Raw genomic sequence first — 115,343 nt, 5'->3', positions numbered from 1 at the left:
GAAAACCGCCGACCACGTTTCTCTTTCTTCTCATCTTCAATTGTCAAATAACAGACACTCAGTCTCTACAAAAAGACCAAACGTCAAATCACCCAGAGCCAAACCGTAACCCGGCCCCAATCAGCATGCGCCAATTTCATAAGTGATTTTTCCGAAGAATTCCCCAGCGTTTCCGCCAGTTTCTCCAGAACGAGAAGCTTCGTCGCTAGCAGCGCCGCCGCCCTCGTCAGTGAGGCGGGTTATAGATCCAACCCTACCAAGCGTCAACAGCACAGTTTCATAAAACTGCAAAAAAACGACAAATCACTGAATTCAAAAGAGAATTATCGTTTTCCACAAGGCAGGTCGGGAAAACAGGCCAGAAAGCGGGCCAAAGCAAGCGCCTGCTTCGCCTCTGGCCCGCCTCCCCTTTTCAATGAGGCCATAGCGGCCGGATTTGCGGATCTACTCCAAGATCAGAACGGGTAATGCTGGTTCGGATCTTCGACGGTGATCCAGCGCAGGTCCGTAAATGCCTCTATTCCCGCCTTCCCGCCGAAACGGCCGAAACCGGAAGCCTTGACGCCGCCAAACGGCATCTGGGCCTCGTCATGCACGGTTGGACCATTGATATGGCAGATACCGGTCTCGATCCGCGCCGCGACAGCCATCGCCCGCCGGATGTCCCTGCTATAAACAGAAGAAGAAAGGCCGTATTCGGTATCGTTGGCGATACGGATGGCCTCTTCCTCATCCTTGACGCGGATGATGGATTTCACGGGGCCAAAGCTTTCCTCGTCATAGATGCGCATGCCGGGTGCGACGCCATCGAGCAGGGTTGCCTCGAAGACCGAGCCGTGACGTTTGCCCCCTGCAGCCAGAGACGCTCCCTTATCCAGCCCGTCGGCGACAAGCGCCTCCATCTTCTCGGCTGCTTCGAGCGACACCAATGATCCAAGCACAACATGGCCACGCGGATCGCCCGCCGGCAGCTGCGAGGCCCGGGCTGACAGCTTTGCAGCAAATTCATCCGCGATGCTCTCATGCACGACTAGCCTTTCGGTCGACATGCAGATCTGACCCATATTGGCGAAGGCACCGAAAATCGCACCGTTGACGGCCGCGTCGATATCGGCGTCCTCGAGCACGACGAAGGGCGCCTTGCCACCAAGCTCCAGCAGGGCGGGCTTCAGGTTCCGGCCGCAGAGCTCACCGATAATCCGCCCGACCTTGGTCGAGCCGGTAAAGTTGACGCGCTTGACAGCGGGCGCCTCGATCAAGGCCTTGACGATCGCAGCCGCATCCTCCGGCGCGTTGGTAATGACATTGACGACGCCATCCGGCAGGCCAGCCTCGACGAGGGCCCGACCGATCAGCACATGCATTCCGGGGCATGCTTCCGATGCCTTGAGGATCACCGTATTGCCGCAGGCAAGCGCCATGGCGATGGCGCGCGTCCCGAGAATGACCGGCGCGTTCCAGGGCGCGATACCGAGGCAGACGCCGACAGGCGTGCGGAGCGCCATGGAAAGCGTGCCCGGCTTGTCCGACGGGATCACCTCGCCCTGGATCTGGGTGGTCATGCTGGCTGCTTCGCGCAGGATGCCCGCGGCCAGCATGACGTTGAAACCGGCCCACGGTGCCGTGCCACCGGTTTCCGTTATCATCAGGCCGGCAAATTCGTCGGTTTTCGAGGCCAGGATATCGGCGGCCTTCAAAAGCAGCGCCCGCCTCTGTCCCGGGCCCGTCTTCGACCATGCGGGAAACGCCGCAGATGCGGCCTCGACAGCAGCCGCGACGTCCTGCAGCCCCGAAGCCGGCGTCCGCGTGGCAAGCTTGCCTGTGAAAGGATCAAGGCGGTCATAGGTTCGGCCGGAAATGGCCGCAACGAATTTGCCACCGATAAGCTGCTGGATCTCCATAAAATCTCCTCCCATTTTTTGAAATTCCTGTCGTCGTTCTGGTCCTGTGAGGGGAGTTTTGCAACCTTGCAATCTCGAAGGTTAAATCACATTACCCGGAAGCGTCAGGAATTTCGAAGATCAGGGAGACCTCGGATTAACAAGCCGCGCAGATCGCCAGGTAATCGGCGGCCATCAGGCTTGCGCCACCGACCAGGGCTCCATTCACATGGTCGATCTCAAGAATTCCAGCGGCGTTCGAGGGTTTGACCGAGCCTCCGTAGAGAAGACGCATGCGATCGCCTTCTCCATTGAAACGACCAGACAGCTCGGCGCGAATGAAGGCATGGGCAGCGGCAATATCGGCGATCGAAGGTGTCCGGCCAGTGCCGATTGCCCAGATAGGCTCGTAGGCGATCACCGTGTTTGCTGCCGTTGCGCCGTCCGGCACCGAACCCGCCAGCTGGCAGCGAAGGACCTCAAGTGTGCGGTCGCCAATCCGCTCTTCTTCCGTTTCGCCAATGCAGATGATGGCCGTCAGGCTGGCCTTGTGAGCAGCCGCCGCCTTCGAGCGGACCGAGGCATCACATTCCCGATAAACCAGCCGGCGCTCGGAATGGCCGACAATGGCATGGCTGCCCAGGCTGTCTGCAATCATTCCAGCAGAGATATCGCCGGTATAGGCGCCGTCTTCTTCATGGTGACAATTCTGCGCACCGATCCGCAGCGGCGTCCCGGCGGTCATCACGGCGGCGGAATGAAGCAAGGTGGCCGGCACGCAGATCAGGGCTTCGGCATTTGAAATAGCCAATGCGCTGCTCTCGGACACATGCTTGATCTGCGCGAGGCTGTCGCGCATGCCGTTCATTTTCCAGTTTCCCGCAACAAGCGGCCGTATTGCAGATCCCATGTCACTATCCTCCCACTTCATGTCCCTGCTCTCCCGGCAGGCCCCTTGTTCGTCCCGATCCTAATGCGCGGTCAGCCGCGCAAGCATCGACTGCCAACCATCACGCACCTCTGTGCGCCACGTGACCGCCTCGAGATCGGGCCGGAATTCACTGCGGACATCATTTTTGCATGAAGAGGCCATCCCCAATCCGGCAAGCGCCATGGTCGCAACGCCCATGGCGCCAACCTCTGCCTGACCGCTGCGCGTGACCGGCCGGTCCAGAACATCGGCCTGTAATTGCATCAGGAAGTCGTTGGAGGATGCTCCGCCGTCTGCCAGCAAGCCATCGAGGCGAGCGCCGAGATCCTTTTCCATGGCGATAAAGACATCGGCGACCTGGAGAACGATGGCATCGAGCGTTGCCCGAGCGATATGCGCGCGGGTCGTCGCCAGGGTCATGCCGGAAATCGTGCCCGACACCTTGTCATTCCAGTGGGGCGCGCCCAATCCGGCAAGAGCGGGGACGAAGATGACGCCGGCCGCATCCGGAACCGTCTTGGCAAGAGCGGAGAGGGCTTTTGCATCAAGCAGCCCCAGCATCTCCGCCGCGAATGCCGCCGCCTGGGCCGACACCGTAATATTGCCTTCGAGAGCATAGGCGACGCCTTGGGCATCACTCCAGGCGATCGTGCTTGAGAGGCCGTTTTTCGACAGAACCCGCTGCGGCGTCAGCGTCATAAGCGACGAACCCGTACCATAGGTCGCTTTGACGAGGCCGGGTGTCCGCACGCGATGACCATAAAGCGCAGCGTGACTGTCGCCCATCATGGCAAGGATCGGGACACCTGCTGGAAGAGCGGTGGCGCCACCTGCCACTTCGCCGAACTGGCTATCGGAGGCCCGAACCTGTGGCAAGGCAGAAAGAGGTACGCCGAACAGATCGCAAAGACCTTCGTCCCATCTCAGTGTGCCCGTATTGAACAGCTGCGTGCGCGAGGCATTGGAATGGTCGGTCGCGAATTCCTTGCCGCCCGTCAGCTTGTAAAGCAGCCAACTGTCCACCGTGCCGGCACGCAATCGGCCTTGGATAGCCAGCGTTCTCGCTTCGGGGACGTTCTGCATGACCCAGGCCAGCTTGGAGGCTGGGAAGAGTGCATTGATGGAAAGGCCTGTCGCCTCCACTACCATCGGATCCTGACCCTGCTCGATCAGAGCCTCGCAAGCCTGCGCGGTGCGCCGGCATTGCCACAGCATCGCAGGGATGATGGGCTTGCCGGTTTCCGCGTCCCAGACGACCAGCGTCTCGCGCTGGTTTGCAATCGCAAGCCCAGCAATGCCGGCCTCAGGATTGGCATCGACAAGCTCCGCGATGACTGCCTGGACACTGGCCCAGATGTCGTCAGAGGACTGTTCTGCCCAGCCGGGGCGCGGATAATTCGATTTCAGCGGCGCCGAGGACTTGGCGACGACTTCGCCGGCGGCGCTGACCAGGATCGCCTTGGTATTGGTCGTCCCCTGGTCGATGGCAATGATATATCCGCTCTTTGGTCCCCCTCCCGAACCGCCGGTCATGCGCGCTTGCGTCCGATCGCCTTGCGCGCCGACCGGGCAATCCCGGCAGCCGTCAATCCGAAATGATCGAACAGCCATTCGACCGATCCTGTGGGCACAAAACCCGGAAAGCCCATGCGCTCGACCGGAACCGGCAGAGTGGCAGCCGTATGTTCCGCCACGGCACCGCCGAGGCCGCCATGAATGTTGGCCTCCTCAATCGTCACGATCGCGCCGGTTTCGCTGGCCGCTTTTTCGATCGCGGCGCCGTCCAGCGGATTGATGGTCGCCATGTTGAGGACGCGGGCGGAAATGCCCTCGGCCTGCAGATCGGCTGCCGCCTGCACGGCGAGGTGAACCATGGTGCCACAAGCAACCAGCGTGACGTCGCTGCCCTTTCGCACGACCTCGGCCTTGCCGGGCTGGAACTGGCGGTTTTCGACGACGAGGTCCGGTACCGGCATGCGGCTCAGGCGAATATAGACCGGGCCTTCATGGGCCGCGGCCCATTTGACCGCCTCGGCGGTTTCCCAGCTATCGGCCGGAACGACGACCGTGATCTTGTCGAGCGGGCGCAGCCAGGCGAAATCCTCGATCGAATGATGGGTCGGCCCGAGCTCGCCATAGGCGACACCGGACGACTGGCCGACGAGTTTGACGTTGAAACCGGCATAGGCGATATCCGCCTTCAGCTGTTCCAGCGCGCGGCCGGTGAGGAAGCAGGAGGCCGCCGAAACGAAGGGAATGCGACCGCCATTGGCAAGCCCCGCCCCGACGCCGACCATGTTCTGCTCGGCAATGCCGACATTCACCAGTCGGTCGGGAAATTTCTTCTGGAAGCCGCCGAGCTTCGACGAGCCGACGGAGTCGTTGACGACGGCGACGATGCGCGGGTCTTCCTCGGCAAGCGCCTCGATCGTGCGCGCCCAGGCATCACGGCAGTCGTAAAAGCCTTCCTGTTTCTGTGCGGGAGCAGCCATCAGACCAGTTCCTCCATAGCGATATTATATTGTTCGGCATTCGGCACGCCATGGTGCCAGGAGGCCTTGTTTTCCATGAAGGAGACGCCCTTGCCCTTGACCGTATTGGCAATGATGCAGAGCGGCTTCGAACGGCCGCCGGCCGGCTCCGACAAAGCGGAAAGAAGAGCGACGACATCATGCCCGTCCACCACTTCGACATCCCAGCCGAAGGCGCGGAACTTGTCGTCGAGCGGGTCGAGACCGTTGGTCTCTTCGGTTCCCATGCCCTGCTGCAGGCGGTTACGGTCGACGATCAGCGTGAACTTGCCGAGCTTGCGGTTGCCGGCGGTCATCGCCGCTTCCCAGTTGGAGCCCTCCTGCAGCTCGCCGTCACCGGTCAGCACGAAGGTGCGGTAATCGCTGCTGGTCAGCTGGCCGGCAATGGCAATGCCGAGCGCCACCGGCATGCCATGGCCAAGCGGGCCGGTATTGGTCTCCACACCCGGCAGATAATTGCGGTTGGGATGGCCGTTCAGCATGGATTTCGGCTGCATATAAGTCGTCAGCCAGTCCTCCGGGTAATAACCGGCGGCACAGAGGGCGGTATAGAGCGCACCGGTCGCATGGCCTTTCGACATGATGAAGCGATCCCGTTCCGCCATTTCCGGCTTCTTCGGGTCGTAGCGCATCACGCCGAAATAGAGCGTCGCGATGATGTCGATCGCCGAGAAATCCCCGCCCGGATGCCCGAGCTGGGCGTCGAAGACCATGCGGAACGCCCTGCGGCGCATCCACAATGCCTTCTCCCGGATCGTATCGACGATGTCATTCTTCAACATGGGTATCAGCCTTTCAGGAACGATAGTGCGCTCTTGGGGAGCGGCGCCTAGATGGCACCGAACAATGCCTTCTGAGCGATCTTCAGCGCGCTGATCGCATCATGGCGGTCCTGCGCTTGCTTCAATGCGTCGAAATCGAGCGCATCGAGCCCCTTGGCCGCAGCCTTGAGGAAATCGATCGCGTGATTGGCGGTCGCGACGCTGTCTTCGCGGAAGGGGAACTGGTCGAGCTGCCACACACCTTCCCACTTGTTTTTCCGCAGCACGTAGAAGAACTCGAAAAGCTCGATCGGATGCAGGCTGCCGGCGACGAGATCGTCATCCCAGGAGCGGTAGTTGTCGTTGACGTCCATGCCGAACAGGCGGCCGTAATCGATGGCCAGCTGGGCGCTGTCGGCAGCGGATTCACCACCCATGATCGCATGGCCGAAATCGAGCAGGATGCCGACATTCGGCAGGCCGATCTTTTCGATGCCGAGCAGCGTACGAGCCACCGAACCAAAACTCATGCGCACGCGCGGTTCGCGCGGCTTGTATTCGATGACGAATTTCAAATCCGGGTTTTCGCTGGCAAGCTGGCCGACGCCATCAAGCGAATGCTTCCACAATGTACCGTAATCGACCTGGAACGGATAATCCCAGCCGTCCTGCCCCGGCCACAGCTTGACGTAATCGGCGCCGAAATAACGGACCTGATCGCAGGCTTCGGTTACCAGTTCATGGGTGCGGCGACGCACGCCGGCATCCGGGTTGGTGAAGGAGCCCTTGACGAATTCGCGGGTATAGATTTCCGGCGTGATGCCGATGACGCTGAGTTTGTTGCGATCCAGCGCTTCCTTGACCTGCGCATTGGAAAAATCGCCGCCGAAGAACGGATAGTTGATGTCGACGACCGAGAGGTCCTTGACCTGGCCGGCCAGATCGATCGCCTCGATGACACTGCGCGGCGTGCCATAACCATCGGTGGCATAACGATCGAGATAGGTGGCGAAATGCCAGATGCCGGCGCCAAAACGTTGTTCAGTCATAAGTTTCCTCCATTCAATCGGTTATCGGCCAAAAGGGCCGGCATGGTTCCGCAGATGAACCGACCCGCGCATGCGCTGCATGTCTGACGGGAACCCGGCAAACCATCATCGCAAAGGAACCAGCCCACTCCTCCCCGAGATCAGGCATCAAAGCATTCAAAATCGAATGAGGTGATTTTTGATTGCTTTCGATTTCTTTCGTTTGGCGATTAAGTGACATGAAACGCAGGGGTGTTCAAGCGGATTTTTGATAAGACAATCGCCAAGACGATGAAAACGACGCCGCAGCGCAGCATAAATAGTAGCAAATGTTGATTTTTGACCGTCGAAACAACAAATTTCAAAAACATATTGACATCAAACAAAAGCAATCGATAGTCTGAGCATGGAAAGACCACGGGAGGGTGGTTTTCGAAACGGGAGGTCTCCATGAAGCTTACGAAACGTCTATTGATGTCCGTGGTCGCGCTCGGCATTGCCGGCGCAGTCTCCGGCACGGCTTTTGCCGCTGATACGATCGCCATCATCACGCCAAGCCACGACAACCCCTTCTTTAAGGCCGAAGCCGACGGTGCTGCGGCAAAGGCGAAGGAACTGGGTTACGCGACCATGGTTCTCGTCCATGATGACGATGCCAACAAGCAGAACGAACTGTTCGACAATGCGATCGCCGCCGGCGTCAAGGCCATCATTCTCGACAATGCCGGCGCCGATGCGTCCGTCGCAGCCGTCAAGAAGGCCAAGGACAAGGGCATTCCCTCGTTCCTGATCGACCGCGAAATCACCACGACCGGCGTCGCCGTCTCGCAGATCGTTTCCAACAACTACCAGGGCGCCCAGCTCGGCGCCGAAGAATTCGTCAAACTGATGGGCGAGAAGGGCAATTATGCCGAGCTCGTCGGCAAGGAATCCGACACCAATGCCGGTATCCGCTCGCAGGGTTATCACGACGTCATCGACCAGTATTCGGACCTGAAGTCGGTCGCCAAGCAGACGGCGAACTGGTCGCAGACCGAAGCCTATACGGTGATGGAATCCATCCTGCAGGCGCATCCGGACATCAAGGGCGTCATCTCCGGGAACGACACGATGGCCATGGGCGCCTATGCCGCGCTCGAAGCAGCCGGCCGCAAGGACGTGATCGTCGTCGGTTTCGACGGTTCGAACGACGTGCGTGACTCGATCAAGAAGGGCGGCATCAAGGCGACCGTCCTGCAGCCGGCCTATCAGCAGGCGCAGAACGCGGTCGTACAGGCCGACAAGTTCATCAAGACGGGCAAGACCGGGCTTGAGGAAAAGCAGCTGATGGATTGCATCCTGATCAATGCCGCGAACGCTTCCAAGCTCGAAACCTTCGCGCTGAAGCCGTAAAGCCGCCATTCGACACCCGGGATGCAAAACGCGTCCCGGGTGGTTTCTGCCCTGAAAGAAATGCGGGTCACCATGAAAATCAGAACCCTGTTTGTGGCAAGCCTGCTTGCTGCGTCCGTTTCCGGTTGCAAGCTGGTCAAGACCGTGGACGCCTCGAGCGCGGCTGCGGATCCGATTGCCGAAACCGTAGAGACGACGTTCGACGCCAAGCTCGTGCCGGCGCTGAAGGAAAAGGCGGTCGATATCGTCGCCCTGCAGGACGCCATCAAGGCCGGCCTCGACAAGGCGGGCGAAAGCCACGGCGTGCGCGTCGGCGGTGCCGGCGGCGGCTGGAATTTCCCGGTCAAGGGAAGCGCCACGGTCGTCGATGAAAACCGCGCGTCAAAAGCGGCGACCGCCGATATCGACGTGGACGGCGACGGCAAGGCCGATGCGACGCTGCAGCTCGGTCCCGTCGTCAAGGGCACGGCCTTGCGCGACACCACCAATCTCTACGATTTCTCGACCTTCCGCGACCAGATCGAATATGCCCGTCTTGGCCGCGCCCTGAACGACAAGGCAATCTCAAAGCTGCCCAGCGCCGATACGCCGCTCAAGGGCAAGAAGGTCAATTTCCTCGGCGCAGTCGTGATCCGTTCCGCCGGCGAAAAACCGCTGATCATGCCGGTCTCGATCGAGGTTGCGCCATGACCGAGCCCCATCCGATCGGCCTGTCGATCCGTAACGGTTCAAAGATCTATCCCGGCACCCAGGCGCTGAAGAATGTCGATTTCGACCTGCGCATGGGCGCGGTCAACGTTCTGGTCGGTGAGAACGGCGCCGGCAAATCGACGCTGATGAAGGTCATCGCGGGCGTCGAACAGCTGAACGGCGGCACGATCGAACTCGACGGAAAACAGGTTGTTTTCGCCGACAAGGCGGATGCCACCAGAAACGGCGTCGGCATCGTCTTTCAGGAACTCAATCTGTTTCCCAACCTGACGGTGGCGGAAAACATCTTCGTCGGCCACGAAAAGACGCTCGGCGGCATTCATATCGACGGCCAGGCGCAGCGGACGGCTGCTGCGGCTCTGATGAAACGGCTCGAACAGAATATCGACCCGGATACGCCGCTCGGTAACCTTCGGATCGGCCAGCAGCAGATCGTCGAGATTGCCAAGGCGCTTGCCGAAGACGCCCGCATCCTGATCCTTGACGAACCGACCTCGGCACTTTCGGCGACGGAGGTCGAAGTCCTGTTCCGGGTCATCAACGACCTGAAGAAACAGGGCGTCGGCATCGTCTACATCTCCCACCGGCTGGAAGAGCTGATCCGCATCGGCGACTACATCACCGTTCTGCGCGACGGCGTTATTACCGGCTCGCGCTCGATGCAGGGTGTCGATATTCCCTGGATCGTCGCCAACATGATCGGTAGCGCTTCGAAGGAATTTCCGAAGACGGTCGAACACGATCTCGGCGGCGAGGTTTTCCGGGTGGAAGACATCTGCCTGCCGAGCCCGGCCGGCGGCTATGCGGTCAACCACATGTCGCTTTCAGTGCGCGAGGGCGAGATCGTCGGGCTTTACGGCCTGATGGGTGCCGGGCGCTCGGAACTGCTGGAATGTATCATGGCCCAGCATCCGAACTCCTCGGGCCGGCTGTTCATCTCCGGCAAGCCGGTCAAGGAAAAGAGCGTTTCGGGGCGCATTCGTCGCGGCCTCGCGCTCATCCCGGAAGACCGCAAGCGCGACGGCCTCGTGCAGATCATGACGATCCGCGAAAACCTGACGCTGTCATCGCTTTACGATTTCACCCGCGGTTTTCACCTCAGCCTGAAGGCGGAGGCGGCAAAGGCTGCCGAATTCGTCAAGCGCATGGCGATCAAGATCGCCAGTCCCGAACATCCGGTCTCCAGCCTTTCCGGCGGCAACCAGCAGAAGGTGGTGATCGGCAAGGCGCTGATGACCAAGCCACGGATTTTGCTGATGGACGAGCCCTCGCGCGGCATCGATATCGGCGCCAAGGCCGAGATCTTTCGCACCATGCGGCATCTGGCGGCCGACGGGCTCGGCATTCTTTTCGTCACATCCGATCTGGAAGAGGTTCTGGCCCTTTCCGATCGCATTCTCGTCATGGCGAATGGCAAATTGACCGGGCAATTCCCGGCAGGGGCCAACGCCGCGGACGTCGTTTCGGCGGCGACCCCCAATCTGAACAGGGTTGAAACATTATGAGCAGCATCGACGCCGCAGGCAACGTCAAGACGGTCATTGGTGGCCACAGGTCCCGAACATCGGCACTTCTGTTGCTTCTGCATATGCGCACCTTCGTGGCTCTGATCCTGGTCTTTGCCTTTTTCGCATTTGCCGCGCCGAACTTCCTGACAACCGGCAATATGCTGATCGTCTCCAAACACGTTGCCCAGAACGCGCTTCTGGCGATCGGCATGACATTCGTCATCGTCGCCGGCGGCATCGATCTTTCGGTCGGCTCGATCGTCGGCCTCTGCGCCATGGTTGCCGGTTATCTCGTGCTTTACGGTATCGATCTCGGTTTTTTGGGCATCGGCTACAGCCTGCAGTTCAACACGATCGAGATCTGCCTGATCGCCCTCGTCGTCGGCGTCTTCATCGGCTGGATCAACGGGTTATTGATAACCAAATTGAACGTCGCGCCCTTCATTGCCACTCTCGGCACGCTTTACGTGGCCCGTGGCGCCGCCCTTCTCTTCTCCGACGGCCGTACATTCCCGAACCTTGCGGGCAATCCGGATTACGGCTCCGACACGTTCCGCATCATCGGCTCGGGCACGTTTCTCGGCCTGCCGGTCTCCGTCTGGATCATGGTCGTCGTTGCCCTGATCGCCGCCTATTTCGCCAGCCGTACGCCGCTTGGCCGGCATATCTATGCGGTCGGCGGCAATGAACGCGGAGCGGCGCTATCCGGCGTGAATGTCGACCGCATCAAGCTCTTCGTCTACATGTTCTCCGGCCTTTGCGCCGCCCTTGTCGGCCTGATCATCTCCTCGCAGCTGCAGGCCAGCCATCCGGCGACCGGCGAAACCTTTGAGCTCAACGCGATTGCCGCAGCCGTTCTCGGCGGCACGTCGATGTCCGGCGGACGCGGACGGGTCGGCGGCACGATTGTCGGCGCCTTCGTCATCGGCATTCTCGCCGACGGCCTCATCATGATGGGCGTCTCGTCCTTCTGGCAGACAGTGATCAAAGGCCTCGTCATCATCGCCGCCGTGGTCGTCGATCAGGTCCAGCAGAAGCTCCAGGCCCGCGTCGTCCTGCAGCAGAACGCCAATTGAGGATTTGGAGGCTTCGGACGCTTGCTGTAAGGATCAGAAGAATCGAATAGTTTCGATTGGTTGCGATTGCAGGGTTTAGGCAGGACCGAATGGAAGCGAAGAACGAGAATGATGCTTCGGAATCGATGATCGGACTTCTGTCCGAGCCGAGACGCCGGCGCATCCTCGAATGGCTCCAGGAGGAAGGGTCTGCCCGTGTGCGGGAACTGGCGAGTGCCTTCCATGTATCGGAAGCGACCATTCGCCAGGATCTCGAGAGGCTGGAGAACGAAGGCTTCATCACCCGCGAGCACGGCGGCGCCTTCCTCAACACGACGGCGCCGCAAACCGGAACCATGACGCTCCATCACCAGGAGAACATGGACAAGAAACGCCGGATCGGCGCGCTGGCGGCAAGCCTGGTCAAGGATGGCGAGACGCTGATCCTCGATGCCGGCACGACGACAACCGAGATCGCGACGCGGCTCACCAGCCGGCGAGACCTGACGCTGATCACCAATGCGCTGAACATCGCAATCATCCTCGGCTCCGTGCCGACATTTGCGGTGCATATGCCGGGCGGCCAGTTCAAGTCGCCGACGCTGTCGCTGTCGGGCGACAAGTCGGTCGAGTATTTCCGCAACATCTTTGCCGGAAAGCTGTTCCTGGCGACGGCCGGCGTGGCGCTCGATGCCGGCCTGACCTATCCGAGTTTTGCCGATCTCCAGCTCAAGGAAGCGATGATCAAGGCTGCGGCGCATGTCTATCTCGTCGCCGACAGCACCAAGATCAACCGCTCTTCCTTCACCCGTCTCGGATCGCTCGACGTGATCCATTCCTTCATCACCGATGACGGCATTTCCGACCGCGACGCCCGCGAATTCGAAAAGCGCGGCATCGAGGTCCTGATAGCAAAATAAATCACCCACCTTTTCGCAGCCGCAACATTTTCCTCATTCCGAGGCTGTTTGAGGCATGTCAAAGGGTTGCAATCCAAGCGGATGTTGAAATACATTTCTTCTGTTCTCAGGGCGGGGTGAAACTCCCCACCGGCGGTATCGGGACTTGTCCCGGAGCCCGCGAGCGCTTCCCCAAAAGGAAGGTCAGCAGATCCGGTGCGATGCCGGAGCCGACGGTATAGTCCGGATGGAAGAGACCAACCCGCGGCGGCCTTTAACCGGGCTGCCCGTGGCGCTTGTTCGCCCAAGGGAAAGTTTTGTCGGCGCAAGCCGATGCAACAGCCTTCACCGGCTTAACCCTTGAAAGACTTGTAAATGCCGATTTCCAGAATTGAAGATGCAATCGCTGCTATCTCCCGCGGGGAGATCGTTGTGGTTGTCGATGACCAGAGCCGTGAAAACGAGGGCGACCTCGTATTCGCATCGCAAGACGCAACGGCTGAAAAGATCGCGTTCATGATGAACAAGGCACGTGGCCTGATCTGCGTGTCGATGGATCACGAACGCCTCGACGCACTCGAAATCCCGCTGATGGTTCCCAATAATACGGAATCGATGAAGACCGCCTTCACCGTTTCCGTCGATTACCTCCCCGGCACCACAACGGGCATATCGGCCGCAGACCGGGCCGCAACCGTCAAGGCTCTTGTCGATCCCGCCTCGCGCCCGGACGATTTTGCCCGTCCTGGACATATTTTTCCTCTCCGGGCACATCCGGATGGCGTTCTTGGCCGGCCGGGACATACGGAAGCTGCCGTCGACCTTTGCCGGCTGGCCGGAAAACTTCCGTCTGGCGTCATCTGCGAGGTCGCCAATGACGACGGCACCATGGCACGGCTGCCCGATCTCGAAATCTTTGCCGAAAAGAACGGCCTGCTCATCGTGACGATTGAAGATCTGATCGCCTACATGGGCGAGCGCGAAGGGCTGGAAACGAAGGCCGCCTAGAACATCGGATCCATTCAATAGGGCCTGCGGACCCTGACAATGAAACAGCGGCGGAGCAATCTCGCCGCTGTTTTTGTTTGTTTTGGAAAAATGCTCAGATTGAAGGCACCGAACAGACGACCCGAGCCTTCCATCTCAACCCCATGCTGCGGCGCACAACTCTTTAAACTTGACTCGTTAAGTCTTGTTAATTAGGTCAACTCCACTGACATATTTCTGATGGAGCTGGCCCATGGAATCGAACACTGCGCTTTTCGGCCTCTACGATCCGGCCCAGGAGAAAAACAGCTGTGGCGTGGGGTTTATAACGCGAAAGGACAGCATTCAGACCCACGACGTCTTGCTCAGAGGCCATGAGGCGCTCTGTGCCGTTCCGCATCGCGGCGGCATGTCGGCCGAGGGTGTAGGCGATGGAGCTGGTATCGCAACGGACCTATCTCTGAGCTTCTTCCGCAAGCTCACCGGCCGCGCCGATCTTCAGCCGCATCGCTTCGGTGTCGGCAACTTCTTTCTGCCCGCCGATCTCGCTTTCCATTCGCAGGCGGAGCATGTCATCGAAACTGCATTGGCCGAGCAGGGTTTCGAGATTCTGCTCAAGCGCGACGTGCCGGTGGACAACGAAGCGATCCGGCCGGCCGCCATCCGCCATCAGCTGGAGATCCGCCAATGGGTGTTCAGCTGTCACAGCGAGACGGCCCTGCTGGCCGAATTCGATTTTCGCATTCACAAGGCGCTGCTTGCCATCGAGGCCGAGGCTTATACGCGCGCCGAACTGGCAGGGCTTTACCCGATCTCGCTCAGCGCCCGCACCCAGGTGCTGAAGGGACGCCTCAACTCGAACGAGGTCATTCCTTACTTCCGCGATCTGGTGGACCCGGATCATTCGATCCATACCATGTATTTCCACACGCGGTTCTCGACCAATACCGATCCGCACCCATCCATGGCCCAGCCCTTCCGGCAGATGGCGCATAACGGCGAACTGAACACGGACCGAAAGAACCGCCTCTCCGAAGCGGCGATTGCTGCCGCAAAGAACGCCTCGATCATTCGCCCCAAGGGGCAATCGGACAGTTGCCGCCTCGACCAGACGCTGCAATCGCGCGTGATGGAGGATGGCCTTGATCTCGTGACCGCTGTTGTCTCGATGATGCCGCCAGCCTGGGAAAACGACGATACGCTGTCGGCCGACGTCGTTGCCATGCTCGAATATTTCTCGCTCTACGAAGAAAAGAACGACGGTCCCGCGGCGCTGATTTTCGGCAATGGCGATATCATCGGCGCGCGTCTCGACCGCCTCGGACTGCGCCCGCTGCGCACCGTCGAGACGGAAGATTATCTCTGCGTCATGTCGGAAGCCGGCCAGATCGCCTTTCCGCCGGAAACTGTGCTGAACCGCGGCCGCATCGAGGCCGGCGGCATGCTGGTTTACGACCATGTCGAAAAGCGCGCCTATGGCACGGTCGAAGCGCTGGAAATGCTTGCCGCCCGCAAGCCCTATCGCGATCTTCTCGTCGGTGCACGCGTGCGCCTTGCCGATCTGCCGGAAATCCCGGCGGAAGCCCAGGGTTCGCCACTGCGCTACAATGGCGATCTGGAACGCCATCAGCGTTACGTCGCCTATTCGCACAATCAGGAAAGCTTCAAGTTCCTGATGGACCCGATGCTGGCGACCGGGGCGGAAAAGATCTCCGCCATGGGTTACGGCAATGCGATCAACGCGCTCTCCGATCAGGAAGGCGGCGTTGCGAAATATTTTTCACAGCGTTTCGCCCAGGTCACCAACCCGCCGCTCGACAGCATCCGCGAAGCGGATGGGATGACGCTGCGTATCGCGCTCGGCGCCAAGCCGAATATCGGTGCGAAGGCTGCGCGCCAGATCGTCGTCCCCTCGCCGATCCTGACCCATCTCGACATGCTGAAGCTGCGCGAGCAGACCGAAACGCCCGTTCGCCGCTTCGAGATGCTCTATGCTCCGGTTCTCGACGATGCAGCAGAGAATGCCCGCGCGCTGGAAGCCGGCATCGCCCAGCTGTGCGGCGCCATTGCCGCTTTCGCCCGGGATGAGGGCGGTATCGCGATCGTCACCGACCGGCACGTTGCGCGGGACCGTGCGGCACTGCCGATGATCCTCGTCGTCTCGGCAATCAACCAGAAGCTCATCGAGGAAGGTGCGCGCCTGCGCGTTTCGCTGGTCGTGGAAAGCGGCCAGATCTCCTCCTCGCATCATATCGCGGCGGCCCTTGGTTTCGGCGCTTCGGCCATCTATCCGCTCGGTGTGCAGTTTCGCGCCGAGGAAAAGTTCGGTGTTGAAGCGGACAAGGCCTTCAAGCGTTTCGCCAAGGCGGCCGAAAAGTCGCTGATGAAGACCATGGGCAAGGTCGGCCTATGCACCGCCGAAAGTTATGTCGGCGGCGAATTCTTCGAGCCGAATTTCCTCGATACTAGCGATCCGGTGCTCAACCGTTACTTCCCGAACGTCCGGACGCCGGTCGGCGGCGTCGATTTCAAGGTCATCGCCCAGGCCGTCGCCGATTGGCATGCCAAGGCGCTGACGGTGAAGGCAGAGGACGACATTCCGTTGCTCGGCCTCTTCAAGGAACGCGCCGAGGGCGCAGGGCACTCCTTCGGCACGACGGCCGTGCGCGGTTTCGTCGACATGACCGAAGAAAAGCCGACATTTGCCGAGCCGGATGGTGAAGAGGATCCGTTCCTGCGCCTGCTGACGCTGAACCGCCTCGACGACGCCTTCGGTATCGATGATGCCGCCTATACGAACACGAGCTACGACCGCCTGTCTCCGGACGCGATCAACCGCTTTGCCATCACCCCAGGTTATCGCTCCTTCGTGCGGATGATGACGGAAGAACGCTCTCGTCGCCCGGCAGCCCTTCGCGATGTTCTCGCCTTCCCGGCCGACGTCAGCTTTGCGACTTCGCCCGATGATTTCCGCAAGGAGATGAAGCGCTTTTCCCGCAAGGGCAATAACAGCTTTCTCGTCCGCGGCCTGACGTGCCAGGCGTTGACCGAAGATACGTTCCGGCTCAGCCTCGCCGGTCCACTCGGCAGCGACCTTGCACGGCTCGCCGCACTCGGGCAATCGCTCGTCGCCCGCTTCAAGGCCGACATTCTCGGCCATTGGCTGGAAGGCGGCGCACTCGCTGTGCATGCTCAAGGACAGGCTCTCGCCTATCTGCGCCTTCTCGATACGGCGCCCGCGGGCATCTCGCTGGATGATGTCCAGCCCGCAAGCGAAATCACTCCGCTTCTCGCCTCCGGTGCCATGAGCCACGGTGCCCTCGTTGCCAATGCCCATGAGGCGGTGGCGCACGGCACCAACATGGTCGGCGGCATGTCGAATTCCGGTGAAGGCGGCGAGCATATTTCGCGCTACGGCACGATCCGCGCCTCGCGCATCAAGCAGTTCGCTTCGGGCCGTTTCGGCATCTGGGCCGGCTATCTGGCCGATCCGATGCTGGAAGAGCTGGAGATCAAGATCGGCCAAGGCGCCAAGCCCGGCGAAGGCGGCCAGCTTCCCGCCGCCAAGGTGACGGTCGAGATCGCCGCCGCACGTGGCGGCACGCCCGGCGTCGAGCTGGTCTCGCCGCCGCCGCATCATGACACCTATTCGATCGAGGATCTGGCTCAGCTGATCCACGATTGCAAGGCGGCCCGCGTCCGCGTCGTCGTCAAGCTCGTCTCCTCGGAAGGCATCGGCACGATTGCGGTCGGTGTCGCCAAGGCAGGCGCTGACGTCATCAACGTCGCTGGTAATACTGGCGGCACCGGTGCCGCTGCAGTCACGAGCCTGAAATATACCGGTCGCGCGGCGGAAATCGGCATTGCCGAAGTGCATCAGGCGCTCTCAGCCAACGGCCTTCGCCAGAAGGTAACGCTGCGTTGCTCCGGCGCACATCAGACGGCAAGCGATGTCGTCAAGTCGGCGCTGCTCGGCGGCGACAGTTTTGAATTCGGCACGACGGCGTTGATGATGCTGAAATGCGTCATGGCGAAGAACTGCAACATCAAGTGCCCCGCAGGCCTCACCACCAATTCCGAAGTTTTCGACGGCGACCCGCGGGCACTGGCGCAATATCTGCTCAACATCGCGCACGAGACCCGCGAGATTCTCGCATCGCTCGGCCTGAAGTCCCTGCGGGCGGCGCGCGGCCGCAGCGATCTGCTGCATCTCCTCGACCACCCTTCCAGCGTCGGCCAGCTCGACCTGCGGGCGATGTTGCAGGTCGTCGAAGAGGTGAAGATCGCCAACCCCGTCTATATGGAAAAGGATTATGCGGTCGACGACGCCTTCATCGACATGGTGCGTTCGGCCCTGATCGATGGCGCCCAGCCAACCGTCGAGCTCGGCGGCAACCGACACCTCAACAACTGCAACAAGTCGGTCGGTGGCCAGCTTGCGGTCGATATCGAGCGTATGCTGAACCACGAGCTGACGGAAAATGACACGCGCCATCTCCCCGCCGTCCGGCAGGACAAGCGCGGCCGTCGTTTCCTCGATGCAGGCTCGGTGAAGATCGCGACGTCCGGCTCGGCTGGCCAGTCCTATGGCGCCTTCTGCAATGACGGGATGATGCTCACCCATACCGGCACCTGCAATGACGGTGTCGGCAAGAGCGCCAATGGCGGCACGATCTCCGTGCGCTCGCCGGGTGGCGGTTCGCATGAGGCGGGCGGCAATGTGCTGATCGGCAATTTCGCGCTGTTCGGCGCCACTGGCGGCCGCCTGTTCGTCGAAGGCCAGGCCGGCGACCGTTTTGCCGTGCGCAATTCCGGCTCCACCGCAGTGGTCGAGGGTGTCGGTGATTTCTGCTGTGAATACATGACCAATGGTGCCGTTCTCAACCTCGGCGCCTTTGGCAAGGGTGTCGGCAACGGCATGAGCGGCGGCTTCTTCTACCAATACGATCCTTACGGCGACCTGCAGAAGAACATCAGCCACGATTCGATCCTCATCGGCTCGATCGCCGACCCGGAAGCCCCACATGCCGCCTTCCATGCCGACGCGATCCGCATGATGCTCGAATGGCATATCGAGGCGACCGGTTCGGAAAAGGCACGCTGGCTTCTCGACAATTTCGAGAGCGAGCGGTCGAACTTCGTCTACGGCCTGCCGCGGGCACTGCTGCTCTATCAGGATAGCGACGCCATCCTGAAGGCAAAGAGCCGCAAGGATCTGATCGAGGAACTGTCCAATGCGCTTGCAGGCCATCAGGTGCGCAAGTTCAAGCTCGCCTATCGTGACCGCAAGCCGATCCTCAACGGCCGGGCGCCGGCACAGGGCGAGATGGATACGGACGGGATGTTCGCGTTGCTGAACAATTACACGGTGCTCTCCATGGCGCAGTCGCTTGCCATGGCGCGTGTCCCGAATGCGCTCGGCCCTTCCGAACCTGCCGTGGAAAAGGCCGTGCGTAACCTGATCCTGACGGAGGATTTTGCGCTGATGCAAAAACTCTCCCGTTATGCCCGCGAGGCGATCGCCGATTACGACGACGAAGGCCTTGCGGTTCTCGTCTCGGAAAAGCGCCTTTCCGACTATCGCCAGGCGCTGGCCGGCCGCAACACGCTGTCGATCGACAGCCCCGGAACCTATGGCTGGATCATCCAGCAGACGGAACGCAACCGCGAGCGGATTGGCCGCATCCCGAGCTTCGAGGAGCTGTTTGCCGCCAAGGCGATCGGCAATCTCGCAACGGCAAGATCGTGAGGCGCACATCATGACGATACCCCATATCCCCGAGGACGCCCCTTTCAACAGCGACCAGCGCGCCTGGCTCTCCGGCTTCATGGCCGGCCTGAACTCGCGCCTGATTGCCAGGGAAAGCACCGCGGGCGCACCTGCCGCCGGTGCGGCTCAACCGCTGCACATCCTGTTCGGCACCCAGACGGGCAATGCCGAACAGGTGGCGATGGATGCCGCAGCATCGGCGCGCGCAATCGGCATGGCGCCGGAAGTCCGCGGACTTGACGATATCGACATGGCGGCCCTCTCCGCCATGCGCCATCTGGTGATCGTCACCTCGACCTATGGCGAAGGCGAGATGCCGGACAATGCCCAGCTTTTCTGGGAAGCCTTGTCAGCTGATGCCGCTCCGCGCCTCGAAAACCTGAAATTCGCTGTCCTAGCGCTCGGCGATACCGGCTATGATGGCTTTTGCCAGGCAGGCAAGCTGATCGACACGCGTCTCGAACAGCTTGGCGCGACGCGTATCGCCAGCCGCCTCGACTGCGATATCGATTTTGAAGACGCAGCCGCTGCATGGCTGGGGGAAACCTTGCCGCTCGCTGCCGAGAAGCAAGTTCCGGGCGCGAGCGCCGCGATTGCTCCACCTGCCCCGTTACGCGACACGGCAGGCTGGAGCCGCAAGAACCCCTATGCATCGACGCTTGCCGTCAACCGCCGCCTGTCCGGCCCAGGTTCGATCAAGGAAATCCGCCATTTCGAATTCGATCTCGGCGAAAGCGGCCTTGCCTACGAGGCCGGCGACGCGCTCGGTGTCATGCCGATCAACGATCCGGCGCTTGTCAATCTGCTGATCACAAGGCTCGGGGCCTCGGTTGAGACGGAAATCGACGGCGCCCCACTCGCTGCACTGTTGTCGAGCCAATACGAGATCTCCACGCCGTCGCGCGATCTGATCGCCGAGGTCGAGCGCCGCGCCGGTCACGAGGAACTCACCCATGTGGTTCGCAACGGCGACAAGGAAGCGCTCGACGATTTCCTCTGGGGCAGGGACAGTCTCGACCTGCTCTCGCTTCTGCCTCAAGGCGGCATGAGCGCCGCGGAATTCATCACACTTTTAAAGCCGCTGCAACATCGCGCCTATTCGATCTCCTCGAGCCCGACGGAAGCCGGTGACTATGTCCACCTCACCGTCGCCAGCGTCCGTTATCACGCGTCCGGCCGAGATCGCGGCGGCGTCTGCTCGACCTTCATGGCCGATCGGGTCGCCGAAGGTGCGAGTGCCGGCATTTTCGTGTCGCAGAACAAGGCTTTTCGTGTTCCGGGTAACGACGATGCACCGATGATCATGGTCGGCCCCGGCACCGGCATTGCGCCTTTCCGTGCGTTCCTGCAGGAGCGCCGCGCCCGCGGGGCCAAGGGCCGGAACTGGCTGTTCTTCGGTGACCAGCGCCGCGAGAGCGACTTCATCTACGAAGACGAGCTTTCCACCATGAGCCGCGACGGCCTGCTGACCCGCCTCGACCTTGCCTTTTCGCGCGATCAGGACGCCAAGATCTATGTCCAGACCCGCATGAAGGAAAACGGCAAGGCGCTGTTTTCCTGGCTGGAAGAAGGCGCTTCCTTCTATGTCTGCGGCGACGCAAGCCGCATGGCCCGGGACGTGGACGCAGCACTTGGCGAAATCATCGCGGAACATGGCGGCATGTCACCGGAACAGGCGGCCGACTACGTGGCAAAGCTCAAGCGGGACAAGCGTTATCTGCGCGATGTCTACTGATGTATCCCGCGCGAGACAGGGTGCGCGTTAAACCGCCCAGCTGCGTTCCAGTACCGAGATCCAGTTCTCGTGCGCGATCTTCTTCAACTCGGCGTCATTGAAGCCGTGGCGGCGAAGTGCCTCGACGAGGCGCGGCAGGCCGGCGGCATCCTTCATCTCGGCCGGAATGGTCGTGCCGTCGAAATCCGAGCCGAGCGCGACATGCTCGATGCCAATGCGCTCGGCTATGTAAGCGACATGCCGCACAAGCAGGTCGAGGCTGGTATTCGGATCCTTGACCCCATCGTCGCGCAGGAAGAGAACGCCGAAATTGATGCCGGCCAGACCACCCGTATCCTTGATCGCGTCAAGCTGGCGGTCGGTCAGGTTGCGGCTGTGCTGGCAAAGCGCATGCACGTTCGAATGGGAGGCGACGAGCGGCGCCTTCGAGATCTTCGCAATCTCCCAGAAACCGGCTTCGTTCATATGCGACAGGTCGACCATTATCTTCAGCTCGTTGCAGGCGCGGATCAGGTCGCGGCCGGCGTCACTGAGACCTGGGCCGATATCGGGCGAGGACGGGTAACGGAAGGGAACGCCGTAAGCAAAGACGTTCGGCCGGCTCCAGACCGGACCGAGCGTGCGGAGACCGGCCTGATAAAGGACGTGCAGCGCATCGAGATCGACGGCGATCGCTTCGGCACCCTCGATATGGAAGACGGCGGCAAAGCTGCCCGTCTCGATCGAGCGGCGGATATCCGCTGCCGTGCGGCAGACCGTTACTGCACCTTCCGAGCGCGCCTCGATATCGAACAGCAGGCGTGCCATTGCGAGCGTCTCATTGAGCGCCACGGGCTGGGCCGGCGTCGGGAAATCGCCATTGGCATCCTTGGTCATGCTGGGCGACGGCACATAGATGGCGCAGAGCCCCCCGGCGAGCCCACCGGCCTTCGCGCGCGGCAAGTCGATATGTCCCGTCTCTTCGCCTTCAAGAAAACGCTTCACGGGATCCTCGCCACCGGCGCGCCGCAGGCGTAGCAGGACATCGTTATGGCCATCGAAGATCGGGAGCGAATTGTTGAGCATTTTCTGAAATATCCTGCCAAAGCCTGGGATTTTTGATTATCCGTACGGATCGCGCGCGATAGCCGCAAATGCAAACCGCGCATAACCCATTCGAAAAACGGAATTGGTCGCCCGAAATGGCGCCTGATAAGAGGCCTGCATCTTTTTGCGGCAAAATCTTGCCGGCCTCCGCACTCCGGAGAACCGGCCGTTCAAGGGGAATATAACAATGGTATCCAGACGCAATTTTCTGATCGGCGGCGCAGCCCTGCCCTTCCTGTCCTATATCGAACTGGCCGACACCGCATTCGCGGCCACGCCGAAGGACATCCTGGTCGTTGCCCAGCAGCTCGACAACATGACCAGCCTTGACCCGCATGAGGGTTTTGAGGCCGTCGGTGGCGAAGTGATGAGCAACATGTACCAGAAGCTGGTACGTGCCAACAGCGACAACCCGGACCAGGTTCTGCCCGTCGTCGCCGCGTCCTGGGAAGCCGATGCCGACAACAAGGTCTTCACCTTCAAGCTCGCGGATGCAAAATTCTCCTCCGGCGCCCCGGTGACCGGCGAAGACGTGGCGTTTTCGCTGCAGCGCGCCATCAAGATGAACAAGAGCCCGGCCTTCATCATCAACCAGTTCGGCTTCACCGCTGAAAACGTTGAAAGCCGCATCGTCGCCAAGGATGAAAAGACCGTCACCCTGACGACCGAACAGCCGACCGCGATTTCCTTCCTTCTGTTCTGCCTGTCGGCAAACATCGGCGCCATCGTCGAAAAGAAGGTTGTCATGGCCAATGAAGCGAATGGCGACCTCGGCAATGCCTGGCTGCAGAAGAACAGCGCCGGCTCGGGCTCCTTCAAGCTGCAGGCCTGGAAGGCGTCGGAAAGCATCACCCTGGTGCTCAACGAAAACGGCCCCTACAAGGGCAACCTGAAGCGCGTCATCATCCGCCACGTCGTCGATCCGTCGTCGCAGATGCTTATGCTGCAGAAGGGCGATGTCGATATCGCCCGCGACCTGACCTCCGAACAGCTGAAGGCCCTGCAGTCGGACGAGAACATCACGCTGGTGCGCAAGCAGATCGCCTCGCTGGTGCTGATCTCGCTCAACCAGAACAATGCCAACCTCGCCAAGCCGCAGGTCTGGCAGGCCGTCAAGTGGGCGCTCGATTACGAAGGCATGCAGAAGAACATCGTGCCGCTGACGCACGCCGTTCACCAGAGCATGGAGCCGGCCGGCTTCCCGGGCACGGTCACCGACACGCCGTTCAAGCAGGATCTCGAAAAGGCCAAAGCCCTGATGGCCGAAGCCGGCCTGAAGGACGGTTTCGACATCACGCTCGACCACTATTCGGCACAGCCCTATCCGGACCTCGCTCAGGCGATCCAGGCCAATCTCGGCGCCATCGGCATCCGCGTAAAGCTGCAGTCGGCCGAAAACCGCCAGGTCCTGACCAAGATGCGCGCCCGTGGCCATGAAATGGCGCTGTCGGCATGGGGCACCGACTATTTCGATCCGAACTCGAACGCCGAAGTGTTCTGCATCAACAAGGACAATTCCGACGACGCCAAGAAGAAGCCCTTCGCATGGCGCTCGAGCTACAAGGACGATGCAATGACGGCCAAGGCGGAAGCTGCCCGCGACGAGAAGGATCCGGCCAAGCGCCTGGCTCTTTACGAACAGCTGCAGCGTGACTTCATGGCAAACAGCCCATTCGCCGTCATGTTCCAGACCACCAAGACCGCGGCATGCCGCAAGAACGTCAACGGCTTCCAGCTCGGCGTTCTGTCTGAAGGCAATTCCTACCTGGAGACCAACAAGGCGTGAACAGGCGTTTCAAAAGCCTTGCAGCAACACTGAGCAGCGTCTTCCTGACGCTGTTCGGTTTGACTGTGCTGACATTCCTCATCGGCCGGGTCATGCCGGTCGATCCGGTCATTGCCGCCGTTGGCGACAATGCGCCCGAGGACGTCATTCTTCGCGTACGCGCCGAAATGGGCCTCGATCAGCCCATTCCGGTGCAGTTCCTGCATTACCTCTACCAGCTCGCCCATGGCGATTTCGGCATGTCGGTTCTGACCAAGAACCCGGTGGCGCAGGATATCGTCCGTTTCTTCCCGGCGACCTTCGAGCTTGCCACGGCCGCGCTTCTGCTGGCCGCGCTGATCGGCATTCCGCTCGGCGTCTGGGCCGCCGTCCGCCAGGGCTCGTTCACCGACCAGGCAATCCGCGTCGTCTGCCTTGCCGGCCATTCCGTGCCGGTCTTCATGCTGTCGCTGATCTCGCTTTTGATCTTCTATTCGGCGCTCGATATCGCCCCCGGCCCCGGCCGTCAGGACATCATCTATGACGGCATGATCGACCCGGTCACCGGCATCCTGACGATCGATACCCTGATCGCCGGAGATCTTGGCGCCTTCTGGGATGCGCTGGCACATATGGCGCAGCCGGTCATCATCCTTGCCTATTTCTCGATGGCCTATATCGCCCGCATGACGCGCGCCTTCATGATCGATGCGCTGAAGGGCGAATTCGTCATCACGGCCCGCGCCAAGGGCCTGTCGCTGACCAAGGTGATCTGGGGTCATGCCTTTCCGACCGTTGCCGTCCAGCTCGTCACCGTCATCGCGCTGACCTATGCCGGCCTTCTCGAAGGCGCCGTCGTCACCGAGACCGTGTTCTCCTGGCCGGGCATCGGCCAGTATCTGACCGTATCGCTGATGAATGCGGACATGAACCCGGTCGTCGGCACCACGCTTCTGATCGGCCTGATCTATGTCGGCCTCAACCTGATTGCGGACATTCTCTACCGCGTCCTCGATCCACGGGTAAAATAATGATCGCCACCTTCCGAAACTGGGCGCTGGATGAAAGTCCGTCATCGCGCCAGCAGGCCGCCTGGGGCAACCGCTACCGTATCTGGCTGAACCTGCGCGGCAATGCGCTGGGCATGATCGGCCTAACCATCATTCTCGCCTTCATCGCGATCGCGATTTTCGCGCCGCTGCTTGCGACCCATGATCCGGCGACGCAGGATCTCGCCAACCGCCTGGCGGCGCCGAGTGCCGCCCACTGGTTCGGCACGGACGAGCTTGGCCGCGACATCTATTCACGCCTCCTCTTCGGCGGCCGCGTCACGCTCGGCATGGTCATTGCCGTCGTCGTGCTGGTTGCGCCGATCGGCCTCGCCATCGGCTGCATCGCCGGTTATTTCGGCGGTATCGTCGATACGATCCTGATGCGCATCACCGATATCTTTCTGGCCTTCCCGCGCCTCGTGCTGGCGCTGGCCTTCGTCGCGGCGCTGAAGCCGGGCGTCGAAAGCGCCGTGCTTGCAATCGCGCTCACCGCCTGGCCGCCTTACGCCCGTATGGCCCGCGCAGAAACGCTGACGGTGCGCGGTAGCGACTTCATCGCCGCCTATCGCCTGACCGGCGGTTCTTCGTGGCGCATCATTTTTCGCCACATCATGCCGCTCTGCGTGCCGACGCTCATCGTGCGCGTGACACTCGACATGTCGTCGATCATCATCACCGCCGCCTCGCTCGGCTTCCTCGGCATGGGCGCCCAGCCGCCGTCGCCGGAATGGGGTGCGATGATCGCCACTGCCAAGCGCTTCATCTTCGAACAATGGTGGGTTGCCGCCATTCCCGGCATTGCCATCTTCCTCGTCTCGCTCGCTTTCAATTTCCTTGGCGATGCACTGCGCGACGTTCTGGATCCGAAGGGGAACTGACGGATGCTGGTCGAAATCAACAATCTCAAGATCGGTTTTCCGTCGCGCACCGGCTTCCATCAGGCCGTCAAGGGCGTGTCGATGAAGCTCGGCACGGAAAAGCTCGGCATTGTCGGCGAAAGCGGTTCGGGCAAAAGCCTGACGGCCCGCGCCCTGATGAAGCTTCTGCCGAAACAGACCGTTATCGAAGCCGAAAAGCTCGCCTTTGACGGGATCGATATCCTGTCGGCTTCGGAAAAGCAGATGCGCACGATCCGCGGCAAGCGGGCCGGCTTCATCCTGCAGGACCCGAAATATTCGCTGAACCCGGTGAAGACGATCGGCAGCCAGGTGGCGGAATCCTGGCGCACCCACAAGGGCGGCAGCAAGCGTCAGGCGCTGGAGGCCGCGGTCCATCTTCTGGAAACGGTAAAGATCCGCGATCCGAAAAAGGTCGCCGCCTCCTATCCGCACGAAGTCTCCGGCGGCATGGGCCAGCGCGTGATGATCGCCATGATGCTGGCGCCGGATCCGGAACTGCTGATCGCCGACGAACCGACGTCTGCGCTCGACGCGACGGTGCAGGCGGAAATCCTGCGCCTGATCGAGGAACTGGTGTCCGAACGTGGCATGGGCCTGCTGCTCATCAGCCACGACCTGCCGCTGGTCTCGCATTTTTGCGATCGCGTCGCCGTCATGTATGCCGGCCAGGTGATGGAAGAGCTGAAGGCATCCGACCTTCTCTCCGCCCAGCATCCTTATACGCGCGGCCTTTTGAACTGCATGCCCTCGCTGATCCATCCGAAGGAGCGCCTGCCCGTGCTGACCCGTGATCCGGAGTGGCTGAAATGACGATCGAGATCGACAACCTGCGCATCGCCTTTGGCGACCGCAAAGTCGTCAAGGGCGTGTCCTTCAAGGTCGCCAAGGGCGCGAGCTTCGGCATTGTCGGCGAAAGCGGCTCGGGCAAATCCACCGTTCTGCGCGCCATGGCCGGCCTCAACAACGAATGGTCCGGCCGCATCGCCTTTTCCGGCGAAGACGCACCGCTGAAACGCCCGCCCGCCTTCTTCCGCAAGGTGCAGATGGTGTTTCAGGACCCCTATGGTTCGCTGCATCCGCGCCAGACGATCGACCGCATCCTGTCGGAACTGCCGCTCGTGCATGGCATGGACAGGATCGACGATCGTATCGCCAAAGTCCTGTCGGCCGTTGCCCTGCCGCAGGCGGCACGGTTCCGCTATCCTCACCAGCTCTCCGGCGGCCAGCGCCAGCGCGTGGCGATCGCCCGCGCCCTGATCGCCGAACCGGAAGTGCTGCTGCTCGACGAGCCGACCTCGGCGCTCGACGTTTCGGTTCAGGCGGAAATCCTCAACCTTCTCGCCGACCTCAGGGCCGAGCGAAACCTCACCTATGTCATGGTCAGCCACAATCTCAGCGTCATCGCGCATCTGTGCACGGAAGTCGGTGTAATGATCGATGGCAATATGGTGGAGCAGGTGACGGCTGAAGATCTGCGGCTGGGTAACGTTCAACACGCCCATACGCGCGAATTGCGCAGCTTGAGCGTGGAGCTTGAAGAGCCGGCCTGACAATTCGAACCTTCGTCATCCTCGGGCTTGTCCCGAGCATGACGGAGAGGCCGGTTTCTAATCCCCTTCATTGGAGAACAGCATGTCGATCACGGCCAATTGGGAAGCGGCACAACAGGCCGCCCAAAAATTCGCGGGCGGCTGGGGCGCCGACCAGCCCGGCGGAGCGGTGATCGGCTTTGATGCAGGCGGCATCCGTTTTGCGGAGGTTGGTGGTGTCGAGAGCCTTGCCACCAGAGTGCCGTTCTCGGCCGATACGGTGGTGCGTTACGCCTCCGTTACCAAACACGCCTTCTGCGCCATGGTCCTCTCCCATCCGGAAGCGATCTCGCTCGACGACCGTCTCGGCCAGCACCTGCCCGAACTGCAGGAGCCGATGGCAAGCGTCCCGGTCGGCCGTGCCCTCGACATGAGCGGCGGCCTGCCGGATACCCGCGAATGCCTGTCACTGCTCGGCCTGTCGGTCTATACCGAAACCAAGGCCGGCCCGCTGATGGAGTTTCTCTCCCGCCAGACACGCCTGAACTACGAGGCCGGCACGGAGGTCTCCTATTCCAATACCGGTTACCGCCTGGTCGAGACGGCACTGGAGCGCAAGGGCCTGTTCTTCCGGGATTTCATCCGCAAGGCGGGGATGGAAGCGGGCGCGATCCTCGATGCCCCGGATGTCTGGAACGACGCGGTCGATGGCCTCGTCCCCGGCTATTGGCATGACGGAACCAAGTGGCAGCTGTCTGCTGCCGGCCTGCATATTTCCGCTTCCGGCAGCATGACCGGCAGCGCGACAAGCCTTGCCAATTGGCTGCGCCTCTTGCTGTCGGACAAAATTCCGTTCAGCGGCGTGCTCGACCGCTTGGCCGCTCCGCGCGCGCTGAAGGATGGCCGTGAAAGCGGTTATGGCCTTGGCCTGCGCCGCACGCTTCTCGGCGGCCGGCAATCTACCGGCCATGGCGGCTCGCATCCGGGCTACAAATCCTATTTCCTCGTCGACCAGGACAGCAGAAGCGGTTTCGTCATCGTCTCCAACCGCGAAGACACGAATGGCAACAAGATCGCCCAGGAAGCCATGGCCGCCCTTCTGGGCCTTGCTTTGCCGGTCCCCTCCCCGGCGCTGACCGATGGCCTCTACGTATCCGAGACCGGTCCCTTCTGGGCCGAGGTCAAGGGCTCGACCGTCACCTGGCTCGATGCCGACGATACGGCGTACGAGGATGACGGCGAATATGTTTCGTCCTTTTCGGCCTCCTCGCCGATGCGCCTGAAGATGGATGGTTCTGCGATTGTCGGTGAGATCGGCCACCCGGCGCGCCGCCTGCTCCCGGCTGTCGATACCGGTGTGCCGGCCTCACTCTCCGGGCGCTGGTTCTCCGACGAAGGCGCTTTCTTCGAGATTGCCGGCGATACCGTCGTGATGGGTGTCGGGCCGGTGCGCCACCGCATGTCGCTGACGGCGCTGGGCGGTGGACGTTTCCTCTTCACGCTAAAGGACGGGCCGTGGACGAAGCGCGTCTGCCTTCATCTCCTGTCCGAAAATCGCCTCGAACTCGTCCTGTCGCGTGCGAGAATGATCGAGTATAGCCGCGCCGGCTGATTGCATTTTTCCGCCAATCAGACCAATGGAGAACTGCGGTCGGTTTTCCAGTGGAGCTTGTGGTGGAAGTCAAATGGCTTGAAGATTTCCTGGCGCTCGCACAGACGCTGAATTTTTCCAAGGCCGCGGAAGAGCGCCACGTCACTCAATCCGCCTTCAGCCGCCGAATCCGGCAACTGGAAGCCTGGGTCGGTACCAGCCTGATCGACCGCGCCACCTATCCGTCGCGCCTGACGGATGCGGGCGAGCGCTTCGTGCCGATCGCCGAGCAGACTTTGCAGAGCCTCTATCAGGCGCGCCGAAATCTCCAGCACGAGGAAGGCAATGACGCCCGCACGGTGACCGTGACGGCGCTGCATACGCTTTCCTTCACCTTCTTCCCGAACTGGCTGAACGAACTCAACGCGAAGCTCGGCCCGATCGTCTCGCATATGCGACCCGATTCCGGCAGCATGGAAGAAAACCTCAATTCGCTCGTCGACGGCGATTCCGATTTCCTGCTGACCTACCAGAACCAGCATGTGCCGATGCTGCTCGATCCGCAATTCGAACATGTTCGGTTGGGCGCGGAAATCATCATTCCGGTCAGCGCCCCAGACGCCGACGGAAAGCCCCGGCACCGTATCGAGCCGGGTTTCGCGCATGTCGGTTATCAGAAGATCTCGTTCTTCGGCCAGCTCGTCGCCGGCGCCATGGCGGACCGGCTGCCGGCGGAAAACCGCGTCCATGTCGGCAGCATGTCGGTCGGCCTGAAGGGCATGGTCATGGCCGGCTGGGGGCTGGCCTGGATACCGGAAAGCCTGGTTACCGCAGAACTTGCCGATGGCCGGCTTGTCAGGGCGGCGGAGCCGGACTGGGATATCGATGTCGAGATCCGGCTTTATCGTTCCAAGGAAAACCGGCGGCCGATCGTCAAACGCATCTGGGACGTTCTGGCCGCCGGCTAGTCTTAATCAGACCGCAGTGCGGCGGGCATTGTCCATGTAAAGCGTGCGCAGGCGCTTGAACATCGGGCCGGCCTTGCCGTCGCCGACCGGCTTGCCGTCGATAAAGGTGATCGGCACGATGAAGTTCGAGGCGCTGGTGAGGCAAGCCTCACGCGCTGCCATTGCTTCCTCCACCGAGAACGGACGCTCTTCGATCGTCAGGCCCTGTTCGCGGGCAAGATCGAGCACGGCGAGGCGCGTGCAACCCGGCAGCGTGGCATTGCCATTACCGCGGGTGATGATCTTGTCGTCATGGGTGATGATATAGGCCGTCGAGGACGCGCCTTCGGTGACGAAACCATCCTCGACCATCCAGGCCTCGTCGCAGCCTTCGGCCTTGGCGATGCGCTTGGCGAGAACCTGCGGCAGAAGGCAGACCGTCTTGATGTCGCGGCGCTCCCAGCGCTGGTCCGGCACGATCTTGACCTTCAGGCCCTTTTCGACGGCAGCGACATGTTCCAGCGTCTTGACCTGGGTGAAAAGCAGCAAAGTCGGCTTCAGATCGTCGGAATAGAGGAAATTGCGGTCTTCGGCGCCGCGCGTATATTGCAGGTAGATCACGCCTTCGGTCAGCTTGTTTTCTTCGATGAGGCGTTTTTCGATCGCGACGATCTCGTCGGTCGAGATCGGCAATGTACCGCCGATTTCCCGCACGCTGCGCTCCAGGCGCGCCATATGCAGCGGGCTGTCGATCAGCTTGCCGTCGAGAACGGCAGTCACTTCGTAGATCCCGTCGCCGAACAGGAAGCCACGATCGAAGATCGAGATATGCGCCTCGTTTTCAGGCAGGAAGGCACCGTTGAGATAAACAGTGCGGGGTGCGGCGGCAGTCATGGGAACTCCAGTCTAAAAAGTCAGCGGCGCTTGAGGGCGTCGAGGGAAATCACGTGAATGGTCGAAGGCTTGTCCGTGCCGGCATTGTAGCCATGCGTGGTCGTCGCCATCGTCATCGAATTGAGAATGGCCTCCTCGCTCGCCTCGATGACGGCTTCGAAGAGCGGCGAGACGACGTCGTTGGAAAGAACCGGATAGTTGGCAACCGCCTTGCGGCGCGCAGGCGTGCGGCGCACCTCTTCGGCTGTCGAGAAGGCGAGCGCATAATCGCCGGAACCATTGCTGAGTGCAGCACCGGTGCGCGCGAGGCCGCCAAAGCAGCGCTCGGCAAGACGCTCGAGGTTGCGCGAGCAGAGTGGCGCATCGGTCGCGACGATCATCACGATCGACCCGTCCTTGTCATGGCCTTCCGCCTCGTAGGGCCGGCCGGCAACGATCAGCTTGCCGCCGTAATTGGACTGAACGAGAACGCCGACCGTATAGGACGTGCCCGCAACGGATACGATACGCGAGCTGGTGCCGATACCGCCCTTAAGCCCGAAGGCGACCGTGCCGGTGCCCGCGCCGAGCGCACCCTCTTCGACCGGGCCGGCCTTGGCGGCAGAAAGCGCTTCCAGCATCTCATCGACGCTCGGGCGGGCCGCGCGAATATCGTTGAGCCGGGAATCATTGGTCTCGCCGACGACGGCATTGAGCGACACGACCCGCTCATTGCCGGCCTGTGCCAGCGTATGACGGTTGATCGCCTCGATCGCGCGGCCGACACCCAGCGTGTTGGTGAGCAGAATCGGCGTCTCGATCTCGCCGAGCTCGGCGATCTGTGTCGAGCCAGCGAACTTGCCGAACCCGTTGAACACGGCCAGCGCCGCCGGCACCTTGTCCTGAAACAGATTGCCGGCATGCGGCAGGATGGCAGTTGCGCCCGTGCGGGTGCGGTCACCTTCAATGCAGGTGACATGGCCAACGCGGACGCCGGCAACATCCGTGATCGCGTTTAGTTCGCCGATCGGGTAATGGCCAACAGAAATGCCAAGCGAACGCAAGCGGGCACGATTTTCGTAAGTCATTGAATGAGCTCTGAGATCGAAACTGCCCGCAGGGTACTTCGATCTCAGAGCAACGGACACGATAAAAACGGAATAGTTTCAGACCGGCTTTGCAAGAGCCGGCGGTTTCTCTTCACGAGTCGGTAGTACAGACCGCTTGCCGGATTACAGGGCGCGAATATGCGGAATTGCGCCACCCATGGCCGATTCAGCCAATGCGCCTGCGTAAACAGCGACCTGGTTCGAGAAGAATACCGCAAGGCTTGCGATCCCCTCATCGTCACGTCTTGCGTTTTCCAGGCGTGCCAGCCCGGTCAGACCGATGCAGACACCGAACAATTCCAGCAGAGGACTTGCGCCGGCCAGTGCGTCTTCATGCCTGTGAGCGGCCTGCATATCACGCATATATTTCGTCGCCCGCTCCAGGCAATCGGCGACCTGGGCAAGCCGGGCAGCCAGGATTTTCGATTGAGCACCGTCGCGCAGTGCGATTTCATCAGACACTGTTCGGGCTTCGCTCAAGATCAGGCTCAATGCCTTTTGCGATCTTGGCAATTTGCGAGCGACCAGATCGATTGCCTGAATACCGTTCGTTCCTTCGTAGATCGGCGCGATCCGGGCATCACGCAGGTGCTGCGCCGCTCCCGTTTCCTCGACGAAACCCATACCGCCATGGACCTGAACGCCAAGGTGGGCGACTTCGCAGCCGATATCGGTCGAATAGGCCTTTGCGATCGGCGTCAGCAGGCCGGCGAGCTCTGCGCCAAGCGCTCTCTCCTCTTGATCCTCCGACCGGTTTGCCCGATCGAGCGCCGCAGCTGTTGCGTAACAGATGCAGCGAGCCGCCATGATCTTCGAGCGCATCAGAAGCAGTGTGCGGCGGATATCCGGATGGCCGATGATCGGGCTGGTTTGCGGCGATCCGCCTGCCCTGCCCTGCTGGCGGGTCTGGGCATAATCGAGCGCCTGCTGATAGGCGCGTTCGGCAATGCCGACACCCTGGATGCCGATACCAAGCCGAGCGCTGTTCATCATCGTGAACATGCAGTTGAGGCCGCGATTTTCCTCACCCACCAGCCAGCCGACGGCGCCTTCAATATCGCCGAACACCATGGTGCAGGTCGGCGAGGCATGGATGCCGAGCTTGTGTTCCAGCGAATGGCAATGAACGTCGTTAAGAGAACCGTCCGGCAGAATACGCGGCACAAGGAAGAGCGAGATACCACCGGTTCCGGGCGGCGCATTCGGCAAGCGCGCCAGCACGAGATGGACGATATTGTCGCTCATATCGTGATCGCCATAGGTGATGAAGATCTTCTGCCCTTCAACCCGATAGGTGCCGTCCAGTTGGCGGATCGCGCGCGTCCTGACCGTCGAGAGATCGGAGCCGGCCTGCGGTTCGGTCAGGTTCATCGTCCCGGTCCATTCACCGGAAACGAGTTTCGGCAGATAGGCGGCCTTGAGTTCGTCCGAAGCATGATGGGCCAGCGCATCGATGGCGCCGGCGGTCAGAAGCGGTGCGAGCGCAAAGGCCATCGAGGCGGAATTCCAGATTTCCGTGCAGGCGGCCTGGATGAGGACCGGCAGGCCCTGCCCGTCCCATTCCACCGGCGCGGACAAGGAATTCCAGCCGGCCTCCGACCAGTCCCGATAGGCCTCCTTCCAGCCGGGCGGCGTGACGACCGCGCCATCCACAAGCTTCGAACCGATCCTGTCGCCGATGCCGTTCAGCGGCGCTATCCGCTCCTCGGCAAAGCGGGCGGCCTCGCGCAAAACGCTGTCGACGAGATCCGCATCGCAATCGGCGTAGAGATCGGTCGCCGAAGCCTGGCCAAGGCCGGCGAATTCGAGAACAAGGCGGATATCCTGCAACGGAGCCTGATAGGTCACGGTGCCTCCAAGAAGGTCGGGAATGAAAGAAGGGGAACAGCGCCTTACCGGAAACGCCAGTCCCTGATATCGACGAAACGGCCGGCGATTGCCGCTGCGGCCGCCATGGCGGGAGAGACGAGATGGGTACGGCCGGCGGTCCCCTGCCTATGCTCGAAATTTCGATTGGATGTCGAGGCGCAGCGTTCTTTCGGGCGCAGCATATCGCCATTCATGGCCAGGCACATGGAACAGCCCGGTTCACGCCAGTCGAAACCGGCCTCGATGAAGATCCGGTCCAGCCCTTCCGCTTCCGCCTGCTGTTTGACCAGGCCGGAACCTGGCACGATCATCGCTGCGACATCGGCGTGGACATGATGGCCGGCGGCGATCTTGGCCGCGGCGCGCAGATCCTCGATGCGGGAATTGGTACAGGAGCCGACAAACACCCGGTCGACGGCAAGCCCGGCCATCTTCATGCCCGGCGTCAGGCCCATGTAATCGAGCGCGCGCTGTTTCGAAGCCCGTTTGGTCATGTCGGCTATCGCCGCCGGATCGGGGACCGTGCCGGTGATCGACACGACATCTTCCGGAGACGAGCCCCAGGTGACGAGCGGCGGAAGGGCGCTCGCATCGAGCACGAGATGGCGCTGATATTCCGCGCCCGGATCGGAGCGAAGACTGTCCCAATAGGCGACGGCGCGGTCCCAGTCCTCGCCTTTTGGCGCGCGCGGGCGGCCCTTGATATAGGCATAGGTCGTCTCATCCGGCGCGATGATGCCGGCACGGGCACCGGCCTCGATCGACATGTTGCAGACCGTCATGCGGCCTTCCATGGTCAGCGCCCGGATCGCCTCGCCGGCATATTCGATGACATGGCCGGTCCCGCCGGCTGTGCCGAGTTCGCCGATAATGGCAAGAATAATGTCCTTCGGCGCGACGCCGTCAGGCAGCGTGCCATTGACCTCGACCAGCAGGTTTTTCGCCTTCCTTTGCAGAAGGGTCTGGGTCGCAAGCACATGCTCGACTTCCGACGTGCCGATACCATGGGCGATCGAGCCGAAGGCGCCATGGGTGGAGGTATGGCTGTCACCACAGACGATCGTCATACCGGGCAGCGTAAACCCCTGTTCCGGCCCGACGATATGGACGATGCCCTGACGCACATCGCTCTGCGAGAGGTATTCGATGCCGAATTCCTTGGTATTTTCGGCCAGAAGCTCGATCTGCTCGCGGCTTTCCTTGTTGTCGATGCGGTAGAGCCGGTCCGGCGTCGTCGGAATATTGTGATCGACGACCGCCAGCGTCCTTTGCGGCGCGCGCACCTTGCGGCCCGCGACACGCAGGCCCTCGAAGGCCTGCGGGCTGGTCACTTCATGCACGAGATGCCGGTCGATGTAGAGGATGGAACTGCCATCCTCCAGATGCGAGACGACGTGATCGTCAAAGATCTTCTCGTAAATGGTCGCGGGGCGTGCGGACATTCCGGCCCTCTCCCTTCAATGCCGCGCCGGGCGTGGCTGGAGCTCCACCCCGAAATGCCGTTTCAGGACATAGGCGATATCCTCGAAACAGGAGCCATGGCGCACCACCTCCATCGTCTCGACATTGAGAAGCGTCGAGGACGAGCCGTAGGGATGGTAACGCTGCAAGCCGTGATCGATGACGATATCGGCAATGTCGATGATTTCCGGCTCGATATCCTCGACACAGAATTTGGTGCCACCGAGCGTCACATTGGCCGAGGAGCCGAACAGGGGCACGTTATCGTTTTCAGACAGTGCTGTCAGCGCCTGATGGAAACGGCCGGCATTGAGCAGCATGACCAGCGTATCACCCTTGGTGCTGCCTTCGAGTACTGTCTGGTCCAGCCGGCCGATCATCGGATGGTCGGCGCGGTAGGGCGCAATACAGCCGAGCGGCAGATCGTAGTCGCCGACGATCGTCTCGACGATCTTTTGCGCCCTTTCGCTGCAGCGGTGCAGGCTGCGATGGGTCGCCATGCTGGCAACCATGGCGTTGAGTTTCTGCGGTGCACGTTTCTTCGTCTCGAAGATCCGCTTCAAAGCGCCGGCCGAACCGCCGAGCGCGGAATAACCGATATCATTCGGCACGATGGCGATACCGCCATCGGCCAGAACGCGGAATGCGCGGGCGGCATCCCCTTCGATGTCGAAGACACGCGGCTTCGACACCGGAATCTCGACGCGCGTGTTCATGCGACGGCCGCCGTCTTCGGCTGCGGCAGTTCGATCTTGAAATAGCGCTTGAGGATATCGGAGATTTGCTCGAAGCAGACGCCGTAACGATGCACTTCGAAAGTCTTCAGATCGATGATGGTCGAGGAAATGCCGCGGGCATTGGCATAACGCGACAGGCCGTAATCGACCTCGATCGATGCGGCGGCGCGGACTTCCTTGTCGACATCCTGCAGGCGGTATTTGCTGCCGGTCAACGACTTGTTGGCCGAGGAACCGAGTACCGGCCGCATCTTCTGGCGGCTCAGCTTGGTGATTTCCCGGTGCAGCGGGCCGGCATTGAGGAGAAGATCGAGCGTGCCGAGCTTGGTGGAGCGTTCCATGGTGAATTCGTCGCATTCGGCAAAGATCGGGTGATCCATACGGAAAGGTGCGACGACCGACAGCGGCAGGCCGAAATCGTCGGTGACGGCGCGCACCAGATCGCGCTCGCGCTGGTCGACGATATGGACTTCGGAGAAGATCTCGAAATCCGCCATCATGCCATTCGGCTTGGTGAGGCTGCGTTCCTTGGCTTCGAAGATGCGCTTGATCGCCACGCCGTTGCCGCCGAACACCGCATAGGCGACGTCGAGCGGAACGATCGCGATGCCGCCCTCTTCGAGCACGCCCATTACCTTTGCCGCATCTTCGGCCGGATTGATTACTGTCATGTCTGTTCCTCCCTAGAACTTCAAGAATTCGGCTTCAAAACCATGGAAATACGCGCCGCCGCAGCCGGATCAGGATGCTCCTGAAGGCGATCGAGGCGATCATCATGACGATCAGCAGCGTGATCACGCCGGTCGTGTCGAAACCGAGCGAGGCGGCCGAGATGAGATGGCCGAGGCCCCGCGTCGAGCTGATGAATTCGGCGATGATGACACCGATCATCGCAAGGCCGAGCGACAGGTCGAGCGCTGACCAGAGCCAGGGTGCAAGGCTCGGAATGATCGCCATCTTCATGATCTGGCGGCGGCTGGCGCCCATCAGACGCAGGTTGCGCATCACGCCGGGATCGACCTTTTTCAGTCCCTGCTGGGTATTGCCCATGAACACGAAAGCGGCGATCGAGACGGCGAGAAACACCTTTGCCGTCATGCCGACACCGAGGAAAAGCACGATCATCGGGCCGAAGGCGACGCGCGGAATGCCCTGGATAGCAACGAAAAGCGGTTCCAGCGTCGCTTCCACCAGCCGGTTGGCCGAGATGATGATGCCGAGCGCCGTGCCAATGACGGCAGACAAGGCAAGCGCAATCAGCGTCGCGCCGAGCGTGTCGAACAGATGCGGCCAGATCATGCCCGAGCCGAATATCTCGACCAGCCGTCCGGCAACCAGGATCGGCGAGCTGACCTTTTGTGCCGAGGCGATCCCGGTCCAGACGCAGACCTGCCAGACGAGAAGGATCGCGAGCACGATCAGGGTGCGTTCGAAGGCGATCTTGACAGAGGCAGGCATGCCGCGCTTTCGTGCCGGAGTGATCGAGGCAAGGGTCGTGGTGCTCATCAGCTCCTCTCCCATCGTGTCAGGTAATATTCGCCGATCCGCATCGCGGCATCGGTCGCGAGCGCGATGATCCCAAGCAGAACGATGCCGGCATAACACCAGGTGACGTTGAACATGCCGAAGCCATACTGGATGATGAAGCCGATCCCGCCGCGGGCGGCGACGAACTCACCGACAACGACCGCGGTCAACGCCAGGCCGAGCGAGATGCGCAACGCGCCATAAAGCCAGCGGACCAGTGAGGGCAGCATGGCCATGCGGAGAATCTGCAGGCGTGAAGCGCCCATCAGTTTCAGATTGCAGATCAGCGTCGGGTTGATCGCGCGCAGGCCGGCCGTCGTGTTGAACAGGAAAACGAAGACGACGATCGCCACCGCAAGCGCGCTTTTCGAGGCAATGCCGATCCCGAAGGATGCGGCGAAGGCCGGTGCGAGCGCAACCTTCGGCAGCGCGTTGAGCGCCGACCAGATCGGATCGAACAGGGTTTCCAGCCGCGTCGACTGTGCCATCAGCACGCCGAGCAGGATGCCGATCACGGCGCCCAGACCGAGGCCGATCAGAGTGGCGCTAAACGTCAGCCAGACATGGTTCCAGAGCTGGCCATTGACAGCGAGCTTCCAGATCAGCGTCGCGATCGCGCTCGGCGACGAGAACCAGAAACCGGGATTGGGCACGAGATAGGCCATCAGGCCGGTGCGCATCGCCATTTCCCAAAAGGCGAGACCGAAGACCAGCAATCCGACCTGCAGAAAACGGGCCTTTTTCTCGACCGACATCGCCTCGCGCGCCGGCGCCTGCGTCGCAACCAGGGTCATAGCGCCAGCGTCCTTCCGACTTCCGCCCTGAGCGAGGTCGACAGGGTTTTGAGGGTCTGCGGGAATTCCGGATCGAATTTTGCCTCGTCGATCGTGCGCGGCCTTTGCAGCGGCACCTCGAGAACCTGCTTGCGGGTGCCGGGATGGGCCGTGAGGATGACGACCTTGTCGCAGAGACAGATCGCCTCCTCCAGATCATGGGTGACGAACAGCACGGTCTTGCGGTTCTGCTCCCAGAGCCGCAGAAAATCGTCCTCGATGATCGTCCGCGTCTGGGCGTCGAGCGCACCGAAGGGTTCGTCCATCAGGATGACCGGCGGGTCGAAGGCGAGCAGGACGGCGAGCTGCACGCGCCGACGCATGCCGCCGGACAGCTGGGCCGGATATTTATCCGTGAATCGGCCGAGGCCGACCTTCTGGAGAATGTCCTGCGCCCTCTGCCGCCATTCCGCCTGCGGCACCTTGCGAAGCTCGAGTGCCGCATAGACGTTCTGCGCCGCCGTCCGCCAGGGCATCAGACTGTCCTTCTGGAAGAGATAGCCGACTTCGCCGGTGTTTATTCCGGAAATCGGCTTGCCCTTGTAGGTCAGCCTGCCGCCGGCAACCGGCATGAGGCCGGCGACCGCATCAAGAAAAGTCGTCTTGCCGCAGCCGGAGGGCCCGACAATGCCGACGAACTCGCCTTGTGCGACATCAAGCGTAAAATCCTTGAGCGCCGTCAGGCCGTTCGGATAGGCAATGGTGATGCCGGCTGCGGAAATCAGCGGATTGGTCATGACAAAGCCTCCTCAGACCGGGCTTTTCCAATTGCTCCAGATTTCTGAGAAACCTTCCGGCACGGTCTCGGCCATGGTGAAGGGCCGGGTCGTGACACCGGCGAACTTGCCGTATTCGCTGACATTCTTGATGCCCTGCTCGGTCAGAACCGGCGAGAAAGCGCCGAGATGTTCCTCGATGCTGCGCTCCAGAACGGCGCGGGCAACGCCCGGGAACATTTTCTGATAGACATCGATGACGCGCGGATCCTTCTTCAGGATCAGGTCGATCGCCTGCATATTGGCCTTGGCGACGCCCATCGCGGCGGCCTTGTTCTTTGCGATCCATTCCGCCTTGGCGCCGAGCGCCTCCATGGCGAAATCCTGGAACAGGGCCGGCGGATCGCCCGCGACGCCGCTCCAGACCGGATAGGCGATCTTGGCATCGTATTTCAGGATGGACTGGGCCGGATCATAGGCCATCAGCGCCTCGACCTGACCATTCTTGAAGGCATCGACCTGGGTGGCCGGGCTGCCGACGGCGACGAAGCTGACATCCAGATCCGGATCGAGACCGGCATTGCGCAGGATGTAACGGGCGCAGACATGGCTTCCCGAACCGATGCCCGAAATGCCGATCGTCATGCCCGACAGGTCCTTGACGGTCTTCACCTTGTCCTTGTGCTTGTTGTGCACAACGAGCTCGGTGATGTAGCGCTTTTCCTGGACGGCGATGACCTTGGCATCGAGCCCGGTCTCGCGCAGTTTCAGGATATGCTCGACGCCGGCATTGGCGACATCGACGGCGCCCGACACCATCAGCTGGATCAGCTCGCTGCCGCCGCGGCCGACGACCAGTTCGACATCGACGCCGTTATCCTTGAAGACGCCGAGATCCTGGGCGACATAGGTCGGGAACAGGATGATGCTCGGCAGCGTGGCGATGCGCACCTTGGCGGCGGCGCCCTGCGCCCGGCCGATGCTCGGCAAGGCAAGCATGGTGGCGGCCGCACCGGCGGCGCCGAGAAAGGTTCTTCTATTGACGGAAAGCTTTCCTGCGACGGACGATGGCATTGGTTCTCCTCCCTGAGCCAGTTCACTTGCAGCTTGAACGATCGCGCGGAATATTCCTCCGGCAGGCTTCCCGGCCTGCCATATTCCGATCGGCTCAAACCGATGCGCATTATTTGTATGGACAACTTATTACGAGCAAGATGTTTGTCAACCAAATCTTGGGCAAATCTTGCGGTAATTTTTACGTTACGGATGCCAGTCGCCACGACGGATCGTCGTGACATAGGACGAGCGCTCCGCCGGATGCCAATTGATCGAGGCGAGCATGATCCCGCCGCTTTCGTCCAGGTAACGCCGCACGAAACACATCGCGGGCGAACCGGGCTTGACGCCGAGTTCCGGCGCGCACCAGGCGGGCATGGGCTTTGCGGTAATCTCCTGGGTCGCCTCGGCAATCACCTCGCCGGAACGTTCCTCGATGATCGCATATATTGGACCCTTGCTGCCCTTCACATCCTCGAGAAGCGGCGCAAAACGGGTATGGACATGCACGGCCGTATGGCAGATCGCGTCATTGCGTTCGGCATTCAGACGAATACCGCTGATCCTCAGCCACATGCTGCGCGGCGGCGCCGAGATCATCGGCGCGATCTCTTCACTGAGCCGCACCATCGTCACGTCGCGGATGTCGAAAAACGTGTCCTGCGCATATTGCGAGAACTCGCTCAGCGTCCGCATCGAATTGATGTAGCTCGTGCGCGGCTTGTCGGCGATGACCTTGGATCCCGCCCCCTGCCGGCGCTCGATCAGGCCGAGATCGATCAGTTCGCGCAACGCCTCGCGCACCGTATAGCGGCTGGCGCCATAACGTTCACAAAGGGCCGCTTCCGTCGGCAGGCGACCGCCGACCGCGTGTTTGCCTTCGGCGATCTCCTGGCGAAGATCGCCGGCAATCCTGCCATAAAGGGTCGGATCGTCACTGCCCGCAATCCCGGCAACCGGCGTCTTCGTCTGGATCGTCACGTCTCTCTCCCTTTCGCGGAAGGTTAAGCCGCCTCCCGTCTCCTTTGACCGATAATGCCGCGCAGACGCAGATCCTGCTGCTGGCTTTCGCTGAGTTTGAGCAGCGAACCGAATATCTCGTCATTATGCTCGCCAAGCTGCGGACCACAACTGCTGACCCGGCCGGGCGTTTCGGAAAGTTTCGGGAATGTCGCCTGCATGCGCAACTCCCCGAACACCGGATGCGGCACCTTGACGATCGCCTCGCGCGCCTTGAAATGCGCGTCTTCCAGCATTTCCGGCGCCCTGTAGATATTGCCACAGGGCACACCGCTGTCGTCGAGAAGCTTTGCCAGATCGTCGGCATCCATCGTCTTTGTCCACTGCTCGACAATCCCGTCGAGTTCGGCCTGGTGAGCGCCGCGCGCCGAATGGGTGGCATAACGCGGGTCGGCGGCTAGGCCGGGTTGCCCCATGGCCTGCGCCAGCCGCTTAAAGACGCTGTCCTGGTTGGCAGCAATCAGAATGTAGCGATCGTCGCGGGTGAGATAGACATTGGAGGGCGCCACATTCGGCAGGATCGCACCGGTGCGTTCGCGGATATAACCGCCTGCATCATATTCCGTAACCAGCGATTCCATCATCGCCAGAACCGCCTCGTAAATGGCGCTGTCGACCACCTGACCGCGGCCGGTGCGCTTGACGGCATGCAGCGCCATCAGACCACCAATACAGGCAAAGGTCGCCGCCAGCGTATCGCCGATCGAAATGCCGGTGCGGCTCGGCGGCGTCGACGGATCGCCGACGACATAACGCAGCCCGCCCATCGCCTCGCCAACGGCGCCGAAGCCGGCCTTGGACGAATACGGGCCGGTCTGGCCGTAACCGGAAACACGGATCATCACCAGTTTCGGATTGATCTTCACCAGCTCATCATATCCGAGACCCCATTTCTCCATCGTGCCGGGGCGGAAGTTTTCAAGCAGGATATCGCTTTCGGCGACGAGCTTGCGGATAATGTCCTGACCTTCCGGCTCGCGGGCATTCACTTCGATGGATTTCTTGTTGCGGGCGATCACAGGCCACCAAAGCGACCGGCCATGCGGCTTTTCACGACCCCATTCGCGCATCGGGTCTCCCACACCCGGAGGCTCGATCTTGATAACTTCCGCACCGAAATCGCCGAGCAGCTGGCCGCAGAAGGGGCCCGCAAGCAACTGGCCCATCTCGATGACGCGGATGTCGGACAGGGGTCCAAACCCCGTCGCGGGCAGTGTTGCCATCTCTCTCTCCCAATTTGTCTGGACAACAATGCAAAAACTAATAACTTATTTGAGTTGTCAATCAAGATAATTTTTGCCGGGAGAAAATCAGGTGGGCGAATTTGTCGAAATCATCGAGGTCTCGCCACGTGACGGCCTGCAGAACGAAAAGGTTCTGGTGACGATCGAGGATAAGCTGAAACTGGTCGGGATGGCGGCCGCTGCGGGGATGAAGCGCATGGAGGTCGCAAGCTTCGTCAATCCCGCCCGCGTGCCGCAAATGGCCAATGCAGAGGAGGCGATTGCCGGCGCGCGCGAGATCGACGGCCTCACGGGCATCGGCCTTGTTCTCAATCCAAAGGGTTTCGAGCGGGCTTTGCAATGCGGCTGCGAGGAGATCAACGTCGTCATCGTCGCCAGCGAGACCTTCAGCCACAAGAACCAGGGCGCGACGATTGCACAGGGGATCGAGAACTGGCGGCAGATCGCCGATACCGCCCGCGCCAACGGCGTGCGCACCTCGCTCACCATCGCCGCCACCTTCGGCTGCCCGTTCGAAGGCGAGGTCTCGCCCAGAACCGTCGCCTCGATCGTCGAACAGGCCCTCGCCTCGCCACCCGACGAACTGGCCTTTGCCGACACGATCGGCTGCGGCGTGCCTTCGCAGGTCCGCACCATCTTCGCCGACGCACACTCGATCGCCGGTAACATTCCGCTGCGCATGCATTTTCACGATACCCGCAATACCGCGATCGCCAATGTCGTCACGGCCGTCGAACTGGGTGTCCGGCGCATCGATGCCAGCATCGGCGGAACCGGCGGCTGCCCGTTTGCGCCGGCAGCGACCGGCAATGTCGCCACGGAAGACGTCGTCTACACCCTGCACCGCATGGGCTTGGAAACAGGGATCGATATTGATGCAGTGATTGAAGCCACAAAATGGCTGGAGTCAGTGCTTGGCCATCCTCTCCCGGGAGCGGTGAGCAGAGCGGGATCGTTTCCGGGATAAGGACGACCTCGTCACCATGAAGCCCTGACCGACGGAAAACCGGCACCGCGCTATCGAACTGACACCAGACGGTGTCGCCGCCCCGGATCACTCACCGGCGGACGAACGCCGACCGTTCGAATAATTGTTGTGACCGTTTTCGATGGAGCCCGGAAAATAGCGGGCAAAGAACGGCACGCAGGCCGCTCCAACGGCACCGCCGTCCGCGCCGAGTTTCGAGGCCATCACCGGCGCAACCTTAAGGCCTCTAGATGGTCCCGGGAGGGTTTTCCACGCGATCCGCGCCGTCAACCGCTGCATCAGGTCACTGGGCAACCTGCCGCCGATAACGATGACATTCGGATCGAAGAAGCCGGTCGCGATCCGCACCGCCTGTTCCAGCTGGCCGGCTGCCCGCTCGATCCATGCGGACACGACCGGTTCAGCATCCGCAGGCACATTCGCAAGATCGGCGACGTCATCAAGCACCATGCCGTGTTTGGCGAGTTCGTTGACCAGATCCGTCCCGGTCGGGCGCGGCTCTCCATAGGGAAACAGAACGCCGGTGACGCAGGAATTACCGTGAGCACCGCGATAAAGCCGTCCGTTCAGCATCACTCCGCCATTAAATCCGTGCCCGAGATGGTAAAGAAAGAAGATCTCGTGGCGATGGCCCTCGGCAAAGTAATATTCGCCCAGCGCCGCACAGGCGCCGTCGTTCTCGATCGTCATCTCGAGTCCCATGATCTTTCCGAACACGGCATCGAGATCGACATTGTCGTATTCGGAAAACAGGGCGTTCGGCAGCACAGTGCCGTGATGGTCGGAGAAATTGGCGGGTACGGAAATCCCGGCGCCAATCACGTCGTCCTTCGAGATCCGTGCTTCGCCCAGCATCCGTTCAAGAAGCTGGTTGGCGCATTCGGCTGCCGCTTCCGGCGATGAGCGCTTCAGCCCCTCGCGCCTGACGGAAACGACCTTGCCGGAAAGGTCGATAATGGCGACATCGATCGTGTTGAGAGCAAAATTGATGCCCGCGGAAAATACCTTTCCCGGCGCGATCGCAATCGGCCGTCGCGGCTGGCCCATCGCGCCCAGCCTTTCGACCTCGTCCTCGATCAGGCCGATCTCCATCAGTCGCGCCGCAATACGTGTCGCGCTCGAGCCGGTCAGTTCGAGCTGCTCGGAAATCTCGCTTCTGGAAATCGATTTCTGCCGGAAAATCAATTCGATGAAGCGGCGCTCATTATACGACAGGCTGACGTTTTTCATTCCGGATCCCATGCGAGAATGCCAGAACTGGTAGACGCGCAAATTAAATTGCACAATGCAATTAAGTTGTCATAAACCACCTTTATAGCGTTGCGGGACAGGTTCGGCGGTCTCATGAGGAGGTGTGCGAACCGGTCTGATCAAATTCATATTGGTTCTCGGATCGTATCCGTGGGGGTATTTTTATGACAAACTCACCCGTCTACAGCGGCGCGTTCAATTTCGCCTTCGTGTCTTTCAACCAGGGCCAGATTGACGCCGGCAATATCACCGCCAACCAGATCGGCGGCTCCAATCAGGACAATAACGTCCTCGTCACGCTCGAAGGCCATTCGGAATTCTTCGCGCTCGATCATGGCCGCATCGGCGATTCCAATCGCGGCGACTATCATGTGCGCGCTGGCGGTGCGACGAACGATTTCACCCGCGGCGTTTTCATCGCCTCGGTCGCCCAGAACGGCGTCGACTGGGGATTTGACGACGGCATCGAATATGGTGCGGCTGCGATCGGCATCCGCAGCGACAATTCTGTCTTCGTTTCCGTCAACAACTCGCTCGGCAACGAATACAACACCAACGTCTCGGTCGCGAATTTCGACTTCGAGCGTTACATCGGCGCCTGGGTCCGCGATAACGGCCACCAGATCACCACGGCCGGCCAGGGTTCGAGCCGCATCCATACCCAGCGCAACAACGACGCCTCCTACACGATCAAGATCGATGGCGTGAACAGCCTCACCGACGGCGTTCTTCTGATCACCGGCGCCGAAAACCGCGCCCAGTACGGTGCTGCCCGCCCGCTCGCCGATGGCAGCGGCTGGGTCATCGACGTACATGACAACGTTGCCGATGGTTATGCCAATACCGGCTATGAATACGGCTTCACCTTCATCCCGAAGGGCGATGCCTACACCACCTTCGGCCGCGTTCTGAGCGACGGCTCCTCCTCCGTTTCGAACGGCAATTACACGATCAACAAGATCGGCGTCGGCGAATATGAGCTTTATATCGATGGCAAGACGCCGAAGGACGGTGCGCTCCTCGTCACCTCGGAAGGCCTCGACGGCGCCAATATCGACAATGTCGTTTCCTACCAACCGATGGCCAATGGCAAGGGCTGGATCGTCCAGACCCGCGATTTCCCGTCGGGCCAGCTGGAAGATGCCGGACTGCATGTCGTTCCGGATGGTCTGGAGCACATGAACGATGCGGTCGATCCGCATTATGTCGGCGCCTCGGTCGACGCCATCATCGCCTCTTACGAAGACGCCAAGGACGGCAATTCGCTGATCGCCGCCCATCGCATGGGGTATTGGGAAAACAACACCCGCATCCTCGCCGAGAACTCGCTGTCTTCCGTCGAACGCTCGATCAGCCTCGGCGTCGATATTCTCGAAACCGATCTGATGCGCACCAAGGACGGCCATTACGTGCTGATGCATGACGGCTCGATCAACCGCACCACGACCGGCAGCGGCAACGTTTCCGACCTGACGCTGGAGCAGCTGCGCACCTATAACCTGAAGATCGAGGGTTCGAACGTCGTAACCGACGAGAAGATCCCGACCGTCGAGGAACTGTTCGCCGCCATCAAGGGCAAGGCGATGGTCAATCTCGACAAGGTCGCCGTCTCGGATTTCGCAGCGGTTTCGGCACTTGCCGAAAAGGCCGGCGTCGCCAACCAGGTGATCTTCAAGGCCGCGATCAACAACGAGGGCGACATTGCCACGATCAAGGCGGCACTCGCCGCTTCGGCACCCGGCGTGCATTTCATGCCGATCATGTATCCCGGCATCTCCCCGACGCTGGTCGCAAAAGCCTTTGCCGAACTGCATCCCGATGCGGTCGAGATCAACGTCAATCCGAACTCGCATGGCTGGGTCACAGATCCGGGTCCGTTCTTCACCGACCAGATGAAGGCCGTCTTCGACCAGTATGACGTGCGTTATTTCATCAACACGCTGTTTGCCGGCCAGGACAATGCCGACGGCTCGATGAGCGGCGGCCGCGGTGATTTCGTGGCCCTCGGCCGTCCGGATCTCGTCTTCGGTTACTGGGCGGACCAGGGCGTATCGATCTTCCAGACCGACGAATTGCGCATCGCCGCCAACTATCTCAACACCTACGGTTACCGCATTCCGCTGACCGACGGTGACGACGGCGATCACAACCTCATCCAGGGTACGGACGGCGACGATGTGCTGACTGGCGGCAGCGGCTCCGACGTCGTTCTTGGCGGTCTCGGAAACGATACGATCGATGGCGGTGCCGGCGATGACACGCTGATCGGGAACGAAGGCAATGACACGATCAAGGGCGGCGATGGCGACGACCTGATCGACGGCGGCGAAGGCAATGATACGCTGATCGGCGGCAACGGCTCCGACCGTTACATCTACAGCACCGGCTCCGGTTCCGACGTGATCATCGAGGGCGCCGGCAAGACGGGGGACCGCGACCAGCTCTTCCTCGACGACGCGGCGCGCGGCGATGTCGTGTTCCATCGCAACGGTTCGGACATCGAGATCCAGATCGGCAGCGAGACGATCACCCTGAAGGACCAGCTTGCCGGTGGTGGTGTCGAAGTCATCTCCTTTGCCGACGGCACGGTTCTGGTCGGCGACCAGATCTCTGGCGCCGTCGTCAACCGCGGTCCCGTCGTCACCACGCCGGCGCTTGCCGTCGGCAACGAGGACACGCAGATCATCGGCCAGATCGTCGCTTCCGATGCCGACAAGGACACGCTCGCCTTTGCCATCAAGGACGGCTTCGGTCCGGCTCATGGCGCAATCTCGCTGGATGCCGCTACCGGCGCCTGGACCTATGACCCGACCGCGAATTACAACGGTGCCGACCATTTTACGGTGGTCGTCTCCGACGGCCATGGCGGCCTCGTCGAGCAGGTCATCGATATCAGCGTCACCCCGGTCAATGACGGACCTGTGGCTGTCAACGACACCGGCTCGGTAATGGAGAATGAGACCAAGGTCTTCGATCTGGTCGCCAACGATACCGATATCGATGGCAACGCTCTGTCGCTGTCCGGTTTCACGGTCGAAGGTGTCGATGGCGTCGCGCTCTCCGCCGAAGCCGCCAAGGCTGCCTTCTCGATCGTCGATGGCAAGCTCACCTTCACACCCGGCAGCCTGTTTGCCGGTCTCAATGATGGCGATACGGCAACCCTGACGCTCTCCTATACCGTCAGTGACGGCACGGCGAGCGATACCGGCAGCTTCACGCTAACGGTCAATGGCGAAGGCAAGCCGCAGAACGTCATCATCGGCGACGAAGGTTCGAATATCCTGATGGGGACCGACCAGGACGACGCCATCACCGCCTATGGCGGCGGTGATTATGCCTTCGGCCGTGACGGCGCAGACGTCATCGACGGCGGCGACGGCAATGACTACCTCTTCGGGGGAAACGGCGCCGACGTCATCAATGGCGGCGTTGGTAACGACACGCTGTTCGGCGATGCCGGTGACGACGTGCTGATCGGTGACAAGGGCAATGACCGGATGACCGGCGGTGCTGGCAACGACAGCTTCGTCTTCCGCTCCGGTTTCGGCCATGACACGATCCTGGATTTCGGCGGCGGCGACATCGTCGATATCTCGAAGGCGGATTTTGCCGACTTCGCAGAGCTCTCCGAACATCTTGCCGATACGGCGCTCGGCACGGTTCTGACCCTCGACGACCACTCGACGCTAACCTTCGCCAATGTCGACAAGGCGCACCTCACCGCGGACCAGTTTCACTTCGCGGCCTGATCTCCGGCTTGATCACGCTGACACAGTCCCGCGCCATGATGGCGCGGGACATGCCCTTAGGTGGTTTCCGCCTTCGGCAAATATCCCCTCAACCGTCGTTTTAAAGAGTAGCGGCTGTCGTGATGCGCAAGAACAAATCAGGGTCCGAAATCGCCGATGCACTCAGCGCCTTCCGGGGTGCATTCATCGGCATCGGGGTCTTCAGCGGCTTCATCAATATCCTCGCCTTGTCCGGTTCGCTGTTCATGATGGAGGTCTATGACCGCGTCATTCCGAGCGGCAGCCTGCCGACGCTGGCGGGCCTCTTCGCACTCGTTGCGATCCTCTATTTCTTCCAGGGCGCGCTGGAACTGATGCGCACGCGGCTCTTGACTCGGATCGGCGCCAGCCTCGATCAGACGCTCGGTTCGCGCGTCTTCGATGCCGTCATCGGCCTGCAGCTGAAGGCGCCGCGCGCAGCCGAGAATAGCCAGCCGCTGCGCGATCTCGATACGATCCGTGGTTTTCTATCGAGCTCGGGACCGGGCGCCTTCTTCGATCTTCCCTGGCTGCCCTTCTATCTCGGCATCTGTTTTCTGTTCCACCAGCTGCTCGGCATGGCCGTTCTCTGCGGCGTCATCTTCCTGGTCTTTTTGACGCTTCTGACCGAAATCATGTCGCGTCTCCCGACCCAGGAGACGGCACGTCAGAGCGTTGCCCGCAGTCGCATTCTCGAGATGAGCCGCCGCAATGCCGAAGCGCTGGTCGCCATGGGCATGACCGGCCGGGTCAGGCAGCGCTGGCAGGAGGTTAGCCGCCGTCATATCGAGGCACAGCAATCGACCAGCGACACGTCCGGCGGTTTTGGTGGTCTTGGCCGGGTGTTTCGCATGCTCCTGCAATCCGCCGTCCTTGCCGTCGGCGCCTATCTGGTGATCGGCCAGGAAACCACGTCGGGCGTCATCATCGCCGGCTCGATCCTTTCGGCCCGCGCGCTGGCGCCGATCGATCTGGCGATCTCCAACTGGAAGGGTTTTTCCGCTGCACGGCAGGCAAAGCAGCGGCTGGACAAGCTGCTGGTCCTCCTGCCCGAGCAGGATCCGCCCATGCCACTTCCGAAACCGCAATTCGAGGTCGCCGTGCAGAACCTCGCAGCGACGCCGCCGGATGTGCAGCGGGTCGTGGTGCAGGATGTCAGCTTCGTGCTGAAGCCGGGAAGCGGCCTTGGCGTCATCGGCCCCAGCGCATCGGGAAAATCCTCGCTCGCCCGCCTTCTCGTCGGGATTTGGAGCCCGCAGCGCGGAACGATCGCAATCGACGGCGCACCCCTGAACCTCTGGTCTCCGGAAGCGCTCGGCGCGCATATCGGCTACCTGCCCCAGAATGTCGAACTCCTGGACGGCACGGTCGGCGAAAACATCTGCCGTTTCGATCCGACCGCCACGCCGGAAAAAATCATCGCCGCCGCGAGAGCCGCCTCGATCCACGAGCTCATCCTCGGCCTGCCGCAGGGTTACGACACACCCGTCGGCGAACAGGGCGAAAGCCTCTCTTCCGGCCAGAAGCAGCGGCTGGCACTGGCGCGCGCCCTGTTCGGTGATCCCTTTCTCGTCGTGCTCGACGAGCCCAATTCCAACCTTGATGGTGAAGGCGAGGCAGCTCTCACCCAGGCCATGATCGGAGTACGTCAGCGCGGCGGGATCGTCATTGTCGTCGCACACCGACCAAGCGCGCTGGCAGCGGTTGACCTCATCCTCGCGATGGCTGGCGGCCGTCAGCAGGCCTTTGGTCCGAAGGATGAAGTTCTCGCAAAAGTCCTGCAGCCCAATCCAGCCCTCAAGATCATTTCCAAACCGGCAGCTGCATCATGAGAAACCCCATGAAATTCCAGGCCCGCGATACGGGTGGCACAATACGCCGTGATACGATGATCGGCACCGCCGTGATGCTCCTGATCGAAAGCGGCCTGATCGGCACCGCCGCGGCCATGGACGGCATCAGCGCCGATGCGACCGAACCGGAACAGCATGCCGGCGGCGAGGCTGCCAGAAAGGCAGCGAGACCCATTTCGAGCTCGAAGCCGCTCCCCGACTCCCATGTCGGCACCGACAATCATCTCCATCCGGTGCCGCCGGAACATCCCAATGACACGGTCGACCAGTCTCCGGTGGATTTCGGTCGGATCGGCGTCGATGGCCTGCATCATCCGCGCGAACTCGGCGATGGGCCTTTCATGCATGGCACGGGCCATCCGAGGTTCGGCCACAGTGGGGCGGATTTCGGCGCCGGGCGGATCTTCCCGCATCATGGCCACGAAGCCAGTGGCGCCGATATCTCTCAATCGGCGGAACAAACGGCCAGCACGCCGGAAGACCCCGCGACCGATCCCGATCCGAACCAGGAGGCCAATGTCCGCCTCGGCACCGACCAAAAAGACACGATCGAGGGCGGAGAGGACAATGACTACATTTTCGGACGCGACGGCAACGACCTTCTATTCGGCCGCGGCGGCAATGACCGGCTGATGGGCGGGCGCGGCGACGACATCCTTTCCGGTGGCAACGGTGACGATTTTCTCGTCGGCGACAAAGGCAATGACGAGATGACTGGCGGCGCCGGCGCCGACACGTTTCTGTTCCGCGCCGGCTACGGCCATGACACGGTGATGGATTTCAAGGCCGGCGGCGATCGCGACATCATCGAAGTGGCAAAAAGCGAGTTCGCGGATTTTGCGGCGCTGTCCCACAGTCTGACCCCAACGGATCTTGGCACGGTGCTGACGCTGCATGACGGATCGACTCTGACGCTTAGCCACGTCCCTCTCTCCAGCCTCTCGGCCAGCGATTTCCGCTTCGAAGTCTGATCCACATGCCGATCGCAACGGTCGGCACCTTCCCTGAAAACGATCTTTTGTCTGGTGTAGCGACATGCAGGAAGTGAAAGAAAACGATCCGCGCTCGATCCGCAAATCGATCCGCAGACATTTGACGATCGGTGTTGCGCTGATCCTGCTGCTCAATTGCGGCATCGGCGGCTGGGCTGCCGCGACCGACATTGCTGGCGCGCTGATCTCGCCCGGCATGGTCGTTTCGGCCAGTTACGCCAAGAAGGTGCAGCATCCGAGTGGCGGTGTCGTCAGCCATATCCTTGTACAGAACGATGCGCGGGTGAAGACCGGCGACCTCCTGATCCGGCTGGACGATACGGTGTTGAAGGCAAACCTCGCCGTCGTCACCAAGGGCCTGGACCAGCTGCGTGGCAGGAAGGCCCGCTTGCAGGCGGAGCGTGATCGTAGCGACACGATCGAATTTACGCCCGAGCTCGTTGCCCGCATGGAGGAGAGTGCGGTCAAGGAGATCACCCGCGCCGAGAGCCGCCTTTTTGCCGTCCGCAAGGCGGCCCGCGATGGTCAGCGCAGCCAGCTGCGCGAGCGCATCGGCCAACTCAACGAACAGATCAACGGCCTCCTGGCGCAACAAAACGCCAAGGACGAGGAAGGCCTGCTGATTGCCAAGGAAGCGGATAACGCCCGCAGGCTGTGGGATCAGAAGATCATCGAATTCAACCGGCTGAACACGCTGGAACGCGATGTCGTCCGCACCCGTGGCGAACACGCACAGCTCTCCTCGGCGATTGCCGCGGCCAAGGTGAAGATCAGCGAGATCGAGCTGCAGATCATCCAGATCGATGAGGATCTGGCAAGCGAAGTGGCCGGCGAGATCCGCGAGATCGACGGCAAGATCGGCGAACTGGAGGAGCGCGAAATCGCCGAAGCCGACCAGCTGAAGCGCATCGATATCCGCGCGCCGCAGGATGGCTATGTGCATGAACTGACCGTCCACACCGTCGGCGGCGTCATCGCGCCGGGCGATGTTCTGATGCAGATAGTGCCGGTCGATGACCTGCTAGCGGTCGACGCGCGCATCAAGCCGCAGGATATCGACCAGATGCACCTGAGTCAGGGCGCCTCGCTGCGCTTCTCGGCCTTCAGCCAGAGAACGACACCGGAGATCAAGGGCATGGTCCAGAGCATATCGCCCGACGTCTCGACGGATACGCGCACCGGTGCGTCCTATTACAGCGTTCGTATCGCCATCTCCGGAGCGGAACTCGCCCGCCTCGGCAATGTCGCGATCGTGCCCGGCATGCCGGTCGAAGCCTTTATCCAGACAGGCGAGCGCAGCGCCGCTTCCTATCTGATCAAGCCTTTCTACGACCAGATGATGCGGGCGTTTAGGGAAAGCTGAGCGGGCGTAGAATTTGACACCAAATGGTGCTAAATATGTAGCCAGATTTTGGAGCCAGGATATGCGATCTACCATCAACCTTGACGATAGCCTCGTAGAACGCGCCAAGTCCCTGACGGGCACCAAGGAGACTGCTGCTCTTGTCCGGCAGGCACTGGAGACGCTTGTGCGGGTTGAATCAGGCAAACGGCTGATCGCCCTTGGTGGTTCAATGCCAGATGCCGAAGCAGCTCCTCGCCAACGAAGTGAAGTGGCCAAGTGATCCTTGTCGACAGCTCAATCTGGATCGACCACTTTCGACAAGGTAACGCGGAACTGCGCAAGATAATCGAGGACGACCGGCTGCTTTGCCACCCCTTCGTCATCGGCGAACTGGCTTTGGGAAGTCTGCGAGAGCGGGATGCCGTTATAGCGTTTCTCGCAGCTCAACGCGAAGCGGTAATCGCGACTCACGCAGAGGTAATGACGGTGATTGATCGCCACGCGATTTTCAGCATGGGGATTGGCTACACTGATGCACACCTGCTGACTTCGACGCTCCTTGACCGGCGAGCCAGCTTGTGGACGAGAGATAAACGTCTAGCAGCCGCAGCGCTAAAAGTTGGCGCGACGGTTCATCTATCTGCACAAATCCCTCACTAGAAGCGCCTTCCAACATCACAGCGCGCTTTAAAGCGGCCAGTCACGTGGCAGGCAACGAAGCCTCAGGCCAAACTGGAATCTTTTGCCGTGCCCACGCGAGCGACAATGCTCCCGATCATCTCCCGCAGCCAGACATGGGCAGGGTTAGTATCGACTCTTCTGTGCCAGCGCAGACAGGTATCGACCAAGGGTGATGCGAAAGGAAGCTGGCGGATCGACAGGCCGCCGTCCCCGGAGATGACCTCGGCAATCGGGCGGCGCATGACGACGAGAAGATCCTTCTGGCGAAGCTCGCTGGTATAACCCAGCAGCGGGACGGAATGCTGCACGGTTCGTTTCAGCCCCTGCTTTTCCAGCCAGGCATCGAGAAAGCTGGTGTCGTCACCTGTCGACGACAGCTGAAGATGCGGCGTCGACACAAGCTCTTCGACAGACATGACGCCATCGAGGCTGTTGCTGTGACCCGGATGCACGACCACGAACGGATCACTGCTGACCACCTGCGAACAGAAACGTTCCCGGCTCTCACCGGGTCGACCGATGAACAGATCCAGTTCGGAAGCATCCATCATGCCGTCGACGTCGATCGTGCCGCTTGGCCGGAGATGGATTGAGACGCCCGGCGCTGCCTGGCTCACGCCACTCAGTATCCTCGCTGTCAGCGCAATCGCGCTGCAATTGTCGAGGGCGACGCTGAAGCGATGGGTCGAGGTCGCCGGATCAAAGACATGTGATTGGAGACCAAGCTCAAGATAACCAAGCGCCTGCCGGATAGGTCCGGCCACTTGCTCCGCGCGCGCCGTCGGCAGCATGCCACGGGCCGAACGCACGAAGAGATCGTCACCCAAGGCATGCCGCAGCCTTGCCAGAGCATGGCTCGCAGCGGGCTGGCTCATGCCCATTCGCCGGGCAGCGGCCGCGACATTTCCCTCGCGGTAAACGGCGTCAAAAACTTTCAGCAAGTTGAGATCGATGCTGTTGATATTCGGAATATGCATGGGAGCCCGGCGACAGCGATGAATGAACAAAAGACATGTGAAATGGCGGATAAATTCATTTCATTCATATTCGTATAACGAGGTTTCAGTTCCTCGCCACAGTGATTTTGTGCAAGAGAAAAGATGATGAACCTGCTCATGTTTCTATGAACGGGTAACAGCCTGTCCACCCGCCTCTTTTCTGAATCTCGAAACACAGGAATATTTCCGGATGACGATCGTCACTCCTTTCGCGAAGGCCGCGCGCCTCATCGGCGTTGCCTCCTTCTTGCTCGCAATCCCTGCCATTTCGCAGGCCAAGGAGATCGTCGACGTTCTCGGACGCAAGGTCGAGGTGAAGGATCATGTCGAGCGTATTGTGCTGGGCGAAGGCCGCCTCAGCTATGCGGTCGCGATCCTGGACAAGGAAAATCCGTTCGAACGCATCGTCGGCTGGCAGAATGATCTGCGCAAGCTCGATCCCCACACGTTCGAAGCCTTCAAGGAAAAATTCCCGAAAGTTGCCGACATTCCGCTGATCGGCCAAGCCTCTGAAGTCAGCGTCAATGTCGAGACGATCCTGAACCTGAAGCCGGATCTCGTCGTCTTCAGCGTCGCCGGCGAAGGCCCGAAGGCCCACAGCCCGATCGCCGATACGCTGGCCAGCGCCGGCATTCCGGTCGTTTACGTCGATTTCCGCGTTGCGCCGATTGAGAACACGCCGAAGAGCATTTCGCTCCTGGGCGAAGCCATGGGGCGGGAAAAGGAAGCCAAGGCCTTCTCCGATTTCTACGGCAAGCATCTCGATGCGATCACGGATCGACTCAAGGATATGAAGGATGAGCAGAAGCCGACGGTCTTCGCCGAGCTTCTTGCCGGTGTCTGGCAGGCTCCGGGCCATACGACCGGAAACGGCGGCCTCGGCCAGTTCATCGCAACGGTCGGTGGGCGTAACATCGCAAGCTCCGTCGTCCCCGGCGCGATCGGCGATGTCGCCGTCGAATTCGTCCTCAAGGCCAATCCGGATATCTATGTCGTAACCGGCAACCGTGACCCGGGCCTGGCACTCGGCGCCGGCGTGCCCGAGGACAAGGCGCAGGCAAGCCTCGACAAGGTGCTCGCACGCCCGGAATTCAAGGAGCTGAAGGCCATCAAGGACCATAAGGCACATGGCCTTTGGCACGACTTCTACAATTCGCCCTACAACATCATCGCCATCGAAACCCTGGCAAAATGGATCCATCCTGACCTCTTCAAGGATCTCGACCCGGCCCGCACACAGCGCGAACTGGCAGAGACATTCCTGACCATTCCCACCGAGGGAACCTACTGGGTCGACCCGAGCGTCTCGCAGTGAAAAATAGTGTCGCCCTAAAGGCCGCGTCCACAGCACCCGCGCGTCATGCCGGTGTCCGTGGCGATGGTTTTGAACAGACGAAGGCCGCCTATCGCGGCCTTCTCGTCTGGCGAACGACCGTGATCGCGGTCCTTGTGGTGATGCTGATCGCCTCCTTTGTCTTCGACCTCACCACGGGTGTTTCCGGCATGAGCGTCGGCGATCTCGTGCACGGCATCCTCCATCCTTCCGACATGGCCGCAACGGACCGCGTGATCATCTGGAATGTCCGCCTGCCGTTTTCGATCATGGCGCTGCTGGTCGGTGCCTCTCTGGCGCTTGCGGGCGCAGAGATGCAGACCGTACTGAACAATCCGCTTGCCAGCCCCTTCACGCTTGGCGTCGCGTCCGCTGCGGCACTCGGGGCCTCGACGGTCATTGTTTTCCATATCTCCTTCGCCTGGATTTCCTACAACTGGCTGATCTCGGCGGCGGCATTCCTGTTCGCCTTCTGCTCCGTCCTGCTGCTCGATGCGCTATCGCGCCTGCGGGCCGCCAGCATGGAAACGATGGTATTGCTGGGCATCGCGCTCGTTTTCAGCTGCAATGCCATCGTTCTGCTGTTTCAGCTGGTCGCAACCGAAGATGTGCTGCAGCAGCTCGTCTTCTGGAGCGTCGGCAGCCTGGCCCGTGCCACATGGGATAAGGTGGCGATCCTTGCGGTAGCGCTCGTCATCGTTGTTCCGCTGTCATTCGGCTCCTCCAGCGCGCTGACAGCGCTGCGCATGGGCGAAGAGCGCGCGATCAGTTTCGGCATCGACGTCAAACGCCTGCGTTATTTCTCTCTCCTCAGGATCAGCGTGCTTTCGGCCATGGCCGTGGCCTTTGTCGGCACGATCGGCTTCATCGGGCTTGTCGGTCCACATATCGCGCGCCTTCTCGTCGGTGAGGACCAGCGCTTCACGCTGCCGGTCAGCACCCTAGTTGGTGCACTTCTTCTGTCGTTGTCCTCGATTGCCAGCAAAACCGTTTTGCCGGGCATGATCGTTCCCGTCGGCATCGTCACCGCGCTGGTGGGGGTTCCGGTCTTCGTGGCGCTGATATTCAAAGGCAGGCCAGGCCGATGAGCATGCATGATACCGGTCTCTTCGTTACCGATCTTTCCGTTTCCTACGGAAGAAAGAAAGTCATCTCCTCCCTGTCGCTCGGACCGATCGCGCCCGGCGAAGTGGTTGCCCTGCTTGGCCCGAATGCGGCCGGGAAATCGACGGTTCTGCGTGGGATTGCCGGTCTCGGGCGATCGACCGGCCGGGTATTTCTGGGCGGCAACGACCTGACGCGACTTTCGCTGCCGGAGCGTGCGAAACGCATTGCCTACATGCCTCAGTCCCAACCGCCCGCGATCGGCCTGCCGGTCATCGAAGCGGTGATGAGCGCGCGCAGCGCCTCAGTCGGCCGCAAGACGGCGATGGAAGAGGCTTTTGATGCCCTTGAGCGGCTGGGAATCGGGCATCTTGCGATGCAGCCCCTGTCGGAACTGTCGGGCGGGCAACGACAGATGATCGCGCTGACCCAGGCGATCGTGCGCCAGCCGGCCGTCCTTCTGCTCGACGAGCCGACAAGCGCGCTGGACCTTCGCCACCAGATCCATGTGATGGATTATTCCGTCGCCATGGCGCGTGAGCGCGGCACGATCGTGGTGGCTGTGCTGCACGATATCGGGCTCGCCCTGCGTTATGCCGACAGGATCGCCATTCTCCAGAATGGCCACCTTCAGGCATTCGGCAATCCGGAAGATATCGTCACCCAGCAGATGCTGGCCGAGGTCTACGGGATCGCGGGGCGGATCGAACGCTGCAGTCAGGGGCGGATCCAGATGATCGTCGATGGGCCATTTCACGCCACCCATTGAACCTGCCGCACTGGCAGGGCATTGGCGCCTATGCTATTTGTTCTTTCAAGGGCATGGAGCGCTATCGAGGCGACATATTGCCTGCTGAACAGAACGGCACATAGGCTCGATAATCCTTGTTCTATCGCGGATATCATCACCCCACTCAAACACGAGACCTCGCAAGATCATGCGGCTGCTGATCGTCGAGGACAATCACGAACTTGCCGATTGGCTCGCAAGAGCATTGCGGCAGGCGGGCTATAGCGTCGATACTGCCCATGACGGCGAAGAAGCGGAGCATCTGATAGCGCTTGCCGAATATGCGGCCGTTATCCTCGACCTCTCCATTCCGAAGATCGACGGCATGACGCTGCTCAAGCGCCTTCGCCGACGCGGCAGCAAGGCCCCGGTCATCATCCTTACCGCCAATGCGTCTCTCGATGGCCGTGTCGCAGGCCTTGATTCTGGCGCCGACGACTATCTTGCCAAGCCGTTCGAACTCGCCGAACTCGAAGCGAGACTGAGGGCCGTGATACGCCGCGGTCATGACCTTGCCACCCCATTCGTGGCCGTCGGTGACCTCACGCTCAACAGCGCGACGCGGCAATTTTCCCTGAACGGCGATCCGCTGCAACTGACGCCGCGCGAACATTCCGTCCTGGAATACCTCATTCTCAAGGCGGGCGTGACGGTGACCAAGTCGGCGCTGTCTGACAGCGTTTTCGGCTTCGATGCCGAGACGGACCCGAGTGCGATCGAGATCTATGTCCATCGCGTGCGCAAGAAGCTCGAAGGCACATCGGTGCAGATCGCGACCCTTCGTGGCCTTGGCTACATGCTGCGGGCAACCTGACATGCCCTTCCCGTCCTCGCTTCGCGCTGCGGCTCTGGGCATCAGACACAGTCTGCGGGCACAGCTGCTTGCCTGGGTGACCGCAACACTCGTCTGTGTCCTGTGCTTCAATCTCTATTTCAGCACTTCGCGCGCCAGAGAGACCGCCAATATCGTCACCGACAACATGCTGCTCGGATCGGCGCGGATGATCGCCGAGGCGGTCAGGGTCGATGCGGGTGGCAATATCGAGGTCGATATACCGCCGGCAGCGCTTGAAATGTTCGATACGGGCCAGGGAGATAACGTCTATTACCGGGTGATCACCGCCTGGGGCAGTCTGATCGCCGGTTATCCCGATCTGCCATCGCCAAGCATGGAGCAGATGGGCGAGAGCATGTCCTTTCGCGGCCGTAACCTCCGTGCCATGACGATCAACCATCCGCTGGTCGGTCTCGATACGGATGGCGGGATTAACGTCACCGTCGCGGCCACCAATAATGGTGCCCGAGCCATGCGGCATCGCCTTTTGTGGGCGGATTTCGAAAGCCAGCTGCTTCTGGTGGTGATGGCCGGCATCGTCACCCTGATCGGCCTGCGCGTGGGTCTTGCACCGGTGATGCGCCTGAGGGGTGCGGTTCTCGCCAGCCGCCGCGAACGGCTCGAGCCTTTCGATCCGGATATGGTGCAGACGGAAATCAAGCCGCTCGTCTTTGCGCTCAACGACTACATGCAGCGCATCGACGGCAGATGGCGTCGCAGCGGCGTTTCGTATCGAACGCCGCTCACCAGCTGCGCACGCCGCTGACACTTCTCGCCACCCAGGCAAGCTTCGCCGCCCGCGAGACGGATATCGAACGACGAACCGAGGCCCTGCAGGCTTTGACGCGTAGCACCCGCCAACTGTCGCGCCTTGCCGAGCAGCTCCTGACCCTGACGCGTGCAGAGCCGGGAAGCCGGGCGCCGCGGGCCGAACATATCGACATGGCGGAGACCGCGCGCAAGGTTCTGGAGGCGCATGCGGAAGAAGCCTTGCGCCGCGGCATCGATCTCGGTCTCGAAGCCGACAAGGGCGCAATCGTCGTCGGTGACGGCACGATGCTGCGCGAGATGGTGGTCAACCTCGTCGACAATGCGCTGCGCTACACGCCGACGCCGGGCGAAGTGACTGTCTCGGTCGTTTCGGTCGATGAGCAGGTTTGCGTGACCGTGCGCGATACTGGACCGGGCATTCCTGAAGGCGAGCGCGAGCATGTTTTCGAACGCTTCTACCGGGTGATCGGAACGCAGCAGGAGGGCAGCGGGCTCGGCCTTGCCATTGTTCGGGAAGTCGTCGTCGGTGCCGGAGGATCGATCACACTGGACAATGCCGAAGGCGGCGGGCTCATCGTGACGGTAAAGCTGCCGGCCGCGACCGGCTGATTGCAAAGAGAGCGCGGACAGGACCCGTTGCTGATCTCATCGGAAACATAGTCGCATACGAAAAAGGGGGCTTACGCCCCCTTTTTATTTGCTTTGGTGGAGAGTTCTATCTCAGTGCGTATCGAGGCTCTGCTGCGGGCGCCATTTGGCGAGACGGTTCTCGACCAGCGTCATGATGTATTCGGCAACCAGCGTGACGATCATCACGAGAACGATGGCGGCAAACATGCCGGCGGCATCGAACGTGCCCTTGGCGATCGAGATCAGCTGGCCGATGCCGAAGCGTGCACCGACGAATTCGCCAACGATCGCGCCGATGATGGCAAAGCCGAAGGACACGTGCAGGCTCGCAAAGATCCAGCTCATCGCCGACGGCACGATGACGGTGCGGGTGACCTGCCAGTCGGAAGCACCGAGGATACGGGCATTGGCGATCATATCGCGGTCGGCTTCGCGTACACCCTGGAAGGCGTTGGCGAACACCACGAAGAACACCATGATGAAGGCGAGCGCCACCTTGGAGGCAAGGCCGAGACCCATGATCATGATGAAGATCGGGGCAAGAACGACACGCGGGATCGAGTTGATCGCCTTGATATAGACGGAGAAGATGTCGGACAGCATCCGGTTGCGGCCAAGACCGATACCGACGACTACGCCGGCGATCGAACCGGTGAAGAAGCCGATCAGCGCTTCTTCCATCGTGATGCCGAGATTGTACCAGAGCGAGCCTTCGGTCGTGCCGTTGACCGCCCAGTCATAAAGGCGGTCGACGACCAGGCTGGGACTTGCGTAGAAGAACGGGTCGATCCAGTTCAACTGCGAGGAGATTTCCCACAGGCCAAGCGCGATGACCAGGATGGCGATCTGCCAGAACAGCACGACCTGCTTACGCCGCTTGATCGACCGCAGCGCCGCGGCCTCGATTTCAGTGTCGCTGGTGCCGGGGCGGAATCTGGCGGCAGCGGGTTCCATTGCGATATTTGCCATTGGATATCCTCCTCCTTATCACGCAGCTTCGCTGGCGCGGCGGTAGCTGGTCTCGACTTCCTGGCGGAGATCTTCCCAGATGGTCTTGCAGTAATCGATGAACTGCTGGTCGTAGCGGATTTCCGAAACGACGCGCGGACGCGGCAGTTCGACCTTGTAGACGGACTTGACGGTCGCAGGACCGGCGGTCAGCACATAGACCTTGTCGGCCAGAGCAACGGCCTCTTCCAGATCATGGGTGACGAAGACGACCGATGCCTGGCGCTCGGCCCAGAGTTTCAGCAGTTCTTCATGCATGACCGTGCGCGTCTGGACGTCGAGAGCCGAGAAAGGCTCGTCCATCAGCAGGATTTCCGGCTCGTTGATGAAGGTCTGGGCCAGTGCGACGCGCTTGCGCATGCCGCCCGACAGCTGGTGCGGATAGTGATGCAGGAACTTCGACAGGCCGACGCGCGCCAGCCAGTCCTTGGCCATGCGCTCCGCATCGGCCTTCGACTTGCCGCGGAAGAGCGGGCCGGCCATGACGTTGTCGATGACGTTTTTCCAGGGAAACAGCGCATCCTTCTGGAAGGCAAAGCCGACGCGCGGGTCGATACCGGAAACCGGGCCGCCCATGAGCCGCACTTCGCCGGCGCTCGGCCTGGCAAGGCCGGTCACGAGGTTGAGCGTCGTCGACTTGCCGCAGCCGGTCGGGCCGACGACGGCGACGAATTCGCCGCGTTCGACGGTCATGTTGAAATCACGCAGAGCCGTCAGGGTCTTGCCCGTCGGGGAGACGAAGCGGCGCGTCACGTTGATGAGTTCGATGGCCGGGGACCGGCCCTGATCCATGGGCATGGTTCGTCCTTTCGGCGTCAGTCTGGTGACGCGTCCAAAATCGATGGGGAGGGATTTTATGCGGCCGGCCGGCAGTGCCGCGCCGGCCGCGAAGGCATTACATGGCCTGCTTGACGAAATCCGTCGTGTAGGTCTTCGTCAGGTCAATCTGCTTGCCCTTGACGTTCTTGGAGAACTCGGACAGCACGGCGAGAACCGTCTTCGGACCGTCTTCCGGCATCACCCCATCGGCGGTGAACATGCCCTTACCGGCTTCAAGCGCCTTGATGTAACCTTCCTTATCACCGACATAGAAATCCTTCGGCATCTTGTCGGCGATTTCCGCCGCGGAATGCGTGTTGATGAACTTCAACGTCTTGACGAAAGCATTGGCCAGCTTCTGGACTTCCGGCTTGTGCGCGTCGACCCAGGCTGTTTCCATGTAGAGCGATGCGGCCGGATAGGTGCCACCGAGTGCCGCGCGGGTGGAATCGACCGTGCGAAGGTCGACGAGAACCGAGGCTTCGCCGGTCTTGACCATGCGCGAGATCGTCGGTTCGGTCGTCATGCCGGCCTGGATCTGATCCTGCTGCATGGCAGCGATGAAGGTGCCGCCGGCACCGACCGGAATGCTGACGACGTCGCCGCCCTTGAGACCAGCTTTCGAGGCCATGTAGAGCGACAGGAAGTTGGTCGAGGAGCCGAGGCCGGTGACGCCGAGGTTCTTGCCCTTCAGATCGGCAAAAGACTTGATTTCGGGATGCTTGGCCGAAACGAGCTCGACTTCGCCAGGCGCCTGGCTGAACTGCACGACGGATTCGATGAACTTGCCCTTGGCCTGCAGGTCCACACAGTGATCGTAGAAACCGACGACGCCCTGAACGGCGCCAGCGAGAAGCTGGTTTTCAGCGTCGACGCCAGCTGCTTCGTTCAGAAGCTCGACATCGATACCTTCATCCTTGAAATACCCGAGCGCTTCGGCAAGCTTGGCAGGCAGATAGATCTGCTTTTCATAACCGCCAACCATGATGGTGATCTTGTCGGCAGCATGCGACAGCGCGGTTGTAGACAGAATGCTCGCAAGAGCAATCGCGGAAATAGACAAAGCGCGTGCGACGCGACCGGTGGAATGCATGGGAAGTCCTCCTTGACCTCTCGCGATATCGCTGACGCGCCTCCAGCACGTCTCCTCCACGATATGCAGTCAAACCTCTATCATGCCAAGCTTTCAGTCAGCTTTCAGTGTTGCAAGCTTCAGTCTTGATCCAGAGGGCTGTGAAACACCTCAGGAATTTCGGGTCAGTCGAGCAAGAAGATCGCGGCAAACGACGGCTGAATTGTACTTGAAGCGATCACCGCCATCGAGAAGCTCCGCGAGTTTCGACGGCGTTACCAGCAGGCTTTCGATCAGCTCGCCATCCTCCAGGATCGGAATGAAACTTTCCGGCAAGAGGAGATCGTAGATCACGAGGCGCTCGCGATGGCGACCTTCGGAGGTCGTATAGTCGAGATCCAGTCTCTTGATTTCCCTCAGCCCCGCCAGTTCGACCGCCGTCAGCCCGGCCTCCTCGGCGCCTTCCATCGCCACCGTTTCGAGCAGGCTCATGCCATGCGGCTGGCCGCCTGCCACCATCGTGTCGAGATGCAGCGGCGATGCACGCCTGTCGGCGGCACGCCTTGCAAGCCAGATCTTCGACCCTTCTTCCGACTGCGCGATGCCGTTGATATGGACCTTGGTGCCCAACAGGCCGAAGACCCGAAGCAGGCTGCGGTCGACGGTCCCGATAACCGGGCCATCCCATTCGATCCGGATCGACATCGCCTCGGCACGGATCGGCGCGACCAGATCGCGAGCCGACAGAACGTCATGGGCAGAGGCAAACAGGCGCTCCATCTCAGCCTGAACGCCGGGCAGGACAAACCGCCCGTCGCCGCGGACGGAAGCGACCTCCGCCTCGTCAAGAAGCCGCGCGGTCGCGGCGCGGATTGCGCCGGCAGGGGTGCCGAAACCGTCGATGAAAACGGGAATGAAGTCTTCGGAATGCATGTCGGGTATCGATTGCCGTTTCTGTTGATAAAAGAGTGCGGCCGCCCCGTCAGGCGGGGAAGGCGGCGGCGTCCCGGCTCGAAAAGCCGAAGGCGAGAACCTCGCCGACCGAGCAACGGAAGGGAACGAGGATGGAGAACCGGCTTTCACCGACTTTCAGCGAAACGCGCCACTGCCGCCCTTCATACAGCGTGCTGACAACCGTGCCGGAAACGCGATTGTCGAGTTTCTCCCGCTCATCGCCAAAGCGCAGCGACGTCGGGTGAAGCATCAGGAGCACCGATTTTGCTTCTGCGAGCGGCTGCCCCTCCGCCATCGCACCAAAGCGGACGGCCTGGTCTCCGGCATTGCCGATAAAGCCGTCTTGATCTGGCCGCGGGTTTTCAAGCGTGAGCCGGATATCGTAACCGGCAAGCATAGCGACCCATTCCGATGACGGCGCTGAGAACAGCGTCTGCGGATCACCCTGCTGTTCGATCTGGCCCTTGCGCATGACGATCAGGCGGTCCGCGAATGAACTGGCTTCGAGTGGATCATGCGTCACGTAAAGCACCGTCGTCTCGACCTTGCGGAAGAGATCGGCAAATTCCAGGCGCATCTCGGTACGAAGTTGCACGTCGAGGTTCGACAGCGGCTCATCGAGAAGCAGGATGCGCGGGCTTGTCGCTAGAGCTCTTGCAATCGCCACGCGCTGCTGCTGGCCACCGGAAAGCTGCGAGGGCAGCCGGTCGCCAAGGGCTTCGATCCGCATCAGCCGCAAGAGGTCGGAAACCCTTTTCTCCCGATCGGCCCGGTTCAGATGCGCCAAGCCGTATCCGACGATATTGCCGACCCGCATATGCGGCCAGAGCGCGTAATCCTGAAACACCATATTGATGGAACGCCGATGCGTCGGAACCATGCGCCGCTCTGACGACATGACCTCGCCATCGATACGGATCTCGCCGGCATCCGGCGCGTCGAGGCCGGCGACGAGACGCAGCAATGTCGACTTTCCGCAGCCGGACGGGCCAACGATGCAGGCCACTTCACCGCGCGGCTGGCTGATGCTGAGATCTGCCAGAACGTTATTGCCACCGATGCGGCGGGTCAGGCCAGAAACCTCAAGCATGATTTTCTTCCCTGGTATTCGTGCGCGGCCGGCCAAAGGCGAGCGCCTGTGCCGAAACGGCCTTGAGTACGAGAATGATCGCCACCGTCACCCCACCGGCGACGAAGGTTGCGGCCGTCGAAACCCCGAACTCGCCCTGCTCGAAGGCGCGGTTGACATAGACGGGCAGGACACTGAGGCGTGGTGGCCGCAGAATGGAGTTGATCGCCAGATCGAACACAGCCGAGCCAAAGGCCGCAAGGGTCGCCGAGATCAGCGCAATGGCAGTGAGCGGAATGACGATGGTTGCCAGCCTGCGCAGCAAACCCGCACCGTTCATTGCCGCCGCATTCAGCATATTGGCGGGAAGCTGGGCGAAGGCACCGAGCATGATGCGAATGGCAAACGGGATCGCACCGGCCGTTCCGGCTAGGATCAGGATGGCCGGATGCCCGTAGAGACTGAGGCCGAGACCGTCGAGAAAAGGCGAATTCCAGATGAAGATATAACCGATCCCGAGAACCACGCCGGGAACCGCAAGGCTCAGCGTGCAGGTGAGATCGATCAGCCGGTTGAGGCCAAAATTCGAAAATGTCAGGACATAAGCGGCCATGAAGGCGGTGACCGCGGCGCAGGCCGCCGAGCCGGCCGCAATCGCTAGCGAATTGCCCAGTGCTTCGGCGAATCTGCTCGTGTCCTCGAAAACCGCCTGATAATTGGCAAGCGTCCAGCGCACCGAACCATCGGCCGCCATATTGCCGTCCGACAGAGAGACAACGAGGCTTGCGCCGAGCGGCACCAGCAGGGCGAGGCCCATGATCGCGACCGCATAAAGATCGGCGAGCCAGCCCAGGGCCGAGCGCGATGGTTCCGACTGGCGCGCTCGCGCCGTCAGGAAATCGAACCGCCGCCGGCGGATCAGGTGGAAATAGAGATAGACGGCCAGTAGCAGAAGAACAGTCACATAAAAGGCCAAGATACCGGCCTGATCGAAACGGATCGGCGACTGGTTGATCGCCACATAGATGGCATAGGTGAGCGTCGGAAAACGATAGGTCGTGGCAAGGGCTGCCGGAAGGCCGAAATCGCCGACGACATCGATGAAGATCAGCACGCAGCCTGACAAAACCGCCGGCATCAGCAGCGGCAGATGGACCGTGCGAAAGACCCGTGCCGGCGCGGCACCCGACAGGCTTGCGGCATGGCCGAGATCGTCGAGCCGCCATTGCAGGCCGGCGGATACTGCAAGATAGGCGAGCGGAAAGGCCTTCAGGCTCATCACGACAGCCAGACCGTAGGGATTGAAGACCGCATCGGTGACGAAGGACAGTCCGAGCCATTGATTGGCAATACCGGCGCGTCCCGCAAACAGCATCCAGCCTTGGGCGATGACGAAGGAGGGCAGGATCAGGATGAGCCAGGCGGAAAGATCGATCAGCCCGGCCGTCAGCATGCGGATACGGTGGCGCAGGAAGGCGAGGCTTGTGCCGATCGCCCCACCCAGAACCGCGGCAAACAGGCTGAGTTTCAGCGAGTTCATCAGGGCCTGCGCCCAGAGCGGCCGATTCAGGATATCGAACAGGCCGGCCGGTGTCGCCGTTCGTATGCCGGCCGTCAGGGCGCCGGGCATGAAGGCCTGCAGAAGCACGGCGCCGAGCGGCGCCAGGATCAGCACGACAAGGGCAATGACGACGAAACTGCCGAGAACGGTTTCCGCCTTCGGGCCGGCGAAAGACGCCGGGCGCTGCCGGGCGGGCGAGGCCGAGCGATCCGTGGCAATAGACATGTGAAGCTTCCGGAAAATCTGAAGAAGGCGGCGGGACGGTTTTGCGAAACGCCCCGCCGCATCGATTGCGTCAGCGCACGGCCTGATCGGCGAACCAGGTCTTGATTGCCTCCTCATGCGAGGCCGCGAAATCCGGCGGGGCAACCTTGTAGACCGAACCTTCCGGCGGGCCATCGGCACGGCGACCGGCGCCGGCAACGGTTGGCTCGAACAGGCCATCGGGACCGGCCTTGTCCTGAAGATATTTCTGGGTTGCCGGCTCAAGCAACCATTCGACGAAGGCCTGGGCTGCTTCGGGGCGCTTGGTCTTTGCCTGCACGCCGACACCGCGGACCGAACCGGGCGCGCCATCCTTCGGCCAGACGATATCGATCGGCGTACCGCCGGCCTTCAGCGAATAGGCGACCTGCGAAGTCAGGAGCGCGACGGAAATATCGCCCGAGGTCAGAGCCTTGCCGACCGGACCGTTGGTGCGGAAGACGCGAAGGCCGTTCTTGAAGAAGCCGGAGAACATCTGGCGCGCCTTCTCCTCGCCCATGGCGTAGAAGAGCTGGGCAACGCAGGGATAGGCGGGCGCGGCGACAGCCGGGTCAGCCATGCCGACCTTGCCGGCGAAGGAGGGGTTGAGCAGATCCTCGAAGCCGGTCGGCGCCGTCTTGACGATGTCGCTGCGATAGGCGAGCACGCAGGACGCCGCCATGCCGATCGGGAACCAGGCCTTGTTTTCCGGCATCTGCGCCTTGCCGATCTCGTTGAGATTGGCAAGGTTGCGCGGCTCGACCATGCGCTTCAGCTGCTCCTGCTGATCCAGCGAATAAAGCGCGTTGGAGCCGTTGAAGATCACCGCATCCCATTGCGGATTGGCACCTTCGGCGGCAATGCGGGCCAGAAGCTCGCCACCGCTCATCTGGACCACGTCCACGTCGCGACCGGTATCGGTCTTGAAACGGTCCTTGATGACCTTTTCGAAATCGTTCGTGTAGAGAACGATCGGGCCGGGCGTATCGTCGGCATAGGCCGGCATGGAAAGCAGGCTGGCCATACCGAGCATGGCCGCACCTGCAGCCTTGAAAATGGGATTCATGAAAACCTCTCCTTCCGGGTCGATCACGGTCCCGGCCAGCGGCGGCCGGGCACCGTCGTACGATCTGACGGTAGCGGTCGTATATGACGGTCGCGCCGGCATGTCGGCGACCAGTTTCGGAATCGGCGGTTCCAGTTTTGCAACCCTATTCCGGAGCGGAGTGGTCTCGGTGCCCAGATCCTGGCGAACCAGTGTTTCCAGCATGGCGCCGACTTCCCGCACGGCGGCCGCGGAAAAAGCCACCGGTTGGGTCAGCATGCTGACCGTTAGCGGATCCGCGCGCCAGGTCGGGAGAACGGCAACGAGCTGGCCTGCGCCGATCAGCGCTTCACATGCCGATTCCGGCAGGATGCCAATGCCTGCCCCGGAGCTGACGGCATCGATAACGACATCCATGTCCTGCGAGCGCAGTTTCGGCCGATGCAGCACGGCACTTTTCTCGCCGGACGGATCGACGAAAGTGAGATTTTTCCATTCACGCGCGGAATCGAAGGCGATCAGATCAAAGTGAATGAGAGATTGCGGACAGGATGGCAGGCCTTTGCGCCGCACCCATTGCGGATGCGCAACAGCCCTGAGCGACATGGTGCCGAGCTTTTTCTGCTTCAGCAGCGAATCCTGAAGCGCCTCGCGATGAAGTCTCAGGCTTAAATCAAAACCGTCACGCGTCTGGTCATTGTCGCGGTCGCCGACTTCGATCGAAAGGCCGACCTTCGGAAGCCGCGAGGCCGTTTCGAGCGCAAGCCGCGTCGCAAGGGCACGATAGGCGGAAGACAGGCTGAGGCGAACCTCGCCGGCGGGCTCCTGGGCTTTATCCGCGGAAAAGTCTTCCGCAAGCGAGCCGGCCGCGGCCACGTCCCTGCAATGCTGAAGAAAACGGCTACCGAATTCAGTCAGCGTGAATGTCTCCGCGCCCCGTTCCACCAGCATGGACCTGAGCTGGTCCTCAAGCCCGGAAAGCCGTCGACTAAGGGTCGATTTCGGTAGGTTCAGCGCACGGCTTGCGCGCGCGATACCACCATGCTCGGCGATAAGAGCAAAAAGCCTGAGATCATTGAGGTCCAGCATGCGCATTGCCCAGATTGACGACGTACGTGAATACGAAGTTTCTGTGACAGGAGCTTATCAGTGAGAGCTTCAGGCAGGTGAATGGCGACCAAAGCACCAGCCTGCGGCGCGTATCACAACTTGCGAGAGGCAATCCGATGTCTAGGCCACCCTCACGGAGTGAGGGCGGCCACGACTGCATCGAAGACGGACATCTCGTTCGATGTGACGTCGAGGAGACATGGGGTCATCAAGACGGTGAGGATGAGCAAGGCCACCGTGAACCGCTTGGTCGAGCTTTCAGAGCGCATCAGACGAGATTGAGCTCGACATCGATATTCCCGCGCGTCGCCTTGGAATAGGGGCAGATCTGATGCGCATCCCGGATGATCGCCTGTGCGACATCCCGGTCCATGCCCGGCAGGCTGACATTCAGACGGGCCTGCAAAAAGAACTCGCCCTCGCTCGTCCCAAGATCAACCTCCGCATCGACGGCGACATCCGCCGGCAACCGCAATTGCCGCGTTCCGGCAGCGCGGGTCATGGCGCCGATGAAGCAGGCCGACCAGCCGGCGGCAAACAGCTGCTCCGGATTGGTGCCGGGGCGACCGCTTCCCGGAGGAGAAAGTTTTACCTCCAGCGCAGCGTCGTCGCTGCTTGCGAAACCTTCGCGCCCGCCCGTGGTGTGGGTCCGTCCGGTATAAAGAACAGTGTCGATCTTCGGCATGGCAAAACTCCTTTTAAGCCAGGCCAGCGTTGTTCGCTGACAGGGAGGCTTTTCGCCCGCTGGAGTATCTGCACTGTTTCAGGAAAACCGGTGAAATGTATCAAACAGTATATGGCACCCGGCAGATCCAAAAAATGAGTGCCGGAATACCGGCACCCATCATCATCGCCCCGTCATCATCGCAATGTCAGCTCCACAGCAAGCCCGCCGCCGTCGCGATTATAAAGCTTCACCTTGCCGTCAAGGGCCGTGGCCAGTTGCTGCGCGATCGCAAGCCCCAGCCCCGTGCCGCCGGTCTCGCGGTTGCGGGACTGTTCCAGCCGCACGAAAGGCTGCATGGCGGCCTCCAGCATCTCGTCGGGTATACCCGGCCCCCGATCGAGAATGGTCAGGACCGTTTCGCCATTTTGCTTCCGCTCGACATTCAACTCTGCCGCTCCGGCAAACTTGACCGCGTTGTCGATGGCATTGGTCAGGATACGTCGCAGCGCATGCGGCTTGGTCGTGATCGTGCCCTGTACCGGACCGATCACTGTCACCGCCTTGCCCGTATCCTGATAGTCATAGGCAATGCTGTCGATGAAAGACGAAAGGTCGATGCGCGACGTCTTCTCGCCATTGCCATGCGAACTTCGCGCATACGCAATACCATCTTTCACCAGCATTTCGATCTCGCGCAGGTCGCTGACGAGCTTGTCGCGTTCCGGGCTTTCATCCGCCATGTCGACGCGCAGCCGCATACGGGCGATCGGTGTCTGGAGATCGTGGGAAATGGCTGCAAGGATCTGCACCCGCTCCTCGAGATGATGAGCGATCCGGTCGCGCATGGCGTTGAACGCCCGCGCCGCATGGGCCACTTCGCGGGGACCGGTCTCGCTGATCGGCTTGCCCTTGGCATTCGGATCAAGCGCATCGGCGGCGGCGGCGAGATCGCCGAGCGGTCGGAATGCCTGACGCACGACAAGCCAGGTGCAAAGGACGAGCAGCAGCATCTGCACGGCAAAGACATAAGGCAGCCAGCTGGCCAGCGGCATCACACCGCGCGGTGTCACGTCGATCGTCAGCGGGGAACCATCGGAAAGCGTCAGATGCCCCTGCAGCCTGCCGTTTTCACCGGGAATGGCTTGTACCTTCAGCGGGAATTTTTGACCCGCGGCGTCCTCGATCCGAGCGGCGATCTCGGCTCCACGTCCCGACATGTCCGGAACACCCGGAACTCCGGTTCCAAGCTCCAGCCGATAGTTGCCGCGGCTGAGGCGATCGAGCCATGCCGGACGTTCTGCCGCCGGCAGCCGGTCGATCACCGCAATCGAGGTTGCAAGGTCGCTTTCGAGCGTACCGAGCATCACGGCCTTGGCAGATGTATAGCGCTCGAAAAACAGGATGCTGAAGGAAAGGCCATAGGCAATCGCAAGGCCCGAAAAGAGGATGAGAAACAGGCGCGCGCGCAGGGTGCCCGGCCAGAAGGCGAAATGCCGGCCCGCCTTGTCCGCCGCCGGCTCCGTCATGTCCTGGGCTCCGAAATTTCTACCGGCACCGCGAAGACATAACCTTCCGCACGCACCGTCTTGATATAGGTCGGCTCGCGCGCGTCGTCGCCCAGCCGCTGGCGGACGCGGCTGACGAGAAGATCGATCGAGCGGTCGAACAGTTCCGCATCTCGGCCTTGCGTCAGGTTCAAAAGCTGGTCGCGGTTGAGAACGCGCTGCGGATGGTCGATGAAGACGCGGAGCAGCCGATATTCCGCGCCGCTGAGGGCAATCTCCGTGCCCTCGGGATCGAGCAGATGCCGGCCGACGGTATCGAGGCGCCATGTTCCGAAGGTCAGGATCTGGCCCGCCTCGCTGATCTGCAGGTTCGGCGGCAGCATTCTCGTGCGGCGAAGAACAGCCTTGATGCGAGCCAGAAGCTCGCGCGCCGCAAAAGGCTTCGGCAGATAGTCGTCCGCACCCATTTCCAGCCCGATGACACGATCCATCTCGTCGTCTCGGGCGGTCAGCATCAGGACCGGCGTTGCCTTGTGCTTGCCGGCGCGCAGCTCCCGGCAGAGAACCAGCCCGTCATCGCCGGGCATCATCACGTCGAGCACGATCAGATCCACCGCATTGGCATCCAGGAAGCTGCGCATCTGCCGGCCATCGGCCGCGACGCTGGTGCGCAGGCCGTTTTTCTTCAGATAGCTCGACACCAGTTCACGGATCTCGCGATCGTCATCGACGATCAGGATATGGTCGATATGCTCCATCTCGGGTTTCGCATCCTCTCATGTTTACTGCGTGTCGAGGCATTCCCATTTAGCCCCGGATATGGCCGCCGCGAAGCCGGGAAATGCACCGCGGCGACCTGTTGCATCCGGAAATTCGCCGCGGCTAGAATTTCGCGACGTCGAGCACCGCGCGCGCGAATTCCGCCGGCGCTTCCTGCGGCAGGTTGTGACCGATGCCACCGCCGATCGTGCGATGTTCGTAGCGTCCCGAAAACCGGGCGGCATAGGCGGACGGATCCGGATGCGGCGCACCATTAGCGTCTCCCTCCATGGTGATGGTGGGGATGGTCACCACCGGTGCCTTGGCAAGCAGCGCCTCATAGGCATCGTATTTCGCCTCGCCCGCAACCAGTCCGAGCCTCCAGCGATAATTGTGGATGGTGATGTCGACATGGTCGGGATTGTCGAATGCGCTGGCGGAACGGTTGAAGGTTTCGTCATCGAACTTCCAGGTCGGCGACGCCGTCTGCCAGATGAGACGCGCAAAATCATGGGTATGCGCGGCGTAACCGGCGCGGCCGCGTTCGGTGGCGAAGTAGAACTGATACCACCAGGCAAGCTCGGCCTTGGGCGCAAGCGGTGCGCGATTGGCCTCCTGGCTGCCGATCAGATAGCCGCTGACCGACACAAGCGCCTTGAAGCGCTGCGGCCAGAGCACGGCCATGATATCCGCCGTCCGCGCACCCCAGTCATAACCGGCAACGATCGCAGTCTCGATCTTGAGTGCGTCCATCAACGCAATCATGTCGACCGCAAGGGCAGCCTGCTGGCCATTGCGCAGCGTTTCGGACGAGAGAAACCGTGTCGTGCCATAACCGCGCAGATAGGGAATGATGACCCGATAACCGGCATCGGCAAGGATCGGCGCAACGTCGACATAGCTGTAGATGTCGTATGGCCATCCATGCAGGAGCAGGACGACGGGACCATTTGCCGGGCCATCCTCGGCATATCCGATATTGAGGACACCGGCATCGACCTGCTTCAGGGCAGCAAATTTCGTATGGCCGCCCGGCCTGCCTTGCGAATTGCCGGATGACCGGGCTGCGGCGGATTGAGCATTGGCCAGCGACGTGGCGCCGAGCTCGACGGCTGCGACGGTCATGGCTGCCAGGCCAAAGAAGCGGCGGCGTTGAAGCTGAAACATATCGGTCATGGGTTTTCTCCGGTTCGCGTTGATGACGATCCCCAAGAAACAGCCCGTATGTATTGTCGATATGTCCTGCGACCTGCTCAACTGCAAGCAAGTGTAGCGGCACGCCACCGAGATACAGTTCGATACAAAGACCTTGCCTCGCCTGCGCGAAAAGACGACGAGATGGCCGGTCCCGCCCGCCTGATCGTTTCATATTGTGGCGGCGGGGCCGCCTCCTACACTCCGATACATTTCTCCCTGAAGCCGGACACATCCCGGATACCTGCACCCGACCAGATTGGCGCAGTTGCCGATCACGCCCATGTCGGCGGCGCCAAGATCCACCAAGGGCTTCAGAGGACATGATCATGACGCTTCTCGTCATTGCCTATCTCGGAGGGGCGCTCACCATCCTGAGCCCCTGCATCCTGCCGATTCTTCCCTTCATCTTTGCCCGTGCGGGACAGCCGTTCCTGCGCAGCACGCTGCCCATGCTGGCAGGCATGGCGGCGACATTCTCGCTCGTCGCGACGCTCGCTGCGATCGGCGGTGGCTGGGCCATCGAGGCCAATGAATTCGGGCGGCTTGCCGCTCTGCTGCTCCTTGCACTGTTCGGCCTCGGCCTCATCTCTCCCCGCATCGCCACGATCCTGAGCCAGCCCGTTGTCAGGCTCGGTAACCGTCTGATGAATGCCGCCGGAAAGCCGGGCAGCGTTCCCACGGCCGCGGGCTCTCTCCTTCTCGGCATTGCCACCGGTCTCCTCTGGGCGCCATGCGCCGGGCCGATCCTCGGTCTCGTGCTGACCGGTGCCGCCCTGCAGGGCACCAATCTTGAAACCACGGTTCTCCTCGGCGCCTATGCTGCGGGCGCAGCCACATCGCTTGCCCTCGCTCTCTTGGCAGGTGCGCGGATCTTTGCCGCCTTGAAGCGGTCCCTGGGTGTCGGCGAGCGTATTCGCCAAGTCCTTGGCGCAGCTGTCATTGCAGGCGTCGGCGTCATCGCGCTCGGCCTCGACACCGGCCTCCTCGCCAAGCTGTCCTATGCCAGCACGTCTTCCTTCGAACAGGCGGTTCTCGATCGTCTCCACACCCGGCCAGGCGAAGACGGTATGGAGGTCGCAAGCGCCGACAATTCCATGCTCGCCGGCAACGGCAAACCGTTTCACGCCGACCTTCCCGTCGAAGGACGCGCGCCTTCACTGGGCGGTGCCGTGGAATGGCTGAACTCGCCGCCGCTTTCCGCGGAAGCCCTGAAGGGCAAGGTCGTGCTCGTCGATTTCTGGACCTATTCCTGCATCAACTGCATCCGCACCATTCCCTATGTCCGCGCCTGGGCCGAGAAATACAAGGATCAGGGTCTCGTCGTGATCGGCGTGCATGCGCCGGAATTCGCCTTCGAGAAAAAGATCGACAATGTCAAAAAGGCAATCTCCGACTTCAAGATCGGCTATCCCGTCGCCATCGACAATGATTACAAAATCTGGCGTGCCTTCAATAACAGCTATTGGCCGGCCAGCTATCTGATCGATGCCAAGGGCAATATCCGCTACCACCATTTCGGCGAAGGCAATTATGGCCGGACCGAACAGGCGATACAGGATCTACTGCGTGAGGCCGGCAGCGACGTCGCCACCAGTGCGCCCGTCAAGCCCGAGGCAAAGGGCGCAGAAGCCAGTGCCGACCTGAAGGATATCCGCTCGGGCGAGACCTATATCGGTTACCGGCAGGCCACCGGCTTTGCCTCGAACGAAGGCCTCCGTCCCGGCTCTTCCGGTACCTATTCGATCGACAGGCCCGGCCTCAACGAATGGGGTCTCTCCGGCAACTGGACTGTCGGCGCGGAAGAAGCGACCCTCGACAAAAGCGACGGCGCCATCATCTATCGGTTCAGCGCCCGCGACCTGCATCTCGTATTGGGGCCGGATGGCTCGGGAAAACCGGTCCGTTTCCAGGTGACGATCGACGGCCACGCGCCCGGCGCCGACCACGGCACGGATATCGATGCCGACGGCAATGGCACGGTCACCTCCACCCGCCTCTACCAGCTCGTCCGTCAGTCCGGCGGCGTCACGCCCAGAACCTTCACCATCCGTTTCCTCGATCCCGGCGTGCAGGCCTACGCCTTCACCTTCGGCTGAACCCTTTCCCTCACCCATCCAGACAACAAAGGATCACGACATGAACCGCCGTTTTATTTCCATCGCAGCCATCGCATTTGCCACCAGCGTCATCGCCTTCGCCGCACAGGCTGCGGAGGTGAAGAACATCGTCATCGTGCATGGCGCCCTTGCCGATGGTTCCGGCTGGCGCAAGGCAACCGAGATCCTCGTGGACCGCGGCTTCAACGTCACCATCGTGCAGGAGCCGATCACGTCTCTCGCCGATGATGTCGCCGCCACCAACCGCGTGCTCGACCTGCAGGACGGACCGTCGCTCCTCGTAGGCCACAGCTATGGCGGCATGGTCATCACCGAGGCGGGCAACAATCCCCATGTTGCAGGCCTCGTTTATGTAGCCGCTTTCCAGCCCGACAAGGGGGAAAGCCTGTTTGATCTGGCAAGCTCCAAGCCCGCCGGCGGAATGAACATCCGCGAAACGAAGGACGGGCAATATCTCTACCTGGACCCCGCTGCGTTCGCAGGTGACTTTGCCGGCGACCTTCCGAAGAAGGATGCTGATTTTCTGGCGAGATCGCAGGTCTTTGCCGCCAAGCAGGCTTTCGCGGCGAAGATCAGCGAGCCGGCCTGGAAGACGCGCAAGAGCTGGACGGTCGTCGCTACCCATGACCGTTCGATCAATCCCGATCTCGAACGCGACATGGCCAGGCGTGCGGGCAGCGACGTGACCGAGATTGCGGCAAGCCACGCCGTTTTCGCCTCCCAGCCCGAAAAGGTCGCCGATGTGATCGAAAAGGCGGCAAAAGCCCTTTCACACTAAACCCCGCAGATCTCCGATCAAACTGAGCCGCGCCCAAAAAGGCGCGGCTTTTTTTACGCTCCGAGCGGCGCGCCAAGCAGAAAACGCCGGGTGATACCGATGGCCTCGAGGAAAGTTTCGTCATGGCTAACCACCAGAAGTGCACCGTCATAGGCGACCAGCCCCGCCTCCACGGCAGCGATGGAGTCAAGATCGAGGTGATTGGTTGGTTCGTCGAGAATAAGCAGTTGCGGCGGCCTTTCTCCCCCAAGGACGCAGGCCAGGCCGGCGCGCAACATCTGCCCACCCGACAATTGTCCCACTTGCCTGAGGCTGGCATCGCCACGAAACATGAAACGGGCGAGAGCCGCCCGGCAGGCATTTTCGCTGGCTCCGGGATTGAGCCGCATGAAATTGTCGCGGATCGACAGCTGCGGCTGAAGCAGGCTGACCTTCTGATCGAGAAAGGCGCATGGCACCTCGACCCTGACGGACCCTGACAACGGCGCCAGGCCTCCAGTGATGACGGACAGCAGCGTCGTCTTGCCCGTGCCGTTCGAGCCGATGACGGCAAGCCGCTCGGGACCAGTCATTGCCAGCGAAAGATCGGAGAGGACGGGGGCATCGATTGCATAACCCGCCGTCACCTTGTCCAGCCGCAAGACCGTTCTTGAGGCGACAAGACCCGTGGATGGCAGCGAAACCTTGAAGGGATCGAGAACCTCCAGGCGGTCGCGGGCAGCAGACACATCGGCCCGCGCCTCTCCCGCCATTCGGCTTGCGGCCGCGGCCTTCTCACCACCCGTCTGCTCCGCACGCATGGCGCGGCCGCCGGCCGAAATTCGCGGCATACCGCCCTCCGCCGCCTTCCTTTTTCCTGCGCCATCGCGGCGCGCCTGCCGCTCTGTCGTCTCCTGTGCCTTGCGCTCGACCTCGCCGAGCCGCTTCTGTGCGTCGGCCAGATCATGCCGGGCAGCGGCAAGCTCAAGAGCCTTGCGTTCCCGGTAGTGGTTCCAGTTTCCGCCATAACGGCTGATGCCGAGCGATGTCAGCTCCACGATCGCATCGACATTCTCCAGAAGCTCCCGATCGTGGCTGACGACGATCGCGCCCTGGCGCCAGCCGGCGAGAAGCTCGATCACCGCCGCCCGCCCGTCCCGGTCGAGATTGTTGGTCGGCTCGTCGAGGATCAGGAAATCGGGGGCGTGATAGACATGGGCAGCCAGCGCGGCGCGGGTGCGCTGGCCGCCGGAAAGTTGCGCAAGCGACGTCGACAAAGGAATGGAGAGGCCGAAACGCGCCAGTGCCGCCTCGATATTCGGCTCCAGCATCCAGTCTATATCGGCCAGCTCCTCGAGCGTCGCCGTGCCTGCCTGGGCACGCTCGATCAGCGCCAGCGCATCACGGGCACCGAAGAGATCGGCGACGGTGTCCCCTTCCGCGACCTGTACGCTCTGGCGCAGAATGTGGATGCCCGCAGGCGCCGCGACGGACCCTGAAGCCGGCGACAAGTCACCTGCGATCAAGTTCAGAAGTGTCGTCTTGCCGACGCCGTTGCGGCCGACGAGCCCGGCCCGTTCGGAGCCGAAGACGATATTCAGATCGGAGAAAAGCGGACGACCGTCAGGCGTGGACCAGGACAGATTGGAGAGAGTAACGGAATGCGGCATGGACAAGGTTTTCCCGTATGGCAAGGCAAAGTGGCGTTGCGATCGGGTTGAAATCCATTGTCGACCATCCTGTTGGTGCTGCAGACCCGGATGATATAACTGTCAAAGATGGAAGGTTCAAGGCATGCAAAAGGGTTGTGTCAAAGCACGCAATGATGAGCTCGAGAAGATCGTGCGGATCAGCCGAGGGATTGCGACACCATCCCGTAAACAACCGGATTGCCGTCTTCTCCCGTTCCATAGCTTGCAGCCTCCTGCCGCACCATCGTCGTCACCGTGTCGTAGATGACGAGTCCGGATTGCTGGATGAAAGTGGCGAACGGGCCTGTATCGAAATGCGTGTCGAGACGCAGAAAACCATCAATATGCGCAGCGACATGCGGGTGGGTGACCCGGATTGCGTCCTCATCGTTGCGGGCAATGACCGGGCCGACGACATGCCCCTTTCCAAAGCGGCGGCGCATGGAAAAGGCGCGCAGTTGCTGGCCTTCATAAAGGCCGTAACCTACCGAACTGTCGAACAGCCGCAGCATGTGTACGCGGCGATCGACACCAAAAGCCGGAGCATCGAAGGCAATAACGGCGTCCAGATCATTGCGATCCAGCCGGCGCAGCACGAGACCGTCTTCCAGTGGTAGTGGCCCCGCAATGGGCGGAATAACCGTGCCCTGACATTGATAGACCGTGCGCTTCGGCTTGAAACCGAGCAAGGAGTAGAGACGCCGGGCATCACGTGTCGAGTTGAGGCGGATGCAGGTATGGCCGCAATCCGCCATGATCCGTTCCATCAACCATTTGGCCGTCCCGTTCGTCTGCAGCCTCGGAGAGGTGATCAGCATGCCGAATGTCGTAAAGTCCGGACCATGGGGGAACCACATGGCGGACGCGCCAACACGGCCGATCTCGTCGAGCGCCACATAACCTTTTCCAATGTCGAGAAGATGCTGCCAGTCTGCAGCGCGGTGAGGCCAACCCACCGAAATCGACAGGGCATGCAGCTGCGAAAGCTCGACATTCGCGACATCGGCAAAGCGCATCTCGAAATTGTCGACATTCAAAGTTCTTGGTAATTCGCTATCCATCATTCATCCAGCCGAGATGGTATATCCTCCTCCGGGCCGAGCAGCCCGGATATCCCGCAGCCATGTTAATCGACATGGCGCGAAACATTTCACTGCCAAAGCAGGGTCGAACACAAGATTTGACCGTATCATACCGACTTTCGGCAGCTATTGGTTTCCCATGCCTCTAACCTTGATTGTCAGAATTGGTTCGCGTGTTCCACAGGAACAGGCGGCCACATGTGCAATGACGGTTTTCAGAGGCAGGAACGATGACGATGCGCGCCGTGGACATCCTGGAAAAGCTGGTCGGCTTTCCGTCGGTCGTCGGCACACCCAATGGCGCCATCGTGGAATGGATTGCCGCCTATCTGAAGTCTTTCGGCATAACAGCGCAAGTCCTTCCCGGGCCGGAAGGCGACAGGGCAAATCTCTTCGTGACGATAGGCCCGGCAGACAAGGCCGGTTACATTCTGTCCGGCCATATGGATGTCGTACCGGCTGCCGAGGCGGGTTGGGATAGTGATCCTTTCGCGGTGAAAATGGAAGGCGATATGCTCTACGGACGCGGCACAAGCGACATGAAGGGCTTCTTAGCCGCGGCTCTCGCTGCCGTCCCTGCTTTGCTTTCGCGCCCCCTGTCCCGGCCGATCCACCTCGCCTTCTCCTATGACGAGGAAGCGGGATGTCGCGGGGTCCCGCATCTCCTTGCCCGCCTGCCCGATCTTTGCGTACCGCCGCTTGGGGCGATCATCGGCGAGCCGAGCGGCATGCGCGCCATTCTTGCCCATAAGGGGAAAGCGGCAGCGCGCCTGACGCTGAAGGGTCGCTCCGGTCATTCTTCCCGACCGGATCTCGGCCTCAATGCCATCCACGCGATGACCGAGGTGCAGCAGGCCGCTGTCGCGGCGGCCCTTGAGCTTACGCAGGGACCGTTCGAGACCGAATTCGAGCCGTCCTATTCCTCACTGTCGATCGGCACGATCAGCGGCGGTCAGGCGGTCAACATCATTCCCGAACTCTGCACGATGGAGCTGGAAGCACGTGCCATCTCGTCAGCAGATCCCCAGGCGCTCCTCGCGCCTGTGCGGAAAGCGGCCGACGCATTGGAGCAGAAGGGATTTGGCATCGACTGGCAGATCCTCAGCAGCTATCCGGCGCTTCTTCTTTCCCCGGCTTCCCATCTCGCCGGTCTATTGAAAGATCTGACCGGAATCGAGCCGCTTGCCGCCGTCAGCTACGGAACAGAGGCCGGCCTTTACCAGCGTGCGGGTGTCGATGCGATCATCTGCGGGCCCGGCGATATCGGGCGCGCCCATAAACCCAATGAATTCACCCTGGCGAGCGAGCTTGCTGCCTGCCAGGCGATGATCGAAGCGCTCGGCGACAGATGCCGGGCCGAAACCTGAAGAGCGAGAAACTTAAGCCAGCCATGACATTTCTCTTCAACTCCGATGCCGCCCGCGGCCAGGTCTTTCGCGATATCCTGGCCCGTGAACTGCCCGACCTGCCTTTTTCCATGGATGCGGCGAGCGTCGATCCGGATGCGGTCCGCTACATCATCACCTGGACGGTACCACCGGACCTGTCGCGTTATCGCAATCTCGAAGTGGTGTTTTCGATCGGCGCCGGCGTCGACCAGTTTCAGGCGGCTAAGATCCCGGATCACCTTAAGATCGTCCGGATGATCGAAGACGGCATCATCCGCATGATGCAGGAATATGTCACGCTTGCAGTGCTTGCCCTGCACCGCAACTGGCCGACCTATATCCTGCAGAAGCAGTCGGAATTCTGGAATTCCCTGCCGCCGGTACAGGCCGCCGATCGCCGTATCGGCATATTGGGCCTCGGCAGCCTCGCTCAGGCTTCCTTCGACCGGCTGAAGCCTTTTGGCTTTCCGCTTTCGGGCTGGAGCCGCTCGCCGCGCGAGATAGAGGGCGTGCGCTGTTTCCACGGCGAGTCCGGCCTCAGGACGATGCTTTCTGAGACAGACATCCTGATATGTCTCCTGCCGCTGACCGACGATACCCGCGGCTTCCTCAATGCCGATATTTTTCGCCAGCTGCCTCAGGGAGCGTCTCTCGTACAGGTCGGGCGCGGGCAGCATCTGGACTACGAGGCGCTTCTTTCGGCCCTCGATAGCGGCCATCTCTCGGGCGCGGTGATCGACGTAACCGATCCGCAGCCTCTGCCCGCCGGCCATCCGCTGTGGAAGCATGAGCGGATCATCATCACGCCCTATACCGCCAGCGTCACCCAGCCCCAGACGGCGGCTGTCGCGGTTGCCAACAATATCAAGCGGCTGCGTGCCGGGATCGACCCCATCGGCTTGGTCGATCGCCAGCGCGGCTACTGAGGCCTCTGTACCAACACCCACGAAACCGAACTCAAAGTCCAAAAGGAACAGCCATGTCGCTTCTCAAAACCATAGAGACCAATCCTTCATTTGCACCGCGCGAAGACAAGCCGACGGCAGAGCGGCTGATTTCCGGCAATCCGGAATTCAAGACCTGGGCGCAGGACGCATCCCATGGAGAACTTGTCCGCACCGGCGTATGGGAAGCCACGCCGGGCCTGACACATTCGATCAAGGGCGAAACCTTCGAATTCTGCCACATCATTTCAGGCGTCGTTGAGATCACGCCGAAGGATGGCGAACCGGTCATCTACAAGGCAGGCGACAGCTTTGTCATGAAGCCCGGCTTTGTCGGCGTCTGGAAGACGATCGAGACCGTCCGCAAGATCTATATCGTCGTCACGCCTTAAGACGTAAACCTGTGGCGCAGCGACACCGTGTCCACCGCGCCGCAGAATACACCGTGAACCGGTGCCAAAACGGATGATTGCGCCGTTGCCATTTCTTCTACCGGATCAAGCCATGCGGCTGATCCGGTAGGATTATCGCCAAGTGACCGGAGGTGAGCCGATGAGCCTGAGTTTCGATCCTGACAGTCTGGCCTTGCCGATGGGGCACTTCATTGGCGATCGACTGGTCGCGGCCGAAGGCGTTATCGCCATGCACCGCCCTTCGGACGGCAAGGCCTATGCCGATTGTCCGGTCGCCAGCGCAGATCTTGTCGATCAGGCGGTGCAGACGGCGAAAAAGGCCCTGAAGGACAGCAACTGGGGCGGTATCCGCCCGCGCGAGCGTCTGAAGGCGCTGCATCGCTGGGCGGACCTTATCGAACAGAACGCCGTGGAACTGGCAAAGCTCGAAGCCCTTTCCTCGACCCGCCCGGTCGGCCATCTGGTCGATGGCGATATCGGCATTTCGGCCGAGCAGATCCGTTTCTTCGCCGAATTCGCCGACAAGGAAGGCAGCGACCTCGTGCCGACGGATGACGGCAATCTCGGCATGATCATGACCGAACCCTATGGCGTCGTCGGCGCGATCACGCCCTGGAATTTCCCGATCAACATGGCGGCATGGAAGCTCGGCCCCGCTCTTGCCGCCGGCAATGCGGTCGTACTGAAACCATCCGAAATGACGCCGTTCTCAACCATCCGGCTGGCGGAGCTTGCGGTACAGGCAGGCATCCCGGCGGGTCTGATCAATATCGTGCTCGGCGATGGCATGACCACCGGCAATGCGATCACCGGCCATCCCGATATCGCCAAGGTCAGCTTTACCGGCTCCACCCGTGCCGGCTCGGCAATCATGGAAAACATCGCCCGCACCGGCGTCAAGCCGATGACGCTGGAACTCGGCGGCAAGAGCCCGCAGATCGTCTTTGCCGATGCGGATATTGAAAAGGCGGCGGCGGCGGTGACGGCGAGCATTACCAGCAATGCTGGCCAGGCCTGTGTCGCCGGCTCGCGTCTGATCGTCGAGAAGAGCATCGCCCCGGCGCTGATCGACGCGATCCGCAGGAAAATGGCAACCATCGTCCCCGGTCCGACCTGGGATTCGGCGAGCCAGTATTCGCCGATCATTTCGGAAAAGCAGCGCCAGCGTATCGACGACATTATCGCGGCCTCCGTTTCCGCGGGTGCGGAATGCCTCACCGGTGGCCGTTCCATCGAAATGCCGGGATATTTTTATGCGCCGACGCTTGTGGCCGGCATCGACCAGAACTCTCCCGCCGTCGTCGAGGAAATTTTCGGCCCCGTGCTGACGCTGCAGACCTTCGAGGGTGAAGAAGAGGCCATGAGCCTTGCCGACCACCCGAGCTACGGACTGGCCGCGGGTCTCTTCACCAGCGATCTTTCGCGCGCCATCCGCCTTACCCGCCAGCTGCAGGCCGGCACAATCTGGGTCAACCGCTATGGCCGCTCGCGCGACCATATCCTGCCGACCGGCGGCTACAAGCAGTCCGGCATCGGCAAGGATCTCGGCCGGGAAGCCTTCCAGGCCAATCGCAAGAGCAAGAGCGTCCTGATCAGCCTCTGAGGAATTTGAAGAACATGACAACACACAAGATTGCCCTGATCCCCGGCGACGGCATTGGCCGCGACATGGTGGCCGCTGCATGGTCCGTGCTGCAAAAGGCGGCCGGCGCCCATGGTTTTGGCCTTGAAGGCACCGATTTCCCCTGGTCCTGCGCCTTCTACAAGGAGACCGGCGCGATGATGCCGGCGGATGGCATCGAGACGCTGCGCAGTTTTGACGCCATCCTGCTTGGCGCGGTCGGCTGGCCTGCGGAAGTGCCGGATTCGGTCTCGCTGCATGGCCTGCTCCTGCCGATCCGCAAGAGTTTTGTGCAATATGCCAATATCCGCCCGCACCGGCTGCTTGCCGGCGTCGAAGGCCCGCTGAAGGCGACCGCTTTCGACATTCTCTGCATCCGCGAAAACACCGAGGGTGAATATTCGGGCGCCGGCGGCCGTATCCATCAGGGTACGGACGACGAGGTGGCAGTCGAAACCTCGATCTTCACCCGCAAGGGTGTCGAGCGCATCCTGCGCTTCGCTTTTGAACAGGCCCGCGCGCGGCGCAAGAAGCTTGCTTCGGTCACCAAGTCCAATGCCCAGAAATATTCGATGGTGTTCTGGGACGACGTCACGAAACAGCTTTCGGCCGAATATCCGGATGTCGAGGTGACGAGCTACCATATCGATGCCATGGCGGCGCGGATGGTGATGGCGCCCGAAACGCTCGATGTCGTGGTCGCCTCCAACCTGTTCGGCGATATCCTGACCGATCTTGGTGCTGCCATCCAGGGCGGCCTCGGCTTTGCGGCCTCGGCCAATATCAACCCGGAGCGCAATGCGCCGTCCATGTTCGAGCCGGTACATGGCTCGGCGCCCGACATTGCCCATCTCGGCATCGCCAACCCGATCGCCACCGTCTGGTCGGGCGCGATGATGCTCGACCATCTCGGCGAAAAGGCTGCCGCTGCCGCCGTCATGAAGGCGATCGAGGCCGTGACCGCAAGCGGCATCGGCACCGTTCCCGGCAAGGACAAGACGGACGCCATTACCGCAGCCCTGCTCGCTGCGCTCTAACCATCAGATCGAAGGATCCGACACATGCTGAATTTGAAGCTCCCTTCCCTGTTTCGCCAGCAGGGCCTGATCGGCGGAAGCTGGATCGCTGCCGGCTCGGGCAAGACGGTCGATGTCCTCGATCCGGCAAGCCAGGCGGTGATCGGCACCGTTCCGGACATGGGTGGCGACGAGACGCGCGCGGCAATCGAAGCCGCGAACAAGGCCTATCCGGCATGGAGGAAAAAGACCCATGCCGAGCGCGCCGCGCTGCTCGAAACCTGGTACGCCCTGATGCACGAGCATCTGGAAGACCTGGCGCTGATACTGACGACCGAACAGGGCAAGCCGCTGGATGAGGCGCGCGGCGAAATCCGCTATGGCGCCTCCTTCGTCAAATGGTTTGCAGAAGAGGCACGCCGCATCGGCGGCTCAACCATTCCCTCGCCGACGCCGGATCGCCGCATCGTCGTATTAAAGGAGCCGGTCGGTGTCTGCGGCATCATCACGCCCTGGAATTTCCCGAACGCGATGATCACCCGCAAGATCGCCCCGGCACTCGCGGCGGGCTGCACGGTCGTGGTCAAGCCTTCGGAATTCACGCCCTATTCGGCGCTGGCGCTCGGCGTTCTGGCCGAAATGGCCGGCATTCCGGCTGGCGTCGTCAACATCGTCACGGGCATGCCGAAGGAAATCGGCAATGAGATCATGGCCAATACGACGGTGCGAAAGATCTCCTTCACCGGCTCGACGCCGGTCGGCTCCCTGCTGATGCGGGGTGCTGCCGATAGCATCAAGCGGCTGTCGCTGGAACTCGGCGGCAACGCGCCCTTCATCGTCTTCGATGACGCGGATCTCGATCTGGCCGTCGAAGGTGCGATCATCTCGAAATTCCGCAATGGCGGCCAGACCTGCGTCTGCGCCAACCGCATTCTGGTCCAGGCCGGCATTTATGACCGGTTTGCCGAGAAGCTGACGGAGCGCGTCGATGCGATGAAGGTCGGCCCCGGCACGGAGGCGGGCGTGTCGATCGGGCCGATGATCAACAGTGCGGCAATCGCCAAGATCAACCGCCATGTCGAAGACGCACTTGCCAAAGGCGCCAAGGTCGTGACCGCCAAGCCGAACCTGCCGGCGGGCAGCCAGTACACGGCCCCGGTCGTCCTGACTGGCGCCACGACCGACATGCAGCTTGCCAGCGAAGAGACGTTTGGTCCGGTCGCGCCGCTCTTCCGTTTCGAAACCGAAGAAGAGGCCATTGCAATCGCCAACGGCACGCCGTTCGGTCTCGCCGCCTATTTCTACACGGAAAGCCTCAAGCGCGCCTGGCGGGTGGGCGAGGCACTGGAATTCGGCATGGTCGGCCTGAATACCGGCCTGATCTCGACCGAGGTCGCCCCCTTCGGCGGCGTCAAGCAATCCGGCCTCGGCCGCGAAGGCTCGCAGCTCGGGATCGACGAGTACCTGGAAGTGAAGACATTCCATATGGGCGGGCTCAACTGAGCCGCCCTACTTCTATCGACAGCACGAAAAAAGGTGGGCCGCAATCGCAGCCCACCTTTTTCATTTCCACCGATGGTGATCGTTCCGCTTACTGGATCTTGTCCAGCATCTTGTAATACATGCCGACGAAAGGCAGGAACCACGGCTTGCCGAAATGACCCGGTACGGCCGGCCATTCCAGCCCCTTGACCGGATTTCTGTCCGGCCGGCCGAGGATTGCATCGGCGATCGTCATGCCGAGATGGGTGGACAGTTGCGCGCCGTGACCGGAATAGCCCATCGCGTACCATAAGCCATCGTGGAAACCGGCGCGAGGATAACGGTCCTTGGTGATATCCACCAATCCCCCCCAGCAATAGTCGATTTCGACATGGGCAAGCTGCGGGAAGATGCGGGTCAGGCTTTCGCGCAGGATGGCGCCGCTCTTTGCGTCGGAACGCTGGTCCGATGTTGCGGAAAAACGCGCCCGGCCACCGAAGATCAGCCGGTTATCCGGCGAGAGACGCCAATAATTGCCGATATTCATGCTGTTCACGCATGTCCGGTTGCCCGGCATCGTCGCGGCGATCTCCTGGTCGGTCAGCGGTCGCGTGGCGATGATGAAACTGCCGACGGCCATGATACGCCGGCGGAAATAGCCGAAATTCGGCGGCGTATAGGCACCGCTCGCCATCAGCACGTTATCGGCGGTCACGGTTCCCTTGGCCGTCTTGAGCAGGCTTCGGCCACCCGATTTCGAAATATCGGTGACGGTCGCCCTCTCGACGATGATGGCACCGCGCCGTTTTGCAGCTTCCGCGAGGCCGACGACGTAACGCCCCATATGCATCATGGCGCTCTTCTTCGACAGCATGGCGCCATGGAAAGGCGAGCCGATCTCGCCCCTCAGATCACCGGGCGACAGCAAGGCCGTATCCGGATCGACTTCCGCATGAACAGCCTCGAAATTCTTCGCAAGTCCTTCGAAATGCTGGGGCTTTGAGGCGAGCTTCAGCTTGCCGGCGCGGCGGAAATTGCAGTCTATACCTTCCTCGGCGATGATCGCTTCCAGCGTGTCGATGGAAGCGTCCAGCGCCTTGTAGAGGGCGATCGCCCGCTCCTTGCCGAGCTCCTGCTTGGCCGAGAGGTAGCTGTGGGCGAGGCCGTTGTTCAGATGACCGCCGTTGCGGCCGGAGGCGCCGTAACCGACGGTTTCCGCCTCCAGCACGATGACCTTGGCGCCGGCCATGGCGAGCTGCCTTGCCGCGCCAAGCCCGGTAAAGCCGCCGCCGACAACGGCAACGTCGTAATGACCTTCGATCGCGCCTTCGACGGCGCCCGTAAACCGGGGCGCCGTATCATGCCAGTAGGAGACGTATTTCATCGGCTCTCGCCTTTCCGTTAGAGACCGACGACGCCCGGCAGGCCGGAAATGTCGGCGATTTCCGTATAACCATAGAAGGGATTGGCCGGCTCGTGACCGCGATTGACCCAGACCTTGTTCTTGATGCCGAGATCATGCGCCGACATCAGATCGTAGCGGAATGACGAGGAGCAATGCAGGATATCTTCCGGGCCGCAGCCGAGCATATCGAACATGTATTCGAAAGCCTGGAAGCGCGGCTTGTAGGCATTGGCCTGCTGGGCGGTGTAGACGGCGTGGAAAGGCGCACCGAGCTTGGCGACGTTGGACGGGATTTGGTCGTCCATCGCGTTCGACAGGATGACGAGCGGGATTTCCTTGGCGACCTTGGCAAGACCTGCCGGAACGTCGGCATGCGGACCCCAGGTCGGAACGCGCTCATAGACCATCCTGGCGTCCTCGTCCTTGAAGGACACGCCGTTTGCCTTGCAGCTGCGCTCCAGCGAATTGTAGACGACATCAGCATAGGGCTTCCAGTCACCCATGATCTCGTCCAGGCGGTAGGCGGCAAAGTTCCTGATGAACTTCTGCATGGCCGGCTCTGCGAGACGCTCACCGTAAAGATCGCGGGCAGCTTCAGCCATCTGGAAGTTGATGAGCGTGCCGTGGCAGTCGAAGGTGATGTATTTCGGGCGGAATGTCGTCATGCGCTTCGTCCTTGCGTGATGGCCCATCGAGCCTTTCGGTGATGACACGATCATAAGGCCGCTTCCGGCATCATCGCCGACTGATTTGCCGGAATCCGAAGCAGAAAGTTTCGTATCACGGCGCCCGTTTGGCATTTGTTTGCGGATCCGGCCGTTTCGGATGGCTGTCGGAGGGGTATTTTCCGACCGTGCCGGCGATCCCACGGCATAAGATGCGGTCCCGCCCCGCTGCTTTGGCGAAAGATACCGTCGCCGGCACCGCCTTCGGATAATCGTCCGGCCTTTTCGCCTCGACACTTGAAGCCGAAACGGAGACCATCTTCCATGCAGGCCGGCGAGATCGAAACCAGAGCGTTTGGAGCGGAGCACCTCGATGGCGCAGTCCATCTGTCGCGCGAAGCCGGCTGGCCGCACCGGGCCGAGGACTGGCAGGTCGCCCGGCATCTGAGCCAGGGCGTCGTCGCCGTGGACGACACGGGCAAGGTCGTCGGCACGGCCTTGATGACCCCTTATGGAAAAGACTGCGCCACGATCAACATGGTCATCGTCGATGCCAGCCTGCGCGGCCGTGGCGTTGGACGCCGGCTCATGGACGAGGCACTGAGCCTCGGCGGCGAGCGGCCTCTCCGACTGATCGCGACCGCCGATGGCCTGCCGCTCTATGAAAAGCTCGGATTTCGCGAGATCGGTCGGGTATTTCAACATCAGGGGACCGTGGGCGCGCTTGCGGCACCAGCCCGGACCGAGGCGGCAACAGCAGCCGATCTGTCCGAGATAACTACCATGGACCAGAATGCCTTCGGAGCCGACCGCTCCTCGCTGATGGCAAAGCTTGCCGAGATCGGCGAATTCGCCGTCATTCGCCGCGACGGCAGGATCGCGGGCTTCGCCTGTATCCGCAACTTCGGTCGCGGCGAGGTCGTCGGACCCGTCGTTGCAACTTCTCTCGATGATGCCAAAGCCCTCGTCGCGCATTTCATGAGCAGCAGGGTGGGCGCCTTTCTCAGGCTCGATACCGGTAATGCCGAGCTTGGCGCCTGGCTTTCCGAACACTCGCTTGCACATGTCGGCGGCGGCGTCGCCATGGCGCGCCCGGCCACTGCGGCCCCGACGATCTCGACCTTCACCACTTTCGCACTGGCCAACCAGGCCCTCGGCTGATCCGGAGAATATCATGCTCAGCAATTCGCTCATCGAACTCGATCGCGCCCATCTGGTTCATCCCGTCTCGTCGTTTCACGGCCATGAACAGCAGGGCGTGCGGGTTCTGACCTCTGCCAAGGGCGCGACCGTCACCGACGCGCAGGGGCGCCAGCTGGTCGACGGTTTTGCCGGTCTCTGGTGCGTCAATGCCGGTTACGGCCACGATTCGATCGTCGAGGCGGCCGCCCGCCAGATGCGCGAGCTTCCCTACGCCACCGCCTATTTCGGGATGGGGTCTGAATCGGCGATCCGGCTCGCGGCAGAACTTGCCGAACGCGCGCCGGGCGATCTCGACCATGTCTATTTCACGCTTGGCGGCTCGGATGCCGTCGACAGCACGGTCCGCTTCATCCGCTATTACTGGTTTGCCAAGAGCCAGCCGCAGCGTGACCAGTTCATCTCGGTCGAACAGGGTTATCACGGTTCGTCCACCGTCGGTGCCGGCCTGACCGCCCTGCCGAATTTCCATGCCGGTTTCGGCATTCCCTTCGACTGGCAGCACAAAATTCCGTCGCCCTACCCTTATCGCAACCCGGTCGGGCAGGATCCGCAGGCCATCATCAACGCCTCGCTGACCGCTCTGAAGGCGAAAATCGAAGAGGTCGGCGCCGATCGTGTCGCCGCTTTTTACATGGAGCCGATCCAGGGATCCGGCGGCGTCATCGTCCCGCCCAAGGGCTGGATGAAGGCCATCCGCAATCTCTGCAAGGAATACGGCATCCTGTTCGTGGCTGACGAAGTCATCACCGGCTTCGGCCGCACCGGGCCGCTGTTTGCCTGCACCGAAGACGAGGTCGTTCCGGATTTCATGACGACTGCCAAGGGCCTGACTTCGGGTTATGTGCCGATGGGCGCCGTGTTCATGGCTGACCATGTCTACCAGGTGATCGCCGATGGCGCCGGCGCTTCGGCGGTCGGCCACGGCTATACCTATTCGGCTCATCCGGTCAGCGCCGCCGTCGGCCTGGAAGTACTGAAACTCTACGAAGGCGGCCTGCTGGAAAACGGCATCAAAGCCGGGGCGCGGCTGATGGCCGGCCTCGAAAGCCTGAAGGATCACCCTCTTGTCGGCGAGGTGCGCGGTCGCGGCATGCTGGCGGCAGTCGAACTTGTGACCGACAAGATCGCGAAGACGCCGCTTCCCGCCGAATCCGTCCCAGCCCGCCGCGTCTTCGATCGGGCCTGGGATAATGGCCTGATCATCCGCGCCTTCGCCAATGGCATTCTCGGTTACGCGCCGCCGCTTTGCTGCACGGAAGCGGATATCGACGCGATCATCGAACGGACGAAAAAGACGCTCGATCAGACGCTCGAAGATCCGGATGTGCGCAAGGCCGTAAAAGGCTGAAGACCGGTATCGGTGCTGCCGGCTGAAATACCGTCAGCAGCCCGATTTCGGAATTTTGTGCCGGACTGCATGGCCGATTCGGCGAAAATCGTTCCGCTGAACTGTCAGTATTCCAGTTAACAAGACCTTGAAGCCCCGAAAATCCGGGATTTTCGACAGAAGAAGCCAAGGTCGGGAACAGCATATTCTTTCGCAGGCGGCCCGTAAGGCCATCCGGCGACATCAACTGGGGATATGGAATTGACGAAATCTCTAACCGAATTCAAGTACATGAGCTTTGACGTGGTCGGCACGCTGATCGATTTCGAAGGCGGTCTGACGACCTGCCTGCAGGCAATTGCCGCCGAGGCCAAGGTCACGATCGACAGTGAAGAGGCGCTTTCGCTCTATCGCGCCGCTCGTTATTCCGAAAATGCCGACCTCTTTCCCGACGATCTGGTGCGCGTCTACCTCGCAATCGCGCCAAAACTCGGCCTGCCGGTCGAAGAGGCTTATGGAATTCGCCTTAAGGAGTCCGCCAAGGCCTGGAAGGCGTTTCCCGACAGTGCGGCGGCCATGGCGGAGCTGGCGAAAAACTACCGCCTGATCGCCATGACGAACGCCCGTCGCTGGGCTTTCGAATATTTCTCCGAAGCGCTCGGCAATCCGTTTTATGCCGCTTTTACGGCCGATGATACCGGCACGGAAAAGCCCGACCCGGCCTTCTTCCATCAGGTGTTCGACTTCGTGGCCAAGGATGGCGGCGACAAGGCTGACATCCTGCATGTCGCCCAGAGCCAGTATCACGATATCGGCGTGTCGCGCGAACTCGGCATGACCAATTGCTGGATCGAGCGGCGTCATGCGCAGAAGGGCTATGGCGGCACGATCGAACCGGCGCAGTTCACCAAGCCCGATTACCATTTCACGTCCATGGCCGGTCTGGCCGAAGCTGTGAGGACCGCCCGCGGCAACTGATAGAATTCACGATCTTCAAAAGCATCGGGCCAAACCACGAAGATGGGTTGCCCGCCAACCAGCGAAAAGGGGAATGACATGAACGACAAGATCACCAACTGGACCGCGTCGGACGACGCCATGATCGAGAATGCCATTCGCCGGGGCGCCAGCCGCCGCGAACTGCTGACGATGATGCTGGCAGGCGGTGTCGCAGCCTCCATGGGCGGCCTCATCCTCGGCCGCGCTTCGAATGCGGTGGCTGCAACGCCGAAATCAGGTGGCGCGCTCAAGGCCGCCGGCTGGTCGTCTTCGACTGCCGACACGCTCGATCCGGCCAAGGCGTCGCTCTCGACCGACTACGTCCGTTGCTGCGCCCTCTACAACCGCCTGACCTTCCTCGATCAGGCTGGCACCGTGCAGATGGAACTCGCCGAAAGCGTCAAGAGCGGCGATGCCAAGGTCTGGACCGTCAAGCTGCGCTCCGGCGTCACTTTCCATGACGGCAAGACGCTGTCCTCCAAGGACGTCGTCTTCTCGCTGAAGCGCCATCTCGATCCGGCCGTCGGCTCCAAGGTCAATGCGATCGCCAAGCAGATCACCGACGTCAAGGATCTCGACGCCCTGACGGTCGAGATCACCCTTGCCAACCCGAATGCCGACCTTCCGACCATCCTGTCGCAACATCATTTCATGATCGTCCAGGACGGCACGACCGACTTTTCCAAGGGTATCGGCACCGGCGCCTTCAAGATGGAAACCTTCCAGCCGGGCGTGAAGTCGATCTTCACCAAGAACCCGAACTACTTCAAGGGCGGCGCTCACGTCGACTCGTTCGAGTTCTTCGCCATCAGCGACGACAATGCCCGCGTCAACGCCCTGCTCTCCGGTGACATTCATCTCGCCGCCTCGATCAAGCCGCGCTCGATGAAGCTCGTCGAAAGCCAACCGGGCTTTGCCCTGTCGCAGACCACGTCGGGCAACTATACCGACCTCAACATCCGCCTCGACCTCGCCCCAGGCGACAAGGCCGATTTCGTCGCCGGCATGAAATACCTCATCAATCGCCAGCAGATCCAGAAATCGGTCCTGCGCGGCCTTGCCGAAATCGCAAACGACCAGCCGGTATCGCCGGCCAGCGCCTATCACAATGCCGATCTGAAGCCGAAGGGCTACGATCCTGACAAGGCAAAGTTCCATTTCCAGAAGGCAGGCCTGATCGGCCAGTCGATCCCGATGATCACGTCGGAGGCTCCGACCTCGGCTGTGGAAATGGCAACCATCGTCCAGCAGTCCGGCTCCGAGATCGGCATGAAGTTCGACGTCCAGCGTGTACCGTCCGACGGCTACTGGTCGAACTACTGGCTGAAGGCGCCGGTTCACTTCGGCAACATCAACCCGCGTCCGACGCCGGACATCCTCTTCTCGCTCCTCTACGCCTCCAACGCGCCGTGGAACGAAAGCCAGTACAAGTCGGAAAAATTCGATAAGATGCTGGTCGAGGCGCGCGGCCTTCTCGACGAGAACAAGCGCAAGGAGATCTACAACCAGATGCAGGTGATGATTTCCGAGGAAGCCGGCACCGTCATCCCCGTCTATATCTCGAACGTGGATGCGATCTCGGCGAAACTGAAGGGGCTTGAAGCCAATCCGCTCGGCGGCATGATGGGTTACGCCTTCGCCGAATACGTCTGGCTCGACGCCTGAGGCTGATGCCTGGCGGCAGGGGACGTTTCCCTTGCCGCCAAGACTGCGCCTGACGACGCCAAACCGGTTCGTCCGGAAAAGGGCGCCGGCATTCTCGAACTTTTCAGGCAGGGAAACCCTATTGCGCAACTATGTCCTCGGACTCATCACCAACAGGCTCGGCAGCGCCGCCCTTACTCTGCTGATCGTCTCTTTCGCGGTCTTTTTTGCCACGGCCATGCTGCCGGGCGATACCGCAACGATCCTGCTCGGCCAGGCAGCGACACCGGAAGCCGTCGCCGGTCTCAGAGCCGCCATGCATCTGGATGAGCCCGCCTTTTTCCGTTTCGCACGCTGGCTGTTTGGCTTGCTTCAGGGCGATCTCGGCACTTCCTATGTCAACAATGTCCCGGTTGCTGAGCTGATCGGCGCGCGTTTCGTCAATACGATGCGCCTTGCCGGCATCGTCACCCTGTTTGCCGTCCCCCTCTCCCTGACGCTCGGCATCACCGCCGCCATGTTCCGCGGTTCGGTTTACGACCGCATCGTCACGGTTCTGACGATCGGCGTCATCTCGGTGCCGGAATTCATGATCGCGACCTCGGCCGTGCTGCTGTTTTCCGTTTATTTGAAATGGCTGCCGGCCCTCTCCTTCGCGAGCGACGTGACGTCCTTCTGGCAGGTGCTGAAGATCTACGCCATGCCGGTCATCACGCTGACTTTCGTCGTTTCTGCCCAGATGATCCGCATGACCCGAGCCGCCGTCATCGATACGATCAACACACCCTATGTCGAAGCCGCGATCCTCAAGGGTGCATCGCGCCGGCGCGCCGTGCTGGTTCATGCCCTTCCGAACGCGGTCGGGCCGATCGCCAATGCGATTGCGCTCTCGCTGTCCTATCTCGTCGGCGGCGTCATCATCGTCGAGACGATCTTCAACTATCCCGGCATTGCCAAGCTGATGGTCGATGGCGTTTCCACGCGCGACCTGCCGTTGATCCAGTCCTGTGCCATCATCTTCTGTATCGGCTATCTCGCCCTCATCACCTTTGCCGACATTGTTGCAATCCTGGCCAATCCGAGGGTGCGCTGACCATGACCACATCCACGACCATGTCCCGCAGCACAGGCTACCGGTTCAGCTGGATCGGAATGATCGGGTTTGCCATCATTCTCTTCTGGGCGATCATCGCTTTCCTTGCGCCGCATATCATCCCCTATCCGGTCGGCGAGATTGTCGATGAGGACTATTTCGGCCCGATGAGCAGCAAGCTCCTGCTCGGCTCCGACTATCTCGGCCGTGACATGCTTTCGCGCATCATCATGGGCGCCCGTTATACGGTTGGCATCTCACTTGCGGCCGTCTGCCTCGCCTGTTTTTCCGGCGCGGCACTCGGCATGGCGGCCGCCGTGATCGGCGGCTGGTTCGATACGGTTCTCAGCCGTTTCCTCGATGCGCTCAATTCCATTCCGAGCAAGCTTTCCGGCCTCGTGGTCGCGGCTGCGGTCGGATCGTCGCTGCCCGTGCTGATCATCATGCTGGGCGTGATCTATATTCCCGGCGCTTACCGTTTCGCCCGGTCGCTTGCCGTCAATGTCAACACGATGGACTACATCACCGTCGCCCGCACCCGCGGCGAGGGCATTCCCTACGTGGTCTTTTCGGAAATCCTGCCGAACATCATCGGCCCGCTTCTGGCCGATTTCGGTATCCGGTTCGTCTTCATCGTCCTGCTTCTCTCCGGTCTCTCCTTCCTCGGGCTCGGCGTGCAGCCGCCCTATGCGGACTGGGGCGCGCTGGTTCACGAAAATATCGGCGGCCTGCCTTTTGGCGCACCTGCCGTGATCGTTCCGTCGCTTGCGATTGCGAGCCTCACCATCAGCGTCAACCTGCTGATCGACAATCTGCCCAAGAAGATCAGAGATCGGAGCGCGTGAATGGCAAATCTCGTTGAAATCCGCGATCTCAAGGTCGAGGCGAAAACCGATTCAGGCCGCCGCATCGAGATCATCAAGGGGATCGATCTCGACATCGCGCCGGGCGAAATCGTCGCCCTGATCGGCGAAAGCGGATCGGGCAAGACGACGATCGCGCTGACGATCATGGGCTATGCCCGGCCCGGCTGCAGGATATCGGGCGGCAGCGTCACGGTCGCCGGCAAGGACATGGTGGCGCTCAGCGAACGCCAGCGCGCCAATGTCCGCGGCCTCGAAGTCTCCTATGTACCGCAATCGGCCGCCGCTGCCTTCAACCCGTCCAAGCGCATCATCGACCAGGTGATCGAGGTCACCCGCATCCACCAGCTGATGCCGCCGGCAGAAGCGCGCGAAAAGGCGGTCTCGCTGTTCAGGGCGCTGTCGCTGCCGGATCCGGACGGGATCGGCAACCGCTATCCGCATCAGGTTTCGGGCGGCCAGCTGCAACGTCTGGCAGCCGCGATGGCGCTGATCTCGGATCCGAAACTGGTCATTTTCGACGAGCCGACCACGGCGCTCGACGTCACGACCCAGATCGAAGTTTTGCGTGCCTTCAAGGCGGTGATGAAAAAGAGCGGCATTGCCGGCGTCTATGTGTCTCACGATCTGGCTGTCGTTGCCCAGATCGCCGATCGCATCGTCGTCCTGCGCGGCGGTGAGGTTCAGGAAGTCGCCGGGACAAACGAGATCCTGGCCGACGCCAAGCACCCCTATACCCGTGAGCTGCTTTCGGCCTTCGAGCCGAAGCCGCGCGGCGAAAGCATCGTTGCGGCGCTGGAGCGCAAGCCGCTCCTGCAGGTCAATGGCCTGATTGCCGGTTACGGCCCGGTTCAACCGGATGGCCTGCCGCTCGTCAAGGCGGTGCAGGAGGCGAGCCTTTCCCTGGAGCGCGGTCGCAATCTCGGCATCATCGGCGAATCCGGCTGCGGCAAGTCTACGCTTGCCCGCTCGATTGCCGGGATCCTGCCAGCCTCGGCCGGCCAGCTGACGCTCGACGGACGCGAACTTGCGCCTTCGGCCCGCCAGAGAAGCCGCGAACAGTTGCGCGAGCTGCAGATCGTTTTCCAGCACGCGGATACATCGCTCAATCCGGCAAAGTCGATCGAGGAAATTCTTGGTCGGCCGCTGAAATTCTATCACGGCATGAAGGGCAAAGCGCGCGATACGCGGATCGACGAACTCATGGATATGGTGCGTCTGCCGAAGGCGCTGCGCAGCCGCACGCCGGCCGAGCTCTCCGGCGGCCAGAAACAGCGTGTCAACTTCGCCCGCGCACTTGCCGCCGAACCGAAGCTGATCGTCTGCGACGAGATCACCTCCGCCCTCGACACCGTCGTCGCGGCCGCCGTGATCGATCTCCTGAAGGAAATGCAACGCGAGCTTTCTCTCTCCTACATTTTCATCAGCCATGATCTGTCCGTCGTGGAAGCAATCTGTGACGAGATCGTCGTGATGTATAACGGCCGCAAGGTCGAGGAGATCACGCCGGCAATTTCGAAAGTGCCGCAGCATCCCTATTCGAAACTGCTGTTTTCGTCTGTTCCGAAACTCGATCCCAGCTGGCTTGACCGGTTGGAACGCGATCCTGAGCTGGTCAAGACCTACGTACAGGGCTGAGGCAGCGCAGGCTGCCTCACGTTTCTGCGGGACAGGGAAACCTTAAACCAGGAACAGGCTGGTCAGCGGCATGTGAGCCTTGACGATCGGCGATTTCAGGACGACGAAGCTGAAATATTTGTCGATGCCGATATCCATGTCGGTCAGGCGCTCCATGATCGTCTGATATTCGCCGATGCCAGCGGTGACGAATTTGAGCATGTAGTCGTAACCGCCCGAAACCAGGTGGCACTCGATCACCTGATCGACCCGCTCCACCGCAGCGAGGAACCGCGCGAAATCGATCTGCCGATGGTTCTTCAGCGTGACCTCGGTAAAAACGGTGAGTGTCTGCCCCAGCTTGCCGATATTGATCTGGGCAGAATACCCCTCGATATAGCCTTCCTGCTGCAGCTTCTTGACCCGCATCAGGCAGGGGCTTGGCGACAGGTTGACCAGCTCGGCCAGCTCGACATTGGTAATGCGGCCGTTCTTCTGCAATTCGTAGAGGATCTTGATGTCGATACGATCGAGCTTCACGTCTGGACACCTCTCAAGCTATCCGGCAATCGCAGCATTTTATGCCGCTGATTTCCGGGATCAACTTTAACACTTTGGCTTCTCTTGTCTATTTCATTCTGCGAAAAGACCGTCAGCACAAAAAGCTGCATCCTCGGCCGCGCACAGAATCTTGTGCTGTCCGGCTGACATGTGCGGTCACCGACACGCGGACGGCGCCATTATGCTGACATATCGACCGACCTACGTTCGAGGAGATTGACCGCCATGCCAGCACCGCTCACGCTCGTGGAAACCGATGCCGGATTGCAGCGCTCCGCCGACGCGGTCGTCATCGGCGCGGGCATCGTCGGTGTCTTCACAGCCTATTATCTGGCCAAGCGCGGCCTGAAGGTGGCCCTGATCGAAAAAGGACGCGTCGGCGCAGAACAGTCAAGCCGCAACTGGGGCTGGTGCCGCCAGCAGAACCGCGACGCACGCGAACTGCCGATGGCGACGAAAAGCCTCGACCTGTGGGAAAGCTTCGCCGAGGAAAGCGGCGAGGATACCGGCTTTAGGCGTTGCGGCCTGCTCTATCTCAGCGACAGCGAGGAAGAACTGGCGGGCTGGGCACGCTGGCGGGATTTTGCCCGCACTGTCGGCGTCAGCACCCATATGCTCGACAGTTCAGAGGCCAGCGAACGCGGTAAGGCGACCCGCCGGATCTGGAAGGGCGGCGTCTTTTCGCCGACCGATGGAACCGCCGACCCAGCCAGTGCCGCCCCGGCCGTCGCGCGTGCCATCGTGAAACTCGGCGGAACCGTGCTGCAGAACTGCGCCGCACGCGGCATCGAGATGGAAGGCGGCAGGCTGTCGGCTGTCGTGACCGAGCACGGCACGATCAGGACCAAGATCGCCATCCTCTCGGGCGGCGCCTGGGCCTCCTCGTTCTGCCGCCAGCTTGGCATCCGTTTTCCGCAGGCGTCCACCCGTTCCTCAATTCTTTCCATCGGCCCCGGCGAAGGTGATCTGCCGGATGCGCTGCACACGGCCCGTGTTTCAGTGACACGACGCGGCGACGGCGGCCATACACTGGCCATCAGCGGCCGCGGCCGGGTTGATGTCACGGCCCAGAACATGCGTTTTGCGACGCAGTTTCTGCCGATGTTCATGCGCCGCTGGCGCAGCCTGTCTCCGGGCGGGCTCGAGGGCATCCGCAGCGGCCATGAAAGCCTTGCCCGCTGGCGGCTCGACCGCCCGACGCCGATGGAGCATATGCGCATCCTCGACCCTGCCGTCGATGCGAGCACGATCAAGCTGACCTATGACCGGGCCGTCGAGCTCTTGCCGGAAATCGGCAAGCGGCGCATCACGGCAAGCTGGGCCGGTTACATCGATTCCACCCCGGATGGCGTGCCGGCCATCGGCGAAGTGGCAAGCGTTCCAGGCTTTATCCTGGCTGCCGGTTTCAGCGGCCACGGCTTTGGCATCGGTCCGGGCGCCGGCCACCTGATCGCCGATATCGTCACCGCCAGCACTCCGATCGTCGATCCGGTGCCATATCACCCGAAGCGGTTCGAAAGCTCGTCATGGGGCAAGGTCGCCGACTTCTGAATCGCCACCTCGCGCGATAAGGTGTCAGCAACGCCGCTCACGCACTCAAGGGATTTCCAATGCAGGCACGCCAGCTCGAAGTCTTTTGCATGCTGATGCGAACCGGAACGGTGACGGGTGCTGCCGCGATGCTGAACATATCGCAGCCGGCGCTCAGCCAGATCCTTCTGCATGCCGAAGACCAGCTGGGTTTCAAGCTTTTCAACCGGGTGCGCGGCAAGCTGGTGCCGACGCGCGAAGCCGAAGAGCTTTATCCGGAATGCGAGCGGATCTTTTCCGAGCTCAGCGCCCTTCGCCGCCGCACGACGGACATGCGGTTCGGGCGCACCGGCCTGATCCGGGTCGCAGCCTCGGCGCCGCCGGCCATGTCGATCGTGCCGAAGGCGCTTTTTGCGTTTCGCGCCTCCCATCCGGACATCGTCGTCCGGTCGCTGATCGCACCGCTCGTCAATGTCGTTGACATGATCCGTGACGGCGATGCGCCGCTCGGCATCGTCATGAACAATTCCGCCCGGCCGGGGATCGATGTGGAAACTCTCGGCCATGCGGAACTCGTCTGCATCGTGCCCGAACATCACCGACTTGCGGAGCTGGAACAGATCGGTTTTGCCGACCTGCAGAACGAAATGCTGATATCCTACCGCGCCGGAACGCTTCCCGGCCGTTTGCTGGTCAGCGCCGCTGCTGCCGAAAAACAGATCTTCAATCCGGCGATCGAGATCGATATTTCCATCACCGCCCTGCCCTTCGTGCGGGACGGTTTTGGTGTCGCCATTGTCGACGGACTTTTGCCCTGGGAGCAGTTTCCGGGTCTCGTGCGGCGCCCGCTGCAGCAGAAGATTTCCGTGCCGATCGCCTTGCTGACCAGCCGCGACCGCCCTTTGACCGGAAGCCACCTTGCCATGCGTGACAACCTGCGCGAGGCTTGTGCCGCGGTTCTGAAAGCCGGCAATACGGCCAGCTAGGACTGCTGGTCAGGCGTCGCGAACCCAGTCGCCGATGGGCAGCGGCCTGACGGGCGCCTGTTCACGCAGCCGACCCGCATCGCAGGTCTTGATGACGGCTTTTTCGGCAATCAGTTCGGCGCCAGCGAGCTGGCAATAGCGCCCCTGACAGCGTCCCATGCCGACACGCGCCAGCGACTTGACCCGATTGGCTTCGGCACCGCCATAAACGACGCTTTCCCGCAGCTGACCGGCCGTCACGCCTTCGCAGCGACAGACGACGGTCTCGTCGGGAACGGCACGGACAATAGCACGCGGCCAGGGAAAGGCGCGGGCCATGGAACGGGCAAATCGCTCGAACCGGTCCAGCCGGCGCAGATCCGAGTGCGCATCGGGTGACGGCAGGCCCATATCCTGAAGGCAGGCGATTGCGGCGAGACGGCCGGCAACTTCCGCGCCATCGGCGCCGAGGATTCTCAAGCCATCGCCGGCCAGATAAAGCCTCTCACCCGCCCGCCCCATGCGATCGGTGCGAGGCAACCATTGCGACCAGCCTTCATCATAATCGAACATGCAGCCGGCTAGCCCCGCCAGCTGGGTTTCTGCGCGCAGGTGCCAGCCAAGGCCCACCATGTCGCAGGCCGTGACATGGCTTTTGCCACGCGCATCACGCCAATGCATGGCGACAGGGCCGCGTTCGTCGCTCTCGATCCGCTCCAGCGTCACGCCAGCATGGTAAAGCCGGCCGAGCTTTGCCCGCATCAGGAAACCCCTCAATACAAGACCTGGCCTTGCCAGCATGCCAGGCAATCCGCAGATCTGGCTATGCAAAGAAGACGTGTCGAGAATAGCGGCAATATTGGCGCCGGCCTTCAACAACTGGGTGGCGACCAGGGTGAGCAGCGGCCCGGAACCTGCAAGGACAATCTGGCCGCCAAGCGCTATACCTTGAGCCTTCAGGGCGATCTGTGTGGCGCCGAGGCTGTAGACACCCGGCGCCTGCCAGCCGGGAACGGGCGCGAGACGATCCATGGCACCGGTTGCGAGGATCAGCCGGTGATAGGTAAAGTCCTTGCGTCCGGCAGGTGTCAGCGCCTGCAGAAGGTTGCCCGCTGTCGAAAGCACGGAGCTTTGCGGGTGATAGTCGATCACTCCTGCCGCGACCATGCGGTCGAACAGCGAGTGCAGTGCGACGGCCTTATGGGCTTCCGAGCCGTAAAGCTGCTGCGGCGATCTCGTAAAGCCCTCCGGCGGTCGACGATAGATCTGGCCGCCGCCTTTCAGCCCTTCATCGATGACGACGGGTCTGATCCCGGCCTGAACCAGAATTTCCGCAGCCCGGATGCCGGCGGGACCGGCGCCGACGATCACCACCTTTTCGCCGCTCACCGCCGTCATGGCCAGATCTCCGGCGGAGCGGTTCGCAATTGCATTCCTTCGACAATCAGGGTCGAACAGGCTCGCAACCGCCTGCCGTCCTCCTGCCAGAGCCAGCAGTCCTGGCAGGCGCCCATCAGACAGAAGCCCGCCCGTTTTTCCGGACCGAATTCCGATTGCCGCACAGCATGTGCTGAAACGAGCACCGCAGTCAGCACCGTATCACCGGCAAGCGCCGCGCAGTCGACACCGTCCAGCCTGAACCGGACCTGCGGCCTGCCCGTTTCGGCAAGGCGTCTTATTCGCCCTGCAGATCGGGCAGGTTGCAATCCGGATGTCATTCCGCCGCCTCTTTCCGCTCGGTGACGAGTTCGGGCATGTCCTTGAAGCGTGCCCGAACATCCGCGAAGGCGGCGGCCACGCCGTCAGCCCCGACACGGCCCTTCATCCGGCGGAAAATCTCCGTCTTGGTGAAGAAGCGCCAGTGGATCGGAAGGCCCTGCAGGATTTCGGTCAGGAGGTCATAGGCCTCACGGGTCCATTGCGCTTCATATCCGTCGCGCTCGGGGCCGTAGTGGAAGTGCCTGCCCGACGCCACATGGGCCGCTCTCAGCCTTTCCGTTTCCGCCTCGTCAACGACACCATCGCGGATGACGACAGCGTAATCACGTTCGGCAGCCTCGGCCGAGACGTAACCGCGGGCGACATCCTGTGCCACACGCCAGACCTCTCGTTCGATCGGATCGCCACGGCCGCCACCGCCGGCGGACCGGATTTCCAGTACGTCACCGGGTTGCAGGATCGCAGTGTCGATATTGCCGAGCCGCTTGAAATCGTCTGTGCCGGGGTTCAGAACCATATCGGACAGGCCGGCGGCCTTGCCGCCCAGCGTGCCCCAGGGGCGGAAGAAGCTGCGATCACGGTTGCGGGCGGTGATGCGGCTTCCCGGCGAGAAGACTCGGAAGGCCATTTCGGTCGCAAGACCACCGCGCCAGCGGCCCGCGCCGCCGCTGTCCTTGGCGAGCCCGTATTTGACGAACTCGATCGGCACTTCCGTCTCAGTGATCTCGATCGGCGTGTTCTTCAGATAGGCTGCGTCGGCGCCGGAACCATTGGTGCCGTCCCGATAGGGCATGCCGCCGCCGCCGCCGACCACCGGATTGACTGCCGCGATGACCGTGCGGCCATTGCGTTCATCCGTCGTCATGACGTTGACGATGCAGTTATTGCCGGCCGGTGCGGCCGGCAGCTTGTCCGGCACAGCCTGATTGAAGGCCCCGAAGACGACGGAGCGAAGACGCGCGCAGGTGAGCGAGCGCATGCCGACGGCAGCGGGTGCAATCGGGTTGAGCACGCTGCCCTTCGGCGTGATGCAGGTGAACGGGCGCGTCAAGCCGGTATTGAGCAGGATTTTTGGATTGAGCGTGTAGAGAATGTAATAGACGCCGACCAGCAGCATCGTATGACGCGGGTCACCGCCCGAAGGCACGTTGAGCGAGGAACCAAGCTGCGGATCCGAGCCGGTGAAATCGAGGATCGCTTCGTCGCCGCGGATCGTCAGAGTCAACTTCAGCCGGCAGGGATTGGCCTCGACGGAATCCTCGTCGGCATAATCGACGAACTCCCAGGTGCCATCCGGCATGGAACGAAGAATATCGCGCGCCTGCGCCTCGGCATGGTCGAGCAGAACCTCGGTGCCTTGGAGAAAGGCCTCTTTTCCGAACTTTTCCACCATGGCGAGGATCTTTCGCTCGCCCGTGTTGAGCGCGCCGACCAGAGCCTTCATGTCGCCGATATTGAGATCGGGCTTGCGGACATTGGTCGTCATGATCTTCAAGATCTGCTCGTCGAAGCCCCCTTCATTGACCAGTTTCATCGGTGGGAAACGGATACCTTCCTGGTGGATCTCCGTCAGCGCCCGCGACAGCGAGGCGGGCACCGCGCCGCCCATGTCGGTATTGTGGATATGCCCGCCGGTCCAGGCGATGATCTCACCCTCGTAAAAGACCGGCTTCCAGAGATGCGTATCCGGCGCATGGGTGGCGACGAAACAGGAATAGGGATCGTTGGTGAAGGCGACATCGCCGGGCTTGTAATCGTCGATCATCTCGATCGCGCGGGTATAGGTGAGACCCGGATACCAGGTAGCGCCGAGCCCCATCGGCACGCCAAACGTCTCGCCCTTCCGGTTGATCAGCATGACGGTAAAGTCTTCCGTCTCCTTGACGAAGGCGGAATGGGCCGTGCGCTGCAGCGTATAGGCCATGTTTTCGGCGGCAGCGCGGGTGTGGTTGGCGAACACCTGAAGGTTCAAGGGATCGAACATGGGCTGTTACTCCGAAAAGGTGAGATGCAGGTTCAGGTGGCTGTCGACTTCGACATGCGTACCGCCCGGAATGGCGAAGGTCGTATCCTCCTGGGCGACAACAGCCGGGCCGGAAAAATGGCTGCCGGGGCGCAAACGATCTCGCCGATAAAGGCCGATCCATTCGATGGCCTTGCCGGTGAAGACCGGGATCTCGCGCTCGGCATTGGCCGCCTCACCGCCTTCTCGGGTATCGACCGGGAATTCCAGGACAGGGCCTGCGCCGATTGCCGAAAGGCGCAGGTTGACGATCTCGATCGCGCCATCCGGATCATGGAAATCGTAGAGCCGTGCGTGCATGGCATGAAAAGCTTCCTCGATCGCGCTCAGCTTGCCCTCGGCAATCCAGGCGGCCTGGATCGGCACCTCGATCTCAAAGCTCTGGCCAAGATAACGCATGTCGGCGGAGATATTCAGCGTTGCCGCCCCCGCATGCCCCTGCTTTGTCAGCCAGTTGCGTCCTTCGAGGGCAAGCTCCTCCAGAGCTCCACGGAGCTGCGGCGCTGCCTCATCAGAGAGATGGGTGAAGACCGTGCGGATGAAATCGCCGCGGAGGTCGGCGACAAGGCCGCCAAGCGCCGAAACGACGCCGGGCCGCGGCGGGCCGATGACCTTGGCCATCTTGAATTCGCGGGCGAGAAAGGCGCCAAGCATGGGGCCACCGCCACCAAACGGCATCAACGTGAACTCCCGCAGATCGACGCCGGCACGCGATGCCAGCTTCTCGACCTCGACGAACATTTCCGAAATGGCGATATCGAGAATGGCCTGGGCTGCTTCTTCCGCCGTGCGGCCGATCTTCTCCGCCAGCCGGGTCACGGCCGCGCGGGCAAGGCCGACATCGATCTGCAGCTGTCCATAGGCCATCTGGCTGTGGCCGAGCCAGCCGCAGACGGCCATGGCATCGGTGACCGTCGCCTGTTCGCCGCCGCGACCGTAACAGGCAGGCCCCGGTGTCGAGCCCGCCGATTCCGGGCCGACCCGCAGCACACCCTGCGCATCGACGCTGGCGATCGAACCGCCGCCGATGCCGATAGAGCTGACGGAAACGGAAGGAATATGCAGCGGGAATTCGCCAATCAGTTCGCCGGTGCCGAATTGCGGCTCGCCATCGATGATCAGCGCAAAATCCGCCGAAGTGCCGCCGATATCGAGAGTAAGAATATGTTTTTCGCCGGCGCGCCGGGCAAGCCAGGCAGCGCCAATGACGCCGGAGGCGGTCCCCGAAAGCAGCATCTGCACGCAGGACCGCTTGCCTTCGTCGGCATTCATGACGCCGCCGTTCGACTTGGTCAGCAATGCCGGCGCCGTCACGCCACGCGATAGCAGCTTTTCTTCAAGTGCTGTCAGATAACCGGAAACACGCGGATGAACGTAACCGTTGAGAATGGCGGTCGTTGTCCGCTCGTATTCGCGGATCACCGGCCAGACCTCGCAAGAGGTAAAGACGAAGAGATCCGGCGCGATGCGGGCGATCTCATGCTTCACGGCCGCTTCATGGGCATCGTTGCGCCAGGAATGCAGGAAGGAGATGATGATGCCGGCCGCACCATTCGCCTTTGCCTTCGCAACCGCGGTGGCAACCACGGAAAGATCCGGCGCCTGGGCTTCGCTGCCATCGGCGCGCAAACGGGCCGGAATGCCAAAAATCATGTCGCGGGAAATCAGCTGGTCTGGGCGGGCACAGAAGAGCGAATAGACATCGGGCATTCTGAGACGCGCCAGCTCGATCACGTCTTCGAAACCGGCATTGGTCATCAGCGCCAGCGAGACGCCACGACGCTGGATGACAGTATTAATGCCAACCGTCGTGCCATGCACGAAGCGGCTGACGGCCGAAGGCTGAAGTCCTTCCCGCTCGGCGAGAAGAGAAAGGCCTGTCATCAATTCCGCACCCGGATCATCGGGCGTTGTCAGTACTTTCAGGGAAGCGACCCGGCCGGAGCGTATTTCGAGAGCGCAGAAATCGATGAAAGTGCCGCCGATATCGACGCCGATTTTCCAGTCCTGCTGATCGAAGGCGCCTTTGCCGGGCGCGGCCACATTGTCCATTTTCAGGGTCCTTTCGTGCTGCTTGTCATGAAGCTGACACGGATCGGCGAAGCTGGTCCAAGAGCGAAAGAGCCGCATCCTATAAGTCGCGCTTATGCTTTAGCTCCCACGACCCATAGGCTCGACTTATGGGAAGCATAGAAGCTCGACTTTGACACCGCCGATTGCCCCCGGAATGGTGAAAGGCATGAGAGAGACTGCGGAAACGGCTTCATGGATGTGATCGTTCTGGGAGGCGGCCTGATGGGGGCTGCATCGACCTATTTTCTGGCCCGACGCGGCCTGAGGGTAACGCTGATCGAAAGAAACCGGGTGGGAAGCGGCGCAACCGTCGCCTCCTTCGGCAATATCCGCCGCAGCGGCCGCTACCTGCCGCAGCTTCCCCTCGCCCGGCGGTCGCTGACACTCTGGGGAAAGGCAACCGAAATGCTGGGGCGGGACGTCGAGTTTCGCGCAACCGGGCATGTCCGTCTCGTTTTCAGCCCAAAAGGGCTCGAGGAGATGCGCAGCTTCGCTGCGGCCGCAAGGCCATGGGGCCTTGATCTTGAGGAGCTTGCACCGAGAGAACTGCATTCCCGGTTTCCCGGCCTTGGCCCAGACGCGATCGCCGCATCCTTTTCGCCGGAAGATGGCAGTGGCAATCCACGACTGATTGCGCCTGCATTCGCGGATGCCGCAAGGAGGATCGGCGCCGAGATCGTCGAAAATGTCGACGTACGGGCCATTCGTAAGACAGCCTTCGGTTTCGAGGTCGAGACATCTGCCGGCACCTATTCAGCCGCATCCCTGCTCAATACGGCCGGTGCCTGGGGAGCCCGCATCTCTGCCCAGTTCGGGGAACCTGTCCCGATCATTGCAAAAGGCCCGCAGATGGGTGTGACCGAACCCTTACCGCACCGCATTCTGCCGGTCGTCGGTGTCTGGGCACATGACCATGGCGGAGGTTATCTGCGGCAGGTCGAGCGAGGCAACATCGTCTTCGGCGGAGGCGCGGAACGCACGGACGTTTCACTCGACAGCGGCCATGCCAAGGCGGATCCTGCCCGATTGCCGGGACAATTGCGCGCTCTGCTGCCCATTCTTCCGGCGCTCGCCAATGTCTCCGTCATCCGCACATGGTCCGGCTGCGAAGGTTATGTCGGCGATGGCCTTCCCGTCATGGGATCTTCGGCAACCACGCCGGAGCTGTTCCACGCCTTCGGCTTCTGCGGCCACGGGTTCCAATTGGGACCGGGCGTTGGCGATGTCATGGCGGAGCTGATTTCGACCGGCGCAACCGAAACGCCCATTCACGATTTTCGGGTCGATCGGTTTGCAGCAACAATGAACGGCTAAAGAAAAAGGCCGTGAACGGCTTCTCTCAGTGCCTCCGCCCCTGAACGGCGCGTGAGCCTTCTGCACCGATATATTCAAAGAATCCAAAACCTTAAAGCCCGAAAACCAAGCTTTCCGGGCAGCGGCTACTCTGCCGACAGTCCGGGCTGCAACAACAAAATCGGCCACCCGCATTGACGCCGATTTCTTTGTATGTTTACTAGTATACAAGAGGAGACGTTAAATGCCCGCTGTGAAAGACATGAGCATTCCGAGAGCTGCGCCGGCTGTCCGCGAAATCTATGCGGGACTGCGCGAGCGGATTCTCACCGGCGGGCTGATGCCGGGAATGAGCATTTCCGAAGTACAGTTTTCCGAACAGCTGGGCGTCAGCCGGACACCGGTCCGCGAAGTCTTTCGCCGGCTGGCGGATGAAGGTTTTCTCAAGATCCTGCCTCAGGTCGGAACATTCGTTGCCCCTATCCAGCTGCGCGCCGTCTATGACAGCCAGTTCGTGCGCGAGACCCTGGAATGCCGCACCGTCGTGCTTGCCTGCCGTCACGTCGATACGCGGGTGGCCGACGACCTGAATGATTTTCTGACGCTGCAGAAGCGCGCGATCCGCGACAACGATCTCGGCCGCTTCTTCGATGCCGACGACAGGATGCACACCTATCTGATCGGCCTTGCCGGATATCCGGCAATCTGGGAGCTGATCCAGGGCGTCAAGGCCCAGCTCGACCGCGTGCGTTACCTGTCGCTCGAAAGCGGTGACTGGCTGCACCGGATCTTCGATCAGCACGAGCGCATTATCGCGCGCGTTATCGAAGGCAAGCCAGACGAGGCGGAAAGCGCCATGCGCGAACACTTGCAGGCCGTTTTCCTGACCATAGAGCGGCTTGCCCAAAACAGACCGGAGCTCTTCGAGGGCACGGTCGGAAACTGACCAATACCGACAATTCAACGACAACGGCTATCGGGAGGATAATGCCATGATCGTATCGAAAACTATTTCCGCTTTGGCGCTTGCTGCGTCGATCTTCAGCATCGGACTTCCGGCACTGGCGGCCGATGTCCCGGCACCGGGCGTCAGCGCGCGTGTCGACGCCATCAAGAAGGCCGGCGTGCTGCGCGTCGGTGTGCTTGCAAACACGCCTTGGCTCGTCGAGAACACAACGGGTTCGGGCGATGCGTGGCAAGGCCCCGCATGGCTGCTGGCGCAGGAATATGCCAAGGAACTCGGCGTCAAGCTGCAGCCGATCCCGGTCAGCCATGAGACCAAGGTTCCGGTACTGGCATCCAATCAGGTCGATCTCAGCATCACCCCGCTGGCTGAAACGCCGGAACGTCTGAAGGTCGTTGATTTCGTGCTGTATTCGAAGACCGCCGTCTGCGTTTTCGGCCTGAAGAACAACAAGAAGTTTGCCGACGCGGCCACCGTCGACGCGGTCAACAGCGCAGACTTCACCGTCGCCTACTTCATCGGCGGTGCCGAGGAAAACTGGGTGAAGGAACGCTTCCCGAATGCCAAGCTTCGCGGCGTCACGTCCTCATCGGCACCGGCTCCGATCGAAGAGATCATGGCAAAGCGTGCCGATGCGGCCGCCATCAACCGCATCCAGTGGGTTCTTCTCAGCAAGAAAGTTCCCGGCCTGACGGCCCTGCCGAAAGACAACAATTGCCAGGGTTCGACCGAAAAGGCCGCTCCTGTCGGTCTCGCCATCGACAAGGGACAGGGTCCCTTCCTCGACTGGTTGCGCGCAGTTGAAAAGGACATGCAGCCCAAGCTGAATGCCGACGAAGCACGCATCGTCGACACGATGAAGTAACCGAAAACAACACTCAGCGGGCATTTCCCGACCGCCCAAACGGTCCGGTAAATGCCCGCCGATCCACCCTTTCCAACATCGCTACATGGATCCGCGTCCTCCGGGATGCGGGGCGGAGTTCTGCGCCATGGATTTCGACTTTTCCGCTGTTCTCGACAGCTGGCAATATCTGGCGGGCGGCCTCGGGCTGACCATCCTGCTCAGCCTGCTGACGGTGATCCTGAGCCTGATTTTCGGCATCGCCGTCGCTCTCGGCCGCATGTACGGACCACGGTGGCTGTCAGTGCCGCTCGTCTTCTACATCGACTCGATGCGCGCCGTGCCGGTTCTGGTCGTGCTGATCTGGATCTACTTCGCTCTTCCGATCGTGACCGGCATCAGCCTGCCGCCGTTCTGGGCGGCACTGGTGGCGCTCACCTTCCACATCTGTGCCTATGTCGCTGAGATCGTCCGTGCCGGCATAAGCTCGGTGCGTGCGGGACAGACGCAGGCCGGCCTGGTGCTCGGCATGTCCGAGGCACAGGTGATGCGCAAGATCATCCTGCCGCAGGCACTGATCCGCATGCTGCCATCGCTCGGCTCGATCGTGTCGATCACCATCAAGGACACCGCGATCGCGGCCGTCATCGCCGTACCGGAACTGATGAAGCGGACGGAGACGGTTTCCGGCCAGAGCTTCCGGCCGATGGAAGCCTTCACGGTCGCGATGGTGGTCTACTTCCTCATCCTTTTCCCGGCCACCCGCGCCATCGACCTGATCTACAAGAACATCGCGTATAGGGGGCGGTCATGAATCTCGACTGGAGTGTCGTCTGGCAGAATTCCGGCGCACTGGCGCAGGGCGTTCTCATCACCATCCTTCTGACCTTCTGCACCATGCTGATCGCCATTCCGGGCGGGATAGTGCTCGCGCTGATGCGCCTGTCGAGCAGCCGTATTCTCAGCGGCATCAGCGCCTGTTTCGTCGAGTTCTTTCGCAACGTCCCAATCATCCTGCTGATCTACTGGACCTTCTACGTCCTGCCGGTCTTCACGGATATTTCGTTCTCGCCATTTGGCACCGGCCTCCTGGCGCTGGCGCTGAACGTCTCGGCCTACAATTCGGAGACTTTTCGCGCCGGGATCAACTCGATCCGAAGGGGCCAGACGGAAGCGGCACTTGCGCTTGGCATGAGCCACATGGAAGCGATGCTGAAGATCATTCTGCCTCAGGCCGCCCGACGTGTTCTGCCGGTCCTGGCCAGCACCTGGATCTCGCTGTTCAAGGATACGTCGCTCGTGTCCGTCATCGCGGTCGGCGACCTTGCCCATAACGCGCTGGAAATCCGGGCGCAGAGTTTTCGCGTGCTGGAAATCCTGACCGCTATGGCGGTGATCTACTGGGTCCTCGGCTATCCGCAGGCCAAGCTGGTCGACCGCATTTACAAGAAATGGGGAGTAAAGGAATGAGCACCGTGGCTGCACAGATCCAGAACAGGAAAAATGCCGATCAGACGCCCGTCGTCGAATACCGCAGCATCCGCAAGCAATATGGCGAATTCGTCGCGATCGGATCGGTTACGGCGCGCGTCAACAAGGGCGAGGTCGTCTGCCTGATCGGCCCGTCCGGATCCGGCAAGTCGACATTGCTGCGCACGACCAATGCCCTGGAGCAGATCCAGGGTGGAGAGCTGCTGTTCGACGGCAAGCCCCTGCCCGCCAGCAAGGCCGGCATCCGCCAGGTTCGCCAGCGCATGGGCATGGTCTTTCAGAATTTCGAGCTCTTCCCGCACAAGACCGTGCTGGAAAACATCACCGTCGGCCCGCGCACCGTGCTGAAAGTCTCGGAGCAGGAAGCGCGCAAACGTGCGGTCGCCCTTCTGGACAAGGTCGGCCTTGCCGACAAGGCCGACAAATACCCGGCCAATCTTTCCGGCGGCCAGCAGCAGCGCGTCGCCATCGCCCGCGCACTCGCCATGGAACCCGAGGTCATGCTGTTCGACGAGCCCACCTCGGCGCTTGATCCGGAAACGATCGGCGAAGTGCTCAACGTGATGAAACGCCTGGCGGAAGAGGGCATGACGATGATCGTCGTCACCCATGAGATGACATTTGCCCGCCGCGTCGCCGACTGGGTCGTCGTCTTCGATCGCGGCAACATCGTGGAACAGGGGCCTGCGGCGCAGATCTTCGACAACCCACAGGCCGAGCGTACACGCGACTTCCTGAGCCATCTCGGCTGGGACGGCTGACCGGCGGACCGCCTGCCCGTTCAGGCGCCCGCGAGACACGATACAGTTTGGAGATACCGAGATGAAACATACATGGCGGTGGTTCGGCCCGATCGACAAGGTCAGCGTGCAGGATGCGGCGCAGGCTGGCGCTCAGGGCATTGTCAGCTCCCTCCACCACGTTCCGACGGGCACGGCCTGGCCGGAAGCGGAAATCAGCAGGCGACAGGATGAGATCAGAGCCGGCGGGCTGGCATGGGACATCGTCGAAAGCATCCCGATCTCCGAGGACATCAAGAGCGGTACCGGGGACTGGAAGGCGCATGTTGCGGCATGGCAGGAAACGCTTCGCCGGCTGAAATCGGCGGGCATTGAAACGGTCTGCTACAATTTCATGCCCGTGCTCGACTGGACCCGCACCGACCTGCGCTGGACCACGAAACATGGCGCCCGGACGATGCGTTTCGACCTTGTCGATTTCGTCGCGTTCGACATCCATGTCCTCAAGCGACCCGGCGCTGCAGAGAATTACGAGCCGGCACTGGTCGAAAAAGCCAGGCGGCGCTTTTCCGAGATGACGGAGGCGGAGATCACCTCAATCTCGAAGAATGTCGGGGCAGGCCTTCCGGGCTCGGCCGATGTCTATTCCCTGGATGAGCTGCGCGGCCATCTGCAGCGGTATTCCGGAATGGATGCGGCCAAACTGCAGGCTCGGCTTTTCGATTTCCTGGCCGAAGTCGCGCCCGTGGCGGACGAGCTCGGCATGCGGCTTTGCGCCCATGGAGACGATCCGCCCTGGCCTCTGCTCGGGCTGCCGCGCATCCTGTCGACGCTGGAACATTACCAGGCAATGCTGGCGGCCGTCGACCTGCCGGCCAATGGCGTGACGTTCTGCACCGGGTCCCTAGGGGCCCGTGCCGCCAACGATCTGCCGGAAATGATCCGCACGCTCGCTCCGCGCATCCACTTCCTGCATTTGCGCAATGTGCGGCGCGAAGACACGACCACTCCCTGTGCCTTCTATGAAGACGAACATCTGGAAGGCAATACGGACATGGTAGCCGTCGTCGCTGCTGTTCTGGAGGAAGAACGGCGCCGCAAGGCCGAGGGACGGGCCGATCACCAGATCCCCATGCGCCCCGATCATGGCCAGGAAATTCTCGACGACCTGACGCGCGGCGCCCAACCGGGCTATCCGGCCATCGGCCGGCTCAAGGGGCTGGCGGAGCTGCGCGGCATCGAACGTGCGCTCAGCCACGCCACCCATGGGATGAAATGACCATGGAGAGATTGACGCGCAAGGCGGTGGTTCTCAACCCGGAGGCCTATCAGGCCACGATGCCGGCCGGCGTTCGGCCGGGCATTCTCCATATCGGCATCGGTGCCTTTCACCGTGCCCATCAGGCGATCTTTACCGAAGATGCCATGCGGCATTCCGGCGGTGACTGGGGCATAATCGGCGTCAGCCTGCGGTCCCGTGATATCGTCGATGATCTCGACGCGCAGGACATGCTCTATTCGGTCACGACACGGCGTGCCGAAGGCGACAGCATTCGCGTCGTCGGATCGATCGTCGGCGCATATGCGGCGTCCGTCGATCCCGACGCGGTCCTGCACCATCTTGCCGATCCTGCGATCCGCATCGTCAGCCTGACGGTCACCGAAAAGGCCTATGGGCTGGATTCCGCAGCCGGTGGGCTCGACCGGAACCATCCCGCCGTGGCGCATGATCTGATGGAACCCGGTCGGCCGACCGGAGCTATCGGCTATCTCGTCGAGGGTCTCGCCCGGCGCCGTGCCGCCGGCATAAAACCCTTCACTGTTCTATGCTGCGATAACCTCCCCTCGAATGGCGAGGTGGTCGAACGGCTTGTGCTGGAAATGGCGAAGCACCGCAACGCTGCGCTCGCCGACTGGATCGAAGCAGAGGCTGCATTTCCAAGCACCATGGTCGACCGGATCGTACCGGCAGCAACCGACGCGACCCGCACCCGCGCGGCAAAACTCCTCGGCGCGGATGATCAATTAGCTCTGGAGACCGAGGAGTTCATCCAGTGGGTCATCGAGGACCATTTCGTCTCGGGGCGACCGGACTGGGAGGCAGCCGGCGCACTGTTCGTCAAGGATGTCGCGCCCTACGAGAAGATGAAGCTGCGCCTGTTGAACGGCGCCCATTCCCTAATTGCCTATCTTGGCCAGCTTCACGGCCTCGACTATGTGCGCGACGTGATGGCGATAGACCAGCATGCCGCGCGTGTCCGGCGCCATATGGAAACGGCGGCAAAAACACTCGATCCCGTGCCGGGCATAGAGATCCCCCGATACATCGATCAGCTCATCGAACGGTTCAAAAGTCCCGCCATCGCCCATCGCACCGCACAGATCGCCATGGATGGTTCGCAGAAACTGCCGCAGCGCATCTTTGCACCAGCCATCGATGCACTGTCCGGCGGGCGCGACATCGACGATTTTGCCTATGTGACGGCGCTCTGGCTGGCCTTTGTGTTGCGGCAGGAGAGTTTGAACGACCCACGCTCGGCAGATCTTCTTGCCGCAGCCGCTGCTGCACGAGCGGGCGGTGACAAGGTTTCGCCTTTCCTGTCCGTTCCGGGCCTCTTTCCGGCGGCACTCACGGCGACACCCACCTGGAAGGCCGCGATTACCCGACAGCTGACTGCAATCGAAGCCGATCTGGACCGGTGAGGTCGCCAAAAATCTCCCGCAGAGGCCGGGGCCGAAAGGACATGCCATGAAGAAAAGCATTCACTCCTATGCCTGGATCAAGGTCTGGGCGGCGGATGCGGTCGAACTCGTCGCGCCGAAGGCAGCGGCAAAGGGGTTCAACCACGTCGTCATCCCGATGCGCGACCACACGACGATCAACCCGGCCGAAATCGACAGGGTCTTTTCCGCCCATGACATCACGCCGGTCGTCACGGCGACCCAAACGCTTGACGCGGATATTTCCAGTCTCGATCCGGAGATCCGCCGTCGTGGCCTCGACCGGCACCGTGCATCGCTGAAACTGGCCCGCGACATGGGCGCCTATCATATGGGCGGCATCATCTACGGCGTGTTCGGCAAGGCAGAGGCGGCCGCCACCGACGAGAACCGCAAAGTCGCCGCCGAGGCACTTGCGACGCTTGCCGAAGACGCCAAGCCGATGGGGCTGCGGCTGGCGATGGAGATCCTCAACCGATACGAAACCAACATGTTCAATACGGTGGACGAGGCCATCGCCTTCGTAAAGATGAGTGGCTCGGACAATCTCTTCCTGCATCTCGACACGTTCCACATGAACATGGAAGAAACGGATATGCTGGCCGCGTTGAAGCGCGCCCTGCCCTATCTCGTCTATTTCGAGATGGACCAGAACGATCGCGGGCTGCTCGACCGCGGTGCGATCGACTTTCACCCGATGCTGCAGGTCCTCAAGGACAGCGGCTATAACGAGATTATCGGCGCCGAGGCTTTTTCCAGTGCCGTGAGTGGCCCGGATGTTGCCCGCGGCGTTTCAGCCTGGCGCCCACTGTTTACCCATGGCGACGAGGTGGCCGACAGCGCCAACGCAGTGCTGGGATCCGTCTACCCGCTCTGACTGAAGCCTATCAGCCGGCCAGATCCGTTTCCTGCCGGAGCGGAATGCTGCCCTGGCTGCCGGGCCGGGAGCATGCAAGGCCAGCGGCGCGCGATGCCCGCTGCATGGCCGCTTCAAGGGAAAGCCCGCGATCGAGAGAGGATGCGAGAACGCCGACGAAGCAATCGCCGGCCGCAGTCGTGTCTTTGACTATGACCGACATGGCGGGTACCCGGACATCCGCACCTGAAACACAAGCCTCCGAACCATCACCGCCCAGCGTGCGCAGGACCCCGGTCTGCAGTCTTTCAGCCAGAGCACGCGCCGAGGGACCACAACCAAGCCATCCGCCGAGCGCCACCGCCTCGTCCTCGTTGACGACGATCAGATCCACCTGCGAAAGAACCTCTTCCTGCAGCGGGAAGGCCGGTGCCAGATTGAGGATCGACATCTTGCCGGCATGGCGAACACGGCGGATCAGCGCCTCGATGGCAGCGACATCGTTTTCCATCTGCATGACAACGATGCTGGCCTGCCCCAGCAGGGCCTCGTCAACCGCAGCCGACGAGACGGCGAGATTGGCGCCGGAGGCAACCGCGATCATGTTCCGGCCCTGCCCGTCGAGAAAGACGGACGCGCAGCCCGTCGGCTCCGGCAGACGAGCAACACGGGTGATATCGGCCGAGCCCGACAGATTCTGCAAGGCAATCTCGGCCAGCGCATCCTGCCCCACCGCGCCGACCATGACGACATCAGCGCCGTCGCGGGCAGCAGCCAGCGCCTGATTGGCGCCCTTTCCGCCCGCCTCCGTGCGAAAACCGTTGGCCAGCAATGTCTGGCCGGGCTGCGGCATCTCGGCGAGCGAGAAGATGAAGTCTACGTTGATGGAGCCGAAGGTGACGATCATCGCATCTTTCCTCAGGCGACCTGAACGAAGTGGCCTTCGCCGGCTTCTTCGTAGACACGTTTCGGCGGCACATAATCGGCGGCACGGAACGGGCTCTTGATCTCGTCATTGGAGATACGGCGGGCTTGACGGCGCGACGGATCGGCGATCGGAACGGCCGCCATCAGGCGCTTGGTGTAGTCGTGCTGCGGGTTTTCGAACACCGCCTGGCGCGGGCCGATCTCGACGATCTCGCCCAGATACATGACCGCCACCCGGTGGCTGATCCGTTCGACCACCGCCATGTCATGGCTGATGAACAGATAACCGAGGCCGTATTTCTCCTGCAGGTCGAGCATCAGGTTGATCACCTGCGCCTTGACCGAGACATCGAGCGCCGAGACGGATTCGTCGGCGATCAGCAGTTTTGGCTCAAGCGCAAGCGCGCGGGCAATGCAGACGCGCTGCCGCTGGCCGCCGGAAAACTCATGCGGGAAACGA

The 115,343-nt window shown here is 61.4% G+C and carries 95 protein-coding genes, 1 pseudogene and 1 riboswitch (1 of these 97 only partly in view); of the genes and pseudogenes, 53 read left to right on the top strand and 43 right to left on the bottom strand.

What is annotated here, in order from left to right; all coding sequences use genetic code 11:
- Positions 1-455: 455 nt before the first annotated feature.
- The 6 genes from FHW37_RS05715 to FHW37_RS05690 all read right to left on the bottom strand — a co-directional run bounded on the left by FHW37_RS05715 (position 456) and on the right by FHW37_RS05690 (position 7,152).
- Positions 456-1,901: an aldehyde dehydrogenase gene (locus FHW37_RS05715; protein ID WP_145633678.1), complete on the bottom strand. Its 1,446-nt coding sequence runs from the start codon at positions 1,899-1,901 to the stop codon at positions 456-458.
- Between the two features lie 136 nt (positions 1,902-2,037).
- On the bottom strand, positions 2,038-2,790 hold the full coding sequence (gene tpiA, locus FHW37_RS05710; RefSeq protein WP_145633675.1) for a triose-phosphate isomerase: 753 nt from the start codon (positions 2,788-2,790) through the stop codon (positions 2,038-2,040).
- A gap of 60 nt (positions 2,791-2,850) precedes the next feature.
- The gene (locus FHW37_RS05705; protein ID WP_145633672.1) at positions 2,851-4,344 is read right to left on the bottom strand and encodes an FGGY-family carbohydrate kinase; all 1,494 of its coding nucleotides are present in this window, start codon (positions 4,342-4,344) and stop codon (positions 2,851-2,853) included.
- Positions 4,341-5,303 (bottom strand): transketolase family protein, encoded by a 963-nt coding sequence (locus FHW37_RS05700; RefSeq protein ID WP_145633670.1) that lies wholly within the window; start codon positions 5,301-5,303, stop codon positions 4,341-4,343. Before FHW37_RS05700 ends, FHW37_RS05705 begins: the two co-directional genes overlap by 4 nt.
- On the bottom strand, positions 5,303-6,124 hold the full coding sequence (locus tag FHW37_RS05695) for a transketolase (protein ID WP_145633667.1): 822 nt from the start codon (positions 6,122-6,124) through the stop codon (positions 5,303-5,305). Before FHW37_RS05695 ends, FHW37_RS05700 begins: the two co-directional genes overlap by 1 nt.
- A 47-nt stretch (positions 6,125-6,171) precedes the next feature.
- Positions 6,172-7,152 (bottom strand): sugar phosphate isomerase/epimerase family protein, encoded by a 981-nt coding sequence (locus tag FHW37_RS05690; protein ID WP_145633664.1) that lies wholly within the window; start codon positions 7,150-7,152, stop codon positions 6,172-6,174.
- A 429-nt stretch (positions 7,153-7,581) separates the two neighbouring features.
- On the opposite strand from FHW37_RS05690, the gene FHW37_RS05685 reads away from it, so the two are divergent.
- From FHW37_RS05685 to FHW37_RS05650, 8 genes are all read left to right on the top strand, one after another.
- Complete coding sequence (locus tag FHW37_RS05685; RefSeq protein ID WP_145633660.1) at positions 7,582-8,523, top strand: D-ribose ABC transporter substrate-binding protein; 942 nt, start codon at positions 7,582-7,584, stop codon at positions 8,521-8,523.
- 72 nt (positions 8,524-8,595) lie between these two features.
- Complete coding sequence (locus FHW37_RS05680; protein WP_186458156.1) at positions 8,596-9,213, top strand: DUF2291 family protein; 618 nt, start codon at positions 8,596-8,598, stop codon at positions 9,211-9,213.
- Positions 9,210-10,739, top strand: coding sequence for a sugar ABC transporter ATP-binding protein (locus FHW37_RS05675; protein WP_145633654.1), 1,530 nt, complete (start codon positions 9,210-9,212; stop codon positions 10,737-10,739). Before FHW37_RS05680 ends, FHW37_RS05675 begins: the two co-directional genes overlap by 4 nt.
- Complete coding sequence (locus tag FHW37_RS05670; protein WP_145633652.1) at positions 10,736-11,818, top strand: ABC transporter permease; 1,083 nt, start codon at positions 10,736-10,738, stop codon at positions 11,816-11,818. Before FHW37_RS05675 ends, FHW37_RS05670 begins: the two co-directional genes overlap by 4 nt.
- A gap of 89 nt (positions 11,819-11,907) precedes the next feature.
- Complete coding sequence (locus tag FHW37_RS05665; protein ID WP_145633649.1) at positions 11,908-12,717, top strand: DeoR/GlpR family DNA-binding transcription regulator; 810 nt, start codon at positions 11,908-11,910, stop codon at positions 12,715-12,717.
- A gap of 98 nt (positions 12,718-12,815) precedes the next feature.
- Positions 12,816-12,959: riboswitch (FMN riboswitch) on the top strand.
- Between the two features lie 112 nt (positions 12,960-13,071).
- The gene (gene ribB / locus FHW37_RS05660; RefSeq protein ID WP_145633645.1) at positions 13,072-13,704 is read left to right on the top strand and encodes a 3,4-dihydroxy-2-butanone-4-phosphate synthase; all 633 of its coding nucleotides are present in this window, start codon (positions 13,072-13,074) and stop codon (positions 13,702-13,704) included.
- A 232-nt stretch (positions 13,705-13,936) separates the two neighbouring features.
- Positions 13,937-19,432: a glutamate synthase-related protein gene (locus FHW37_RS05655; RefSeq protein WP_145633642.1), complete on the top strand. Its 5,496-nt coding sequence runs from the start codon at positions 13,937-13,939 to the stop codon at positions 19,430-19,432.
- Between the two features lie 7 nt (positions 19,433-19,439).
- A complete protein-coding gene (locus FHW37_RS05650; protein ID WP_210249274.1) occupies positions 19,440-21,188 on the top strand; it encodes a sulfite reductase subunit alpha in 1,749 nt (582 codons plus the stop codon).
- A 27-nt stretch (positions 21,189-21,215) separates the two neighbouring features.
- Here FHW37_RS05650 and FHW37_RS05645 read toward each other — a convergent pair whose 3' ends face one another.
- Positions 21,216-22,253 carry a dipeptidase gene (locus FHW37_RS05645; protein ID WP_145633637.1) on the bottom strand — a complete coding sequence of 346 codons (1,038 nt, stop codon included), beginning with the start codon at positions 22,251-22,253 and terminating at the stop codon, positions 21,216-21,218.
- A 208-nt stretch (positions 22,254-22,461) separates the two neighbouring features.
- Here FHW37_RS05645 and FHW37_RS05640 point away from each other — a divergent pair, with 208 nt between their 5' ends.
- The 7 genes from FHW37_RS05640 (at position 22,462) to FHW37_RS05610 (ending at position 30,078) form a co-directional block, all read left to right on the top strand.
- Positions 22,462-24,060: an ABC transporter substrate-binding protein gene (locus FHW37_RS05640; protein WP_145633634.1), complete on the top strand. Its 1,599-nt coding sequence runs from the start codon at positions 22,462-22,464 to the stop codon at positions 24,058-24,060.
- Positions 24,057-25,070: an ABC transporter permease gene (locus tag FHW37_RS05635; protein WP_145633631.1), complete on the top strand. Its 1,014-nt coding sequence runs from the start codon at positions 24,057-24,059 to the stop codon at positions 25,068-25,070. Before FHW37_RS05640 ends, FHW37_RS05635 begins: the two co-directional genes overlap by 4 nt.
- On the top strand, positions 25,067-25,969 hold the full coding sequence (nikC, locus tag FHW37_RS05630; RefSeq protein WP_145633628.1) for a nickel transporter permease: 903 nt from the start codon (positions 25,067-25,069) through the stop codon (positions 25,967-25,969). The genes FHW37_RS05635 and nikC overlap by 4 nt, the downstream gene beginning before the upstream one ends.
- A gap of 3 nt (positions 25,970-25,972) precedes the next feature.
- Positions 25,973-26,800 carry an ABC transporter ATP-binding protein gene (locus FHW37_RS05625; protein ID WP_145633624.1) on the top strand — a complete coding sequence of 276 codons (828 nt, stop codon included), beginning with the start codon at positions 25,973-25,975 and terminating at the stop codon, positions 26,798-26,800.
- Entirely contained in the window at positions 26,797-27,540 is a 744-nt protein-coding gene (locus tag FHW37_RS05620; protein ID WP_145633621.1) for an ABC transporter ATP-binding protein, read from the top strand. Before FHW37_RS05625 ends, FHW37_RS05620 begins: the two co-directional genes overlap by 4 nt.
- An 82-nt stretch (positions 27,541-27,622) precedes the next feature.
- A complete protein-coding gene (locus FHW37_RS05615) occupies positions 27,623-29,131 on the top strand; it encodes a serine hydrolase domain-containing protein (protein ID WP_145633618.1) in 1,509 nt (502 codons plus the stop codon).
- 62 nt (positions 29,132-29,193) lie between these two features.
- Entirely contained in the window at positions 29,194-30,078 is an 885-nt protein-coding gene (locus FHW37_RS05610) for a LysR family transcriptional regulator (protein ID WP_145633615.1), read from the top strand.
- Positions 30,079-30,084: 6 nt separating this feature from the next.
- On the opposite strand, the gene FHW37_RS05605 is transcribed toward FHW37_RS05610, so the two are convergent.
- The 12 genes from FHW37_RS05605 to FHW37_RS05550 form a co-directional block, all read right to left on the bottom strand.
- A complete protein-coding gene (locus tag FHW37_RS05605; protein ID WP_145633612.1) occupies positions 30,085-30,951 on the bottom strand; it encodes a D-amino-acid transaminase in 867 nt (288 codons plus the stop codon).
- 20 nt (positions 30,952-30,971) lie between these two features.
- A complete protein-coding gene (locus FHW37_RS05600) occupies positions 30,972-32,018 on the bottom strand; it encodes a P1 family peptidase (RefSeq protein WP_145633609.1) in 1,047 nt (348 codons plus the stop codon).
- A 144-nt stretch (positions 32,019-32,162) separates the two neighbouring features.
- Positions 32,163-33,887, bottom strand: a complete 1,725-nt coding sequence (locus FHW37_RS05595) for an acyl-CoA dehydrogenase (protein WP_145633605.1) — start codon at positions 33,885-33,887, stop codon at positions 32,163-32,165.
- A 44-nt stretch (positions 33,888-33,931) separates the two neighbouring features.
- Positions 33,932-35,350, bottom strand: a complete 1,419-nt coding sequence (leuC, locus tag FHW37_RS05590) for a 3-isopropylmalate dehydratase large subunit (protein ID WP_145633603.1) — start codon at positions 35,348-35,350, stop codon at positions 33,932-33,934.
- A gap of 15 nt (positions 35,351-35,365) precedes the next feature.
- The gene (locus FHW37_RS05585) at positions 35,366-36,085 is read right to left on the bottom strand and encodes a Sua5/YciO/YrdC/YwlC family protein (protein ID WP_145633600.1); all 720 of its coding nucleotides are present in this window, start codon (positions 36,083-36,085) and stop codon (positions 35,366-35,368) included.
- Positions 36,082-36,777, bottom strand: coding sequence for a Sua5/YciO/YrdC/YwlC family protein (locus tag FHW37_RS05580; protein WP_145633597.1), 696 nt, complete (start codon positions 36,775-36,777; stop codon positions 36,082-36,084). Before FHW37_RS05580 ends, FHW37_RS05585 begins: the two co-directional genes overlap by 4 nt.
- Before the next feature lie 34 nt (positions 36,778-36,811).
- Positions 36,812-37,612 (bottom strand): ABC transporter permease, encoded by an 801-nt coding sequence (locus FHW37_RS05575; RefSeq protein ID WP_186458155.1) that lies wholly within the window; start codon positions 37,610-37,612, stop codon positions 36,812-36,814.
- On the bottom strand, positions 37,612-38,427 hold the full coding sequence (locus tag FHW37_RS05570; RefSeq protein ID WP_145633591.1) for an ABC transporter permease: 816 nt from the start codon (positions 38,425-38,427) through the stop codon (positions 37,612-37,614). The genes FHW37_RS05575 and FHW37_RS05570 overlap by 1 nt, the downstream gene beginning before the upstream one ends.
- Positions 38,424-39,203 carry an ABC transporter ATP-binding protein gene (locus FHW37_RS05565; protein WP_145633588.1) on the bottom strand — a complete coding sequence of 260 codons (780 nt, stop codon included), beginning with the start codon at positions 39,201-39,203 and terminating at the stop codon, positions 38,424-38,426. The genes FHW37_RS05570 and FHW37_RS05565 overlap by 4 nt, the downstream gene beginning before the upstream one ends.
- A 12-nt stretch (positions 39,204-39,215) precedes the next feature.
- The gene (locus tag FHW37_RS05560; protein WP_145633585.1) at positions 39,216-40,256 is read right to left on the bottom strand and encodes an ABC transporter substrate-binding protein; all 1,041 of its coding nucleotides are present in this window, start codon (positions 40,254-40,256) and stop codon (positions 39,216-39,218) included.
- Positions 40,257-40,442: 186 nt separating this feature from the next.
- Positions 40,443-41,219: a GntR family transcriptional regulator gene (locus FHW37_RS05555; protein ID WP_145633582.1), complete on the bottom strand. Its 777-nt coding sequence runs from the start codon at positions 41,217-41,219 to the stop codon at positions 40,443-40,445.
- Between the two features lie 23 nt (positions 41,220-41,242).
- Positions 41,243-42,481 carry a CaiB/BaiF CoA transferase family protein gene (locus tag FHW37_RS05550; protein ID WP_145633579.1) on the bottom strand — a complete coding sequence of 413 codons (1,239 nt, stop codon included), beginning with the start codon at positions 42,479-42,481 and terminating at the stop codon, positions 41,243-41,245.
- 91 nt (positions 42,482-42,572) lie between these two features.
- On the opposite strand from FHW37_RS05550, the gene FHW37_RS05545 reads away from it, so the two are divergent.
- The gene (locus FHW37_RS05545) at positions 42,573-43,469 is read left to right on the top strand and encodes a hydroxymethylglutaryl-CoA lyase (RefSeq protein ID WP_145633576.1); all 897 of its coding nucleotides are present in this window, start codon (positions 42,573-42,575) and stop codon (positions 43,467-43,469) included.
- A gap of 87 nt (positions 43,470-43,556) precedes the next feature.
- Here FHW37_RS05545 and FHW37_RS05540 read toward each other — a convergent pair whose 3' ends face one another.
- On the bottom strand, positions 43,557-44,720 hold the full coding sequence (locus FHW37_RS05540) for an ROK family transcriptional regulator (protein ID WP_186458154.1): 1,164 nt from the start codon (positions 44,718-44,720) through the stop codon (positions 43,557-43,559).
- Between the two features lie 185 nt (positions 44,721-44,905).
- On the opposite strand from FHW37_RS05540, the gene FHW37_RS05535 reads away from it, so the two are divergent.
- From FHW37_RS05535 to FHW37_RS34005, 6 genes are all read left to right on the top strand, one after another.
- Entirely contained in the window at positions 44,906-48,490 is a 3,585-nt protein-coding gene (locus tag FHW37_RS05535) for a tandem-95 repeat protein (RefSeq protein WP_145633570.1), read from the top strand.
- A gap of 122 nt (positions 48,491-48,612) precedes the next feature.
- Positions 48,613-50,340, top strand: coding sequence for a type I secretion system permease/ATPase (locus tag FHW37_RS05530; RefSeq protein ID WP_145633567.1), 1,728 nt, complete (start codon positions 48,613-48,615; stop codon positions 50,338-50,340).
- A gap of 8 nt (positions 50,341-50,348) precedes the next feature.
- A complete protein-coding gene (locus FHW37_RS34425) occupies positions 50,349-51,332 on the top strand; it encodes a calcium-binding protein (RefSeq protein WP_281407235.1) in 984 nt (327 codons plus the stop codon).
- Between the two features lie 64 nt (positions 51,333-51,396).
- A complete protein-coding gene (locus tag FHW37_RS05520; protein WP_145633564.1) occupies positions 51,397-52,716 on the top strand; it encodes an HlyD family type I secretion periplasmic adaptor subunit in 1,320 nt (439 codons plus the stop codon).
- Between the two features lie 61 nt (positions 52,717-52,777).
- Positions 52,778-52,978 carry a type II toxin-antitoxin system VapB family antitoxin gene (locus FHW37_RS05515; protein ID WP_145633562.1) on the top strand — a complete coding sequence of 67 codons (201 nt, stop codon included), beginning with the start codon at positions 52,778-52,780 and terminating at the stop codon, positions 52,976-52,978.
- Positions 52,975-53,358, top strand: a complete 384-nt coding sequence (locus FHW37_RS34005) for a type II toxin-antitoxin system VapC family toxin (protein WP_145633559.1) — start codon at positions 52,975-52,977, stop codon at positions 53,356-53,358. The genes FHW37_RS05515 and FHW37_RS34005 overlap by 4 nt, the downstream gene beginning before the upstream one ends.
- Before the next feature lie 62 nt (positions 53,359-53,420).
- Here FHW37_RS34005 and FHW37_RS05505 read toward each other — a convergent pair whose 3' ends face one another.
- Positions 53,421-54,356 carry a LysR family transcriptional regulator gene (locus tag FHW37_RS05505; RefSeq protein ID WP_145633556.1) on the bottom strand — a complete coding sequence of 312 codons (936 nt, stop codon included), beginning with the start codon at positions 54,354-54,356 and terminating at the stop codon, positions 53,421-53,423.
- A gap of 211 nt (positions 54,357-54,567) precedes the next feature.
- On the opposite strand from FHW37_RS05505, the gene FHW37_RS05500 reads away from it, so the two are divergent.
- The 5 genes and pseudogenes from FHW37_RS05500 to FHW37_RS05480 all read left to right on the top strand — a co-directional run bounded on the left by FHW37_RS05500 (position 54,568) and on the right by FHW37_RS05480 (position 59,819).
- Entirely contained in the window at positions 54,568-55,692 is a 1,125-nt protein-coding gene (locus FHW37_RS05500; RefSeq protein WP_145633553.1) for an ABC transporter substrate-binding protein, read from the top strand.
- Complete coding sequence (locus FHW37_RS05495; RefSeq protein WP_246690673.1) at positions 55,689-56,798, top strand: FecCD family ABC transporter permease; 1,110 nt, start codon at positions 55,689-55,691, stop codon at positions 56,796-56,798. Before FHW37_RS05500 ends, FHW37_RS05495 begins: the two co-directional genes overlap by 4 nt.
- On the top strand, positions 56,795-57,583 hold the full coding sequence (locus FHW37_RS05490; RefSeq protein ID WP_246690672.1) for an ABC transporter ATP-binding protein: 789 nt from the start codon (positions 56,795-56,797) through the stop codon (positions 57,581-57,583). The genes FHW37_RS05495 and FHW37_RS05490 overlap by 4 nt, the downstream gene beginning before the upstream one ends.
- Positions 57,584-57,752: 169 nt before the next feature.
- Positions 57,753-58,418, top strand: coding sequence for a response regulator (locus FHW37_RS05485; RefSeq protein WP_145633550.1), 666 nt, complete (start codon positions 57,753-57,755; stop codon positions 58,416-58,418).
- Position 58,419: 1 nt separating this feature from the next.
- Positions 58,420-59,819 (top strand): annotated as a pseudogene (locus FHW37_RS05480) (sensor histidine kinase).
- A 111-nt stretch (positions 59,820-59,930) separates the two neighbouring features.
- On the opposite strand, the gene FHW37_RS05475 reads toward FHW37_RS05480, so the two are convergent.
- The 11 genes from FHW37_RS05475 to FHW37_RS05425 form a co-directional block, all read right to left on the bottom strand.
- Positions 59,931-60,809, bottom strand: coding sequence for an ABC transporter permease (locus FHW37_RS05475; RefSeq protein ID WP_145633548.1), 879 nt, complete (start codon positions 60,807-60,809; stop codon positions 59,931-59,933).
- Between the two features lie 18 nt (positions 60,810-60,827).
- Positions 60,828-61,646: an ABC transporter ATP-binding protein gene (locus FHW37_RS05470; RefSeq protein ID WP_145633545.1), complete on the bottom strand. Its 819-nt coding sequence runs from the start codon at positions 61,644-61,646 to the stop codon at positions 60,828-60,830.
- 97 nt (positions 61,647-61,743) lie between these two features.
- Positions 61,744-62,760: an ABC transporter substrate-binding protein gene (locus tag FHW37_RS05465; RefSeq protein WP_145633542.1), complete on the bottom strand. Its 1,017-nt coding sequence runs from the start codon at positions 62,758-62,760 to the stop codon at positions 61,744-61,746.
- Positions 62,761-62,910: 150 nt separating this feature from the next.
- The gene (locus tag FHW37_RS05460) at positions 62,911-63,672 is read right to left on the bottom strand and encodes an NUDIX domain-containing protein (protein ID WP_145633539.1); all 762 of its coding nucleotides are present in this window, start codon (positions 63,670-63,672) and stop codon (positions 62,911-62,913) included.
- Between the two features lie 49 nt (positions 63,673-63,721).
- The gene (locus tag FHW37_RS05455) at positions 63,722-64,783 is read right to left on the bottom strand and encodes an ABC transporter ATP-binding protein (protein ID WP_145633536.1); all 1,062 of its coding nucleotides are present in this window, start codon (positions 64,781-64,783) and stop codon (positions 63,722-63,724) included.
- Positions 64,776-66,548, bottom strand: a complete 1,773-nt coding sequence (locus FHW37_RS05450) for an ABC transporter permease (RefSeq protein WP_186458152.1) — start codon at positions 66,546-66,548, stop codon at positions 64,776-64,778. The genes FHW37_RS05455 and FHW37_RS05450 overlap by 8 nt, the downstream gene beginning before the upstream one ends.
- Positions 66,549-66,618: 70 nt before the next feature.
- Positions 66,619-68,700 (bottom strand): extracellular solute-binding protein, encoded by a 2,082-nt coding sequence (locus FHW37_RS05445; protein WP_186458151.1) that lies wholly within the window; start codon positions 68,698-68,700, stop codon positions 66,619-66,621.
- Between the two features lie 289 nt (positions 68,701-68,989).
- A complete protein-coding gene (locus tag FHW37_RS05440; RefSeq protein ID WP_145633527.1) occupies positions 68,990-69,406 on the bottom strand; it encodes an organic hydroperoxide resistance protein in 417 nt (138 codons plus the stop codon).
- Between the two features lie 176 nt (positions 69,407-69,582).
- The gene (locus tag FHW37_RS05435; protein WP_145633524.1) at positions 69,583-70,914 is read right to left on the bottom strand and encodes an ATP-binding protein; all 1,332 of its coding nucleotides are present in this window, start codon (positions 70,912-70,914) and stop codon (positions 69,583-69,585) included.
- Positions 70,911-71,651, bottom strand: coding sequence for a response regulator (locus tag FHW37_RS05430; RefSeq protein WP_145633521.1), 741 nt, complete (start codon positions 71,649-71,651; stop codon positions 70,911-70,913). The genes FHW37_RS05435 and FHW37_RS05430 overlap by 4 nt, the downstream gene beginning before the upstream one ends.
- Before the next feature lie 124 nt (positions 71,652-71,775).
- Entirely contained in the window at positions 71,776-72,828 is a 1,053-nt protein-coding gene (locus FHW37_RS05425; RefSeq protein WP_145633518.1) for an alpha/beta fold hydrolase, read from the bottom strand.
- 347 nt (positions 72,829-73,175) lie between these two features.
- Between FHW37_RS05425 and FHW37_RS05420 the strand changes: the two genes are divergently transcribed.
- Positions 73,176-74,945: a cytochrome c biogenesis protein DipZ gene (locus tag FHW37_RS05420; RefSeq protein WP_186458150.1), complete on the top strand. Its 1,770-nt coding sequence runs from the start codon at positions 73,176-73,178 to the stop codon at positions 74,943-74,945.
- Between the two features lie 40 nt (positions 74,946-74,985).
- The gene (locus FHW37_RS05415; RefSeq protein WP_145633516.1) at positions 74,986-75,744 is read left to right on the top strand and encodes an alpha/beta fold hydrolase; all 759 of its coding nucleotides are present in this window, start codon (positions 74,986-74,988) and stop codon (positions 75,742-75,744) included.
- A gap of 53 nt (positions 75,745-75,797) precedes the next feature.
- Here FHW37_RS05415 and FHW37_RS05410 read toward each other — a convergent pair whose 3' ends face one another.
- Positions 75,798-77,393, bottom strand: a complete 1,596-nt coding sequence (locus FHW37_RS05410; RefSeq protein WP_145633513.1) for an ABC-F family ATP-binding cassette domain-containing protein — start codon at positions 77,391-77,393, stop codon at positions 75,798-75,800.
- Between the two features lie 179 nt (positions 77,394-77,572).
- Positions 77,573-78,475 (bottom strand): GNAT family N-acetyltransferase, encoded by a 903-nt coding sequence (locus FHW37_RS05405; RefSeq protein WP_145633877.1) that lies wholly within the window; start codon positions 78,473-78,475, stop codon positions 77,573-77,575.
- 257 nt (positions 78,476-78,732) lie between these two features.
- Between FHW37_RS05405 and argE the strand changes: the two genes are divergently transcribed.
- The 6 genes from argE (at position 78,733) to FHW37_RS05375 (ending at position 85,381) form a co-directional block, all read left to right on the top strand.
- Positions 78,733-79,863, top strand: coding sequence for an acetylornithine deacetylase (argE, locus tag FHW37_RS05400; protein ID WP_145633510.1), 1,131 nt, complete (start codon positions 78,733-78,735; stop codon positions 79,861-79,863).
- A 23-nt stretch (positions 79,864-79,886) separates the two neighbouring features.
- On the top strand, positions 79,887-80,810 hold the full coding sequence (locus FHW37_RS05395; protein WP_145633507.1) for a 2-hydroxyacid dehydrogenase: 924 nt from the start codon (positions 79,887-79,889) through the stop codon (positions 80,808-80,810).
- A gap of 53 nt (positions 80,811-80,863) precedes the next feature.
- Entirely contained in the window at positions 80,864-81,220 is a 357-nt protein-coding gene (locus FHW37_RS05390; protein WP_145633505.1) for a cupin domain-containing protein, read from the top strand.
- Positions 81,221-81,380: 160 nt separating this feature from the next.
- Positions 81,381-82,844 (top strand): aldehyde dehydrogenase family protein, encoded by a 1,464-nt coding sequence (locus FHW37_RS05385; RefSeq protein WP_145633502.1) that lies wholly within the window; start codon positions 81,381-81,383, stop codon positions 82,842-82,844.
- 14 nt (positions 82,845-82,858) lie between these two features.
- Positions 82,859-83,899 carry a tartrate dehydrogenase gene (locus FHW37_RS05380; protein WP_145633499.1) on the top strand — a complete coding sequence of 347 codons (1,041 nt, stop codon included), beginning with the start codon at positions 82,859-82,861 and terminating at the stop codon, positions 83,897-83,899.
- A 24-nt stretch (positions 83,900-83,923) separates the two neighbouring features.
- Positions 83,924-85,381 carry an NAD-dependent succinate-semialdehyde dehydrogenase gene (locus FHW37_RS05375; protein ID WP_145633496.1) on the top strand — a complete coding sequence of 486 codons (1,458 nt, stop codon included), beginning with the start codon at positions 83,924-83,926 and terminating at the stop codon, positions 85,379-85,381.
- A gap of 88 nt (positions 85,382-85,469) precedes the next feature.
- Here FHW37_RS05375 and FHW37_RS05370 read toward each other — a convergent pair whose 3' ends face one another.
- Entirely contained in the window at positions 85,470-86,744 is a 1,275-nt protein-coding gene (locus tag FHW37_RS05370; RefSeq protein WP_145633494.1) for an NAD(P)/FAD-dependent oxidoreductase, read from the bottom strand.
- A gap of 17 nt (positions 86,745-86,761) precedes the next feature.
- The gene (locus tag FHW37_RS05365) at positions 86,762-87,430 is read right to left on the bottom strand and encodes a haloacid dehalogenase type II (protein WP_145633491.1); all 669 of its coding nucleotides are present in this window, start codon (positions 87,428-87,430) and stop codon (positions 86,762-86,764) included.
- A 324-nt stretch (positions 87,431-87,754) separates the two neighbouring features.
- On the opposite strand from FHW37_RS05365, the gene FHW37_RS05360 reads away from it, so the two are divergent.
- The 7 genes from FHW37_RS05360 to FHW37_RS05330 all read left to right on the top strand — a co-directional run bounded on the left by FHW37_RS05360 (position 87,755) and on the right by FHW37_RS05330 (position 96,197).
- The gene (locus FHW37_RS05360) at positions 87,755-88,591 is read left to right on the top strand and encodes a GNAT family N-acetyltransferase (protein ID WP_145633488.1); all 837 of its coding nucleotides are present in this window, start codon (positions 87,755-87,757) and stop codon (positions 88,589-88,591) included.
- Positions 88,592-88,604: 13 nt separating this feature from the next.
- Entirely contained in the window at positions 88,605-89,981 is a 1,377-nt protein-coding gene (locus FHW37_RS05355; protein WP_145633485.1) for an aspartate aminotransferase family protein, read from the top strand.
- Positions 89,982-90,221: 240 nt separating this feature from the next.
- The gene (locus tag FHW37_RS05350) at positions 90,222-90,938 is read left to right on the top strand and encodes an HAD-IA family hydrolase (protein WP_145633482.1); all 717 of its coding nucleotides are present in this window, start codon (positions 90,222-90,224) and stop codon (positions 90,936-90,938) included.
- Positions 90,939-91,016: 78 nt separating this feature from the next.
- Positions 91,017-92,624, top strand: a complete 1,608-nt coding sequence (locus tag FHW37_RS05345; RefSeq protein WP_145633479.1) for an ABC transporter substrate-binding protein — start codon at positions 91,017-91,019, stop codon at positions 92,622-92,624.
- A 121-nt stretch (positions 92,625-92,745) separates the two neighbouring features.
- A complete protein-coding gene (locus FHW37_RS05340) occupies positions 92,746-93,696 on the top strand; it encodes an ABC transporter permease (protein ID WP_145633476.1) in 951 nt (316 codons plus the stop codon).
- The gene (locus tag FHW37_RS05335) at positions 93,693-94,541 is read left to right on the top strand and encodes an ABC transporter permease (protein ID WP_432442828.1); all 849 of its coding nucleotides are present in this window, start codon (positions 93,693-93,695) and stop codon (positions 94,539-94,541) included. Before FHW37_RS05340 ends, FHW37_RS05335 begins: the two co-directional genes overlap by 4 nt.
- Entirely contained in the window at positions 94,542-96,197 is a 1,656-nt protein-coding gene (locus FHW37_RS05330; protein WP_145633469.1) for an ABC transporter ATP-binding protein, read from the top strand.
- A gap of 42 nt (positions 96,198-96,239) precedes the next feature.
- Here the strand turns inward: FHW37_RS05330 and FHW37_RS05325 are convergent, their stop codons facing one another.
- A complete protein-coding gene (locus tag FHW37_RS05325; protein WP_105372329.1) occupies positions 96,240-96,716 on the bottom strand; it encodes an Lrp/AsnC family transcriptional regulator in 477 nt (158 codons plus the stop codon).
- A 246-nt stretch (positions 96,717-96,962) separates the two neighbouring features.
- On the opposite strand from FHW37_RS05325, the gene FHW37_RS05320 reads away from it, so the two are divergent.
- Entirely contained in the window at positions 96,963-98,288 is a 1,326-nt protein-coding gene (locus FHW37_RS05320) for an NAD(P)/FAD-dependent oxidoreductase (protein WP_145633466.1), read from the top strand.
- A gap of 59 nt (positions 98,289-98,347) precedes the next feature.
- Entirely contained in the window at positions 98,348-99,253 is a 906-nt protein-coding gene (locus FHW37_RS05315) for a LysR family transcriptional regulator (protein ID WP_145633463.1), read from the top strand.
- Positions 99,254-99,262: 9 nt separating this feature from the next.
- Here the strand turns inward: FHW37_RS05315 and FHW37_RS05310 are convergent, their stop codons facing one another.
- Genes FHW37_RS05310 through FHW37_RS05295 form a run of 4 tightly spaced genes read right to left on the bottom strand, consistent with a single transcriptional unit; the run spans position 99,263 to position 105,026 of the window.
- The gene (locus FHW37_RS05310) at positions 99,263-100,630 is read right to left on the bottom strand and encodes an NAD(P)/FAD-dependent oxidoreductase (protein ID WP_145633460.1); all 1,368 of its coding nucleotides are present in this window, start codon (positions 100,628-100,630) and stop codon (positions 99,263-99,265) included.
- Positions 100,627-100,950 (bottom strand): (2Fe-2S)-binding protein, encoded by a 324-nt coding sequence (locus FHW37_RS05305; protein WP_145633457.1) that lies wholly within the window; start codon positions 100,948-100,950, stop codon positions 100,627-100,629. Before FHW37_RS05305 ends, FHW37_RS05310 begins: the two co-directional genes overlap by 4 nt.
- A complete protein-coding gene (locus FHW37_RS05300; RefSeq protein WP_145633453.1) occupies positions 100,947-102,935 on the bottom strand; it encodes a hydantoinase B/oxoprolinase family protein in 1,989 nt (662 codons plus the stop codon). The genes FHW37_RS05305 and FHW37_RS05300 overlap by 4 nt, the downstream gene beginning before the upstream one ends.
- A gap of 6 nt (positions 102,936-102,941) precedes the next feature.
- Entirely contained in the window at positions 102,942-105,026 is a 2,085-nt protein-coding gene (locus FHW37_RS05295; protein ID WP_145633447.1) for a hydantoinase/oxoprolinase family protein, read from the bottom strand.
- A 213-nt stretch (positions 105,027-105,239) separates the two neighbouring features.
- Between FHW37_RS05295 and FHW37_RS05290 the strand changes: the two genes are divergently transcribed.
- The 9 genes from FHW37_RS05290 to FHW37_RS05250 all read left to right on the top strand — a co-directional run bounded on the left by FHW37_RS05290 (position 105,240) and on the right by FHW37_RS05250 (position 113,977).
- Complete coding sequence (locus tag FHW37_RS05290; RefSeq protein ID WP_145633442.1) at positions 105,240-106,361, top strand: NAD(P)/FAD-dependent oxidoreductase; 1,122 nt, start codon at positions 105,240-105,242, stop codon at positions 106,359-106,361.
- A gap of 223 nt (positions 106,362-106,584) precedes the next feature.
- Positions 106,585-107,286, top strand: a complete 702-nt coding sequence (locus FHW37_RS05285) for a GntR family transcriptional regulator (RefSeq protein ID WP_210249265.1) — start codon at positions 106,585-106,587, stop codon at positions 107,284-107,286.
- 46 nt (positions 107,287-107,332) lie between these two features.
- Positions 107,333-108,169, top strand: a complete 837-nt coding sequence (locus tag FHW37_RS05280; protein ID WP_145633439.1) for a substrate-binding periplasmic protein — start codon at positions 107,333-107,335, stop codon at positions 108,167-108,169.
- Between the two features lie 127 nt (positions 108,170-108,296).
- Positions 108,297-108,962 carry an amino acid ABC transporter permease gene (locus tag FHW37_RS05275; RefSeq protein WP_145633436.1) on the top strand — a complete coding sequence of 222 codons (666 nt, stop codon included), beginning with the start codon at positions 108,297-108,299 and terminating at the stop codon, positions 108,960-108,962.
- Entirely contained in the window at positions 108,959-109,618 is a 660-nt protein-coding gene (locus FHW37_RS05270) for an amino acid ABC transporter permease (RefSeq protein WP_145633433.1), read from the top strand. The genes FHW37_RS05275 and FHW37_RS05270 overlap by 4 nt, the downstream gene beginning before the upstream one ends.
- Complete coding sequence (locus FHW37_RS05265; RefSeq protein ID WP_145633430.1) at positions 109,615-110,400, top strand: amino acid ABC transporter ATP-binding protein; 786 nt, start codon at positions 109,615-109,617, stop codon at positions 110,398-110,400. Before FHW37_RS05270 ends, FHW37_RS05265 begins: the two co-directional genes overlap by 4 nt.
- A gap of 61 nt (positions 110,401-110,461) precedes the next feature.
- Positions 110,462-111,658 (top strand): mannonate dehydratase, encoded by a 1,197-nt coding sequence (gene uxuA / locus FHW37_RS05260; protein WP_145633426.1) that lies wholly within the window; start codon positions 110,462-110,464, stop codon positions 111,656-111,658.
- Between the two features lie 11 nt (positions 111,659-111,669).
- Positions 111,670-113,082 carry a mannitol dehydrogenase family protein gene (locus FHW37_RS05255; RefSeq protein WP_432442827.1) on the top strand — a complete coding sequence of 471 codons (1,413 nt, stop codon included), beginning with the start codon at positions 111,670-111,672 and terminating at the stop codon, positions 113,080-113,082.
- Positions 113,083-113,128: 46 nt separating this feature from the next.
- Positions 113,129-113,977, top strand: a complete 849-nt coding sequence (locus FHW37_RS05250; RefSeq protein ID WP_145633420.1) for a sugar phosphate isomerase/epimerase family protein — start codon at positions 113,129-113,131, stop codon at positions 113,975-113,977.
- A 10-nt stretch (positions 113,978-113,987) separates the two neighbouring features.
- On the opposite strand, the gene FHW37_RS05245 is transcribed toward FHW37_RS05250, so the two are convergent.
- Positions 113,988-114,863, bottom strand: a complete 876-nt coding sequence (locus tag FHW37_RS05245) for a ribokinase (RefSeq protein WP_145633417.1) — start codon at positions 114,861-114,863, stop codon at positions 113,988-113,990.
- Positions 114,864-114,874: 11 nt separating this feature from the next.
- Positions 114,875-115,343 carry the end of an ABC transporter ATP-binding protein gene (locus tag FHW37_RS05240; RefSeq protein WP_246690671.1) on the bottom strand. The gene runs 1,373 nt beyond the window's last position, so only the last 469 of its 1,842 coding nucleotides appear in the window; its start codon lies off the right edge, out of view — the gene reads right to left on this strand; its stop codon occupies positions 114,875-114,877.

The sequence above is a fragment of the Neorhizobium alkalisoli genome (assembly GCF_007829835.1).
Classification (GTDB): domain Bacteria; phylum Pseudomonadota; class Alphaproteobacteria; order Rhizobiales; family Rhizobiaceae; genus Neorhizobium.
The sequence above is the reverse complement of the archived record's forward strand: the minus strand, read 5'-3'. Positions and strand labels throughout refer to the sequence as shown.

What these genes read in the sequence shown, in the direction of transcription:
- FHW37_RS05355 (WP_145633485.1), top strand. Translation starts at nt 88,605, where the DNA reads ATGCTCAGCAATTCGCTCATCGAACTCGATCGCGCCCATCTGGTTCAT.
- FHW37_RS05460 (WP_145633539.1), bottom strand. Translation starts at nt 63,672, where the DNA reads ATGCATTCCGAAGACTTCATTCCCGTTTTCATCGACGGTTTCGGCACC.
- FHW37_RS05520 (WP_145633564.1), top strand. Translation starts at nt 51,397, where the DNA reads ATGCAGGAAGTGAAAGAAAACGATCCGCGCTCGATCCGCAAATCGATC.
- FHW37_RS05380 (WP_145633499.1), top strand. Translation starts at nt 82,859, where the DNA reads ATGACAACACACAAGATTGCCCTGATCCCCGGCGACGGCATTGGCCGC.
- argE (WP_145633510.1), top strand. Translation starts at nt 78,733, where the DNA reads ATGCGCGCCGTGGACATCCTGGAAAAGCTGGTCGGCTTTCCGTCGGTC.
- leuC (WP_145633603.1), bottom strand. Translation starts at nt 35,350, where the DNA reads ATGTCCGCACGCCCCGCGACCATTTACGAGAAGATCTTTGACGATCAC.
- FHW37_RS05330 (WP_145633469.1), top strand. Translation starts at nt 94,542, where the DNA reads ATGGCAAATCTCGTTGAAATCCGCGATCTCAAGGTCGAGGCGAAAACC.
- FHW37_RS05645 (WP_145633637.1), bottom strand. Translation starts at nt 22,253, where the DNA reads ATGCTCAACAATTCGCTCCCGATCTTCGATGGCCATAACGATGTCCTG.
- FHW37_RS05305 (WP_145633457.1), bottom strand. Translation starts at nt 100,950, where the DNA reads ATGACATCCGGATTGCAACCTGCCCGATCTGCAGGGCGAATAAGACGC.
- FHW37_RS34425 (WP_281407235.1), top strand. Translation starts at nt 50,349, where the DNA reads ATGAAATTCCAGGCCCGCGATACGGGTGGCACAATACGCCGTGATACG.
- FHW37_RS05705 (WP_145633672.1), bottom strand. Translation starts at nt 4,344, where the DNA reads ATGACCGGCGGTTCGGGAGGGGGACCAAAGAGCGGATATATCATTGCC.
- FHW37_RS05560 (WP_145633585.1), bottom strand. Translation starts at nt 40,256, where the DNA reads ATGCCATCGTCCGTCGCAGGAAAGCTTTCCGTCAATAGAAGAACCTTT.
- FHW37_RS05515 (WP_145633562.1), top strand. Translation starts at nt 52,778, where the DNA reads ATGCGATCTACCATCAACCTTGACGATAGCCTCGTAGAACGCGCCAAG.
- FHW37_RS05625 (WP_145633624.1), top strand. Translation starts at nt 25,973, where the DNA reads ATGCTGGTCGAAATCAACAATCTCAAGATCGGTTTTCCGTCGCGCACC.
- FHW37_RS05370 (WP_145633494.1), bottom strand. Translation starts at nt 86,744, where the DNA reads ATGAAATACGTCTCCTACTGGCATGATACGGCGCCCCGGTTTACGGGC.
- FHW37_RS05580 (WP_145633597.1), bottom strand. Translation starts at nt 36,777, where the DNA reads ATGACAGTAATCAATCCGGCCGAAGATGCGGCAAAGGTAATGGGCGTG.
- FHW37_RS05280 (WP_145633439.1), top strand. Translation starts at nt 107,333, where the DNA reads ATGATCGTATCGAAAACTATTTCCGCTTTGGCGCTTGCTGCGTCGATC.
- FHW37_RS05675 (WP_145633654.1), top strand. Translation starts at nt 9,210, where the DNA reads ATGACCGAGCCCCATCCGATCGGCCTGTCGATCCGTAACGGTTCAAAG.
- FHW37_RS05570 (WP_145633591.1), bottom strand. Translation starts at nt 38,427, where the DNA reads ATGACCCTGGTTGCGACGCAGGCGCCGGCGCGCGAGGCGATGTCGGTC.
- FHW37_RS05505 (WP_145633556.1), bottom strand. Translation starts at nt 54,356, where the DNA reads ATGCATATTCCGAATATCAACAGCATCGATCTCAACTTGCTGAAAGTT.
- FHW37_RS05530 (WP_145633567.1), top strand. Translation starts at nt 48,613, where the DNA reads ATGCGCAAGAACAAATCAGGGTCCGAAATCGCCGATGCACTCAGCGCC.
- FHW37_RS05320 (WP_145633466.1), top strand. Translation starts at nt 96,963, where the DNA reads ATGCCAGCACCGCTCACGCTCGTGGAAACCGATGCCGGATTGCAGCGC.
- FHW37_RS05375 (WP_145633496.1), top strand. Translation starts at nt 83,924, where the DNA reads ATGCTGAATTTGAAGCTCCCTTCCCTGTTTCGCCAGCAGGGCCTGATC.
- FHW37_RS05640 (WP_145633634.1), top strand. Translation starts at nt 22,462, where the DNA reads ATGGTATCCAGACGCAATTTTCTGATCGGCGGCGCAGCCCTGCCCTTC.
- FHW37_RS05550 (WP_145633579.1), bottom strand. Translation starts at nt 42,481, where the DNA reads ATGGCAACACTGCCCGCGACGGGGTTTGGACCCCTGTCCGACATCCGC.
- FHW37_RS05420 (WP_186458150.1), top strand. Translation starts at nt 73,176, where the DNA reads ATGACGCTTCTCGTCATTGCCTATCTCGGAGGGGCGCTCACCATCCTG.
- FHW37_RS05715 (WP_145633678.1), bottom strand. Translation starts at nt 1,901, where the DNA reads ATGGAGATCCAGCAGCTTATCGGTGGCAAATTCGTTGCGGCCATTTCC.
- FHW37_RS05390 (WP_145633505.1), top strand. Translation starts at nt 80,864, where the DNA reads ATGTCGCTTCTCAAAACCATAGAGACCAATCCTTCATTTGCACCGCGC.
- FHW37_RS05475 (WP_145633548.1), bottom strand. Translation starts at nt 60,809, where the DNA reads ATGGCAAATATCGCAATGGAACCCGCTGCCGCCAGATTCCGCCCCGGC.
- FHW37_RS05415 (WP_145633516.1), top strand. Translation starts at nt 74,986, where the DNA reads ATGAACCGCCGTTTTATTTCCATCGCAGCCATCGCATTTGCCACCAGC.
- FHW37_RS05500 (WP_145633553.1), top strand. Translation starts at nt 54,568, where the DNA reads ATGACGATCGTCACTCCTTTCGCGAAGGCCGCGCGCCTCATCGGCGTT.
- FHW37_RS05300 (WP_145633453.1), bottom strand. Translation starts at nt 102,935, where the DNA reads ATGTTCGATCCCTTGAACCTTCAGGTGTTCGCCAACCACACCCGCGCT.
- FHW37_RS05575 (WP_186458155.1), bottom strand. Translation starts at nt 37,612, where the DNA reads ATGAGCACCACGACCCTTGCCTCGATCACTCCGGCACGAAAGCGCGGC.
- FHW37_RS05695 (WP_145633667.1), bottom strand. Translation starts at nt 6,124, where the DNA reads ATGTTGAAGAATGACATCGTCGATACGATCCGGGAGAAGGCATTGTGG.
- FHW37_RS05445 (WP_186458151.1), bottom strand. Translation starts at nt 68,700, where the DNA reads ATGCTGGACCTCAATGATCTCAGGCTTTTTGCTCTTATCGCCGAGCAT.
- FHW37_RS05345 (WP_145633479.1), top strand. Translation starts at nt 91,017, where the DNA reads ATGAACGACAAGATCACCAACTGGACCGCGTCGGACGACGCCATGATC.
- FHW37_RS05655 (WP_145633642.1), top strand. Translation starts at nt 13,937, where the DNA reads ATGGAATCGAACACTGCGCTTTTCGGCCTCTACGATCCGGCCCAGGAG.
- FHW37_RS05535 (WP_145633570.1), top strand. Translation starts at nt 44,906, where the DNA reads ATGACAAACTCACCCGTCTACAGCGGCGCGTTCAATTTCGCCTTCGTG.
- FHW37_RS05245 (WP_145633417.1), bottom strand. Translation starts at nt 114,863, where the DNA reads ATGATCGTCACCTTCGGCTCCATCAACGTAGACTTCATCTTCTCGCTC.
- FHW37_RS05670 (WP_145633652.1), top strand. Translation starts at nt 10,736, where the DNA reads ATGAGCAGCATCGACGCCGCAGGCAACGTCAAGACGGTCATTGGTGGC.
- FHW37_RS05665 (WP_145633649.1), top strand. Translation starts at nt 11,908, where the DNA reads ATGGAAGCGAAGAACGAGAATGATGCTTCGGAATCGATGATCGGACTT.
- FHW37_RS05585 (WP_145633600.1), bottom strand. Translation starts at nt 36,085, where the DNA reads ATGAACACGCGCGTCGAGATTCCGGTGTCGAAGCCGCGTGTCTTCGAC.
- FHW37_RS05270 (WP_145633433.1), top strand. Translation starts at nt 108,959, where the DNA reads ATGAATCTCGACTGGAGTGTCGTCTGGCAGAATTCCGGCGCACTGGCG.
- FHW37_RS05250 (WP_145633420.1), top strand. Translation starts at nt 113,129, where the DNA reads ATGAAGAAAAGCATTCACTCCTATGCCTGGATCAAGGTCTGGGCGGCG.
- FHW37_RS05455 (WP_145633536.1), bottom strand. Translation starts at nt 64,783, where the DNA reads ATGCTTGAGGTTTCTGGCCTGACCCGCCGCATCGGTGGCAATAACGTT.
- FHW37_RS05615 (WP_145633618.1), top strand. Translation starts at nt 27,623, where the DNA reads ATGTCGATCACGGCCAATTGGGAAGCGGCACAACAGGCCGCCCAAAAA.
- FHW37_RS05470 (WP_145633545.1), bottom strand. Translation starts at nt 61,646, where the DNA reads ATGCCCATGGATCAGGGCCGGTCCCCGGCCATCGAACTCATCAACGTG.
- FHW37_RS05685 (WP_145633660.1), top strand. Translation starts at nt 7,582, where the DNA reads ATGAAGCTTACGAAACGTCTATTGATGTCCGTGGTCGCGCTCGGCATT.
- FHW37_RS05435 (WP_145633524.1), bottom strand. Translation starts at nt 70,914, where the DNA reads ATGACGGAGCCGGCGGCGGACAAGGCGGGCCGGCATTTCGCCTTCTGG.
- FHW37_RS05285 (WP_210249265.1), top strand. Translation starts at nt 106,585, where the DNA reads ATGCCCGCTGTGAAAGACATGAGCATTCCGAGAGCTGCGCCGGCTGTC.
- FHW37_RS05425 (WP_145633518.1), bottom strand. Translation starts at nt 72,828, where the DNA reads ATGACCGATATGTTTCAGCTTCAACGCCGCCGCTTCTTTGGCCTGGCA.
- FHW37_RS05365 (WP_145633491.1), bottom strand. Translation starts at nt 87,430, where the DNA reads ATGACGACATTCCGCCCGAAATACATCACCTTCGACTGCCACGGCACG.
- FHW37_RS05295 (WP_145633447.1), bottom strand. Translation starts at nt 105,026, where the DNA reads ATGGACAATGTGGCCGCGCCCGGCAAAGGCGCCTTCGATCAGCAGGAC.
- FHW37_RS05605 (WP_145633612.1), bottom strand. Translation starts at nt 30,951, where the DNA reads ATGACTGCCGCCGCACCCCGCACTGTTTATCTCAACGGTGCCTTCCTG.
- FHW37_RS05275 (WP_145633436.1), top strand. Translation starts at nt 108,297, where the DNA reads ATGGATTTCGACTTTTCCGCTGTTCTCGACAGCTGGCAATATCTGGCG.
- FHW37_RS05490 (WP_246690672.1), top strand. Translation starts at nt 56,795, where the DNA reads ATGAGCATGCATGATACCGGTCTCTTCGTTACCGATCTTTCCGTTTCC.
- FHW37_RS05395 (WP_145633507.1), top strand. Translation starts at nt 79,887, where the DNA reads ATGACATTTCTCTTCAACTCCGATGCCGCCCGCGGCCAGGTCTTTCGC.
- tpiA (WP_145633675.1), bottom strand. Translation starts at nt 2,790, where the DNA reads ATGGGATCTGCAATACGGCCGCTTGTTGCGGGAAACTGGAAAATGAAC.
- FHW37_RS05600 (WP_145633609.1), bottom strand. Translation starts at nt 32,018, where the DNA reads ATGACTTACGAAAATCGTGCCCGCTTGCGTTCGCTTGGCATTTCTGTT.
- FHW37_RS05540 (WP_186458154.1), bottom strand. Translation starts at nt 44,720, where the DNA reads ATGAAAAACGTCAGCCTGTCGTATAATGAGCGCCGCTTCATCGAATTG.
- FHW37_RS05290 (WP_145633442.1), top strand. Translation starts at nt 105,240, where the DNA reads ATGGATGTGATCGTTCTGGGAGGCGGCCTGATGGGGGCTGCATCGACC.
- FHW37_RS05485 (WP_145633550.1), top strand. Translation starts at nt 57,753, where the DNA reads ATGCGGCTGCTGATCGTCGAGGACAATCACGAACTTGCCGATTGGCTC.
- FHW37_RS05690 (WP_145633664.1), bottom strand. Translation starts at nt 7,152, where the DNA reads ATGACTGAACAACGTTTTGGCGCCGGCATCTGGCATTTCGCCACCTAT.
- FHW37_RS05410 (WP_145633513.1), bottom strand. Translation starts at nt 77,393, where the DNA reads ATGCCGCATTCCGTTACTCTCTCCAATCTGTCCTGGTCCACGCCTGAC.
- ribB (WP_145633645.1), top strand. Translation starts at nt 13,072, where the DNA reads ATGCCGATTTCCAGAATTGAAGATGCAATCGCTGCTATCTCCCGCGGG.
- FHW37_RS05450 (WP_186458152.1), bottom strand. Translation starts at nt 66,548, where the DNA reads ATGTCTATTGCCACGGATCGCTCGGCCTCGCCCGCCCGGCAGCGCCCG.
- FHW37_RS05385 (WP_145633502.1), top strand. Translation starts at nt 81,381, where the DNA reads ATGAGCCTGAGTTTCGATCCTGACAGTCTGGCCTTGCCGATGGGGCAC.
- uxuA (WP_145633426.1), top strand. Translation starts at nt 110,462, where the DNA reads ATGAAACATACATGGCGGTGGTTCGGCCCGATCGACAAGGTCAGCGTG.
- FHW37_RS05465 (WP_145633542.1), bottom strand. Translation starts at nt 62,760, where the DNA reads ATGCATTCCACCGGTCGCGTCGCACGCGCTTTGTCTATTTCCGCGATT.
- FHW37_RS05620 (WP_145633621.1), top strand. Translation starts at nt 26,797, where the DNA reads ATGACGATCGAGATCGACAACCTGCGCATCGCCTTTGGCGACCGCAAA.
- FHW37_RS05565 (WP_145633588.1), bottom strand. Translation starts at nt 39,203, where the DNA reads ATGACCAATCCGCTGATTTCCGCAGCCGGCATCACCATTGCCTATCCG.
- FHW37_RS05680 (WP_186458156.1), top strand. Translation starts at nt 8,596, where the DNA reads ATGAAAATCAGAACCCTGTTTGTGGCAAGCCTGCTTGCTGCGTCCGTT.
- FHW37_RS05405 (WP_145633877.1), bottom strand. Translation starts at nt 78,475, where the DNA reads ATGGATAGCGAATTACCAAGAACTTTGAATGTCGACAATTTCGAGATG.
- FHW37_RS05315 (WP_145633463.1), top strand. Translation starts at nt 98,348, where the DNA reads ATGCAGGCACGCCAGCTCGAAGTCTTTTGCATGCTGATGCGAACCGGA.
- FHW37_RS05430 (WP_145633521.1), bottom strand. Translation starts at nt 71,651, where the DNA reads ATGGAGCATATCGACCATATCCTGATCGTCGATGACGATCGCGAGATC.
- FHW37_RS05440 (WP_145633527.1), bottom strand. Translation starts at nt 69,406, where the DNA reads ATGCCGAAGATCGACACTGTTCTTTATACCGGACGGACCCACACCACG.
- FHW37_RS05360 (WP_145633488.1), top strand. Translation starts at nt 87,755, where the DNA reads ATGCAGGCCGGCGAGATCGAAACCAGAGCGTTTGGAGCGGAGCACCTC.
- FHW37_RS05310 (WP_145633460.1), bottom strand. Translation starts at nt 100,630, where the DNA reads ATGACGGCGGTGAGCGGCGAAAAGGTGGTGATCGTCGGCGCCGGTCCC.
- FHW37_RS05265 (WP_145633430.1), top strand. Translation starts at nt 109,615, where the DNA reads ATGAGCACCGTGGCTGCACAGATCCAGAACAGGAAAAATGCCGATCAG.
- FHW37_RS05700 (WP_145633670.1), bottom strand. Translation starts at nt 5,303, where the DNA reads ATGGCTGCTCCCGCACAGAAACAGGAAGGCTTTTACGACTGCCGTGAT.